We start from the raw sequence: 115,343 nt of genomic DNA, 5'->3' as shown, positions 1-115,343 counted from the left end.
CGCTGCGCCTCACCATCCGGCCGATCAGGGCCGCATAGGCGTTCTCCATCTTCTGGTAGACGAAATTAAAGCCCCGATAGAAAAAATTGCGCTGGTCGGGCGGCGTCGACTGACGCAGCCAGAGGGCGCATTGCGTCGGCTTCAACGTCGCCGCGTTGATCGCGCTGATCAGGGCCGTCGCGGCGATCACCAGCGCGAACTGAGCGAACATTTTGCCGGTGAGCCCCGGCATGAAAGCGGCTGGAATGAACACCGACATCAGGACCAGCGTGATGCCGATAATGGGTCCGAATAATTCGTCCATCGCCCGGATCGCGGCGTCATGGCCGGACATGCCGCGCTCGATATATTTCGAGACGCCCTCGACGATGACGATGGCGTCGTCGACGACGATGCCGATCGCGAGCACGATGCCGAACAGCGTTGAAAGGTTGACGGTGAAGCCGAGCGCCGCCATGCCGGCAAAAGCGCCGATGATGGTGACGGGAACCGTCGTCGCCGGCACAAGCGTCGCGCGAAAATTCTGCAAAAAGACGAGAATCACGATGAGGACCAGGATGCCGGCCTGGTAGAGCGTCGTGTAGACTTCCGAGATCGAATCCTGAACGAAGATCGTGGTGTCAAAGGGGATGGTGTATCGCAAGCCCTGCGGGAAATGCGCCGAGAGCTGCTCCATTTTCGCCTTGACCGCTTTCGCAACGGCGATCGAATTGGCCTCGGGCGTCTGAAAAATAGCGACGCCTGCGCCGGGCCGGGCGTTGAGCTTGAAATCCTGCGAATAGGTTTGCGCGCCGAGGTCGACGCGGGCGACATCCTTCACCCGGACGAGGCGGCCGCCCTGCGCGGTCTGGTCCTTGATGATGATTTCGCCGAACTGGGCCGGATCGTTCAACCGCGACTGGATGTCAATCGTGTATTGGAATTGCTGATCTTTCGGCGCCGGCGGCATGCCGACCTGGCCGGCGGCGACTTCCTGGCTCTGCTCGCGCACGGCCATGATGACGTCTTTCGGCTGCAAGCCGAAAGAATAGAGCTTTTCCGGATCGAGCCAGATGCGCATGGCGTAATTGCTGGCGCCAAACACGGTGACGTTGCCGACGCCCGGCAGCCGCGACAACTCATTGACGAGGTTGATCGTCGCATAATTGCTCATGAACAGGCTGTCATAGCGCCCATCCGGCGAATCCAGCGTCACGATCTGCAGGATCGCGGTATTCTTTTTCTGGATCGTAACGCCTTGCGATTGCACCGCCTGAGGCAGCGACGCCATCGCGCTGTTGACGCGGTTTTGCACCAGCACCTGGTCAATGTTGGGATCGGTGCCGATGTCGAAGGTCACCGTCAGCACATAGGTGCCGTCGGCGGCGCTGGTCGATTGCATATAGAGCATGCGGTCGACGCCATTGACCTGCAATTCTATCGGCAAAGCGACGGTGTCGATCACCGTCTGAGGGCTCGCTCCCGGATAGCGCGTCGTGACCTGCACGGTGGGCGGAACGACATTCGGATATTCGGACACGGGCAGCGTGTAGACCGCGACGGCGCCAATCAGCACAATGACGATCGCCAGCACATTGGCGAGGACCGGGTGCTCGATGAAAAACTTCGATATCATGGCCTAAGGTCCTACTGAGCGTCGATGCTCGTCAGCTTGGGGACGACTTTGAGGCCGGGGGAGACCCGCCAGAGATCCCCGACGACGATGCGATCGTCGGGATTGAGGCCGGACGTGATGACGCGCAGATCGCCGACCTGCTGCGCCGTCTTGACATAACGTTGCTCAACGACGTCATTTTTATTGACCAACATCAGATAGAGGCCGCCCTGGTCTTCCCCGATGGCCCGGGCCGGAACCAATAAGGCCCCCTCCGCCACACGTCCCTTCGGCAGGCGCATGCGCACGAACAGGCCGGGCAGCAGGCTGCGGTCGGGATTTTTCAAAATGCCGCGCACCTGCAGCGTGCCTGTCGTGGGATCGAATTGTGGCGAGACAAATTCGATGAAGCCATGATAGGGGAAGCCAGTCCCATTTTCGAGACCGACCTCGACCGGGATCTTGAGAAGTTCGGCGGGCGTAAGCCGGCGCTGATTGAGGTTGGCGCGGATATCGAGAACCTGCTGTTCGCTCAACGTTGCAGTCACATAGATCGGATCAAGCTGGTTGATCTCGGCCAGCGCCGTCTGCTGACCGGGGCCGCCGACGACGTTGCCGGGGTCGACAAGATGCTTGCCCATCAATCCGTCGAACGGCGCCCGCACTTCCGTGTAATCGAGATTAAGCTGAGCGACTTCAATCTGGCCCTGCGCGCCGAGGATGCCAGCCTCCGCCGCCTTTTGCTGATAGACCCATTTGTCGACTTCGGTGGCGGTCGCGGCGTTCTTGTGAAACAGCGCCGTGTAGCGAACGACCTCGATCTTTGCATAAGCGAGAGCCGCCTGCTGCGACAGCAGCTGAGCCTGCGCCTGCTGCAGCTGCGCCTTGTACTGAGCTTGTTGAATCGTGAAGAGGAGTTCGCCTTTCTTGACGATCGCGCCGTCGGCGAAATGTATCTGGTCGAGATAGCCTTCAACGCGCGCGATGAGCTTCACCACATTGGTTGACGCCGCCGTGCCCGTGACTTCGACATAGTCGGTCACCGATTGGACTTTTGGCTGCACGACGGGAATTTCGGGCGCGCCCGCCGCATAGGCCGGCCCCGCAGCCGCGCCGGGCGGTTGGGAATTGCTGCCTTGGCTGGTCGCTGCATGCGCCAGCGTGTGCCAGCAGCAGCAGGCTGCGAGCAACGCGCCGAAGGCGCCGATGCGGCGCGCTGACCCGGCCCTCGCTTCGCTTCCAAGGTTTGCGCGCTGATTTTCGATCGACCTCGGCTTCATGGCGAAACGCCCTTTTGCAAATTGAAGACTTAAAATTCCGGCGCCCGCACCGTCGGGCCTTCGTTTTCGGGTCCGGGCAGGCCTGGCGTCGGCGCGGCGAGCGCAGGCGGCGGGGGCTTCGGTGCGCCCGCGGGCGGCAGCACGTCGCCCCAATCGGTGCGCGCCCGCATTTGCGCATTCGTCGCGGGCGGCACGAAATCATTGCCGTCGCGAATCTGCCAGCCGCCGCCGAGCGCCTCATAGACCATGGTGACGCCGAGCGGGACGTTTCCTTCGGCGATGACGAGATCGTTTTGCGCCTGCAGCAAGTTCTGTTCGGAGGTCAGCACCGAGGTGTAATCGCGCGTGCCTTGCTGATATTCCAGAAGGGAGATTCCGAGCGCGCCATTTGCCGCGGCGACGCTGCGGCGGAGCGCTTCGACCGCGATCTTTGATTGCAGATAGGTGGAGACGCCATTCTCGACGTCCTGCTGGGCTTTCAGCACGGTGTTTTGATAATCGACCAGATATTGCTGCAAGGTGGCGTCCTGCAAGCGCACATTATTGGTGATTTGGCCGTAGTTCAGGATGTTCCATTGGAACGACGGACCAAAGGAATAGGCAAGGCCCGCCGGCGTGAAGATGGAGCTGAGCCTTGCGCCGTTGATGGTGCTGGCGGAGCCGCCGATTCGTCCGGTGAGGCTGATCGCAGGATAGAGCTCCGACTGCGCGACGCCGATCTGCGCGCTCTGCGCGGCGGCCTTCAATTCGGCGGCGCGCACGTCCGGCCGGCGGCGGAGAAGATCTGTCGGTATGCCGACGAAAATTTTCGCCGGAGGGACGGGTATTTTGCCCGTCGATCGCGCCAGCAGGGGATCAAGCGGCTCCGGCGTCATCCCCAAAAAGACGCGCAACGCGTTTTGCCCATGCTGCAGTTGCATTGTCAGCTGCGGAATCGACGCCTCGGTCTGGCCGAGAACGTTCTCTGCCTGGTAGACGTCTAGCTTGGTCGCCGTCCCCCCGCTGAACCGGTCTCGCGCGATCTGCAGCGCCTCCTTCTGGCGCACGATATTAGCTCTCGCGATGGCGATCTGCTTTTCCAGCGTACGAATGCCGATATAGGTCTTTGCGACATCGCCGAGCAAGGTCACGAGAACGTCGTCATAGCTGGCGACCGTGGCGAGATAGGCGGCGTCGGCCGATTCGACGCCGCGTCTGAACTTGCCCCAGAAATCGAGCTCCCACGCGGCCCTGGCGCCAAGCTGCGATTGCCAGAAATTATTCAGCTGCAACTGCGGATCGGAGGCGGCGTCGGCATGGCTCGGCCGGTTGTAGGTTGTGAGGCCAACGCCCTGCTGCTGCTGCGGATAAAGTTCGCCGATGGCGACGCCGAGTTCGGCCCGCGCCTGCAGCACCCGTGTTCCGGCGCTCAGCAAGGTGAGATTTTGATCATAAGCGATCTCGATCAGCCGGTTAAGCACCGGATCGTGAAACACCTTCCACCAATCACGGTAGTCTTGGCGTCCTGTCCCAATGGCGCGGTTATGCGCCTCAAGATAGTGATCGGCGACGGGCGCTGCGGGAGGGCCGAAATCGGGCCCGACGGCGCAGCCCGCCAAACAGGGAAGCAATGCGGCTGCGAGCGCGCGGCGGAGCGCCCGATTGAGCGAGCGGGCACCGTCTTTGGCCATGTCAGCCTCGGCGGGCGTGGCCATCCTTCGGTCGCGGCGCGCCGCGGCGCAGATGATGTGAGTCACTGGACAACGGCCCGATTGCAGCGTTTGATTGTTTGCGACAGCTAACATCACCTTGGACGGCAAAGCTGTGATAGTTTAGCCACGCCTACGCTAAATGTGAGGAAGCATTGGGCGGCCGATCCCAGGAGAGCGGCCAGCCGCTATGCGCACCGGTGCGCAGGCGCCATTCTGTCTCACATCTATTTGCCATGAAAAGAGCGCCGCCATGCCGCCCAACCCCGCCCCGAAGCTGAAGTCGCACATCGCCAAGGACCGCCCGCCATTCGACCGCATCGCTCTGTTGCTGCAAGGCGGCGGCGCGCTCGGCTCCTACCAGGCCGGGGTTTATGAGGCGCTGTCGGAAGCCAATGTTGAGCCCGACTGGGTGGCTGGAATCTCGATCGGTTCGATGAACTCGGCCTTGATCGCAGGAAACGCGCCTGAGTTGCGCGTCGCGCGGCTGCGCCAGTTCTGGGAGGAGATCACGACGTCGCCCTTCAGTATTCCTTTCATGCAATCCTTCAAGCCGAAGGGCGACTATGTGCACAGCGCTCTCAATCAGCTTCGCGCAGTCGGCATCATGCTTGCCGGCGCGAACGACTTCTTCAAGCCGCGGGCCCTGCCGCCATTCTTGCATCCGCCCGGGGCGCTCGAAGCTCTGAGCTTTTATGACGTGACGCCGCTCCGGGCGACCCTCGAGCGCCTGGTCGACTTCGATCGGATCAACGCGGGCGAGATGCGGCTTAGCGTCGGCGCCACCAATGTGCGCACTGGAAATTTCGCCTATTTCGATACAACGACGCATGAAATACGCCCCGAACACATCATCGCCAGCGGCGCGCTGCCGCCGGGCTTTCCGCCGGTCGAGATCGAGGGAGAGTATTATTGGGACGGCGGCATTGTCTCGAACACGCCGCTGCAGTGGGTGCTCGACAGTCGGCCGCGCGCGGACACGCTCGCCTTCCAGGTGGATCTCTGGAGCGCGCGGGGCGACATGCCTCGCGACATCGTCGAGGTCGACCTCAGGGCGAAGGAGATCCGCTTCTCAAGCCGGACCCGGCAAGGCACAGACCAGTTCAGGAAATCACAGCAGCTCCGCCGCGCCGTCTGCGGCCTTCTGAAACAGCTGCCCGGCGATCGCCGCAACGATCCGGAATGGAAGCTGCTCGAAGACGAGGCTGATGAGAAAGTCTATAATATCGTCCATCTCATCTACCATGCGAGCCGATATGAGAGTTCCTGCAAGGACTATGAATTCTCCCGCCAGACGATGGAGGAGCACTGGCGGGCCGGCTACAATGACACTGTGCGAACGCTGCGGCATCCCGAGGTGCTCGAGCGTCCGATGAACGCAGAAGGCTTCAGCACCTTCGACCTTGCCATCGACGGACGAGAGTAGTCGCCGCGTCGCGGGCTTCCACCTTGGCGCATGATCCGTCAGTCTTCCGCGCCCGCGTCGAGAATCCAGGCGCGGTCGCAAAACGACACATAGAGTCGCTCCTGACCGAGCGCGGCGCCGAGTTCGGCCGCGAGTTCGTTCAGCATTATTTCGATTTCCGCATCGAGCAGGCCGCCAAGATAGGCGTGCACCGCCTCCCCGGAGAAGATCGCCACCGGCTCGCGGTCCGAGCCGACCGAGCCATCCGGCCGCGGCCAGGCGTAGGTCACCTCGCCCCTGGTGAACATGCCTGATAGCGCGGGCAGCCCCGCCTCGACCCGCCGGCGCATCCAGCCGCGCGCCGTCCGCACCGCTTCCGAAATGTCATAGACGCGGCCCTCAGGGTCCCAGCCCTCGCGCAGGCCGACGGTGACCTTGAAATCGCGGCGTGGCCCCCGGGAGCCTGCGACGACCGCATATTTGAGCGCCTGCTGCGCAGGATTACCGGGGCCAGGATCGTCGCTCACGTTTCCTCCTTCCCGCGCATGATAGCTCCAAAAGAATCGCACCTGCGCCTTATCCGATTGTTTTCACGAATGCTTTTATCAGAGAAGCGATCAAAAACCCCCGAAATCACGCTTCTCATTCGCAAGCCGCCGTCAACGCGGGCCGCCACACTTAAAATGAGGCTTGCGGTATTTCGACAAGATGATGCCGCAAATCAAAGAGATAAGCCGTGATCGGGCGTGGCGCCCAAGGCTTTCCAGTCGGATCATTTGCGCCGACCAGTAGACGAATAGCGCAAAACCTGCCCAATAGACGATCCATGATCGCGGAAACCATCCAGCGCGGCTATGGGGGATGAATGGAAGTCAAGACAACAGCTCTGCCCGGCGTTCTCGTGTTGAAGCCGCGCCGCTTTGCCGATTCGCGCGGCTACTTCGTTGAAACCTATAACCAGCGCGGCCTTGCCGAAGCCGGCGTCAGCGCCCAGTTCGTGCAGGACAACCAGTCCTTCTCGGCGAAGGCTGGGACCATCCGCGGCCTGCATTTTCAACTGCCGCCCGCGGCGCAGACAAAACTCGTCAGGGCCTTGCGCGGAAGCATTTTTGACGTCGCCGTCGATCTGCGTCAGGGCTCGCCCACATTCGGGCGCTGGATCGGCGAAACCCTGACCGCCAGCGGCGGGGAACAGCTTCTGATCCCGCGCGGCTTCGCCCATGCGTTCTGCACGCTGGAGGACGACGCCGAAGTCGCCTATAAGGTCGATGATTTCTATGCGCCGAAATGCGACAGCGGGCTCATCTGGAACGACCCTGACCTCGGCATCGACTGGCCAATCGATCCGGCTTCCGTGATCCTCTCTGACAAGGACGCGACGCTCGGATCTTTCAAAGCTTTCGCTTCGCCCTTCCGCTACGAGGCCGCCTCACCATGACTGTCGCAGCCAGACGCATTCTCGTCACCGGCGGAGCCGGATTCATCGGCTCTGCGGTTGTGCGCGAGATCATCGGCCATACGCCGCATTCCGTGCTCGTGGTCGACAAGCTGACCTATGCCGGCAATCTCGATTCGCTTGCGCCCGTTGCCGACGATCCGCGCTATTCCTTCATCCGTGCGGACATCGTCGACGCCCCGCTTATGAACGAGATTTTCGCCGCCTTCAGGCCCGACATCGTCATGCATCTCGCAGCCGAAAGTCATGTCGACCGCTCGATCGACGGGCCCGGCGAATTCATCCGCACCAATGTCGTTGGAACCTTCACCCTGCTGCAGGCGGCGCTCGGTTTCTGGCGCTCATTGACGGAGCCGCAGCAAAGCGCGTTTCGCTTTCATCATATCTCGACCGATGAAGTCTTCGGCTCGCTCGGCGACGAGGGCTTTTTCGCTGAGACGACGGCCTATAGTCCGAACTCGCCCTACTCCGCCTCGAAGGCTTCCTCCGACCATCTCGTCAACGCGTGGCGGCACACCTATCAGCTGCCGACCATCATCAGCAATTGTTCGAACAACTACGGCCCTTATCATTTCCCTGAGAAGCTGATCCCGCTGACGATCATCAATGCGCTCGAAGGCAAGCCTTTGCCGGTCTATGGCGCCGGCGCCAATATTCGCGATTGGCTCTTCGTCGAGGACCATGCGCGCGCGCTGCTGACGGTTGCGACGCAAGGCGCGGTCGGTCAATCCTATTGCATCGGCGGACATAATGAAAAGAGCAACCTCGACGTAGTCCACGCGATCTGCGCGCTAGTCGATGAGCTTGCCCCTGATCCTGCGATCGGACGCCGCGCCGGGCTCATCACTTTCGTCACGGATCGTCCGGGTCACGATCTTCGCTATGCGATCGATCCGGGCAAGATCGCCGTGGAGCTTGGCTGGCGTCCGCGCGAAACCTTCGAGTCTGGATTGCGCCAGACCGTTGAATGGTATCTTGAAAATCGCGCCTGGTGGGACCGCATCAGATCCGGCGTCTATCGCGGCGAACGCCTCGGGGTTGTCGCGTGATCCTCATATTGGGAGCCGGCGGACAACTCGGGCAGGAACTTCAGCGTAGCGCATCCAACAAGGCGGTTCCTCACAGAGCGTTCTCGCACGCCGAGGTTGACATCGTCGACGCCGGCGCCGTCGCGCGCGCCCTTGACGCAACCAGACCGACCGTCGTCGTCAACGCCGCCGCCTACACCAAGGTTGACCTCGCCGAAAAAGAGATCGAGGCCGCGCGGCTCGGCAATGAGATCGGGCCGGGGGTCATCGCAGGAGTCTGCGCCGCAGAGCGAACGCCGCTCATCCACATCTCGACCGACTATGTTTTCGATGGCGCGAAGTCAGCTCCTTACGTGGAAAGCGATCCGATCTCGCCGCTCGGCGTCTATGGCCGCACCAAGGCCGCGGGCGAAGCGGCCGTTCGCGAAGCGACAGACCATCATATTATTTTGCGCACTTCCTGGGTCTATGGGGAATTCGGCAATAATTTTTTGAAGACCATGCTGCGCCTGGCTAGGGAGCGTGACGAGCTGCGCGTGGTGGCCGATCAGCGTGGATGTCCGACGTCGACGCGCGATATCGCCGATGCGATTTTGCGCATCGCGCCCCGGATCGCCTCCGACGCCAATTTATATGGCACATATCATTTTGCAGGGGCCGGAGCGACGACCTGGCACGGATTTGCGAACCGCATCGTAGACGCGCAAGCTCCCATCACAGGGCGGCGTCCTAGCGTCGTCGCCATAACGAGCGCGGACTATCCGACGCCTGCGCGCCGCCCCGCCAATTCCGTGTTCGATTGCAGCCTTTTCGAGCGTAGCTTTGGATTTAGCGCTCATCCCTGGAGCGAAGAAACCGATGCGATCGTCAAGCTGCTCACCGGCGACGGATGAAGCCTGAATTTTTAAGGAAAGCATACGGTTCCTTTGGGAGCCATACGGTTCAAGGGCGGCGGCGGAAAAAGGCGATTGGTCATGCGTAAAGGCATCATTCTGGCGGGCGGTTCCGGGACGCGCCTGCATCCGCTGACGCTCGTGACGTCAAAACAACTCCTGCCCGTCTATGACAAGCCGATGATCTATTATCCGCTGTCGACATTGATGCTGGCTGGAATCCGCGACATTCTCATCATCTCGACGCCGCAGGATCAAGCCGCGTTCAGGCATCTTATCGGTGATGGAAGCCAATGGGGCCTGCGCATCGACTATGCGGTCCAGCCGTCTCCCGATGGACTGGCGCAAGCCTTTCTCATCGGCGCGGATTTTCTCGATGGCGATCCTGCATGTCTGATCCTCGGCGACAATCTCCTCTATGGCCACGGCCTGTCGGAAACGTTGCAGCGCGCCAACGCCTCGAGCGGTTGCGCCACCGTCTTCGGCTATTCCGTCGACGAACCGGAGCGCTACGGCGTTATCGAATTCAACGAGACGGGCGATGTGCTATCGATCGAGGAGAAGCCGCAACAGCCGAAGTCCAACTGGGCCGCGATCGGCATCTATTTCTACGACGCCGACGTCGTCGATCTTGCCCGCAGTCTGCGTCCCTCGGCGCGAGGCGAACTCGAAATCACCGACCTTAACAATCTCTATATTGGTCAACAACGGTTGAAGCTCGAAAGGCTAGGTCGAGGCTTTGCCTGGTTCGACGCCGGCACGCATGACTCCTTGATGGAGGCGGCGGAGTTCGTTCGCGTCCTTCAACACCGGCAGGGCCAGCTCATCTCGGCGCCGGAAGAGATTGCCTATCTCAACGAATGGATCAGCAAGGATGATTTCGCGCAACTCGCAATGAAGCTCGGCAAGACAAAATATGGCCGCCGTCTGCTCGACCATTTCAAATCATGAGCGCACCGGCCGTCAGAGCGCGATGATCGCGCACTAACACTTGATATAGGCGCAGGCGCTGAGCCCAGTCAGCGCCGGGCTCGATATCATGCTCACAATTTGCATGACTTTCTCAGCGTCCGTGATCGGGGCGTTCGAGACATAGAGCAGGTCTCTGTTCTGGATGCGGAAGCCCTGGGCGATGAAGAGGCTCGCCGCATCGCGCAGGTTCAGCCTGTAGACGACCGGCGTCACCCGATTATGTGCAACGAGCGTTGAGCCGGGAGCCAACGCGCGGACGACGCTCTCGGGCTCGAAGCGGAATACGAAAACGCCGGCGGGGTCGGAGCGGAAATCCATAAGTCCGCCGGCCTTGGCGAGAGCCTGCGACAGACTGATGCCTTCGGCATCGAACGGGATCTCGGCGTTCCTGCCCGTCGCGCCATAAGCGATGAAGGTTTGCGGATCCCGGATCAACGTCAGCACGTCGTTGGGGCGCAAATAGATATTTTCCTTCGGATCCGAAGAGACGCGGCTCATCGCGACGCGAACCGTCTCCTGACCTCTCGAAAGTTGAACATAGGTCTCGTTCACCGGCGCCCTGATGCCGCCCGCGGTCGCGATAACGTCCATGACCCGGTCGCCTCTGACGCTCAAGGGCACGCGTGCGCCATTGACGACTTCGCCCGTAACGGTGACGCTATTGCTGACCGACTTCGGCATATTGATCAGAACCTGCGGCTCGATCGCTTTTCCCGCGAGCGCGTGTTCGACGATGCCCTGCACCTCCTGCGTCGTGCGTCCGGCTACTTTGATCCGGCCAGCGTAGGGAACGCTGATGGAGCCGTCGCGGCCGACAATCTGATCCGGTATCGTTGAACTTTTTGACCCCGTGCTGAACCTATCACTGACGAGCGGAGCCGAAAACAATCCACCCGCGCCGGCTTCCCATATGGTCACGGCCACCGTGTCGCCAACGCCGATTTTTGGCTCAACTGAGGGCCTGTAATCCCCGAAATGGGTGAGGAAACTATCCGGACCGCGATGCCGCAATATATCGAGCACTGAAGAATTGATGTCGACAATTTCATAGCGCTGCACGCCGGGCGACGTGGACTGAGCGATCACGTCATCCGTACTGGGACCAGATCCGCTGAGAAGGGTCCCACAGCCGGTCAGGGCAAGCAACGCCGCGCCGGAAAGCAGAATGCCTGCGACATTCAAGAAATCATTCCGCATTCACGACCCATCCATATTAGCCTCAGCGTTATCATTCCTGCCGCCTCGGAGCCATCCCCGAGGCTCGCCGGACAACTCTTATCCTGAGGGTGTAGCGAATAGGTCACAACAAACCCTTGATCCAATAAAATTCGCCATGCGGCGCTTCAGCTCAAAATGGGACAGTGGCATGAAAGTCGACGAAAATTCTGACTGGAGGCATAACATCGTTAACGTCAATTGCTTGGACTCCTTATGCCTATGTCGCTGAAAATCGGGAATCTTAAGGCAGCGCCCCATCTTGCAAGCCTATTGCTGATTGCGCACAGCCGCATTTTCGACGCGAACTGGTACAAAACGGAATACCCCGAGAGCGTCGCTCGCGGCTTTAGTCCCCTTGTTCATTATCTGCTGGAAGGCGCGCGGCAGGGGGCGCGCCCACACATCCTCTTCGATCCAGCCTGGTATCGTCGAAGCCGAGCGCCGACCCAAAGAGACCAGGACCCTCTGCTCGATTACATCAAATATGGCGCCGCCGAAGGATTCGAGCCGTCCCCATATTTTTCGTCCTCCTATTATCGCAAGCTCGCTGGCGATCTTCGCGGCCTGACCCCCCTCGGCCATTTCATCGCCCATGGCCTGCCGCGCGGGGTCTCGCCGACGCTCCTCTTTGACCGCGACTGGTACCTCTCCCAAAATCCTGACGTCCGCGAGGTCGGGTTCGATCCGTTCCTTCATTTCGTCGCGTCCGGCTCACGCGATGGACGCTCCCCGGGGCCGCTCTTTGATGCGTCCTGGTATCGCATGAAGAATGCCGACGTTCGAGATAGAGGTTTTGACCCCCTGCCCCATTATCTCGCCTTTGGCGCCGCCGAAGGCCGCAAACCGCATGAGCGTTTCGATCCCGCCTTTTATGTCGCCAAGGCGTCGGATCCGCTCGTCACGCCAGAAAACGCATTGGTCGAATATGCAGAGGTCGGCCGCGAGCAATGGCGAAGCAGCCATGCCTTCCTGCCGCCGCCCGATTCGCCAGTCGCGGCCTTTGAACAGTTCCCGTGGCGCCACTCAGGCTCGCCGCGCGAGCGATTTGACGCGCCCTTTCGGGTTCTCATCGTCGATCTTGCTCCGTCGCCATCAGCCAGAGCGCGCAACATCGAGCTTCGCTGCGCGCTCAACACCTTGCCGCAACTCGATGTCCACATATTAACGAACGCGCCGCCGGGCTTTGCGCAGGCCGGCGGCGCAACGCTTGATCTTTCACGTTCCGAGTTCGCCTCGCTCGACCACGCCATCGTCGTGGACCGCCTGCTGCGCGCATTGAAATTTCGCGACCCGCGCGCACTCGTCATCGAGGCGGAAAACGCCAGTCCACAGCTTCCGGAAACATGTGCGGCGCTCAACCTTCCCTATTATCGGCTTGACGTCGACGCGGCGCTTTCAACCGCTGAGTGGACTGAGCTTCTGCATAGCCGCATGGGCTATTGCGCGCTACCAAGGCCGACGATCTCAGTCATCATTCCAAATTACAATCACGCACGCTATCTCGACGAGCGGCTGAAGTCGATTTTCGCCCAACAGTCTCCACCTGATGAAATTATCTTCCTCGACGATGCGTCGGCGGACGAGAGCCTTGCCATCGCGCGAGCCTCGAAAGCCAAGTCGAAAATCCCATTCGCTATCTTGACCAATCCACGCAACAGCGGCTCGCCGTTCAAACAATGGGCGAAGGGCGTTTCACATGCGAAATGCGATCTCGTCTGGATCGCCGAGAGCGACGACTCATCAGATCCTCGCTTCTTGCAACGCATGGCGGAAAGCTTCACGGATCCCGACGTCGTCCTCGCCTATAGCGATTCAGAGGTGATCGGGACACAGGGGGAAATCCTGGCGCAAAGCTATCGATTTTATACCGACACGCTCGACGAGCTCAAATGGCTCACCGGATACGTCGAGAGCGGAGCTAGCGAAATCCTGACGACGCTCGCGATCAAGAACACGATTCCGAATGTCAGCTCGGCCGTGTTCAAACGAACGGCGCTCGTTGACGCCATCAGACAAATCCAGGATTTTCGATATTGCGGCGACTGGCGGGCCTATCTCGCGTGCTTGCGACAGGGCAAGATTTCCTTCCGCCCTGAGGCGTTGAACAGGCACAGGCAGGAACCCGGCGGCGTGACGCAGGGCGGCGAACGCGCGACCTTAGGCGTTCAGGAGGCGCTCGTCATCAAACAGGATATCTTCGCTCATTCTCAATGTACGAACCGCGTGGTCTGGCTCAGCCTCGCTCAAACAGTGTTCGAATATGAGATGCGATCGCTGGCGCTGGCCGGAGGACGCCCGGCCTTCACGGCGAGTGAGGCTCTGGCCAACTCTCTTCATGAAATGTCGATCGTCATAGGCCGGCAGCGCCCTCACTATTTCGCGCATCAAGACGAAGTTTCGCTGTATGTGCGCGCTCTCGCCGAAAGTTCGACTGGTCTCGACAGGGCCGCCCGTGAGGCGCTCGTCGCCCGCGTTCTCACCGAACTGAGAGTGATAGCGAAGCGGGAGGCGTGATTTTCCCGGCGCGGTTATCTGCGTCGCGCCACCACGATGTCCTGGAAGTCATGAATGGCGCCGGGAACAATAGTCTCGATATCGAACCATTTGGTCCAGACGGCGTCGATCCATCGCCTGTTCACGAAAGTGACGCCGTAATCATAAAGCGAGGACGTAAGGTGCCCGCTCTGGCGCGTGAAGTGAAATCCATCGCCTTCCGCCAAAGCCTTGCCTGCGCCCTGGAGCGCATCAGCGGGTATGCATAGGAGATCAAGGATATTCGACTCCGCGCTGGCCCGCTGGATAGCCCGATCGCCATGGACCGTCAGCATCAAAATCGCGCCAGGGCGCGTCACCCGCCATAATTCATTGAGATAAAAACGATGATCCTCGTCATTCATATGGGTGAAGACGGAAATGCTGACGACCGCGTCGAAACGTTGATCCGCGAAGGGAAGCGGTTGACGCGGCGCGGTTTGCAGGGCCTTGACCCACGGCAGATTGCCGCGCACCCATTCAACCATGTGAGGGTCGACGTCCACGCCGACATAGACGCCGCGATAGCCCTTGAAGAGCCGCGCGACGCGCCCGGCGCCAACGCCGAAATCGAGCCAGGCGCGATAGGAGGCCAGCGGCGCCGGGCTCGCCGCGGCGAGAGCGCGCATGATATCGACGCCATGCCGGGTGAAATCCTCCGTGCGGCTCAGTCCAGAGGTCGCGGTCATCAACGCAAGCGGCGGGAAAGGCGCGATATGCGAAGCCTCCGCGGGATCAATGTGCAGAGCGCCCTCATTGTAGGCCAGCCAGGAGTCGAGCGGTCCCTCGACGCCGAGCTGCGCCGGATTTGAACCGGATTGATCCGCGCCCTCCGTTTGGATCGGCGCGGCCGTGGCTTCCGCCGCATCGACGCCGCCGAGCGCGTGCGCGCGATACATGGCGAGAACATCTTTCGCCATATCGGCTGGCGCGCGATCGTAAGACGTCGCAGCGCTGAGGCGGGCCGCAAGCTCCGGATCATCGGCGACCTTGTGCAAGACCGCCGTCAGACTGGCGACATCCCCCCGCGAAAAATGGAAACCATTGCAGCCGTCTTGCACAAATTCCGTCATGCCCAGCACATCGGAAATGATTACGGGCGTATGGGTGGCGAGCGCCTGAAGCAACACGAGCGGGCTGTTCTCGTACCAGGTGGAAGGGATGACGAGGTAGTCGAGGCCCGCCAGCGCGCCGGCGAGTTCTTGGCGCGGCAAGGTCCCCTGAAATCGAACAGGGAGCCCCTCGGCCTTTTGCCGCAGCGTCGCGTAATAGGCCGGGTCTTGGTCATCTGGACCCCAGATCTGCAGCGAGAGATTTTGCCGTCCGCTCGCACGAAGGGAGTCGAGCAAAAGATGCGCGCCCTTATGTGGAAATAATTGCCCGATGAAACCCAGTCTGACGCTGTCCCCTCGCGCGCGCGCCGGCTTGGGACTGCGATCAATCTCGACCCCAAAATGACTGATGTGCATCGGCGCCGGAAACGCATTGGCCTCATAAGCGCGCTTCAAGAAAAGTGTCGGCGCGATCGCTTCGCAATAGACGCCCATCGCGCGGCGCAGAATATCGGGCCGCACGACAATGTCGTTCGGCTCAAAACCGCTGATGCTGAATGGGTTTTCCTCGCGTCGGCCGAGCCGTGCGAGCCCTTTTGCCACGAACGGCCGCAAACGCCGGTCAGCGCCGAGGCGGGTTAACGGCTTCGCGTCGGGACGCGCGCCGACGAGCTGGAGGAAACAGGCGATGCAATTGGCGCGGGCTTCATCGGGTCCCGCGCAGAGTTCTCCCTGCGCATTCTCGAGCCTGTTGTTGTAGCAAAAGCCGAAGAAGTCCGTGAGCGTAGCAAATGCCGGAATCCCCATGGCGCGCGCGACGTCGAGCAGAGCCGTCGTGTGGCTGATCAGGTGACAGACGTGAATGACGTTGGGCTGGATCTTGCGCAGCAGACGCTCATGCAGATTACGAAGCGCGGGTTGCTCATAGGTGTCGCGAACGCTGCGGTTCGGAAAAAGATTCTTGTCGATCGAAATGACGCGGACGCCATCATAGACCCGGTCCTCGATGAGCCGTTTTTGCGCCGGTTCGCCAGCGAGCGTCGCTGTAATGACGACAGGCTCCTCCCCTAAAGCGATCAGCTCTTTGGCGAGCGTCAGAGTATAGGCCTCGGTGCCATAAAAATGCGCCGGGAAAAAGCAGTGAACGTAGAGCGCGATTCTCATGAGCGATCCTTCACGCGCGCTCTGCCAGGCTCTTGAGCGTTCGCGCGATTCCCTCGGCAAACGGGACCCGCGTCGACCAGCCAATTTCGCGCGTGGCGCGCGAAGGGTCGAGGACAGAAAAGGGCGCGTCGAACGCGCGCGCCGGACGCCGGTCGACCTTGACGGGTCTTTGCAGATACTGCTCGAGGATGGCTATAATGTCGTTCAATGAACGCCCTTCTCCACTGCCGATGTTGAGAGCGAAAGATGAATCCCCGACGCGGGCGGCGCGCATGAGCGCATCGACGGCGTCGTCGATATAGACATAGTCCCGCACCGTCGAGCCGTCGCCGAAGAGAACGATCGGCGCGCCGCTCAACGCCGCCTTGCTGAATTGCGTGACGGCGCCGAAAAGCCGCTCCGGGTTTTGTCCGGGACCGAAGAGATTTCCAATGCGGAGCGATACGGGACGAATGGTGTTTGTGGCGGCGAAAAGATCAAGATAGGCCTCAACGGTGCGCTTCGAGACGCCATAGGCCGAGATCGGATTCAGCGGATGATCTTCTTTAGCGCGCGCTTGTTGCAGAGGGCCATAGATCGCGCCGCCGGAGGATGCGAAGACGAAACGCAGGGCCGCTCCAGGCGCGATGCTCTCGATAAGCCGCAAGGAGCCGACAATGTTTTCGCGGGCGTCCTCGGAGGGCGCGAGAGACGCCTCGGCGGGAATCGTCGACCAGCTCAAATGATAGATCACGTCGATCCCGCAAAGGATCTCCGGCAAAGGCGCCTTTGGATCTATGAGGTCGATCTGGCGCCATATAAGGCGCGGATGCGGCGCAAAGGGATTAGTCTTGCGTCCCGCCGCGATCACGGTTTCACCCGAGGCGAGCAATGCTGGAACCAGGGCTCGCCCGAGAAAACCGCTGGCGCCGGTAACGAGGGCTTTGCCCGTCATGATCGCGGCGCCCCTACAACGGAAAAACAATCGCGTCCGGAAGTCCGGGCGTCATATCAAAATCACGCGGCGCGACATCCCGGTAGAGATTGTGGTAGGAGACGGCCATCTTCTCGACGGAAAAACGCTCTTGCGCGATGGCGTGGTTGCGTCGGCCGAGCGCCTTGAGACGATCGCGGTCATCGAGCAGCGAAACGATGAGCGCCGCCGTTTCTTCGAGAGTTTCGCCAAGGGTTTCGTCGCTCTGGAGAATTTCCGGCACCGCGCCGACGCGATAGCCGGCGACGGCGAGCCCGGCGCTCATCGCAAAGGGGATGACCTGGCCGAAACTCTCCTGCCGCACCGGCGCGACGAATGTCTTGAAGCGTGCAAGATGCGCCGGCAATTCCTCATACGGAACATAGCCGGTAAATTCAAAATGGGGCAGCAGTCCTTCCTGCTCGACGCGGCTGCGGAAATGCGCGAACAGGGAGCCGTCGCCTATGATGATCGCTCGAGTCGCCGGGCGCTTCCTGATCACCGCGATGAACAGCTCTATCGCATCGGCGTTGAGCTTGTCGTTCTCCAGACGGTAGATCATGCCGATCGCATCAAAAGCCCCAGGCGTCTCGCTCAAGCGCGGAGCGAAACGTGCAAGATCAATCCCCGGATGAATGACCGTCGCCGGAACAGTGGAGATAAACTGATCGAAAACGCTTTGAGAGACAAACACATTGCGAGCCACGGGCGCATCGGAAAAAGGCGCCACCGGCGTGTTGACGTTCTGCACGATGAGACATCCGAATTCGGCGGCCATTTCAAAGATCACGCGATACCACGGTTCATCAACGTCGCCCCAATAATGAACATGGACGATGTCGGGCCGGAAGCGGCTGAAGACGCTGCGCACCAGATGCGGCGAGGCCGGCTGCGGGACCAATCTGATGGTCATTCCCTTGTGCGAGCCGCGAGCCGGCAATGCAGACGTTATGACCTCCATCTCGATCCGATGGCCAAGATAATCATGCAGGTCGACGACGAGCTGGGTCGAGCCTCCAACCCAGACATTGGCGATCGCGTGCAACACGCGAGGACGCCGCGCCAGACCGAGTCTCTGACGAAGCCGGACGGCATAGGGCGGCGGCTGAAACAGGCCGAACGAGCGGCGCAGATTTCGCCATAAAACCGGGACGCGGATACGCTTTGTCCACTCGCCGCGCTCCGCGTCGAACGTCAGCCTTTGGCTTTGGAAAGAGGCTTCTTCAATCCGCTTTGCCGTCGCGGGCCAACGCCAGACAAAAGTCACGGCCTTCCAGACGAGGAGACATGCGCCGATGAGAAACTTGACCGCCATACGCAGCAAGGACGCCGCGCGCAAAAAAGGGGTCAACCGCCCAAGCCGCGCCTCGACGTCGGCGAGATGATCCTGCACCATCATGAGGTCGCGCTTTAGCGCGAGACGCTCGCGCGCGGCCTCATCAGCGGCACAGCGCATCGGGTCGTCAAAGGCGGCGTCCTGAGCCGCCGACGCCGGCGTTTCGCTGGCGCGGGCGCTCGCGGCGAATTCGGCCAATCATTCCTCCATGCCGTCGCTGGATCGATCGGACCGGCAAAGCCGAGGGGCAAAACGGTCAGATAGCGCCTTTGGGCCGTGAGATCAACAAACCGCCCGTTCAGGCCAGAGCGCAAGCGAGACTGAACAGGGACAGCCCTGGATGATAAAAGGGGTCATCGCGCAGCCGATCCGCCCAACGGCTCTGGAAATAGGCGCGCTCCTTTGCGTGGGCGTCAAGCCGCCGGAAAGTCGCTTTTCCGCGGCTCGCCGATTCGAAATGCGTCAGGCGCGCGAGCGGCGTCCAGACGGTCTGATAGCCGAGTTCCTCGAGACGCAGGCAGAGGTCGATGTCGTTGAATTCTATCGGTAATCGAAGCTCGTCGAAGCCTCGCGCCGCGAGAAATCTCTCCCGCCTGACAGCAAGACAAGCGCCCGTCACCGCCGAGATCTCATGCACGACCTCGTTGCGCTGAAGCCAGCCGGAGGCAGAGGCCGCAAGGCCAGCGTCGCAATGGCCGCCGCCTTCGCCCATTCCGACGACAATCCCCGCGTGCTGAATACGCCCGTCCGGATAAAGCAGCATGCAGCCGACGGCCCCCGTCGCCGGTTCGCAGGCGCAAGCAACCAGTTCGTCAAGCCAATGGCCCTCCGTGATCTCGATGTCATTGTTCAAGAACACCAACACCTCACCCGTGGCCCTCGCCGCCCCAAGATTACAGAGCCGGGAGAAATTGAAGGGTCCAGCTACGTCGATGCGCGTCACGCGGGGATCGCGTTCCATCGCGGACAAAGTGGCGAGAGCCGCTGGATCCGTGCTGCCATTATCGACGATGACAAGATCGAATGCAGGGTAGGCGGTTCGCTCCAGCAGGGTCGTGACGCTCCGGCGCAGCATGGCGGCGTGATCACGCGTCGGCATGACAATCGTGACGCGCGGCGCGCTGGTCATTTTGTCACGCGGCGCGCGCGGCAAAATGAGCGGATCCCGCCATTGCGTCTCGATGAGCGGACGCGGAATGTGCAAAACCTCTTTGCGGCCGAGATCGAACAGGATTTTGCGCGCAAAGCTGGTTTCCTCGATTGCTTCAGGCGCAGGCGGAACGTGGCCGCGCGCAAATCCAAGCCGAGCGAGCAGCAACCGGCCGACATAGGGCCGGCGCGCTTCGAAGCGGGGGCTCCAGTCCGGCTTGAAGACCGGCGCAAGATCCATCTCCTCGTCGCAATAAGCGGAGACGGCGTCCGGGGCGCGCTCCATCGTCTCAATGAAACAGGCGAGCGCATGGGGCTTCAGGCGATCGCCGAACGCGATAAATCCAAGAAGGTCACGATCTTCGCCCGCTAGCGCATCGACATCGAGGCGGCGGATTCGCGCGTCTTTCGCTGCCAGCGGCGCGACCTGCCCCGCCGCTCCCGCAATCAAAAGCGTCCAGCGCGGAAAAATCTGCGCCCGCAACGCCTCTATTGCGCCGTCAATGCGCGCGGGCGTCGTTGCGTCATCGAGGCGCGCAACAAGCTTCACCATGGGCGCGTTCGCCCAATCGCGGCGCGGAAGCTCCGGGCCGCCAAGATCAGCTGTGACGGAAAGTCTTTTTTGATAGCTCGGCCAAGAGGACAGAGGCGCATGCTGCGTCGCCCAACGGAAGTTCATCTCCGCTTCGGGTCTCCATCCGAGAGCGAAAGTCGCGAGCGTGCTGATGAACCGGCCTCTATCGCCGCGCCCCCCCAGGCGCAGAACCTCTGCAACATCGAGAATTTCAATCGCCTCGATGAGGAAGCTGAACCGTCCCTTTTGCGCGACCGGCGATATCCAGATATCGGTTGTTTCATCGGGCGCAATGGCAAGGCCCTCCCCGCGCCCGAGCACGGGCCCTGGCAGCAGATGCCAGCCGATTTCCTGCGAGCCGCGCCGAAAACTGATCATCGGGCGCGCCGGACGATCGTAGAGGCTGAGCCGGTAGCGTATTTTGAACCAGCGCGAACGAGGAAGGCGCGGTTGCGCCGCGATCGTAAGCCACGGCCGCGTGCTCAAGGCTTCGAAGTGCGGCGCCTGACCTTCGGCGTCCAGCGCCGGGACCAAATCAACGATCGTCCGCTTTGATTCGGCGACGCGAGCGGAGACGGGATCCATCCGGCGGTCAAACCGTCTCGACCGAAGCCGGCGTCAAAACGCGCCTTGCTTCCGCATAGACCTCAAGATCCTGTTCGATCAAGCCGCGCGCGGAACCCATCTCGCGCAGGATATTGGCAAAACCTGCGACTGTCTTGCTGGAGCCGAGTGAAATCGGGGCAAAGGTCCGAGGCAGGTCGAGCACGGCCCCAACGAGGGCGAGGAACGAGTCTGGATCGTCGCGCAGCCCGACGGCGTCGATTTCCGCGAGCGAATCAAGGGCTGCCGCGACCGCGGGGGCAGGTGGCGGATCGAAGGCGTTGGGCGCGGCGAGCTGATAGACGAGCGGATTATAGAGCAGCGTCCGTAATTCGTCGGAGGGGCGCGACAAGAGCGCCTCCAGCGCAGCCGCATCGCTAAGATCGAGATCGCGAACGGCGCCGGTGCAGGTCTGCAACATGGGCATCAAGGAATTGGCGCTGGAGCTCGCCTCGGGCGTCGACGCCCATTTCAGGATCAAAAGACGCTCCGCCATCTCCTCGAACGGATCACGCAGCAAAATGCCCATTTTGAATCCGCGATCGTGCAGCAGCGGCTCCCAGACCCGCCAGAAAATGCGGCCTGACGCGTAAATCGAGTTCGTGAAAGGCATCGCGAAAATCGATCTTGTCGTCTCCTCCGGAAGAAGCTCGATCGCCCGGTAGGACATCTGAAAGCGGTGAAGCATCTCCTCATCGAGCGCGAAAGACCGAAACAATTGCGTTTCAAGACGCAGGAATTTCTGCTGGATCAGATCGCCGCCGGCGCCGCGCCGATAGATCAGCACATTATTTTCGCCGTCCGTGATCTCGAGCTTCGCGGCCGCGCCAATTCCAGGGCAGTTTGATTCATCGGCGACAAAGCCGCAAATGCCGGTGTTGTGCAGGCCCTGCTCCTTGAGCAAAGGACGATAGACGAAAGCCTCGACCGCGACATGATGGTCAGCATCAAGATGAACGATCACTCGCGGCGTCGTCGCCGGATTGTCCGGCATCAGCCAGCCGATGATCCTTTCGCCGACATCTTCGTCGATGCTGAATAACATTGGCTCCCCGGTTGCTGCGCGGCCGCCCGAAGCGGCCTCCTAATCGATGTGCCTGCGATCTCGAATGCCGGCGATCAATAGCATCGCCACGGCCCAGAGTCCGAAGGCGCATATGCCGACGAAAGCGACCGATCTCGCGCGGCGCGGATATTCGGCAACGTCCGGTTTTTCCGGCGGGACGAAAAGAGCGATATAGATGTGCTGGCGCTCGGATTCCTCGCGCGCTTTCTCGTAGGCTGCCTGTGCGACTTCGAGAAGACGTTCCGAAAAACGCCGCTCCAACTCCTGCTGCTCGAACTGCGCGATGGTTCGGGCGGCCGTCTTGGCCTCGCCTTTCGGACTGGTCAGGGCCTCGGTCTGCGCCAAGATCTGGGCGTTAAGAGCCGCGATCTGGTCGGACAGGATTTTCTGTTGCGGCGAGTTCGACGCCATAATTCTGAGATTGGCGTCTCGTTGGCGCTCCAGAGACAGCTTTTCCTTTACGACGCCAAGGAGCCTCGCGGCGGCGAGATCGATCGTCTGCTGCGGATCGACCGTTCCTTCCTTGTTTCGCACGTCTCTAAGGCCGGTGAGAGCGGTGGCGTAACGCGCGCCGGCCCGCTGCATATCGTCCTCCGCCATGGCGAGGGCGTCCTTGCGCGCTCTGGCGGCGACGCTATCGACCATGCGTTCCGTGGCTTTTTCGACGGCCCGCGCGATAGCCAGCGCGTCATCGGGCGTAAAGCCTAAAACGCGCACGAGCACGAGCCCCGATACGCGATCGACAGTAACCGAAATCATCGATTGCCAATAGCGCCACAGAGCGTCATCGCTCGTTGACGCATCGAAGCGCGAAAGCCAATCCGCTTCGCGCCGCGAAAACATCGCGCGGAGCGAGCCGTCTGCGTCGAGTTCGCGCACGAGATTGCGGCTTCGCAAATAGTCCGCCGCCATGTAAGGCAAACGTCCGATATCGTTCTGTCCGCCACCGCGCATGAGCGTCGATACAATGCTTTGTTCGGCGACAAGGTCGCTGGCCGAGCGGATGCTGAAGCGAAACTCGACGGCATATCTATCGGCGGCGATCAATCCATAATAGAGGCTGGCGATCAGAACGGGCAGAATAACGCAAAGAGCGAAGGAAATCTGATGCCAACGCCATGACCCGAATTGATCAATCGGCACCGAGACGCGGCGCAAATCCTCGCGGAGTACAAAGTGCTCGACCGCAGATTCTCCGGTCGCCCGATCCTCCGGCCTGCTTTCAAGACGCGTCTCGCTCATGAGAAGATCGCCTGCCCCGACCAGTTCATCTTGCGTGATCGCGGACGCCGGCGACGGTCAGCGCGATCACCGCCCATGCTGTGAAAGCGCCGATAAGGATCGCCAAGATGGCGAAGCCGCGGCGCGGAAACAGAGAGCTTTGCGGCGTTGTCGGATCCTCGATGGAAACCAAATAGATATGGCGGCTGTTCGCGTCCGAGCGCGCATTATCCAACAGCTTTTCGGCCAGCTCGACCCTTTTTTCGGCCAGTTTCTTTTCAACGTCCAGCCGATCATAGTCCGCCAGCGCCGCCGATGCGGTTGAACCGTTGGCGCCTGCGCCCGTGATCCTCGATTCGAGCGCGGAGATCTGGGAGGCCAGGATGTTCCGGTCCGATTGGAGGATCTTGATTTGCAGCGCGTCCGCGCCGAGCGAGGTGCGCGCGATCGCCAGCTTCACTTCGACTTCGGCGAGATCACGCCGTAATTCCCCAATGGTTTCGCTCAACGAATGGGCCGAATCGAGCGGATCGATCGACATTCGCGTATTTCTGAACTGTTCGACGCGCGCGCGCCAAACTGCAAGCTTGTCCATCGCAGCCTTGACCTCGGCCTCTCCCCGTTCGGTCATGTCGCGCCGCATGCGGTCGAGAAGCTCGTTGACGACGATGTCGCAACGCGCGCGGATGGCGGTTGCGAGGCGCACGGAATCCTGGCGTGAAAACGTTTTGACCTTGACGGTCAGAATTCCCGAAGCGATTTCCACCGATGGATCAACCGCCTTGCGCCAGTAACGCAAGAAATCTTCCGGCGATCCTGACGGATTAAATCGCGCAATAAAATCGGCGCCGGGCGCGCTGAATATGGCGCGCAGATCAATAGCCTTGGACAGGTCGTCGATGATCGTCTGGCTGTGGATATAATCCGCGACGATAAAGACGTCCTGACTGGTGTTTAGAGATGCGAGCGTGCCAAGACCGGACGCCGCCAGCGCGTCGCTGCCGGGCAGCGACTCCGTCGTGCCACGGACGGCGAAACGCATCTCGGAAATGAACTGATCGGACGCGATGAATTGAAAATAAATGAAGCTCGCGGCGACTGGCAGAACGACAAGGATGATAAAGCTTCGCCAAAACCAGGGCCCGTCATCGTCCACATCGATGGGTTTCGCGCTGGCGCCGGCTGCGCGCGAGCCCAATCGCGCCCGAAGAGCAGCAGCTTTGATGGCGATGGCGGCGATTTGCCGAACCGATTGGCGGACGCCTGCCCCGACGTCAATCGCGCCAACGGCCAAACGCGGGCCGGGGAGCCTTTGACGAACGGCGTCTTGCCTGATTTCGGACGTCATGCGGAACTACCGCCTCGCGACAGAGGACATTTGCGCGACGCGATCAAGAAGCTCGCGGCGAGAACCGGCGAAGCAGAGGCTTCCTGCTGAACACAAAATCTTACTCTTCCATTAACAATGCGTGATTAGAGAATCATTTCGTCCACGCTCATCGACGGTTTGCATTAGAATATTTTGCGCAGATTGCGATGCGCTCCGCGCCATGATGAACAAAACAGGAGCGGCGCCTGAAAATCGCCCGGATTTTTCCTATGCTGCACGCTTCTGTCCTGATCGGATATGACAACGTGATCTGCGCCTTTCATATTGACTGGCCAACTGAATTTCTGATCTGCTCCAGGACGCTTTATCGGCTTGTCGCATGAACCTTGCATAACACTGATAATAGATGATGAATCGCCCTTTGTCTCCCGACTCCTACCCTCTCTCCGGGATCAAACCACTATAACCATCAAAACCGGCGCTAAAGTGATAATCAAGCTCGTTGGTAAGCCCGGAATTTGTCCTTTCTTTGCCCTTGACGCTTGCAGAGTCACTGGGGCAAAAAGGTTATTATTGCAGATCATCGCACCTTTAATTCCATGTATGCTCTCCTGAAGAGCTTCGCTCGGCCCGAGAAGGGCGTATTGGAGTCTGGCAGCATTTATGAGAAATCGCGAGGGCGACCGACTGACGCCAACGGTGGAACACGACGCGGAAGTCGCAATCATAGGACGTTCCTGCAGACTTCCGGGCGCTAATTCTCCTGAGACACTTTGGGATTTGCTGTCCTCGGGACGATGCGCCATATCGCAAGTGCCGGCTGACCGATGGTCGCTAGAACGGCTTGGCCATCCAAAGCCCAAGGAACGCGGGCGCAGCTATACTTGGGCGGCGGGAATTCTCGATGATCCATGGGGCTTCGATCCAGCGGTCTTCGGCATTTCGCCGCGCGAAGCCGAACAGATGGACCCGCAGCAAAGGCTCCTCCTCGAACTCGCGTTCGAAGCGATCGAGGATGCTGGAATCGCGCCGTCCTCGCTCGCCGGCACGCACACAGGCGTGTTCATCGGTGGCTCCTCGCTCGACTACGGCAATCTGCGGCTGCACGATCCGGCGGCGGCTGACGCCTATTTCGCGACCGGCAATACGCTGGCCGTGCTCTCGAATCGCATCTCCTACGTGTTCGACCTGCATGGGCCGAGCTTTACCATCGACACCGCTTGCTCGTCCTCGCTCGTCGCTCTCGACGCCGCGGTCGCCGCCATCCGGAGCGGCTCGATCGATACGGCCATTGTCGGCGGCGCCAATGCGCTGGTCAGTCCTTTCGGTTTCATCAGCTTTTCGCAAGCCACAATGCTGTCGCCGACAGGTCTCTGCCGCGCCTTTTCGGCAAAGGCTGACGGCTATGTGCGCGCGGAAGGCGGCGTCGTTCTCGTCCTGCGCGCTCTTCGCCGCGCACGCGTTGAAGGCGATCGGGCGCACGCCCTGATCGTCGCCTCGGGCGTCAATTCCGACGGGCGCACGAGCGGCATTTCGCTGCCTTCGAAAAAGCATCAGAGCGCCCTGCTCGATCGTGTCTACGAAGACGCTGGCGTCGATCCGGACGACGTCGCCTTCGTCGAAGCGCATGGCACCGGGACGCGGGTCGGCGACCCCGTCGAGGCCGGCGCGATCGGCGACGTCCTCGGGCGACGGCGACGCCAGCCGCTGCCGATCGGATCGATCAAGAGCAACATTGGCCACATCGAGCCGGCCTCCGGTCTCGCCGGCGTGATGAAAGCCATGCTGGCGCTGGAGCATGACGAATTGCCGCGTTCGCTCCATTGCAGCGAACTCAATCCAGACATCGCCTTCGATGACCTCAACCTCTCCGTCAGCGTCGAACCCGTCGCGCTGGCGCGCGATGGGCGCCCTCGTTACGCCGGCGTCAGCTCGTTCGGCTTTGGCGGCACCAACGCGCATGTCATCCTCTCCGACGCGGCTCCCGTTCTGACTCGCGGCGCGCCCGTCAAGGCGCCACAGTTCCTTTTCCTGTCGGCACAGTCCGAAAGCGCTCTCGCAGAACTCGCCCGGAACTATTCGGCCCGGCTCGCGGGCGTTGGACCGAATTCTTTTCAACGGATCGTCGCCGCGACGGGGCATCGGCGCGAACGTCACGCCGAGGGGCTCGTCATTCCTCTCGGGGCGCCGAAAGCCGTCATCCAGGCGCTTGATGCGGCGGCGGAACAGGCTGACAATTCACGGCAACTGGCCTCGCCGCATATCGTCCTCGGGTCGGCGATCGAACGTGATGCGCCCGTCGCTTTCGTCTTTTCCGGCAATGGCAGTCAGTGGCCTGGCATGGGCCAACACGCCTACGAGGCAAACGCCGCCTTTCGCGATCGCTTCAACGCCATCGACGCCCTGTTCCAACCATTGTCCGGCTGGTCGCTGGCGGCGATGATGTTCGATGCCAATATCGCAGCGCATCTGGCGCGAACGAGCATCGCGCAGCCTCTGGTTTTCGCGATCCAGGCGGCGACGGCTCATTGCCTGACCGGCCTGGGTTTGCGTCCGGCGATGACGCTTGGGCACAGCATGGGCGAAGTCGCCGCCGCCGAGGCCGCCGGCATCCTCGACCTCGCGAGCGCCGTCAGTGTGATCTATTACCGCAGCCATCATCAAGAGCTGGTCCGGGACGCCGGCGGCCTCGCCGTCTTGTTCGGCCCGAGGGACGCGGCCGAAGCATTGGTGGCGGAAATTCCCGAACTCGTCATCGCCGCGCATAATTCGCCGCGGAACTTCACAATTTCAGGCCCCTTTGACGCTCTGGAACAATTGGCGAGGGCGAGCCGCGCTTATAAGGCGCGCGTGCGGCGGCTCGACCTCGTCTATCCGTTTCACAGCGACCTCATGGGCCCCGTCGAGGCGCCGCTTTATGACGACCTCGCGACATTGGCGCCAATGCGGAGCCGCGTGACTTTCATTTCCACGGTCGACGCTGATGTCCTGGCCGGCCCCGAACTCGACGCGCTGTACTGGTGGCGGAACGTTCGCGAACCGGTTCAGTTCAAGGAGGGAATCGAACGCGCCGCTCATTTGGGCGCCCGGATCTTCGTCAAGATCGGGCCCGGCGCGACCCTCGTCGCCGACATCAAGGAAACCGCGGACAATATCGGAGCGACGATCGCCGCTTTTCCGGTGCATCAGCAAAAGCCGCTTGGGGATGATCCCTTCCGGCGCGCGGTCGCCGAGGCGCTGACCCGCGGCGCGGCGATCGACAAGGCCGCCGCATTTGGCGATGATCCAGGACCCGTGGACAATCTGCCAGCCTATCCGTGGCAGCGAAGAATCTGCCGGCTGGGCGAGACCACCGAAACCTCGGGACTGCTCAGCGTGCGCGCCTGGCATCCCTTGATCGGAGCCCGTTTGGCCGCTGATGCGCTGGAGTGGCACGCGCAGGTCGATCCGCTGTTGATCCCGGCCCTGGCCGATCATCGAATCGACGGCCAAATCTTGCTGCCGGGCGCGGCCTTCGCTGAAATGGCGCTCGCCGTGGCTTCGGATTGGCTTGGCTCGAAAACCGTCACGATCGAGGATGTTGAAATCCTCCAGCCGATGATCTTCTCGGCCAATGTCTCGCGCCAAATCGTCTGCCGCGCGGCGCCGATCGCTGGGACAATCGAAATCATGAGCCGTCCGCGGCTCAGCAATACGCCCTTTGTGCTCCACGCTAGGGCCAAAGTCGTACACAGGCCGGGGCCGACACTGCGCTTCCCGGTCCACGATTTGCCGACGATTCCGAAACGGCGGGAAAAAACTGTTTCAGGCCTAGAGCTTTACGCCAAGGCGCAGCAGTCCGGGCTCGAATTCGGCCCTGCCTTTCGCCAGGTCGCCTCCGCCGCCCGTGAGGGCAAGGCGGGAATTATTGTCAATCTGCGGTCTGCGCAGGCAGATCCTCGCTACGGTCTGGATCCCGCACGCCTCGACTCATGCTTTCACGGTCTCATACTCCTCTTCGCGGATGTGACGGGGACGGCGCGCGCGCCTGCCTATTTGCCGGTGCGGTTCGGCGAAATCAGACTTGAGCGCCCGGGCGAAGCCATCGCGCAGGCGCATATCGATATAAAGCGCTGCGACGAACGAGCGATCGTTGCAGATTTTACCCTGCTCGACGCGGACGGCGAACTCATCGCAAAGCTGCGGGATGCGCGCTATCAGGCCGTGCGCGCGGCGCTCCGTGGCGATCTCGCCAACCATGCGGTGGCGCAATCCCTGACGCTCGCGGAAGAACCGACCGCGAGCCGGCGCGACGCATGCCTGACGCCCGATGTTTTGGCTCGGGCGGGGGCGCGCGAAACGGCGAACGCCGCCGCCAGTTCACTGCCAGCCGATCTCGTGCTGATCGAAGGCTGGGCGACAGCGGCCGCCTACCGCCTCGCTTCCAGGCTGGCGACCGGCAACAGAATCGCGCCAAAGCAGTTGATCTCCGCCGGCCGTTTTCCCGCGGCGCATGGCGGATGGCTGATCACTCTGCTGAAGGCCCTCGCGGACAGCGGCCTCGCTGAGCCGGACGGCGAGGCCTATCTTCTCGCCGGAGACCTCGATCTGCCTGATCCCGAGGAGATCCTGCAAAGTTTCGCCGCCGATCATCCGAGGCGATCGGCTGAGCTTCTGCTCGCCGCGCGCACGGGAGCGGCGATGGAGGCTCTGTCCCACAGTGACGCCGCGATTGGTTCGCTGAGCGAATCAGCGATCGAATCCTTTGAAATCGGTTCGCTCGCAGTCGTCGCCGCCGCCGATCTTCTCGCTGATCTGTTGCACCGATCCTCCGAGCATTGGCCACGCGATCGGGCCCTGCGCATTCTCCAGATCGGACATGGGCCTTTGTCTTCCCATTCGGTCGGGCTGGCGTTGCGCCATGACGCGCGCCTCACCATTTTCGAACCGGATCAAGCCCGGCTCGAGCGCGCGAGACTGGCCTTTTCCCGCGATGCGCGCATCACTTTCCTCGACAATCTCGAAGCCATCCAAAGCGGCGGATTTGATCTTGTCATCGCGGCGGACGCGCTGCATCGCATCGCTCCGCAAAAAATCCCGTTGGCGCGCATCGTCGATACCATTGCGTCAGAAGGCTTGATCGCCGCGATCGAGCCTGAGGCGTCGCTCTTCCGCGACCTCGTGTTTGGACTTGATCGCGAATGGCCTGCCGAATCTGGCCAAAGCGGCTGCGTTCTCTCCGCTTCTGACTGGTCCGGCGCGCTGAGATCGGCGGGTCTTCACGCTGTCTTCGCCGAGCCCATCATGACAAAGGCAGGTCCGGCTCTTCTCGTCGCCGGGCAAAAGCCGAAGGCCGCGGCAAAGGGCAACCGGCTCGCCAAAGCGCTCATCATCCGCGATGGCGATTCCCGAACAATCGAAGTCGTAGCTGCTCTCGCCGACCGTCTCCACGCCGGGGGCGCCGATTGCCGCGTGGAAGACACGGACGCGCTCCATCGCGACGGACCTTTTGAGGCAGTGGTCTGTCTCTCCGGCCCCGCGTCAGCGGGGCAAAGCTCGGTCGAGCATCTTGCTGCGCGCTGTCTGTCATTGAAAGCGGCGGCCGAACATCTCGGCAAACAAAGAACGCAATTCTGGATCGTCACGCACGGCGCACTCCGGGTCGATGAAGATGCGCCAGCATCCGAGGCTGGCGTTTGGGCCTTCGCACGGACCTTAGCGAACGAGTTTCAGGGGCTCGTCGTGCGTCGCGTCGATGTTGCGCCGGGACTTCCTCCGGCAATCGAGGCTGAGCGTCTCGCGGAGATCGTCGTTTCGGGGACCGCCGAAACCGACATCGTCGTCGATGCGCGTTCGACCCGCGTGGCGCGGCTGCGCGCGCAAGATGGCGGCGAGGCGCCTGACTTTGGATCGCCCGCGACGGCAAGCCGCCTTGAAAAGGGCGAGGGCAGCGGGCTTGACCGAATCCGCTGGACGCCGATCGAACGCCAGCCTCCGGCGCCGGGAGAAATCGAAATCGCCGTCGCTGCGAGCGGCCTCAACTTCCGCGACGTGATGTGGGGGCTTTCCATCCTGCCCGACGAGATGCTGGAGGAAGGCTTCGCCGGCCCGACACTCGGCCTTGAATGCGCCGGGCATGTCGTCGCTGTTGGACAGGGAGTCGACAGATTCAAGACCGGCGACGAGGTCGTCGCCTTCGCAGGGGGGGCCTTTGCCAGCCACGTCACCGTCAATGCCAATATGGCGGCGCTGATTCCCGAAGGCCTGCCGCTCGAAGCGGCGACGACCATTCCGGTCGCTTTTCTGACCGCTTATTACGCTCTCGTCACCTGCGCACGCCTTGCGCCCGGCGAATGGGTGCTGATCCACGGCGGCGCCGGCGGGGTCGGCCTCGCCGCCTTGCAGATCGCCCGTTGGCGTGGCGCGCGCGCGATCGCGACTGCGGGATCCTTGGAAAAGCGCGATCTTGTCAGGACGCTCGGCGCCGAACATGTCTTTGACGGGCGCTCGGGAAACTTCGTCGATGACGTGCGCCGCGTCACCGGCGGCGGCGGCGTCGCGGTTGTTTTGAACAGTCTTTCGGGCGAAGCGATGGAGCGCAGCATCGGCCTCCTCGAACCATTCGGCCGCTTCGTTGAGCTCGGCAAGCGCGACTATCTCGCCAATACCCACATTGGCCTGCGCCCTTTCCGCAAGAATCTCGCTTATTTCGGCGTTGATCTCGATCATTTGATCCTCGCTCAGGCCGAAAAGGGGCATCAGCTTTTCGAGGAGGTGATGCGCCGCTTCGCGGAGGGCGAATTCTCAGCCCTGCCCTATCGCAGCTTTCCCGCGCGCGAATTTATCGACGCCATGCGGCTCATGCAGCAATCAGGACATATCGGCAAGATCGTCATCACGCCGCCAAAGCCGGGCGAAATCCATGTGGCGCCATTGAACCGTTTCGAGGTGGCGCCCGACAAAACGCATCTCATCACGGGCGGCTTCGGCGGCTTCGGCCTTGCGACCGCGCGCTGGCTCGTCGAGCGCGGCGCGCGCCATCTCGCCCTCATTGGGCGCAGCGGCGCGAACAGCCCCGAGGCGCGCGAGGCGCTCGCCGATTTCAAGACGGCCGGCGTCAAAGTGCATGTCGCGGCGTTGAATATCGCCGACGCCCGCGCTGCGAAGACCTTGTTCCAGACCATCGCGAAAGAGATGCCGCCTCTTGGCGGCGTCATTCACGCTGCGATGGTGCTGGATGACGCGGTGATCGCCAATCTCGACTCTGAGCGGCTGAAAAATGTACTGACTCCGAAGGTCGCCGGCGCTGAGCATCTTGATCGCCTGACCCGCGATCTGCCGCTTGATTATTTCGTGCTGTTCTCATCGGCGACAACCGTGATCGGCAATCCCGGTCAAGGGGCCTATGTCGCCGCGAACGGCTTTCTCGAGGGGTTGGCGCGGCAACGGCGAGCCGCCGGCAGACCGGCCCTCGCGGTCGCCTGGGGAGGCATCGAAGACGTTGGTCTTCTCGCGCGCAATCGTTCGCTGAAAGAGACGCTGGCGAGCCGCGCCGGAGTCAAAGGCATGAATGCGCGCGATGCGCTCAATCTCATGGGCGAGGCTTTGTCGCGTCCGAACCGGGGCGCCGACGAAGCCGTTCTGGTCATCGCCGAAATGAACTGGACGACTGCGCGAACTCATCTGCCGCTTTTGTCTTCGCCGACCTATGCCGAACTTATTCGCGAAGACGCAGCGGCTGAAGCCGACAAGCGCGAGAGGATCGACGTGGCGGCTCTCATCGCAACGCGCGCGCCGGAAGACGTCCGCAAAACCATCGTCGACGTGATCGTTGAAGAGATCGCGCATATCCTTCGATTGCCGGTCGAGAATTTGAATCGCAGCAAGCCGCTGTCGGAAATCGGCCTTGACTCGCTGATGGCCGTCGAACTTGGCGTCAGCCTCGAAGAGCGCCTGTCGCTCGAGGCGCCGCTGTCGACGTCGGCAAGCGGCTTCAATGTCGGGGAACTCGCAGACCATATTCTCGGTCTTTGTGTCAACGCGACGAGCGAAGAGGCTTCGATTGCGCAAAATCTCGCGGATAAACATCTCGGCAAAGGCGTCGCCGACAAAATGGCGCCGCTCACCGCCCTTGTTGAAGAGAAGAGCCGCGATCTGACGCAAATCCTGCGGTAGCTCAAAGGTGCGGGCAAGGCTTCGATTCGCTCGTAGCTTTTGCATGATCGCGCCTTTCTCGCCGCCGCCCTTCGAGGCTCGCCAATGGACTGCCCGGTTGCCTATGACATCACAAGACTGGCGACGCGCGTTCTGAACCGCACGCCGAACGGCATAGACCGCATCGACTCCGCCTTTGCGCGCCGTTTGCTCGGTTCGGCGACTGCCGGTCATCTGGCGATGATGATGACGCTACAGGGACCGCGCATCATCTCTGGCGCCGCAGCCGCCGATGTCGTGAACGGAATTTTCCTCCATTGGGGCGAAGACGAAGCTCCCGGGGAAGATGAAAGCTATCGCCGCATCGTTAACTGGCTCTCCGGCGAGACAAGCTCATTCAAAGCCGCTCAGCGCGTCGCGCGCGGGCGCAGCGGGCAAGCCTCGGGCGTCGCGCGCTGGATCAGACAACACGGATTCCCGATCGGGCAGTCGCCTGTCGCCGCCCTGCCCAAAGGCGCGCGCTACCTCAACGTCAGCCAGTTTCCGCTCTGGATTCCGAGCTATTTCCGCTGGCTGAAACAACGTCCCGACGTCAAGGGCGTCTTCTTCATTCATGATCTGCTGCCGATCGAGCACCCGGAATATTTCCGTAAAGCCGAGTATGATCGTCATTTGCGCCGACTCGTTAATCTGGCTGAGTTCGGAGCCGCGGCCATCGTCACGACGCAGGTGGTGAAGGAGGCGCTCCAGGCTCATCTGGCGCCACTCGGCCGCAAGGATATGCCCATTCTCGTTGCTCCGATCCCGGCGGCGCCGATTTTTTCCGATCGCCGGGCCGCGTCTTTGGAACTGACGGACAGTCCCTATTTCGTCGCCTGCGGCACGATCGAGCCGCGCAAGAACCATCTTCTCTTACTGCATGTCTGGCGCGAACTCGTGCGGCGCGACGGCGCTTCAGCCCCGAAGCTGGTTCTGATCGGCGCCCGCGGATGGGAAAACGAGAATGTTGTCGACCTGCTGGAGCGCTGTCATGCGATCGGCAATCACGTCATCGAGGTTTCAGGGCTTTCGACGCCAGGCCTGAAGGCGCTGATGGGTGGGGCGCGCGCCCTGCTCATGCCGTCATTTGCGGAAGGATATGGGTTGCCCATCGCCGAGGCGCTCGCCGTGGGAACGCCTGTCATCGCCTCGGACATTGCAGCCTTCGAGGAAAGCGGCGCAGGCCGCATCACGGCGCTGAGCCCGATCGACGGCGAAAAATGGCTGGAGACGATCCGCGCCTTCACCGCCCCTAATTCTCCCGAGCGCGCAGCCGCGAAGGCGCAGACCGATCGATTCGAGGCGCCGAGCTGGAGCGGCTATTTTGCCAAGGCCGAAGCGTTTCTTTCGGATCTGTAAGGATCGTGAGTGCGGATGACTGTTTTGCTTTCGAGCGCACGCGCGTCCTCGCCACGCAGCCGCTTTGCGATTTTCAGCGTATTGACGACGAACAGAGACACGAACACGACGCCGACGAGGCAAAAAACGAGATCATAGGCCGAAAATGTCTGACCCAAGACCGCGATCTTCGAAGGGCCCGATATATACATCCAGAAATTGATGAGGATGAGGCCAACGCGGAGTTCCGTCGGTCCAAGCGCCAGGAAAGACAATTGGAAACTGCCCGAAACGTGATTGTACAAAAAGACGTACATGCACAGCAGAAAATAACCAATGAGGACGAACAGCGCGACATCGAGGCGCATATAGGCCGAAAAACCCAAGCCGCCCAGAATCACCAGATTGCACAGGGCGTCGACGGTATGATCGAGAAAATAGCCGTAGCGCGGTCTCTCGATTCGCCTGAAGCGGGCAAGGCTTCCATCGAGCGAATCGCCGAACCAATGGATGAAAAATCCCAAGGTGGCCAGCCAAAAAAAAGCCGGATTGAACCGGCTGCCGACATATCCCGCAAAGACGATTCCGGCCCCGCCGACGCCGAGCGCGGTCAAACGATCCGGCGTCATGAAGCGCGGCATGCGCGCGCAAAGCCAATTCAGAAGCGCACGCTCGCGCCGCGCCAAAATATTGGTCTGAATACGAATCGTGGGTTGCGTCTTGACCCTTGATGCGGTCTCCTGACCAAGACCGTTTGATATGGTCTCTTGACCAAAACTAATGGTATGCGTCAAAGTCTCGCCCCCGACTTACGCTCTACTCGAAGTAATCCGTTCATTCATAAGCAATGATCGCAGCACCGCCCCCGGCTACCAAGCCTCCATTTCGAGTCTGAGTAAAATAGTCAGGCACTGTGTCAAAAAAGCGCCATGTCCTTAGCTATCCCCACTATTTTGATTATCTGGATCATCATCGAGGTGATAAGCACGCTCTCGGCGTGGCGCTACACCTGGGGGTTGCCGCGCGCGGAGGTCCCGGGCAGGACTCCTCCCGTGGCGGTCATCGTCGCCATCAAAAACCGGTCGGCCTTGACCGAGGATTTTCTCCAGCGTCTGCGCGCTCAGGATTATCCCGACTACCGCATTGTCGCGGCGGTTGAATCAGGCGACGATCCGGCCTTCGCCTTGCTGAACGAGGCGGCCCGCAAGCCCGGCGCGAATCTGGCCACCGTCGTCGCAGGTCCCGTTGAGCACGGCGGCCAAAAGGTGTGGAACCTCCTCGCGGCTCTGAAGGCGATCCGAAGCGAGGACGAGATCATCGTGTTTACCGATGCCGATACGCTGCCCGCTCCCGAATGGCTGGCGCGGCTCGTCTCGGCGCTGATCGACGCCGGCTATGACTCGGTGACCGGCTACCGCTGGATGATTCCAACGGATGGGCGGATCAGTTCGGCTGTCGTCGCGGCGGCGAACGCCTCGATCGTCACCCTGCCGCGCATTCCGGACGTCATCAATTTGTGTTGGGGCGGCGCCACAGCGGTCCGTCGCGAGACGCTGGAGCAGATCGACATCGCGGCCTATTGGCGAGGCGCGATCAGCGACGATCTGCAGATGACGCGCGCGCTCAACGCGGCCGGCCGCGCCATTTTCTCACCGCGCCAGAGCCTCCTTCTGTCGCCGATTGCAATGGATTGGAAGGAGGCTTTCGCTTTCGGTCAGCGGCAATATCGCCTGATGCTGACGCATGTGCCGATGCTTTGGCTTTTCGCCGCGTTGACCACGGGTCTACCGATCATCGGCGCCTGTCTCGCCGTCTTCCTCGCGCTTCAAGGGCAGATCGCTGGATTTTTCACGCTGGCTCTATCGGCCGGATTTGGCGAGTTGCGCTATCAGAACCGACGGCGCATCGTCCGCTCGCTCTGGCCGGAAACGCAGGATTGCGACCTTGCGCTCTATTGGCGGGTCGAACGTTTCTTGCGGCCTCTATGGTGGAGTTTTCATTTCGTCTGCATTCTCGGCGCACTCGGATCCAGGCGCTTGCGCTGGGCCGGCATCGACTATCTCGTCCGTAGTCCGCAGGACGTCGTCGTTCTGCGCCGCCGGCGCCCGCCCGCATAGGCTTCGTCAAAGCTCCACTCTTTAGAGCCCTCTGTCGCCCTTGGCCAAGCCCATGATGTTGCGGAAGAAGTCGCTTTCGTCGATTTCCCTGATCGAATCGGCGAGCGCGTCGACGGCAAGATGTATCTGCTCCGGCGTATGTTCGGACGTCAGAAAGAAGCGCAGTCGCGCGGCGCGCTCCGGCACGGCCGGATAGATGATCGGCTGCACATTGACGCCGCGTTCGAAGAGCTTTTGGCTGACCGCCACGGCGGCGACGGAATTTCCCACAAGGATCGGTATGATCGCCCGTCCCGATGAGGCGCCCGCGTCCAATCCGCGAGCCCTCGCGGCCGCGAGAAAGAGCCGGCTCGCCGCGGTGAGGCGCTCGACCCGCTGTGGTTCGCGGCGCAAAATCGAAAGGGCCGTCGCAGAGGCGGCTGCGAGCGGCGGCGACAGACCGACGGAATAGACAAACCCGCCTGACATGCATTTCAGATATTCGACGAGCGCGGTCGACCCCGCAATGAATCCGCCACAGCTGGCGAGGGTCTTCGACAGCGTGCCCATCCATATATCGACGTCGCGCGGATCGGCGCCCGCCTGCTCGAAGAGGCCGTAGCCCCTGTCGCCGAGGACGCCGAGCCCATGCGCCTCATCAACCATCAGCCATGCCTCATGGCGGCGTTTGATCTCGATGAGACGCGGCAGGTCCGGACTGTCGCCGTCCATGCTATAGAGGCCCTCGACCACGATCAGCACGCGATCGAACTGGTCGCGCATAGCGGCGAGAAGCGAATCGAGCGCCTCGCAGTCATTGTGCGGGAAGCTCCGTCTTTCGGCGCGCGACAGCGTCGCGCCGAGGACGATGCTGTTATGCGCGAGACTGTCATGCACGATAAGGTCTTTGGGGCCCAAAAGCGCGCCGATCGTCGAAACGTTAGCGCCGTGGCCGCTGACGAAAACGACGCAGCTTTCCTGCTGATAATGTTCGGCTAGAGCCTGTTCGAGCGTACGATGCCCGGGGCGTTCGCCAGCGACGACGCGGCTCGCCGAGGCCGACGTTCCAAATTCGTCGATGGCGGCGTGAGCCGCGGCGCGGACTTCAGGATGCTGGTTCAGCCCGAGATAATCATAGGACGAAAAATTCACGAAGCGGCGGCCGTCCATCACGGTCGTCGCGCCCGCCGCGGTTTCGTGCAGCCTGAAGAAAGGATTGTCGAGGCCGACAACAGCCGCCATGGAGCGCTGGAGCCTCAATTCCTGATAGCCAGGCAGATTTTGGAAATCCATTACGCCGTCGCGAGCGGTGCGCTCCGGCTCCGCGGATATCGTTGAAGGCTCCTTCGGCCCAGCCGGCTGAGCTCTCAGGCGATTGAGAACGAGCTTATCGAGTCTTTGCCGATCTTCTTCATCAAGGCCCGGCCGTTTACGTGGCTTCATCGTCACATCCTGCGCGTTCCAGAGCTTCGCCTCAATAGCCGATCACCCGCCAAACGTCCATTTCCAGAGCGCGGCGCGCCTGATAGGGTCCGGCTCGCCCGCATCGCACCCATCCCGGCAATCTGTTGACCATTTCTGAAGCGCCAAGCGACCATCCACCCTGTCCCATCACCGGCGATCCCGCGACGGAGCTTGTCCAAATCGTCAGTTGCGGCTTCCTGGCGCGCCTTTGGGAGATCGAATTCAAGGTCAATGCGCGCCCGAGCTTTGGCGGAGCGACGCATCTTTCCTTATGGCGCTCGCCCACTGGCTTGCTGTTCTTTTCGCCGGCGTTGGCCGGCGATGCGGAATTCTACCACGGGTTCTACAGAACCCTCGGCCCCAAATTATTTCCACGCGAAGATCGCCCGCGCGGCGAATTTCTTCTTGCCGCAAGTTATATCGAGGCAGGCGCGCGCGTTCTCGACGTCGGCTGCGGCTATGGCGGATTTCGCCCGTTTGTCACCCATGCGAATTATTTTGGCCTTGACCCGCATTTCGTCGGCGCCGCCGACGCTGATTGGGCTTGCGCGCAGACTCTCGCCGAGCATCTCGCCGGCAACACCGCGTCCTATGATGCGGTCTGCGCGTTTCAGGTCATCGAGCATGTCGAAAAGCCCGCGCAGATCTTCGCCGAAATGGCGGCGGCGGCAAAGCCCGGCGGCAGGGTCATCGTCGGCGTTCCACATGTGCCGTCGGCGATGGCGCGCATTCCTAATTTTCTTCTCAACGCGCCGCCGCACCATCTGACCTGGTGGAGCGAGGGCGCCTTACGCGCCCTGGCGCAAAGTCAGGGACTCATTGTGGAAACGATCCGGCATGTCGCATGGTCGAAAATGGACAGCCTCGTCTATTGGATCGAACGCTGCTCGCCGGTGCGCTGCAAGGACATCTATTTCAAACCGGCCTGGTCCTGGCACGCCTCCGCCTTGGTAGGCTTCGCACTCGGTTCCGTCATGGACAGGCTGTTCGGACCTCCACGGCGAACGCGGGACGAGGGCAGCGGTCTCCTTCTCGTCGCGCGAAAGCCGGGCGCCTAAACTTCCGCGGCGACCGCCAATCGAAAATAAGGCGCCTATTTGCGCGCCTTGCGGGCCGCATAGCGGGCGTCGCGCGCTTTCTTGCGTTCGATCTCGAGCGCCGCGGCGCGTTCGGCCTCCGCCGCCGCCTCCAATGCGCGAGCCTCCTCTTCCGCCTTCAGGGCCGCGTCGCGCTCGGCCTTTTCCACAGCCTCGCGGGCTCGCCTTTCTTCCTCGGCGGCCTTGCGCTCCAACGCCCGGGCGTCGCGCGCGGCGATAATTTCCCGCCGGGCCGCCTCACGCTTGGCAACGGTTTCCTCATCGACTTCAGTCTTGGCGCGGAATTTCTCCAATAACGCCTTCTTCGCGTTCGCTGCATTGCTGAGGCGGTCGCCAAATTTGTCTATCTTAAACGCGCACATCGAATATGCCTTTTACAACTTTCCGATTCGAGGAAATCAACCGTACCCGCTGCCTAACCGCGCAAGGAGCCTTTGTCACGAATTCAAATGCGTTTTCGCGCGTCCGCAAGGCGTTCGGTTCGCCCTTTCGGCCCTCAAAGCTCTGATAATCGCCGATGCGGAGCGCCGAAAGCCCAAGATTTAACGGGTCATTAACCATACGTTGCGTAAATCAACATAGCAAAATCTCGAGGCGCCCACGTGACTGCCGCAGCCCGTCCACGACATTCAATCCGCTTCCACAGCCGCTCGTTCCACGCCATGGCGCTCGCGCCTCAAGCGCCCTTGACGGACTGGCTGGCCGAACTCGACGCCTGGGTCGAGCGCTCGCCCGGTTTTTTCGTCGGCCGGCCGATCGTGCTCGACCTTTCCAATCTTGAGCTCGGCAAGGCCGAGGTTGTCGATCTCACCAAAAACCTGTTTGAACGCAACATTCAGATCATGGGAATTGAAGGCGGCGATCCGACCTGGCGCGAATACGGAATGCCGCCGCCATTTGTGAGCGGCGGACGCTACGTCAATGAAACCCCGAGATCGACGGTCGATACAATCGCGAAGATCATCGACGGGGGCGAATCGCCGGACGACGCCAAGGCGCAGGAGGCCACTGCCGCGCCGGCGCCGCAGCGCTCGAATGCGCTATTGCTCGAAACCCCTTTGCGCTCGGGCCAATATATCGAGCATCTCGACGGCGACGTTATCGTCGTCGGCTCCGTCGCCTCTGGAGCCGAGATCGTCGCGGGCGGATCCATTCACATCTATGGCGCGCTGCGCGGACGGGCGATCGCAGGCGCCGGCCATCCGCGCGCGCGCATCTTCTGCCGCAAGCTCGAAGCGGAATTGCTTGCGATCGATGGTCTCTACATGACCGCCGACGATATGGAGGCGACGCTGCGCGGACGATCCGTTCAGGTCTGGCTCGACGGCGATTCGTTGATGATCACGGCTCAGGACTAGGCCGTTCGCCTCATGTTGGGGCGATCGATGAGTGTTTCAACGCATGATCTGATCCGAAGAGTTTGCGGCTTTTCGGGCTGGCGCGCTTAAGAGGGGAGATGGCACACATGGCCAAAGTTCTGGTCGTTACGTCCGGCAAAGGCGGCGTCGGCAAGACAACGTCGACAGCCGCATTGGGGGTCGCCCTTGCCAAAGGAGGAAAAAACGTCGTTCTCGTCGATTTCGACGTCGGACTGCGCAATCTTGACCTGGTGATGGGCGCCGAGCGCCGCGTCGTCTACGATCTCATCAATGTCGTGCAGGGCGACGCCAAGCTGTCTCAGGCGCTGATCCGCGACAAGCGCATCCCTACGCTCTCCCTGCTGCCCGCCTCGCAGACGCGCGACAAGGACGCCCTGACCGATGAAGGCGTCGCCCGCGTCATCGCCGAGCTCAAGGAAAAATTCGACTGGATCATCTGCGACAGCCCAGCCGGCATCGAACGCGGAGCGACGCTGGCGATGCGGCACGCCGATGTTGCGATCGTCGTGACCAATCCGGAGGTCTCCTCGGTGCGCGACTCAGATCGCATCATCGGCCTTCTCGACTCGAAAACCGAGAAGGCCGAAAGAGGCGATCACATGGAAAAGCACCTTCTGCTGACGCGCTACGACGCCGCGCGCGCCGAACGCGGCGAGATGCTGAAGGTCGACGACGTGCTTGAGATTCTCTCGATCCCGCTTCTTGGCATCATACCGGAGAGCGAAGAAGTGCTGCGGGCTTCAAACATCGGCGCGCCGGTGACCCTTAGCGCAACGCCGAGCGCGCCCGCTCGCGCGTATTTCGACGCCGCGCGGCGCCTTAATGGCGAGAGCCTCGAAATGACGGTGCCTAACGACAAAAAGAGTTTCTTCGGCAAGATCTTCGGACGGAGGGCGGCATGAACATTATCAGTTTCTTCAAGCGGCCCACCACCGCCCCGGTTGCGAAGGACCGGCTGAAACTCCTGCTCGCGCATGAACGCGCGGCCGTCGGCGCTTCGGACGTGATCGCTTTGCTGCGTGAAGAGATCATCGCCGTCATCGCCAAGCATTTCCCGGTCGAATCCGACGCCATCACCGTGCGTATGGAGAGCGGCGATGTGATTTCAACGCTCGAAGTTGAGGTGGAGATTCCAACTCCCCTCTGCGTCAACGTCAAGATGAACGCCGAGGAAGCAAAAAAAAAAGCAGAGCTCCAAAAATTAAAGCCGGTCGAGGTGACGGTCGAGGGGTGAAGCGTTCAAGGCGCAGAAAACTGGCGGCCGCTCAGGCGCGCTAAAGGATGACAAAGCCGCGTGCGTAAAGCCCCGCGGCTTCAATCTATGATGCGCTTCCCGCGTCCATTTCGGCTTTCGGCGCGGCCAGCGCATGACCTGCGCCCCGCCAGCCCTCGATCCCGTCCGGATACCAGAACACGCTGCGATAGCCGAGGCTTACAGCTCGTTCGGCGGCGTTCCGGCTCGCCGGATCCTTCGCCTCGCCATAGAACACCATCGGCTGTCCGGGATCGTCATTCGATAGCGTTTCGAGACGACGCAGGAAGGCGTGACTTTGCGTATCCTTGATATTTGTTGCACCGGCGTCGGGCATCCAGATGCTGCCCGGAATGCTCAGGTGCGACGCCGGCGCCTTGACGGAAGCAGCGCTGGCGTCCCGGTCCGTGGTCGCGGAGACATCGATCAGAATAACGCTGGACAGAAGCTGCGCCAATTCGTCCGTGTGAATGACGCGCCCGCCTGCGATGCCGGAAGGAGCGGATTGCTGCGCTGCTCCCGTCAGATCTTGCGTGGCGGCTGAGCCAACGCCCGAAAGGCCGAGCATTGAGGCCAGAACGAGAACGCGGGAACGACGCATCTTTGGCTTCCTTGATCGCATCAGGAGACGGTTTTGATGGCGGCGCCAGTCATTGCCATTCCAACTCCTTATAAGCCGCAATCACGTTGCGCCCATTATAATCCTCAAACAGCTTCCAGTTTCCCCTTTCGGACTGCGCCGCCTTTTTTTCCGCCTGGTCAATGTCGACGCCCTCCGCGATCGCCTGCTTCACATCGTTCCGCAGCGTCGTCAGATAGCGCTCGATGTCAGCCGCGCCGGCGGGCCAGTCGATGGCGACCGGACCATGACCGGGAACGGCGCGCGGCGCGGCAATTGCTTTGAGGCTCGCGAGTTCTTTCAGCCATCCCTGCAGCGAACCATCGAGCGAGGGCGCGCGGTTGACGAAGACGAGATCGGCCGGCAGCAAAATTCCCGTCTTCTGGTCTATCATGCTCAAATCGCAGGTCGTGTGAGCAGGAGCATGGGCATGCGCGCTGACGATACGGTCGCCGAGATCCAGCAGCGCGGTCTCCTTGACTTCGAGCGTCGGCTGCACGATCTGCCCCGCCCGGTCCGCACCGACGATATCAGCCAACACCCCCTGATAATATGCGCCGCGCTGGCGCATCGCTTCAGCCAGAGCGTGATGGCCGACAAAGATCGGTTGATCCTGCAAAAACGCCCCGGCGCCAAAAATGTGATCTGGATGAATGTGGCTCATCACGACATATTTGATCGGCGCCTGCGTCTTTTGCCGGATTGTGGCGCGCAGGTTCTGGCCGTCGATGAGGCTTCCTCCCGGGTCGGTGACGAGCACGCCATCGCGGCCGATGATGAAGCCGATATTGGCGATGGCGTCCTCATTGGAGGATGTCGCGTCTTCATCGACTCCGCGCCGGATGTGAACGCCCTCGCCCACCTCCTGCGTGGCGAAAGGGCCATCGGCGGCGAACGCCGCCCCCGAGCGTCCGGGCAAACAGCAGAGGCAGAAGCCGCCAAGCATAAGCCGGCGGCGCGTCACAGCTTCAAGTCTCACAATAAACCTCCAAATATCGCGCCTTGGGGCGCCGCCTTTTCCGGCAGTTAACGCGACCCGCAACGCGCGGTAAAGGGCCCCTCAGAGGCCCAATGCGCTAGGGAATGACCGGCGGCGCATAGGCCAGCGTGCCCGCGAGCGCCCAGAGCAAAAAGAGCACGATCGGCAAATGAAACGTCAACTGCAACGCTGTGAAGCCGACGACGTCACGGGCCTTGACGCCCAGCACGCCAAGCAGCGGCAACATGAAAAAAGGGTTAATCAGATTTGGCAACGCCTCCGCTGAATTATAGATCTGCACGGCCCAGCCTAGATGAACCTTGAGTTCATTCGCGGCCTGCATGACATAGGGCGCCTCCAGCACCCATTTGCCGCCGCCTGATGGAATGAAGAAACCGAGCGCGGCCGAGTATAGTCCCATGACCACAGGGAATGTCTCTTTCGTGTTGATGCTGGCGAAGAATTCAGCAAGCCGCAGCGCGAGCGAATGTTCGTGGCTTCCGGCGGCGGCCGTCATGATCGCCGTGACGCCGCCATAGAGGGGAAATTGCATCAATATGCCGACCGTCGCCGGAACAGCCTTCGCCGCCGCGTTGAGAAAGCTCTTCGGGCGCCAATGCAGTAATAGCCCCAACATGAGCAATGCAAAATTATAGGTGTTGAGATTGGAGATCGCCAGGACCGGGTCTTTCGCGGCAAACTCCTGCGCCAGCCAACCGGCCCCTAGCGAAAACAAAAGAAGCGTCAGCAGCGGACTATATTCCAGCCATTCGCCGGGCCTCTCGCGCGGGGGAAGCGGCGCCACTCTGGTCGTGACGTCGACGCCCATCATCGCCGCAGTCACCGCGCGCTTTCCGGACGGCGCAGACCAAAAAGCGATCAAGGCCGAAAGGATCATCAGCACCCCGAGCATCGCGCCTGACTGCCACAGAAAAATCGTCTGCTTGAATGGAATGACGCCCGTAATCTGTAGTAAGGATTTCGGCATCGCCTCGGCGTTGGCCTGCAATTGCGCGGCTGATGAGCTGAGCCCCAGAGCCCATGTGCAACCAAGGCCGAGATAGGCCGCCGCGCCAGCTGCGCGATAGTCCATTTCGAGGTCGGCGCGCTGCGCCATTGCGCGCGCCAGCAAGCCTCCGAAGATCAGGCTCAGCGCCCAGTTGATCAAGGAAAGCAGCATCGTCACGATGGCGATGAAGGCGATGGCGCTGCGACCGCTCCGCGGCAGGCTCGCGATTTTGTCAATGAGACGCGCCGCCGGCGGCGAGCTTGCGATTATGTAGCCGCTGATCGCCACCATCACCTGCTGCATTGTGAAAGGAATGAGGCTCCAGAATCCATCGCCGAAGGATCTTGCGACGAGATGAAAGGGCGCGCCGTTGACCATCGCCGCGATCGCAACCACGATGACTGCGATGGCGGCGAATACGAAAGCGTCAGGGAACCATCGCTCCGACCATGCAGCGAAACGCAGCGCGGTGGCGGCGAGAAAAGTCTCCTTGTCGTTGCGCGCCGATAGAGAAGATTCCTGGTCCATGGTTGTCGATCCATTGATTGGCGCGATGATCTATTCGACGGTGATGCGCACGGTTTTTGACCTGCCAGGTTGCAGGGGCAGCCGCAGCTGAAACTGATGCGCGCCCTTTTGCAGCGGCCAAAACACCGGTTTGTCGGGGTCAGCGGTGGCGAAAGGTTCGCCATCGACATACCACACAACCTCGGCTGACCTCGGCTCGACCACGGCCTTGAGCGCGATGCGCGAAAGCGCCGCCGGCGCATCGGGGTTGCGCCAGATCCGGCTATTGTTTTCCGGCGACACGATCGACAGGCGGCCCTCCTCGCCCATCGGACCTTCGTCGGCGACTCGATAGCCGGCGGCGAGCGCCCATGCCCGCTGTGAAGCCGGAATCCTGAGCCGGGACGGGCCCCCTGGGGATTCGACGATTTCTTCTTCGGGCGGGATCTCCTCAGGCCGCAGCCATTCCGTCAGCGTCTGTCCGCAACCGCCGCGCGCCGCGCCAAGACTGCGCCTGCCGCCGAACAGACACAGCTCGACCGGCGCGCGGCCGGGCGGCGGCGCAAAGCCCGAATCGTCAAGATCGCCCGCACGTGTCTTGTGCAGTTGGAGGAGGATGGCATGAGCGAGCCGCGCGGCGGAGCTTGCGCCGCTGAGCCGCGTCATCGTCCCGGCGTCGGCGCGCCCGAGCCACACGCCGATGAGATATTGCGGCGACCAGGCGATGGTGACGGCGTCGCGATAGCCTTGCGATGTGCCGGTCTTGATCGCCACGGGAAAAGGATATTCGAGCGGACCATAGCGTGGAAAGCTAGGCAGACGGGCGTTTGGGTCCGAGAGAAATGAGGTGACGAGGCGGGCCGCGTCCATCGACATTGCGCGGGTCGATGGGGGCGTTTGGCTTCCCTCGAACCACACGAGATCGCGTAGCACGCCATCATTCGCCAAAGCGCCATAGGCGTGCACCAGCCGCTCCAGCGTCGTGGGCAGCGAGCCAATCGCCATGGATGCGCCGAAACTGTCGGCCGGCGCATCGACGTCGTGAAGGCCGAGACCGCGCAGGAAACGGAAGCTGGTCTCAAGTCCAATACTGCGGATGAGATTGATCGCTGGAACATTGCGTGAGTTCGCCAGCGCCTGACGCGGCAGCATGGGCCCGAGAAAATGACCGTCGGCGTTGTTAATGCCGGACGCGCCTTCAGGCAGATCGGCAAGGATGTCGCTTGGCCTGATCACGCCGCGATCCAGCGCTAAGGCATAGATGAAGGGTTTGAGCGCGCTGCCAGGCGAGCGCTGAGCCTTGGTGAAGTCCAGCGCGCCGGCGTCGCCGCCGCCATAATCATTGGAGCCGAGCGCGGCGACGACGGCGCCTGTCTCGCGTTCGACGACCATGACGGCGACCTGCCCCGCCCCCTGACTGCGCCAGATTGCGAGATAGCGCCGCGCGAGCGCCGTCACCCGCCGCTGTAGATCGAGATCGATTGTCGCGCGAGGGCGCAGCTCCGCCGAACCGGCTGAAGCTTCCCGTTTCAATAGATTTTCATAGCGTAAAACAACATGGAGAGCATCCGGGCGCCGCGGCGCGGGCTGCGGCTCAAGTGCGGCGAGCTGGCGATGCGCAAGCGAGAGTTCAGCGCTGCTGATGACGCCTTGCCGTCCGAGTTCATCAAGTGCGCGCTGGCCGCGCCGGATTGCACGCGCAAGGCCCAAAGGCCGAAGCGGATTGAGACGCGTCGGCGATTGCGGCACGCTGGACAAGAGCGCGATCTCGGCCCAGCTGAGATCTTGCGCCGGTTTGTCGAAATAGAACCGCGCCGCATGGGCGATGCCGTGGCTGCCATTGCCATAAGGCGCAAGCCGCAGATATTGGGCGAGCATCGCCTCGCGTCCATAACGCAACGTCAAAGCGAGCGCGGTCGCCGCCTCGCTGACTTTGGAGTAGAGTGTGCGCGGCGCCGGCTCCTGCATGCGCGCGACCTGCATGGCGATCGTCGACGCGCCGGAGCGGTCGCCTTTTTCAAAGCGTCGCCACAGGGCTCGCAGCACGGCGATCGGATCGACGCCGGGATGCTGTGCAAAGCGCCGGTCCTCGAGGGCGAGCGTTGCCCGAACGATGCGATCAGGCGGGTTCTCCAAGGGCCAGAAGCCGTAATCAATATGGCGCCCGGCTGCGTTGCCGCTGACGGATTCCTCCCCGATCTGGGCGATGAAAGCGCCATGCCGATCGTAAAGAATTCGCGTCGGCGGCGGCGCGATCAGATTGGCCCGCCGCTCGATGTGTTGCCCAAAAAGACCCGCCTGCGCGATCAGCGCAACGCCCGCTGCGATCGCGACGGATCGGCGCCAGCGTCGCCCTTGCGGTCTATCTGGCGATGATGATGCGTCGGCCGGCGCTGGCGCCATAGATCCCTGCCTGATACATGGTTTCGGCCTCGCCCGGCGGCTGTGTGAAGGAGCCGGCGACGATCGCCTTGGCGCGGAATGCGAAGCGATAATTGCCCTTCGGCAGCGTGTCATAGGCATAGAACACCTTATCGTCGTTGAAGGCGGTCCATGCCGGCGCGAGCGTCGGGTCCAAAGATGGCGCCGCCTCGCGGGGCGCTGTCGCAAGGTTGGGATTGAGCGGGTCGAGCCCAGCTGCGAGCGGCAATGAAATGGCAACATGCACGCGGTCTTGCGGGTTGACCAGTTCGACGATCTCTTCGACGATGTCGCCGCGCTTCAGGCGCAGCGCTCCGTCCTGGTCCGGCGCGATCGCTTCGAGCGGCGCTCCGTCCGCCGGCACGCGATAAGATTTGCGTGTTACGACAAAGCCTTGCGAGGACGCCTGCGCAAGATATCCGGGCTCCGCCGGCAGATAGGCGGCGTCGGCGAGCACAACCGCCGGGGCGCCGCCGCCATTCTCGATTTGAACTTCGCCAGCGCCACTGATCGTGACGCGGCCAACCGGCGCGTCGGCCGCGAGCACGAGCCGCTCCGTCGCCGCGCCCTCGACGACGCTGACCGGAATCTCTGCGCCGGGACGTTTCCACGCGGCGGCGAGCGCGCGCACAGCGGCCGAATTGGCGTTGGTGCTGCCCCAGCCGTCGCCCTCGCCGAGATGGATCAAGCCATCCCGCAACACGCGTGAGCGCGGATCCTCCGGCGCCGCAAGCGCCGCCGCTCGCGTCATTTCGGCAAGGCTGCGCGCTTCCGATGGCAAGATCCCGGGATCGCCATCGTCGGCGGCCTGACCGGCGTAAACCTGCTTGCCGTTGCGCGCGAGAATCTGCACGCGGCTCCACATATCCTGCAGCAACGCGCCCATAATGCGCCGGTCATCTCCCGGAAGCCTCGCCGCGACCGCGGTCATCTGCGCCAATGTCACGTTCGGCATGGAGGCGGCGCGCCGGCTGAGCTCCGCGGCATAGGCCGCATCAAGCTGGCCGCCTTCGGCGAGCGCCGTCAGCGCCTCCACCCTCTCGCGCAGTTCCTCGCCATCGATGAGGCGCGCATAATCCGATCTGAGCGACAGCTTCAATACGGTGGCGAGACGCTCGCTCAACGCCTTGTCAACAGGCTCGCCGGCTTTTTGCGCGGCGATGAGAAAGCCATAGGCCCAAGCGGTAAGCGAGACGTTTCCGCGCGCGCGAGGCCAGAAGGCGACGAGGCCGTCAGGGTCGATGCTTTGAGAAATCGCGATAATAGTATTATGCACATCATCGGAAAGTCGCCTATCGAGATCCGACGCCGCGAGCACCGCGCCGAAAGGCTTCAAAGCGAGCGCCGCGGAGGCCAGTGAAATACGCTGCTCGGTACAGCCGTAAGGATATTCGACGAGATAGTTCAAGCCCGCGATCAGGCGCACCAGGGTCGGGTCCGCGGCGATGGTGACGGCGCGTTGCAGGGATCCGGCGCGAAGGCTCGCTGTGACGCTGGGCAGGCTGACGATGGCGCCTGCCGCGACGTCGAAAATCTCGTGCCGGGTCACCCGTTGGCGGTCAGACATCAGCGGCAGGTCGATCTCGACGGCGTCACGCGCCTGGTCAGCGTCGCGTTGGAGCGTGAAGCGTAATTTCACGCTGACTTTGCCGGGGGCGGCGTCCGCGACCGACACTGGAAAGTCTATGCGCGCCGGGCGATTTGGCTCCCATGCGAAACTTTGTTCAGCCGGACCTGCAAGCTTCAATCCTTCGGCTTTGAGGCTCGCGCGGCCTGTTCCCGACGGACCCTCAACGATCCGGCCAAATAATTCAGCATCGAAGGAATCGCCATTGCGCACGAAGCGCGGCAGCGCGGGCTGCGCGACGAGATCCTGACGGATCAGCATCTCCCCTGTCGCAAAGCCGAAGCGCTCGGCTCCGCTGACCGCTTTCGCGCGCAGTTTGAAGATGGTCAGGGAATCCGGCAGCTTGACCTTGATCTTCGCAATGCCGTCCGCGCCGACGATCACCTTCGGCAGATAGATCGGCACGGGCGTGAAATTCTTGCGCACGGAGACGTTGTTGTCCGCGCCCCATTCGTCGAGCCCCGCATCGCCGCCGGGCGTTTCCTCCAGCGGTATGATCCCGAAAGCCATGTTGCGCGTGTCACGCGCAGCCATTGTAGTTTCCCGCTCGACGATGAAGTTCTGCAACGGATCGAGCGGGCGCTCCTTGGCGAGCGAGAGCACCGCCTGATCGACCATCCAGAACGTCGCTTCCCCCGCGATCGGCTTGCCAAGATCATCGGTCAGCTTCAATGTCACCTCGACTTCCTGCGCCGGACGCGCCTTTTGCGGATAATCGAGAGAAACGGTGACGATATTTTTGACCGGCGTCACCGTGATCCGTTTCGTCGCCGCGATGGTGATTGGCTTGCCCTGATCGAAGGGCGCGCTTGGATCGCTATCGGCGTTTGGCAGGCGCCCGCGCATGATGAGGAAATGGACGGCGAGCTTTGGCATGTCCCGGACCGCCAGCGGCACTTGATAACGCCCGAATCCATTGCTTATCTCGACCCAGTCGGCGCCGAAATGTCCGCTTGGGTCTTCGACGATGGCGAGCGCGCGGGCGTTCTGGAAGGGGCTCTGCACGATCAACGTCGCCGCCTCGCCGGGCGCATAGGCCTCTTTGTCGGTCGTGACTTCCGCTGTTTGCGCCGGCGCGCGCGCGAAGGTGACGGGGGTGTCGCCGCCGACGAAGAAATCGACGCTGACCTGCTGTCGTCTTCCCGTCTTGTCGGCAGCTTCCAGTTCGACGAGATAGACGCCGGCGTCTTTTGCCTCAAAGGCGAGCTTTTGCGCGTCCTTCGCGCTCCTGATCTTTTGCTCGGCAAGCGTCTCGTCGATGATTTGCGTCACATATTTCGCGGCGCCCTGGCTGAAATCGCTCGCTTGCAGGGTCGATGTCCAGTTGCGTTTGACAAGACGAGCGGTCATCTCCAGCCCTTCGACCGGCGCTCCCTTGGCGTCCACCGCGAGAATCTGCGCATCGATCGGGCCGGGTTTTGGCTGATAGCGCGGCGTCTTGACGCCAAGCACGAAGGGCGGCAGCGCGATGACGGACACGAGATTGCGCACCTCAACGTCGTCTTCGCCGGTAACGGTCGCCTCGATCTGATAGCGGCGCGGCTGCGCGGTCGGCTCGGCGGACGGATCGAAATTGATTTTCGCCGCTCCGCCGGAATCGAGCGTCCCGTCGCGTTCGAGCACGGGCGTCGATTTGAACTTGCCCTCGCTCGAAAAGCGCGCATCGGTCGAGAAGAACCAGCCATCGCGGCCAGGCGGAGTCCAGGCATAAGGAAACTGGCTGGCGCGCCATTTGATCGGCCGACCGGCGACGAGGCCGCCGGCGAAATAGCGCGCTATGACATCGACCGAAAACTCGCCGTCAAGCGCGACCGTTTGCGGCGCATTGAGCAGAACCTCGAAGGTCGGCAGCCGATAGGCTTCCTTCTTGAACGGAAAATCGCCGCAGGAGGTTTGAGCATCGTTCGAAGTCGCGGCGTCGCCATCATCGTCCGCCTCGGCGCCTTTGGCTTTCGGCTCGGCCGCGTCCGGCTCAAATCTGACGGAATAGTCGCCAGTCGCTGGCGTTGGCGCATCGAATTTCTGATAGACACTGCCGGCCTCGTCAATCTTGACCGGCAGGCGCCATTCCTGGCCGCCAGGTCCCGTTACGACCAGCGTCCCCCCGCCATTTGCAAGACTGAGCGCTCCGCCTTTGTAGCCGCGCACATAGCCCTTGATATGGACCGGCTCCTCGGGCCGGTAGATCGGGCGCTCGGTGAACAGATGGCAAAGGATGCGCGACGGCTCATCGCGGACGACGGCGGGATCGACCGTCCAGGCGAGCCACGGCTCCTCGGGCCTCGTCCAATTCTCCCGCGCATATTGCGCAGGACCGTTTTCAGGATCGAGCGCCAGCACGTCCAGCCCTTTGGCGACGAAGATGCGCCTGATGCGCGCCTCGACCCTTTTGGCGAGGTCCCATGTGAAGGCGCCGTCCTTATCGGTGCGTCCCGCGACAAGGGAGACATATTTATCGTCGCGCAGCCCTTCGAGACGGATTTCGGCGCCTTCCACGGGCTTCGCGGTCGAAAGCGAAGTGACGAAGAAACGTACGCGATCTGGCTCCTCGACGGCGCTGAGGCTCAAATCCGTGACCTCGACGCGCATCCAGCTGCGCTTGCCGCCTGTCAGCGGACGCATGCCGACAAGGTAGGCGCCGGCTTCGCCCACGCCCTTGATTTTGGCGAAGAGCGGCTGGAGATCGAGGCCGAACTCCGCTCTGCCGCCCCCTCTTTGGATCGGCAGAGCCCGGAGCTCCGAAACGGCCGGTGATCCAAGGGCGCCGATCCGCGCCGCAATGGCCGCGGCGTCTGCGTCCTTGTCATCGCTCCATTTGCCGGGCGCATTGCCTGGAAGCGGCGGCTCCGCCGCGTCATCGCTGGTGACGCCATCGGCGGGAAAGGGCCAGAAATCGCGAGAAAGCGGATCGATCGCGTAGATGCGCAGATCGACCTTGTCGAAGCCGGAGCCGCGCATCGGAATGAGCTGCGGTCCGAAGCGCTCGACGATTCCCTGCCGCGCGTCGAAAGCGAGATTCGGCTGCTCCGCCGCGAAGGCGAAACGCTGCAGGAAAGGCGGTCCCTCGAGAGGACGCTTGCGATCATCGTTGAGGCTTCCGGGCGCGATACGCAGCTCGTAAATCGTGTCGGCCAGAAACCGGCCGGAGAGGCGCAGATGCGGTCCATCCGCTTCGACGCTGAAACGATCGACGGGCGGCGAAATCCGCAGCGCGTCGCGAGCCTTTGTGATGTCGAGCGCCTCCGGCTTCTGCGAGAATGCGACCACAAGGCTGCGTTGCGCCGCTTTCGACTGCGTCTCGTCGCCGTTCGACTCGGAAGGCGAACAGCGCAGCAGGCCTTCGAGATTGGAGCGTTCAAGGCCGCGCCCGCAATCCGCCCCTGTCGCGACGAATGGAACGGCGCTCGCCAGGCGAAGCTCGAAGGTCGGCTCGTCGAGCCCCGGCTCGTTGGAGAGTTTGAGGCGCAAGATCGCGACGCGGCCATCCGGAATGCTGTTTTTCAGCTGGACGAGATAGGATTGACCAGCCTCACCTTTGCTGCGCTGCAGGGGCAAAATCGTGAAATCCTGCGCCGTCAGAAATTGACCACCAGCTCCAGACAGGCCGGGCGAAGGGCGGATCTCGATCGCAAGCAATCTCGCCAGCGCCTCGACATCAAGGGGACCGGCGAAGGTCAGGATGATATGATCGAGATCGGCGATCGGGTCGGCGCGCTCATCGGGGCTCGTCGAGACCGGCTCCGGCAGCAAAGGGATCAGACGCGCATGAAACGTCCCGGCGTCAGGCGCCGCCTCGATTTCCACAGGCTGGAGCGGACGCCACGCGTCCGCCGGGCGAAACTGCAGGGCGCGCGGGCCGAGCCATTGCCACGCCCCGGGCAGATTGGGCGTCATTTTAACAAAACGCTCCGGCGCATCCTCGGGGCCGCCTTCTTTCGGCCCGATATCGGCTTCGAAAAAGAACGTCACGGGGTCCCAGCTGCGCAAAAAATGCTCGGGCACGACGCGCGCGCCATCGGCGCGTTGCAGCACGTCAAGCTGCGGCGCGGGCTCGGCTGAAGCAACTGACGCCAGCGCCGCGAGGAAGAGGCCGCAAAGGAGAGCCAGACGTTTCATGATTGTCCTCATGGCGCGCGGGTGGGCCTTAATCCGACGAGTTCGAGATAATGCTCCGCGACGTCGGGCGGAGGTCCGTTTGAGGGCGGCGTCAGCCCCACGAGGGCGGGACGAACGACCAGCGCCGGGCCATCCGCCGGCGCGCGCGCTTCGATCAGATAGCGCCCCGGCTCAATTTGGCGCAATTGCGCCGGGCCTTCCCCCAGACTTCTGCCATTGGCGTCGAGCAGGCGCACTTTCGCGCTATCTGGATCAGAGCGCACGCCGACGCCGATCGTTTGCGCGCGCGGCGCGTCAAAGACAAAGAGAGCGGCGCCGCCCGGCGCCAGCGCGCGCGCCTCGCCGACGCCTTCTTTTATGGGAATAAGCGGGCTCAAGGTGACCTCCAGGGAGCCCGAGAGAGCGCCGTCATGGGGCGAATAGACGCGCAGCCGCGCCTCTCCGGCTTCGACATAGGCGTGAAACTCGGCGCCGGCCGGAAACAATTCGGGATCGCCTTTCGCATCCTTCTGGCTCAGCGCCAGAATCACCGGCGCGGTGGAGCGCGCGTTCAGCAGCATCGGCGTCGTGGGCGCGAGCGCCAGCGTCATCGCCTGTCCCTCCAGCGAGACCGTTCGCGGCGGCTCGATCTTTTGCGGCTCCGTCGCGGGCCATGGCGATTTTTCGTCATTCTCGATCCAGGCGGCGACGAGCCCGGCGTCATGATCAAGAATGAGCTCGCCAGGCCCCGGCAGGATCAGCGAGCCGCCCTTCAAGACGGCGCCATCATCGCTGATGAAGGCCGCGCGCGCGCCCGCGGCGATGAGACGATCGCCTGCCGCGGCCTCGACCCTCAGCGACATCGAGCCCGCGGCGCCTGAAAAGAGCTTTCTTGCCTCGCCCGTAGCGAGCGGTTTGTCATCCGTTGCCGGAGTGACCGCAAAAGCAACCGACGAAGGCTCAGCGCCGATGTTGACGAAGAGGATAGCCGCCCAGTCGCCGGAGAGCCGACGTGAGACCGCGCGGGCGCCGCCCCAGACCGTCGTCGCGCGATCGCCGCCGCTGAGGAAAGCAGCGGCGCCCGGCGCGAGATTGACTTCGACCTCCTTGGGGGAGCCGGCAATACGCACAAGCTGGGCGGTTCGCGGCGCAAGCGTCGCGGCATATTGCGCATCCGCTTGCGCCATCGGCTCGGCGGTGAGGTCGAAGGCCTCAAGATCGAGGCGCAACGGGCCGCCCGGGCCAGCGTTCCAGATGCGCAAAGGCTCGCCTCCGTTCAACGCCAGCGCGCCAGCGATCGGCCCAGCAGGCGCAACCCCCATCCCTTTGCCTGCGGAAAGACCCGGCTGGCCGTAACTTGATTGCGCGCGCCAGACCCGCAGACTTCCCGCCCCGGCTATCGGCTGCGACAAGGTCGCGACGTCGCCACTCGCAAGGTCGAGCGCGATATTTTTTGTCGTCGAGGGAACGGCGCCGAGTTCGACCGGGCTGTTTTCGCCACCTCTTTTGACGAGCCACAGGCGCTCGGACTGCGGGGCGATGACGCCGCTTTTGACCGGAGCGAGCATGTGGCCGAAGGCCGATCCTGCGCGCAGGCCGTCCGGCGCCTGCTTCAGGAGGAGAAGACTCTTGGCCTCGGCAGTGATCGCCGCGACCTCCACGGGCGGCTCCAATCCTTCGATCGGGATCTTTTCAAGCCTGACTTGACCCGGACCTTGTATGGTCCCGCTCACCGCCCGCGCGGCTAAAAGGATGGATGCGTCGTCATTGGCTGGCCAAACGGTGACGCGCCACGGACGGCTCTCATCGCCGTCAGAGGGAGCAGCGACCACGGGCGTCCGTCCACGCTCGAAGCCAACGGAGCGCCATTGCCCGTCTGCATCCCGCCGCTCCAGGGAAAGGACGGCGTCCGTTAAAGATTGCGCCGCGACGACCAGCAAAACGCCTTCCTTGACCGCGGGTAAAGCCAGTTGACGCGCCCCCGACCCTGCCACCGTCGCCGAACCCGTAAGGTCGAGGTCGGAGCCTTGCATCGTTTCCGGCAGGTCAAGATGCAATTCGACTTTCGTCCGCCGTTGATCCGCTTCAGGATGATCGACGTCATCTTGCACGGAGTCGTCTGGCCCGGTTGCGTCAGAGTCCTCTGCGCCAACTGCCTGATCGTCGGAAGATGCTTCGTCCGATGGCGCTTCTTTTGCTGTGTCGTCGTCGCTTGGCTCATCGCGGGCCTCGCTCGACGCCGCCTCAGTTTTCATTGCTGCAAGGTCGAGGTGGTAGGAACCGGCCGGCAATTGGCGCGAAAGCGAGATATTCCAATCGTCGACGCGGCCGTTCAATCGTTCGATGATTCGTCCGGCGCCATCTCTCAGGGCTCCTGCTAACTCAATGGCGCCGAAGCTCGTCACGCTGACGATCCGATCGGTTCCTATGGCGAAGGGAACGCTGGCCGGAAGTTCGATGAAGCGCGCGGCGCCCGGCTGCATCTCCAGCGACTTCAGCGTGAGCTCGTAATCCAGCCGGTCGTTGCGGCCGATGCCGCGGGCGTCAATCTCATAATCGCCCGGTTGCAACTCTCCTTCGAAGCCATGCTTGAATATGATTTTCGCGATTGAACCGGATCGTTCGCCAAGCCCTAGGAGCTCCGCGCTCATGCCGTCGCTGACGTCGAGCGTGACATGCGAAGGTCCCTTGAGCGAAAAGGTCCAACGGTCGGGTTCGCGCGGCGCATCCGCGACCGCCGGCTCGCGCCATTGAAATTTCTGCGCGACATCAAAACGGAGCGCGTGCGGACCATGACCTTGCGGCGTGGCCTCATCGACCACTTCGCTGAAGCGCGCCACAACGCGCGCATCCATTTCGACGGGGGGCACGACGAGCCGGTAGCGGCCCTTCTCTATTTTTTGCTCCAGCGTCGCCAAGGGGCCGGGCGGCGTCAGCGGCCAACCGTCGGCGTCTTCGAGCCGGGCGGGAAAATCCTTCCCAAGCGAGTAGAGATCGAGGCGATAGGTCGCCGTCCTTGGCGCGTCGACCGTGAAAACCGCGCCCTTCCCTTGCATCAGCGCCGCGCGGGCGCTTTGCCCGGGCGCAAGGCCCCCGGCGTCATTCAGGTTCGCGCGTTGGGCGATAAGTCCAAGATGGCCCTCGGAGTCCGAGGCCTTGACCGTCACGCGATATGATCCCGCCCGAAGATAGCTTTGCAGAAGCGCGTTATGGCCGGCTCCATTGTCTTTCGCCCGATCGATCGCCGGGATGAATGTCGTGCCGATGGTGGCGGATGTCTTGAGGCGGCCAAGCGTTTCGATGCGATAAAGGCCGCCTTCTGCAACATCGAGACGAAAGGCGCGGCTTTCGTCGCGGGCGAGATCAAAAAACTGCGGTTCCTCCGGCGCGAGGCGCAGGAGGCTGGCCGGCGTCGCCACAACTGGGAGTTCGGACGGCGGCGCGACTTTCGACCATGTGAGGATAACCCGCCGATTAAGTCGTGACGCGGGAATCGTCGCGGTGAGCGTACGGCCGTCTTTGTCGGCGGTCTCATTCGTGAGGATAATGGCGATGGGCCGGCCATTGACGTCGGCGGCGGCGATGGCGCCTCCAGGCGGCGCTCGCAGCGGCACAAGAAAAGCCCCCGGCGCAGCATCCGCCGCGGCCTTCAAGGGCGCCGCCTTCGCCGCTGGCTTGCCGGCCGATTGATTGGATGGCTTCTGAGCGCCCGGGCCGGTCGCCTTTGAGGCGGGCCTTTCAGGCGCGGTTCCGGCCGCCGGCCTTTTCGGCGGCCGTGGCGGCGGCGCGGGAGCCTCCTCGTTCACCGCTGGCGGCGGCGTTTCGATCTGCGCCTGCTGTTCGATGATGAGAGGGCCCGCGCCAAGATCAGCCGGTAGTTTTCGCGCACGCGGCCCAAGCGCGAGATTGGGGCCGCTGTTGCCGAAGATCTGATAATAGGCGCCCTTGTCAAAATTCCGCAGCCCGAAGTCGATCACCGCGCGGCTCGGCAAAGGAGAGGGCGCTGGCGCCAGGCCCGGCTGGCCAAAGGTCAAGTCGATGACGCCAACCGCGTCGCGAACCGGCTCCAGCTTCAGCGTGTACCAACCGGCCTCGACGTCCCATTGCTGCGGGATTTTTCCGTCCGCGCGCGGCGCGTTGGTCCCGAGCAAGGGCTCGAGGACGGCGCGAACCCCGATTCCTTGCGTGCTCAATGCGACGGGACCGGAGTTGGCGATCTCGAAAATCAGGCTCGAGGGGCCTCGCAGATTGAATTTGGCGCGCCACGCCTCCCCACGCGCGATGCGCAGCGCCTTGGACGCGACGACGCTGCCCTTGCCCTTGGCGAAACGCGCCAGCAGCACGGTCGCCGGCAGTTCGTCGCCGCCCTCGCCTGTGACGTCAACGGCGACGAGATGAGGTCCCGGCGCGTCGACCCGCAATGTGTCGGAGGGATTTAAGGCGCGCAACCGAAAAGCCTGCCCTTGCAGCCCGCTGACTTCGGCGGTGGTGGGCTCGTCGCCCTTGGCGGCGACGGTCAGCGCCGCGACGGGCTGGCGGCTCGTCTTGGCGATGACCGCGATTTCCGGCGAAGCATTGCCCCGGGCAACGCTGAGCTGCGCTGGCGCCGGCTCGTCAAGCTCAAGCCGGACATAGGTCGCGGGCGGCGGAATCGTGAAACGCAGGGAACCGATGGGGCCTATCGAGCCTTCGAACCAGCCGCCAACCAGGCTTTGCGGCTGTCCGACGCGAATGTGCAAAGGGCTTTTGAGATTTCCATCGGCCCAGACGGAAGGCGCGCCGCCATAGGCCGTGACGAGATAAAGTCCCGGCTCAGCGGCGCCCTCGACGCGCAGGCGCGCCATCGGATGTCCGGCCTCGGGCTCGACCGTCGCAATCGCTGGCTTCAAATCGACCAGATCCGTTCCATTGCGCCACAGCCGCAGGTCTCCCAGCGCCCGTCCGACCGCCTCGACCGAGACCTTCTCGCCCGGGCTGACGACGATCCAGTAGGAACGCTGCGCCAGATCGCCAAGTTCAGCGCTGTCCTCGCCGCCGCGCAACAGGTCAGCTTTCGCCACGCCGGCGCTGTGGAACGGCAAGACGGCGAGCTTTGCTTCGCCGATCGCGCCTTTGGCGCCAAGGCTGCGCAGCCGATAGACGCCGCGATCAAGCAGTACGTCGAGACGCCCGTCTCGGACGCCCTGTTCTCCCGCGATCTCGCCTGGGCCTGTCATCATGTCGACAAGCTGCAAGGCGACGCCGGAGCCGCTTTGAGCGCGAATGGACAAGCGGCCCGGCGAACCGACGGTCAGAAGCGTCGTCTCGTCCGCGCCGGCGGAGACGCTGGCGCGCGAGAGCCCCGCCGAAGGATCGGCCGGAGGTGGCGGAAGCTTGTCTCTTTCGAGCTTGGCGCACAGCGCGACGTCAGCGCCGCCCGGCTTTTGACAATCTGGCGCCTGCGCCAGAGCCTGCGCCAGGGGAAGCGCCCACCCGATCGCCAGCGTCAGGACTGGCGCAATGGCGCCTCGCCGGCGACGCAGGAAAGCGCAAGCTGCGCGGAATTGACCGAACAGGCTCATCATCCCCCTCCCCGCGTAAAATTCTTTCCGGCGACAAAGCCGAATGTGCGCACGGACTATGGTCCGAAGCTAGCCGTGTTTGGAGCATCTTTTGTGAATTCTCGCGGACGCTATGGAACAAATCGGCTCCCACCGGGTGTTGACGCCGCATCGGACGATCGCGGAATGGCGATGGAGCGCATAAGCTGACCCGCTCGTCCGATTCGGCGCAATCTCACAAGGATACGCTGGCGACAATCAGGCTGCGCGAACCTGGATCAATCGCGCCGGAGGCATAGATGGACTATCGCAAGACATTCTTTGTCGAACCCGATCGAAAGCTCAAACTGAACGATCTCGACCCCGCTTCAACGCCCGGCGTCGAGTCGAAGCAGCAGGCGGCGGATGTGCTGGAGGCCGCGCGGCAAAGGCTCGCGCACCAGCAGAACCTGCTCTATGCGGAGAAAAAGCATTCGCTTCTGATCGTCCTGCAAGGCACTGACGCCGCCGGCAAGGATGGCGTGATCGCCCGCGCATTCGCATCCTTCAATGCGCAAGGCGTCGCCGTCGCCAATTTCAAGGAGCCGACGTCCGTCGAACTGGCGCATGATTTTCTCTGGCGCGTGCATCCCCATGCGCCCACCAAGGGATGGGTGGCGATCTTCAACCGTTCGCATTACGAGGACGTGCTGATTACGCGCGTGCACAAGCTCATCGACGAAAAAACGGTCATCGACCGCATTGCGCGCATCCGTGACTTCGAAACCTTGCTCGCCGAGAATGGCGCGACGATTTTGAAGTTCTTCCTGCATATCAGTAAGGAGGAACAGCTCGCCCGGTTCGAAAAACGCCTCCTCGATCCTGAGCGCAATTGGAAGATCAGCGAGGCCGATTACGCCGAGCTGCCGTTCTGGGACGATTATGTGAAAGCGACCGAGGAGGCCCTGAACGCAACCAGCACGATGCGCGCGCCCTGGTATGTCATCCCGTCCAACCACAAATGGTTTCGCGACGTCGCCATCTCGACGATCGTCGCTGATGCGCTGGAGGATCTCGGCATGCGCTTTCCAAAGCCCTCCGTCGATCTCGACGACATCAGACGAAAATATCATGCCGCCCTGCTCGCAGAGAAAGCCGGGAAATGATCGCATCCACGACTTCCGTGCTCTCCCCGCGAAGATCGCCGGATCAAAAGCGGCAAGATCGAGCCTAATCCAGCTCCAGGCGCCGTAGCGCGTCTTTGGTGTCAATGTCGATCAGCGCGGCTTCATCCTCGACATCGCATTCGACGAGACGCTTGCCAATGGAATCGATCAAAGCCCTCGCGCCGCGATCGCCGTCGAGCTTTGCGACGGCCGGGAAAAGAGCCCGGCTGAGCAGCACCGGATTGCCGCGAACCCCTCCCCGCCTCGGCGCCGCCGCCAGCGGATTTTGCGGCGCGGCGTCGGCGGCGCGCTCAAAAGCGGCGATGAGCCGGTCGATCAAGGCGCTGGACACGAGAGGCATGTCGCCGAGCAGGATCAAGGCGCCGGCGCTCGCCGTCGGCAAGGCCGCGACGCCGCGCTTCAGCGAACTCGAAAGGCCGGCGGCGTAATCGGGGTTGATGGCGAAGGACAGATCGAGCCCTTGCAGCGCCGCCTCGACTTCGGCGCGGCGGTGGCCGGTGACGACGACGATGGGACGCGCCACGGATCGCAACGCCGCCTCGGCGACATGGCGCACGAGCGGCTTGCCGCGCAAGACGGCGACGAGCTTTGTCGCTTCCGGGGCGTCCTTTGAAAAGCGCGTCGAGCGGCCCGCGGCGAGGATGATGGCGGCGATTTCAGCCATCGCCGGCCTGCCGCGGTTGCGGGCGCGACTTGATCTCGCCCAGAAGGCCGCCGACGCCCATGCGGCATATGTCTTCCCTGCCGACGTCGAGGCCCGCCAGCAGTCGGTTCAGAACGAAGTCGAAACCATTTTCCTTCGGCGAGCGCGCGCAGCCCGGGGCGCCGATGATCGGCTTTGGCGGCAAGCCCGGCAAATGTCCAATGAGAAGAAGATTACCTGGATCGACGGGCATGCCGAAATGCACGATGCGGCCGCCCGACTTCTCAATCGCGCTTGGGATAACGTCGCGGCGATCGGTGATCGCGCTGGCTCCAAAGACGATGATGAGATCAGTTGAGGGCACAACGCGGCTGAGAGCGCCGACAAGAGCGCGGGTCTCATGTCCGACGCGCTCTTCGAGCGCGATGGTCGCTCCTGCGCCAAGCAGCCGCGCCCTGAGCGCGTCGAGCGTCTTTTCGACGATCGACGCTTTCAATCCCGGCAGCAGGGTCGAGACGACGCCGACGCGCAGTGGCTGGAAAGGGGCGATCCTGAGCGGCGCTTCGCCCGCGCTCGCGATCGCCCGGTCGAGAATCGCGCCGGAAATGGCGAAAGGAATGATCTTCACCGTCGCCGCCATGTCGCCCGCGATAATCTTTTGAAACACCGGCAAGGTGGCGACGGTGACGCTTTCGTCAACGACATTGACGCGATCGATAGCCGCCGCGTCCACGACAAGAATCCCGCTGCGTTCGGCGATCAGGTTGCAGCGGCCGGTGAAGGCTTTATCGAGGCGAAGATGAGTTCCGGCAAGCCGTCGCGCGATGCGTAAGGCCGCCACATTCTCCTCGACGTCGCCGGCTTCGATCTCAGCCACGATAATCTCGGCGACGCCCGCGGCATTCAGCGCGGCGATATGATCCGCGCCAATGCGTTCGCCTTTCTTCAAGTTCAATCCTGGACGTCTGATGGCATGAGCGAGCAAGGCGCCTTCGGCCTTTTCAACCAGAACCGGGCCAAATCTCATGCCGCGCGTCCGGATTGCGCCATGCGCGGACCGCGGCGCAGGGCCTCGATGATTTCGCCGAGAATGGCGACGGCTATCTCGGATGGGCTGCGCGCGCCGATGTCGAGCCCGATCGGCGCGTGAATGCGGCCAAGCGAAGCCTCACTGAAACCGGCGGCGCGCATACGCTCCAGCCGCCGCGCATGGGTCTTTCGCGATCCGAGCGCCCCGATATAAAAACAATCCGCGTGCAAAGCCCGGATCAGGGCTTCGTCATCGATGCGCGGTTCATGCGTGAGCAGCACGATCGCCGTCGCCGCATCGAGACTGACCGAGGCGAATGCGTCCTGCGGCCATTCCGCGACGAGTTCGGCGCCCGGAAAACGGTCCGCCGTCGCGAAGGCCGTGCGCGGATCTATGATGACGGTATCGAAGCCCGCAAGCCGCGCCATTGGCGCCAAAGCCTGCGAAATATGCACGGCGCCAACCGCTATGATGCGCGCGGGGGGCGCGTAAACGGTGATGAAGACGGCTCGCCCATCCTCTTCCGCGAGGCCGCTTTCCCGCCGGCGCAGCTGCGCCGCCACTTTTTCCGCCAAAGCATCGGCGGCCAGATTGTCCGACCGAACCAGCCGCTCAGCGCCGGAGCCAAGATCGGTCACAGTCGCGCAAGGGCGCCGCGCCGCGCGTTCGGCATTGATCCGTTCGAGGATTTCCGCATCAAGCGGGCGCACATGAACCTTTATGCGGCCGCCGCAGGATAGGCCCGCCCTCCAGGCGGTCTCGTCCGCGACGCCGAACTCGAGCATATGCCGGCTCTTCGCCCCGATCGCCGCCAGCGCCTGCGTCACCACCTCGCCTTCGACGCAGCCGCCGGAGACCGAGCCGAGGAAATTGCCTTCGTCGTCGACGACGAGATGACTGCCGACCGGCCGAGGCGCGGAGCCCCAGGTTTCCACCACGGTGGCTATGGCGAGGGCGCGTCCGGCAGACGTCCAGCGTTCCGCCTCGAGGAGAATATCGTCATCCGACGCCAGCATGGCGGACCTTCTGTTCGGACAAATTTCAAGGACAATATAGGGCGCCGGCCGAGAATTGTGCAGGTTTTGGCTATCATGCTGATATCAAAAACGCGACAGCGGCGCCAAGCAAGGCCTGCGCCGGCAAACGGCGCTTGGGAAGCTTTACCCCGGCATCCATTTATCCGAAAATCGGCGCCCGGTTTTCGGAAATGATGCTCAATCGAGAGTTTCCGCCGTCTCGGATGGATTTGGCTCAAGCACCGCCATCACGAGCGAAACGGCAAGCAGCAGCAAAAGCCCGAAAAAGATGCCCCCGAGACGCTCGAGACCGGGCCAGATGCTCGTCGGCGCCCCGAATCCCTGCACGAGCGTCATGATGAACACGATCGCCGCTTGCGTGCCGACATAGCCGATGGCGCGCGGACTGGCCTGAACATGCGACCCAACCCAGACGCCCGCGCACAGCGTCATAAGCCAAGGCAGAAACTGCGTCAGCGGCAGGGCGAGGCAGACAAGCGCGATGAGTCCGCCAAAAGAGCAGCCGATCAAGCGGTGGATGGCGCGGACCACCATGATGCGGCCTGGATCGCGCGCCGTATCGGACGGCGCCGGAACCGCCATGACGGCCGCGATCGTGATCGCCATTTGCGACAGACTGGGCAACTCGAACCAGGCCCAGACCGGCGGGATCAGCATCACCGTGACGCCGCTTCTCAGGGCGTGCAGCGCCGCCGGCCAATGCGCGCCGAAAACCGCGCGCCAGCCAGGGGGCTTCGCCGGCTCCGGGCCACCGTCTCGCGGCTCGAGAAGGAAAGCGAGCAGAACGGCCGCGAAGACGCCGATAACGACCTCGATGACCCGATAGGCGGCGAAATGGAACGTCCCGGCGGGTGCGGTCAGCGATGTCAGGACGATCAAGTTGAACGTGATCGAGCCAAGCAGCCAGGCATAGCCATGCGGGCTCAGCTGAAATCCGAGCATGCCGAGCGACGTCGCGAGCAGGAGAAAAACGCAACAGGCGACCTGATCATAGGCGAGCCACGACGCCATGGCCACCCCGATCAAGGCGCCAGCCACCGTCCCGATGATGCGCAGGGCGCCTTTCTTGACGGAGGCGGGGCGGGTCGCCTGGCTGGACATGAAAGCGCTGATTCCCGCCCACCAGACGTTATCGACATGCATCGCCAGCGCGATGACCGTCGCGAGACCGACCGATAGGGCGGCGCTGGCGGAAAACCTCGCCCGCGGTCCCGTGAAACTCAGCTCCTTCAGATCCGCGATCAGCGCATCGAGGAAGTCGAAGAAGCCTCGCGCCTCGCGCGCCACCGCCGTCGTCAGGACGTTCACGGAAAGATCGCCACGCGGGCGTCGGCGCCCATATAAAGATTGGCGGGAGGATCGATCAGGGTCAGCGTGACCGGAAACCTCCGCTGCAAGCGGATCCAGTCCGTCGTCGGCGCGACGTAAGGCAAAAGCTTGTCCGCGCCCTCCTCGCGGCTGATGCCTCGCGCAACGCCCGCGATGCGCGCGCGATGCAGCCGCCAAGGCTCTGAATCGAGCCACACCCAGGCGATTGCGCCGATCTTGAAATGACGGATGTAATCCTGCTTGTAATTGGCGATGATGCGCCAGCCCGTCGCGGCGACAATGCCGATCAGCGGCTCGTTCGCGGTCCCCGTATCTCCAACCCGCACGGTCAGATTGTTGATCGCGCCGTCGATCGGCGCGGGCGCTTTGGTGCGCGCCAGCCGCCACTCGGCGGTGGCCATTTCCGCCTCCGCCTTGCGCAGGGAGGCTTGATGCATGACGGCGGTCGCTCTCGTTGCGGCGACGGCGGATTGAGCCGAGGATAGCGCCGCCTGCGCCCGGTTCAGCGCGTCATCGGCCCTGTCGATGGTCGCTTGAGACACGTCATCGACCGCGCTGAGGCGGGCTGCGCGCTGCTGCGTGATTCGCGCGAGGGCGAGCGCCGATACCGCCGCCTTGACTGCATCGTTCGCGGCTGCGATCGAGTCTTGATCGACCTGAACCTGCGCCTTCGCTTCATCGATCTCGGCCGCGAACTGATTGACGGCGAGTTGAAATGGAACCGGGTCGATTTCGATGAGCGGATCACCCGCCTTGATCCATTGATTATCGGCCACGTGGACGGCGATGATCCGGCCCGTCACTTGCGGGGCCACCGCGACGAGGTCGGAACGGACGTAAGCGTCGTCCGTGTAGGCGACAAAGCTGGTGACGGCTTCATAGAGCGCGAAAAGCGCAATGAACGCGGCGGCGATCAGGGCAAGGCGGTATGCTCGCGTCACGCTGCGTCTAAACTCCCTGCGGCTGCGAACCCGCGCGGGGTCGAGTGGCCGTTGCAGCGCAGTTTACGGCATTCTCGTCGCGAAGCGAAGGGCGCGTCGGCGATCTCGCCGCACCTGACGATCTGTTGGTTAAGCGCTCCTGGAGCAGGACGCTGGATCAACGTCATGCTTCAAAACAGGAGCTACGCGGCGGAGCTTTCCAGAGGAGAAACCTCCGCGCGGGCGGTGAGCGGATCGCTCACCGGACGGCGCTCGGCGATCAGGGTCTCGATGTCGGTGGCGACTTCCGACCATCTGCGCAGGGGAGCCGCTTCGATGCGGCGCTGAAACAATCGACGCGTCGAGGGGTTCAAAAGCCGCTGGAGAGCCTCTTTCATGTCCTCTCGATGATGCGGAGAAAAGGATACGCAAAGATCGCGGGCGACCGGCGCGATCGACTTCGAATTCGACGCCGCGCATGGTTTGCCAAACCAGAAACTTTCGCCGACCGGCAATCCCCACCCCTCGAAGAAGCTCGGAAATGCGGTAAAGAGGCACGAAGCGTAGAGCCAGCGCAGTTCATCATCGGTGGGCGCCTCGATGAACACGACGGGGCCGCCTTGAGCCAGCGCCTCAAGCTGCATCAAGGTCGCCTCGGCTTTCCAGCCGCGCCGTCCGGCGACGACGAGTTTTGGCAGGGCGGCGCCACGCTCCTCCGCGAGTTCGTTCCAGACGCCAAGGAGAGCGTGATGGTTCTTGCGGATCTCGATCGTCCCGACGCAGAGGACAAAATCCCGGCCTTCCAGAATTGCGAGCCGCGGCGACGCCAAGCCCGCGCGTTCGTTGCGTTCCGAACCCGGAAACTCGTCGGCCAGCGGCACGACCGAAGAGCATGTGCGCGCGGGCGATTGATCGATCTCGCGCCTCGCCCGTTTCAGTTCGCTCCGGTTCAATTCGGTGGTCACGACGAAATGCGCGGGCAGGCGCAGCGCCTCGCGATATTGCCGCGAGAAATCATGGCCGGTGAAAGCCGGCATCGAAAGCGGGATCAAATCATGGAACAGCACAATCAGATTGGCGCTGTTGGCGGCGGTCCGTTCGCAGAGATCGGCGATCCCTTTGTTGAGCCAGAACGCGCCGCCGATGAACAGGCTGTCCTGCGCCTTCACGTCCGGCATAGAGGCGTGGTGAGGGATGGGCAGCCGCCGCCGGCGCCTCGTAATGAGGCGTCGCACGCCCTCGCGGCTGAATTTGAAATCCGAGAAGGTTTCCTTGAGCAACGCAAAGGCCTTGTCGATGTCGCCATCCGCCTCTTTCAGCAAGGCGCCGAGTTCGCACCATTTTTTGCGATGGAGACCGAAGAGGCAAACAGCCGGATTCATTGAAAAAAGGCGTGTCGCGATCTCCAGCTGGACGCGCGGAATGCCAGCGCAGGTATCGTGCCAGATCGCGTGGCAAAGAACGTCGGTCAGATCGACATAAATGCGCGGAGCCGACGCTTCCAGAGCGGCCGGCGCGCTGCTGGCGCAGCGCCGGCGGGCATTGGCCCGGCCAGTTCCGAAGCTCCCGCGCGCGTCCCGCTCGTTCTCGTCAACCGACAAACGCGGGCCGCCCATCGCCGGAGCAAGCTTGAGAGCGGCATTCGTCAGCCACGCAAGGAGGAACGTGCGAACCGCATAGGGCAACGCAAGCGGCAAACGCAAAGCACGCGTCAAGGCAAAACCTAGAAGGTCCGCCGCGCCCGAGAGTCCAGCTGTGTGAGCGCCGATGGTCTGCGAGAGATGAACAAGCATCTGACATGTCCTTTAGATGGGCGACCGCCCGCATTCGCCGCCGCGTGATAGCGGGCGGTCGCGCAAGGCCGTTGCTCGGTTTGATCGAAGGGCGCTTAGGGCGTCCGAAATCCTTTCAGCCGTCCAAAAGCCTTATTCGTCCCGTTATGTATCTGTTTTTACGTATGTTTCAGTCGGACGCGCTCGACATGGGGAAGGTTGCGCCGCCGCCAACCCGCGCGGCTGAGAGGTCAAGCGGCCAGGCGCGCGTCAGCGTCAATTCGGCCTCAGCGTGGCGCGCCGCAATCGCCATAGGCGCGATCAGCACGATCGCTGCGACGGCAAAAGACACGCCCCGCCACAACGCCCGGATGTGGAGAGAGAACTGCGGCATTGCGGCGTGCGTGTCGTCCCTGCGGGGGCGTGGATAACGTCGCGCGACCGTCTCATGGGCAAAAGAACAAACTGCGCAGCATGGCGGCTCCTTGCGTGGGAATATTTCACACGCAGACATTACGTGGGTAATTTTCCCACGTCAATGCGATTTGTGGGATTGTGTCCCACACCGATTTCCGTCATACGGTCAATCAATGGATCATCCGCGAAACAACGCGCCGCCGAGCGCAGACAGGCTGCACGCACCGATCGCCCGACTGCTGCGCCCGCTCGTTCGGCTGTTCATCCGGAGCGGAATGACCTTTCCCGGCCTCGTCGATCTTCTGCGTGAGCTTTACGTGAACGTCGCGGAATATGATTTCGCCCTGCCCGATAAGGAGCAGACAGACAGCCGCGTCAGCCTCCTCACGGGCATTCACCGCAAGGAAGTGCGTCGTCTGCGCGGCGCCGGCGCGCCGATCAGCGCCACGCCCGCCGCCGTTTCGCGCGCGAGCCGCATCATTGCGCGCTGGCTCGCCGCGCCCGAATTCACCGACTCCGAGGGCCGCCCGCTCGCCCTGGCGCGCGCCGCCGATCAAGGCTGCGCAGAGCCTTCGTTCGAGGCTCTTGTCGCATCCGTCACGCGCGACGTTCGCCCGCGCGCCGTGCTCGACGAATGGCTCGACCGCAAGCTCGTCGAGATTGACGCCGACGGCCGCATTGTCCTCGCCGAGTCGGCCTTCGTGCCGCAGGGCGGCTCGGATCAGCAGCTCTATTATTTTGGACGCAATCTGCATGATCACGTTGCGGCGGCGGTCGCCAATGTGCTCGGCGAAGGCCCGCGCTTCCTGGAGCGGGCGGTGCATTACGATGGATTGTCGGACGGTTTGGCCGAGAGCCTCGAGAAACGCTCCCGCGAAATCGCCGTAGCGGCCTTGCAGGAGGCTAATCGCGAGGCCCATGCGGCTTGCGCGCAGGATCCCGGCGGCCGTCACCGCTGGATCATGGGGGTTTATATCTATCGCGACGAGGACGCCTCCGCCGAGGACGCGCCGCAGATCGAGGCCCGGGGAGACAAGGCGTCTTGAGCGTCCCGCCTCCATTAAGCCGCAGAAGCTTTCTTGCCATTTTCGCGGCGCTGCCCGGCGTCGCGGGCTGGGCGCCGCGCGGCATCGCAGGACCGCGCGATCAGGGCATTGGCGGCACCGGCGCGACCTCGGGAAACGAGGATGACGGCGATCGCGGCATCGGCGGCACCGGCGTCATCGGGACGATCCGGCGCTTTGGCAGCATTATCGTCAATGATCTGCGCATCGCCTATCCGAAGGATGTGACCGTCAAAATCGACGGCGAAGACGCCTCCGCGGCCGCCCTCAAGATCGGCCAGGTGGTGCGCGTCGTCGCGGTCGCGGACGACAATCATTTCTCGACGCGTCGCATCAACGTCACCAGCGAGGTTGTCGGCCGCGTCGAAAACGCCGGCGCCAAAAGCCTTACGGTACTGAGCCAAACCGTGTCGATCGCCAGCCTGCCCCCCGCGCAGCGGCGGTGGAGCGTCGGCGATCATGTCGCGGTCAGCGGTCTGCGGCGGCCGGACGGGTCGATTGTCGCGAGCCTCATCGAGAAACGTGGGACGAGCCTCGAACAGGTCGCCGGACCCATTGCAATCGCCGCCGACGGCTCGCCGATGGTCGGAGGCCTCAAACTCACCCGCGTCGATCCCGGCCTTATCGGTCAACGCGCGGTGTTGCGCGGGCGCTTGACCGATGGCGCCTTCGACGTCGCCCACGGCGAGAGCGAGCGCACCCTGATCGGAAGCGGCGTGTCCAAGCTTTCGATCGAAGCCTACGTGGAACGGCAAAGCAATGGATTGCGCCTCGGGTCGGGATTGCCCGTCGATGACGGCGCCATCGCCGCGCTGCCTCTTAACCGGACCGTGCTCGCCGTACTCGAAACCGGGGTCGGCCGTGGCGGCGAATGGCGCGTCAATTCTGTGCGCTTTGGCGGCGGCGCCGGAGAGCCCGGCCACTCAGGGCCGCCGCCAGGCAATGCCGGATCGAATGGCGGATCAAATGGTCCAGGCGGCGGCAAAGCTGGGGCGCCAAATGGCGTCGGCTCGCCCGGATCGCGGCATCTAACGCCGCTCGGCCCTCACGGGTCTTTTGAGAATCCCGGCGGGTCAACCGCGCCGGGACGCCCGGGAGCCCTCGGCGGCTTTGGGACGCGCGAAGGCGCGGGCATCGCGAACCCTGCTGGTCAAGGCGGATTTGCCCCCCCCGGCGGAGGGCCGGGCGCCGCGGGCTTTGGAGCTCCGGGCGGCTTCGGCGGCCCCACGGGCGGCCCGGGCCCCGGAGGATTTGGCGGTCCGGCGCAGGGAGGATTTGGCGGTCCTGGCGGGGGCTTTGGCCCTGGCGGCGGCGCCGGTCCCGGGGGCGGCGCCGGTCCCGGGGGCGGTCGGCCTTAGAGCATCGTTCGCCCGCAAGCCAAGGGCGTCATTTAAGAGGCGTCAAACATCAGTCCTTCGTCGGCGCGAAGGATCGACGAACCACGCGAGGCTTCGCCAGCCCGATCGCAGTTCGTTGAAATCACGATCCTCAATTCTGGCAAATCCGGCGGGATCGGCCAGACCTGCGCGGCGGCGCCTAAATTCAGCACGACAATCGTTCGCTCGCCTTCATCGCGCCGCTCATAGGCGAGCAGATCGCCGCCGCATGGAAGTCGGCGCCACTTCCCGCGCGACAACGATCGCCTCGCGCGGCGATAACGCAAAAGCGCGCGCACGAGCGATAGGATAGAGGTTGGGTCGGCGCCAAATTCCGCGACATTGCGCTGGGGCCAGTCCGGCGTCAGGGGCAGCCAGGGCTGATCCGTCGAGAAACCGGCGAAGGGGCCTGCGTCCCATTGCATCGGCGTGCGCTCAGGGTCGCGTCCGACGCCGAGGCCCGGCTCGCGCAAAGCCCAGGGATCGCGGATTCGACTCTCAGGAATCTCGACATTTTCAATTCCGAGTTCATCGCCATAATAGAGCGTCGGCGTGCCGCGCAACGTCAAAAGCAGCATCGCCGCCACGCGCGCCTGCCGCGGCCCGACGCGCGCCGCGATGCGCGGGCGATCGTGATTGCTGAGCACCCAGTTCGGCCAGGCGCCGGGCGGCAACGCGCCCTCATAGACTTCGATCATCTCGCCAAGCGTTGTTGCGATCCACGGCGCCTCGATGAGCTGAAAATTGAATGGCAGATGCGCGCCGCCAAGGCCGTTCTCCGACGCTTCGCCGTAATAGGCGACCACCCGCTGCATCGGCAGATAGATTTCGCCGATGAGGAGACGATCGCCGAACTCCTCCAGCACTCCGCGCATCCCCGCGATCACGCTATGAACCTCGGGTTGATCCGCCGAATGAATTTGCAGAAAGCGTTCGATTTCCGGTTGCTTCGGCGTCCATGCGTGGTTTTTCGGATTGTCGCGCAAGGCCTCATCCTTGATGAGATGCCAGATCACGTCGACGCGAAAGCCGTCGACCCCGCGCCGCAGCCAAAACCGCAGCACGTCCTGCATGGCGGCGCGCACTTCGGGATTGCGCCAATTAAGGTCCGGCTGTTCGGGCAGGAATGCGTGGTAATAATACTGGCCGCGCGCTTCATCGAAGGTCCAGGCGGAGCCGCCGAAATTGCTGATCCAGTTGTTGGGAGGGCCGCCCCCCGGCGCACCGTCGCGCCAGATGTACCAATCTGTCTTGGGCCCCTGCCCTGACCTGCTCTCCTTGAACCAGGGATGTTCGATCGAGCTATGGTTCGGCACGAAATCAAGGATGACTTTCAGCCCGCGCACATGGGCGTCGGCGACCAGAGCGTCGAAGCTTTCGAGCGATCCGAAGATGGCGTCGACCCCGCAATAATCGGAGACGTCGTAGCCGAAATCATACATCGGCGACGGATAGAAAGGCGAAACCCAGATCGCGTCGACGCCAAGCCAGACAAGATAATCGAGCCGCCGTCTGATCCCTTCGAGATCGCCGACGCCATCGCCATTCGAGTCCTGAAAGGAGCGTGGATAGATTTGATAGATCACGCCGTCGCGCCACCAGGCTCCGGGCGTCGAAGGATTCCGGGGCGAGCTCGAAGCAGCCGTCATAAAATCTTCATCTCTCAATGTTCGATAGGGCGGGCAATCTTACGCCGGACGTTTTGCCCATGCTCGACCAGCCGCTTCCTGTCATCGTGCGCCCATCGACCGAGCAGGACGTTCCCTTCATGGTCGACATTTATGCCTATCATATCCAGAACGGCCTCGGCGATTACAATGCCGAGCCTTTGCATCCGGACGACATCAAGCGCCGCCGCAAGGCGATGTTGAAACGCCGTCTTCCCCACATCGTCGCCGAACTCGGCGGGGTCGTCATCGGCTACGCTTACGCCGTTCCATTTCTGAAGCGTCCAGCCTATCGCTACGCCGTCAAGCACTCGATCTATGTGCATAAAGATCATCTTAATTCCGGCGTCGGCCGCAAATTGCTGCCGGCTTTGATCGAGGCCTGCGCCGGCGCCGGCTACCGCCAGATGATCTGTTACGTTGACAGCGCCAACGCGCCTTCGCTGCGTCTGCACGAGGCGGCGGGCTTCGAGCGCGCCGGCCTTTTGAAATCGGTCGGCTTCAAATTCGGACGATGGACCGACACGGTCCTCTTGCAGCGACCTCTCGGACCTGGAAACAACTCGCTTCCGGGCAAGCTCGAAAACGCCTCGGACGAAGGCGGCGCGCAGACGATGCATTGAAATCGGAGCGCCGCCAACGAGAGCTATTCCCGCGCCACATAGGTATAAAACCGGATAGAGCCGTCCGGCTCGATCTCGCGATAGAGCCCCTGAATCTCGGCTTCAAATCCGGGAAAGAGATTGGCGCTTCGCTCGAACATTTTGAGATAGTCGAGCATAGGCGCCGCGCGATTTCCGATGCGCTCGCCGGGGACGATCGTCGCGATGCCGGGCGGATAGACGACAAACAGCGTCGTCGCTATGCGTCCCGCAAGCTGGTCGAGCGGCAAATAATCTACCTTGTTGCGAACCATCTGGCGCACCGCATCATGCGGCGCCATCGCCATTTCCGGCAAGTGCTCCGGCATGAACTGGGCTCGCTGCAGTTTGCTGACGCCGCAGCTTCGATAGAACGCATGCATCTCGCCGCACAGGTCGCGCAGCCGCAGGCCTGCGTAGCGTAAAGGCCGCGCCCTGACGAATTCCGGGATGACATCGACGAGCCGCGCATTGTCGTCATGCAGTTTTTTGAAGGCGACAAGCGCGCTGAGGAGTGTCCAGGCCTTGCTCGATTCAACGCCGGGCGTCAGCAGAAAGAGCAGCGAGTTGAGATCATTCTTTTCGGGGACGATGCGATTTTCCCGCAGATATTGCGCGACGACGGGAGCCGGAACGCCATGATCCTCGTAAGCGCCCGTCGCCCGATCGAAGCCCGGCGTAAGAAGCGTCAGCTTGTTCGGGTCGGTGATCGCAAATCCTTCCGCGACATGCGTAAACCCGTGCCATCGCGCACCGGGGCTGAACTCCCAATAGCGCGCATTTGAGGTCAGCTCGTCCGTCGGTATATCTTCCCACGCGACCTCGCGCGGCCCCTCGCTTGCGCTTTCCGGCAGGCTGACCCGATCGGGGACGAAGGGGTCGAAGAACCATTTGCGCGCCGGATTCTTCTCTTTTTCCTCGAACTCACGCCGGACCGCGCGGATCTTCTTGCGCAGTTCGACGCCAAGCCGGATGGTGTCGTCCCAAAGGACTTCGCCCGAGCGGCCCTTCATCATCTGCGCGCCGACATCGAGCGAGGCGAACAAAGGATAGAACGGAGAGGTCGAGGCGTAGAGCAGAAAAGATTCATTGAAGCGGCGATGGCCGACATAGCGGTCCTGGCCCTTGAGATGGCTGTCCTTCACATGGATTTGCGAGGCCTGCGAGAAGCTCGCAAGCTGTTTGTGCGTCGATTGGGTGGCGATGAGCCCCGGCGCGTCGGGACCGAGGCCGCGCAGATCCATCGCGAAGCGGCCGGCGTACAAAGGATGGAATTTCATGAATCCCGCCCATGCCTCGTCGAACAGGATATAGTCGCAAAGATGTCCTATTCTTTCGAAGATCGTGTTGGCGTTGTAGATCGTGCCGTCATAGGTGCATTGCTCGATCACGGCGACGCGGAACGGCCGGTCCCTGCGCCAAGCCTCGCTATCCGTGACGAGCGGATTATTGCGGATTTTTTCGCGGATGCGGGTCTCGTCCAGGGCCTCGGGATAGATCGGCCCGATGAGGCCATAAGCGTTGCGATCGGTCTCAAGATAGATCGGAACGCCGCCCGAAATGGTCAGCGCGCCGTGGTGCGCGGCCTTATGATTGTTGCGGTCGAAAAGCACGAGATCGCCCTCGGTCACGAGGGCCGATAGCGCAATCTTGTTCGACGACGACGTGCCGTTCAAAACGAAATAGGTTTTCTCCGCGCCGAAGATAGCGGCGGCTTCTTTCTGCGCGCGAAGAGCCGGTCCTTCGTGAGTCAAGAGATCGCCAAGCTCCAGGACCGAATTGTCGAGATCGTCGCGAAAGATCGCCTCGCCAAGATGTTCGACAAAGATGCGCCCGATCGGGCTGCGGCTATAGAAAATCCCGCCATTGTGGCCGGGACAGGTCCACAGTTGATTGCCTTCTTCGGAATAGTCGACGAGGGCGCCGAAGAAGGGCGTCTTCAGCGTGTCCGCATATTGCTTGAGACGGCTGACAAGATTTTTGGCGATGAATTCAGGCGTCTCCTCGGCAAGAAACACATAGCCGTCGATATAATCCAGCACCTCGACTGGTATGTCTTCAAACTGCTTGCGGCGCACGAGCATGACGATCGGCATTTCAAGGCCCCGGCGGCGCATGAGATTGATCAGCGCGGCGGTCTTGCCTTCGACGCCTTTCTTGCCCCAGTCGATCACCATGCAGCCGATCGCGGCGTCGGTTTGCACGGCTATTTCGGCGTCCTCCATCCGCCTCGCGCGGACGACCTCGATGCCATGCTGTTCAATCGCGGTGATGATCTGTTGCAGCCGCAGCCCTTCGAGGTCTCTTTCGTCGAAAGCGGGAGCGCAGACAAGGAAGGTGAACCGTCTGAAGAAATCCATGACAAAGCTCCGGCAGCGGCCGCGTCGGAATCATAGGACGCGGCGCGCATTCATAGCAGAGGCCGCGCAGGCGCGCGCCGTTAAAAACGCGGTGAAAAACGTCGTGAAAACGTCATTCTTGATCACCCCAATGCTGCCGATCGCGGCAAAATTCCAGCCTCGCGCCGATAAGCGTGTTGATCATTAAGGGATTGGCGTTAGTCTAGCGGCCAATTGGCGGGCAGCGGCGGTTCATTTCGCCAGCCGTCGCCTCTGGCGAAACAGCACTTACAGCCCAAACTCTTTGATAAACACTGGAGCACGCGCCAATGAATGATCTCCTCGTGATCGCTTTCTCTTCGGAGCAGAAGGCGGAAGAAGTGCGTCAAAAACTATTCGAGTTGCAGAAAGAATATCTGATCGAGCTTGGCGACGCCGTCGTCGCGGTCAAGCATGAAGATGGCAAGATCAAGCTCAACCAGATCATCAACACCACCGCCGCCGGCGCCCTTTCGGGAACATTTTGGGGGCTTCTGGTCGGAACGCTGTTCGCCCTGCCGCTGGTTGGCGCGGCGATCGGAGCCGCCTCGGGCGCGCTTGGCGGATCGCTGACCGATTTCGGCATCAACGATGATTTCATGCGGGAAGTCGCAGAAGCAGTGCCCCCGGGCGGCGCCGCTTTGTTCGTTCTGGTCAAGAAAATGACGACCGACAAGGTTCTGGCCGACCTTCAGGGCGTTGGCGGAACGGTCCTGCGCACATCCTTCGACAAGTCAAAGGAAGACGCCATCCGAGCGGCGCTGGCTGGGAGGCCGGCTTCGGCGCCGGTTCAAACGCCGCCCGGCGACGATCAGCCCCCTTCGGCGACCGCCCCGGTGACCGCCTGACGCCGCCCCCCTGCGAGCGATCGTTAGCTTTACCATATCAGCGCTCGCTGAACGCCGGCGCCGCCCCGGGCGGCGAGATTGAATTTGCGCGCTCGCGGAGGACAGATTGGCGCTTTGCGCAAATTCGACGTATGACGCAGGATCGCCGGGGCGCAGCAGCCTTCGGGAGCGTCCGTGGCGGCGCATTCTCTGTTTTGAAGGGTAATCGGCGACTTGGCGTTTCTATCAACCATCCCGTCGCTGGCGCGCGCGCTTGCTGAGCGAAACTATGAGTCTGCGACGCCCGTTCAGACAGCGGTGCTGGAGGCCAACGCCGCGAACCGCGACCTTCTCGTCTCTGCGCAGACGGGATCAGGCAAGACCGTCGCCTACGGTCTGGCGATCGCCCCCAATCTCATCGCCGAGGCCGAAAGGCTCGGTCAAGCGGCCGAGCCGTTGGCTCTGATCATTGCGCCGACGCGCGAGCTTGCGCTTCAGGTTCAGCGCGAGCTTGCCTGGCTCTACCAATACGCCGGCGCGCGCGTGATTTGCTGCGTTGGCGGCATGGAGCCGAGGCGCGAGCGGCGCGATCTCGCCGCGGGGGCGCATATCGTGGTCGGAACGCCCGGGCGCCTTCGCGACCATATCGAACGCGGGGCGCTCGACGTCTCGAAACTGAAGGCCGTCGTCCTCGACGAAGCCGACGAAATGCTCGATCTCGGCTTTCGCGAGGACCTTGAGTTCATCCTTGAAACGACGCCGAAGGAGCGGCGCACGCTCCTGTTTTCCGCGACCTTGCCGAAGGGAATCGCCAGCCTCGCCAATCGATTTCAGCACGCTGCGACGCGCATCGAAGTCGCGAGCGGCGAGAGCGGACACGCCGATATCGAGTATCGCGCCATCCGCGTCGCGCCGAACGAGATCGAACACGCCGTCGTCAATGTGCTCCGCCTCCTCGAGGCGCCGAGCGCGCTTGTGTTCTGCAATACGAGAGAAGCCGTGCGTCACCTTCAGGCGATCCTGCTGGAACGCGGCTTCTCGGCTGTCTTGCTGTCTGGAGAACTGAGTCAGAACGAGCGCAACCACGCGCTTCAGGCTCTGCGCGACGGACGCGCGCGGGTCTGCGTCGCGACCGACGTGGCTGCGCGCGGCATTGACCTGCCGGGCCTTGCCCTCGTCATTCACGCCGAACTTCCCCATGACGCCGAAATCCTGCAGCACCGCAGCGGACGCACGGGCCGCGCCGGGCGCAAGGGCGTCAGCGTTCTGCTCATTCCGAATTCACGCCGGCGGCGCGCGGAACAGTTAATGGCGATCGCGGGCGTTCAGCCGGTCTGGAGCGGGCCGCCATCCGCCGACGAAATTCGCAAGCTCGACCAGGAACGCCTGCTGCGCGATCCGCTGCTGACAGAGTCAAGCAGTGACGAAGATCGCGTCATGGCGCGAGCGTTGCTCGACGAACGATCCGCCGAAGATATAGCAGCGGCGCTCGTTCGCGTTTATCGCTCCCGCCTTCCGGCCCCCGAAGAGGTCCAGGACCCCGGCCAGGGCCGTGAGCCACGGGCGCCGCGCGAGGGCAAGGGATTCGAGCGCCCGTCAGGCCCGCGCTCGCGTTCGCAAGGCGTCTGGTTCAGGCTCGATATTGGAGCGAAAAAGAACGCCGACCCGAAATGGCTTTTGCCCATGCTGTGCCGGCGCGGCAAAATTACGAAACAGGATATTGGCGCGATCAGAATCTTCGAGCGCGAGACAAAATTCGAGGTGTCTGAGAGCGTCGCCAAGCAGTTTCTCGCGAATGTCGGTCGTCCTGACGGCGATCCGATTCGCATTGAACTGGCTGCGGAAGGAGCGGAGAGGGCTCCCGAGAAACCGCGCGGCGCGCGCGCCTTCGACCGGAACGCTGCGCCGGACAGGGCGCCGCGCGGCAAGCGCCCGAAGGAATAGACGGTGCCTGCCGCTCAAAACGTGGCGGAAGACGCCCAAAATGCGATCGAGATCTATATCGACGCTGACGCCTGTCCCGTTAAAACAGAGATTTACCGGGTCGCTGAACGGCATAAGCTCAAGGTCTTCGTCGTCGCCAATAGCTATATCGCGACGCCCCGCGAGGATTGGATCAAGCGCATCCTTGTGGATGCGACGCCGGACGCCGCCGACGACTGGATCGCGGGCCGTGCGGCGCGCGGCGCCATCGTCATCACCTCGGATATTCCGCTCGCAAGCCGATGCGTCAAAGCAAACGCGGACGTTATCGCGCCTACCGGCAAGGCCTTCACGCAGGCCTCGGTTGGCGAGGCGCTCGCCACCCGCAATCTTCTCGACGCATTGCGCTCGCAGGGCGAGATCACCGGCGGCCCAAAGCCATTTTCTTCGCGAGACCGATCGGCGTTTCTGTCGGCGCTCGATCTCGCCATTGTGCGTTTGCGCCGAAGCGGCTTCAGCTGAAGGCTATAGCATGATAACGAAAAGTTGGGGGCTTTTCGGACCGCCATCATGCGCCAACCTTGGGCATCCATCGCCTCTCATGATTTTGGACTTAGCAGTCCAAAATCATCGTGATCTATAGCGGGCGCCTTACTTGCTGTTCGAGTCCATATTGCTTTTTGGCATCGCGCCGGATTGCGAGCCGGGCTTTGCCTCGACGCCGGGCGCCCCTGCCCCGGACGGCGTCTGCATCTCGTCAGCGGAGCGGCCTTCTTGTTTTTGGGTCGCAGCGCTCGGCTCGACATTCTTGCCAGCCGCCGTTCCGGACGTCGTTCCACTTGTCTGCGCCATCGCGACACCACCAAAAAGCAGCGCGGCGGCGGAAATGCCCGTTAAAAGACGTAAGGACATCACGTTCCTCCTTTTCTTGTTAAAGTCCATCTCTAACGATGAGCGCATGATTTGGTTGCTGACTATTTCGCGGCGGCGTCTGCATTGCCGCGGGCTTTCTTCAGCGGGTCGCCATCTGGATTTTCCAGGGGAAAAATGGGAAAATCGACCAAAGAGTTGAATGAATTACAAAAGTTTCCATTGTAATATCAGCTTGCAAGTCGCAAATGAATTCTTCCGCCCAGCTTTGAGGCGGCCACTATAGCCTCAGTCCTAGCTTAGCAAAAGGAAAGGCAGTGACGTTGATACAGGAGCCGACCTGGCCCTTTAATTAGCAAGATTTATTTAATTAGGAGGTGAACGAATTGGGTAAACTCAATGCGCAAGAAGGCCTACCCGCGAATTCGCCGGCTGCCGTTCAATATGGCGCATTGCCCTATCGCTTTACCGCTGCGGGAACCCTTGAAATTCTCCTGATCACGACAAAGCGAAGCAAGCGCTGGATCATCCCGAAGGGCGATCCGATCAAGGGCCTGAAGCCGCCGAAATCGGCAGCTCGTGAGGCCTTTGAGGAAGCAGGGATCCGAGGCTCCATCGCCGAGAAATCGATCGGCTCGTTTCGTTTCCAGAAAACCCTTGAAGGCGCGCCGAACCAATTATGCGACGTCAAGCTCTACCCGCTAAACGTCAAGCAGCAGATGAAGGATTGGCCGGAGGCCTCGCACCGCTCCGTGCGCTGGTTTGCGCCCGCGGAGGCGCAAGCCGCCGTCAATGACGTAGGCTTACAGACGCTGATTGGCCGCTTCGTCGAAAAAATGTCGTCGAAGGCCGGCTTGCGCCGCAAGGCAATGGTCAAGGCCGAGTTAAGCTCCGAACTCAGCGGTTAGGGCGTGATCCTGAAAAGTGGGATTTGAGACTTTGGACGCAATAGCCTTGGGAATGGCGTCCAAACTGGCGGCGACCATCAGATTGAGAGCGCCCAGGCCGAAAGAGGATAGGCGAGGATGAAGCCCAGCGCCGCGCCGGCGCAAATGTCGCTCGGATAGTGATGCCCTGAAGCAATCCGCGCCCAGCCCATCAGAAGCATCAGCGCCGCGGCGACGCTGAGGCAGTCGGGCCACGCAAGGACGATTGGCACCAGGACGCCGGAGAGGGTCATAGCGTGGCCGCTCGGGAAGGAATGCTCGTCGAGCACGCCGAACAGCGACGATAGCCGGGCGTCCGTCCGGAACGGGCGCGGCCGCCCGATGTAGCGCTTGATGGCCGGATAGAGGCAGTGCAGCAGCCCGGCGTTGAGACCTGCGGCCAGAATGACGCGAATCGCCTTCTCGCCGAAGTGTCCGAAGATGATCAGCGCCAGAATCGGATAGAGCCAGCCATTGCCAAGCTTGCTGATGACGACTGCGGAGGTGCGGCCGATTCTCCATTTGACGGAGCGCGAAAAGAAATGGACCGCCACAAGGTCCGCCGCCGAAAGCCGCTGCTTCGACGACGCCCAGAGTGTCGCGCATCGTCCGGCGTCCAGCTGCGAGGGCTCGCCGCTGCCCGGGACAAGCTCTCCAAGCTCAAGCTCTGCGTTGGTTCCATTGATGATCGAGGCTTCCTCAATCATGCGCGACAATGCCTTTCGTGACTGGGGCGATCAAACCACCCGGCCAACCGGAAACGAACCTTACCCTCCAAACATAACAATTTGATGCCGCGTCGGCTCACCCCCGAGACAGAAGGCCGACGCCGTTTTCAACGTAGCGCCGACCGGCCGCCTAAGGCAAGCGATTGGCCCCAATTCGCGGAATTACTAAGGGGATAGCCCGCCCCTTAAGTCCCCGATGGGCGGCAGAACGCAGCTGAAATGACGTTGCACGTCATCGTAGCATCCACAGGCCAACCCCCTCAGGCCGGCGGGCTCTTCTATCCTGATCAGTCCGCGCTGCAATTTGATGATTCCGCGGCTTTGTAAACCGCGCACTATGGCGGTGACATAGGTGCGCTGGACGCCGAGCATCTCCGCCAGAAGTTCATGCGTCACCGCGACATCGCTGGCGCCCATGGATTCGCGCGCCATCAAAAGCCAGCGACAGCAACGTTCCTCAAGAGAATGGAGGGCGTTGCAGGCAACCGATTGAAGAACCTGCGCCAGCAGAGCGTCGGCGTATCGCGTGAACAAGTCTCGAATCGCAGGAGACCGTCCCTTCAGCGCATCCAGCCGATCGAGGGAGATGCGCCGCCCATCGCCGGCAATCTGCACGACCGCGCGGGTGAAGGCGGGTTTGTAGCCGGCGCTGACGATGCCGCCCAAAGCGCCTTCAAAGCCGATATTTGCAACCTCGATCGATTTGCCTTCCGGAGGATGAATGACCAGCGAAAGCATGCAACCTTTCGCAGGAAAATAACAATGCTCGACATCTTCTCCCGGTTCAAACAAGACTTGGCCTTTCAGGAGACTGATTTTTTGGAGGTGCGGAGCCATCAACTCCAGATCAATTACGGATAATCTCGCGAGAAGGGAATTGTTCTCTTCGAATGTCCCTTCGTTTCCGCTGATGCGCCGCAAATGATGATTTTTCATCTGACATTCCACAATCTTGGCTAGACGAACCGCCCAATATTGTTTCGAAATCCCGAAACGCAGGGAAGCGCAAGTCGCGGCGAACACGCGGACGTCCGCTCCGGCACACATTTTCTGAGAAATACGGGCCGCCCGTATAAATCAGCAACACGGGGTTGAGTTCGCCTCCGGGCGCTGATCCTCGGAGCTTTACGAGAGAGACAGCCTAGCGCACCATGGTGCACCCATGACGGCTGGATTGGAGCCGGCCTGGGCGCAGCTATCGGCTCGGGATAGCGACGTTCACCCTCCCAACGTGTTGCCGCGGCAAAGGTTCATCGACCGCGACCGCATAGCCGAAAGCCTCAAGCTGTGCAAAAATCGCAGCCGACGATCAACCGCAATGATTGCAGAAGCCTCTGGCGACTGCATGCTATAATACTAAAGAAATGGATGACGCCTCAAGCCGCGCCGCGTCTGCGATGACGCCGCCCGGCGCTTTCGCAGGTCAGCAGAGGAAAGAACTTGCTCGCCGCCAAGCCGCTCCCGCAAGTCACCGATCCCGCAATCACCCTCTCCCGTAACGGCGAGATCTTAAGCTGGGACGCCGCGGCTCAGTCGCTGACGGGCTATGCGAGCGAAGAAATCATCGGCCACAAAATTGATGAGATCATCGCTGAGTCAGCGCTCGCGCCAAGCCGCGCTGCGATCGCGACTTTGAGCGGCGGCGATGCGGTCAAATTTGAAACCCTTCTGCGCTGCAAGGATGGCGCGCTCGTCGCCGTCGAAATCGACGCCGGCACAAATGCGGACGGTATGCGCCTCCTTGCTGAAATCGGGGCCGTCATCCGCGATCTTACGCAACAGCGCCGCGCGAACCGCGCGAACTGGCGGAATGAGGAAAGACTGCGGCTTGCCCTCTGCGCGGCGGACATCGGAACTTATGAGATCGACCTGTTGACGCGGCGATATCATCTCGATGCGCGCGCCGCCGCCATCTGGGGCCAAGACCTCTCTCAATCCCTCTGCTACGCATCGCTCGCGGCGCAGGTCCTCGACGAGGATCGACCAGCGGCGGAGGCCGCCTTCACCGCCGCAAGCGATCCGGCCGGCGACGGCGCTTATGCGCTCGAATTTCGCATTCGCCGCCAAAATGACGCAGCGCTGCGCTGGGTTGCGCTGCAGGGGAGGACATTCTTCGAGAATGGACAGGCCACGAGCCGCGTCGGCGTCATGCTCGACGTCACCGACCAGAAAAATGCGCAACAGGATTTGCGGCGGCGTGAGGAGTTTCTGCGCTGGATCGTGAGGGACGCGCCGATTCCGATCATGCTCCATACGGTGAGCGGCGTCATCGTCAGCGTCAATCAATGCTTCACCGAACAGAGCGGTTACACGCAGAAGGATTTTCCCGACGCGCGCGACTGGTTTACGCTTGGCCGCCGCCTGTCGCGCGAGGCCGCCGACGAACGACTGGAGATCATGCGCCGGCGCGCCGGCGCGCGCGAACCGCTTGCGCCCGAAGAAATCTCCGTGTGGATCAGAAGCGGCGAAGAGCGCTTCTGGCTCGTCTATTCCAGCACGCCTTTCGTCTCGCCCGAAGGCGCCGAAATCATCGTCTCCGCGGCGCTTGACGTAACTGAGCGCAAACGCTCGGAAGAAGCCAACGCCCATCTTGCGGCGATCATCGGAGCCACCGACGACGCTATCTACAGCCTCACCCTCGAAGGCGTGGTTCTCAGCTGGAACGCCGCCGCCGAACGCGTTTTCGGCCTGCCCGCGGACGCCATCATCGGGCGCAGCGATTTGATCCTCGCGCCGCAAGAGCTTCGTTCCGAAAGAACAGCGTTGCTGGAGGCGGCGAAAATGGGCGCGGTCGTGCGGCGTCAGACGAGGCGTTTGCGCCACGACGGCGCGGCGATCGACGTCTTACTCAGCATCGCGCCGATGCGCGGCTCGAACGAAGATGTGACCGCCGTATCGGTGCTGGTCCGCGACATCACGGCCGACAAGCGCGTGCTTGTCGAACTGGAGCAGGCGCACGCCAAGATGGCGCAGCAGACAGCGGAGCTCGACGCTATTTTCGAGGCGCTGAATGTCCCGGTCACGGTGTACAGCCGTCAAGGCACAATCGTGCGAACCAATGCGGCGGCTCGAGCCGTCTGGGGCGTTGCGCCGGACCTGCCCCACCCACTCGATTTCCGCCACATCGCCGCTCAGCTCAGCGTGCGCAACGCCGCGGGAGAAGCGGTCGATCCCGGCGTGCTATCGGCGCGTCGCGCGCTCGGCGGCGACGTCGTCACGGGCGAGGAATATCAGATCACCTCGCCAAGCGGACTGCGGCATGATTTCGACGCGGCCGAACTGCCGCTCGTCGTCGCCGGAGAGATCACGGGGGCCGTGTCAGTCTGGCATGACATCACCGAACATAAACGCAAGGACGAACAAACCTCAATTCTTCTGCGCGAATTGTCCCATCGTTCCAAGAATCTCCTGACGGTCATCGAGTCGATCCTGCGACAGTCCGCCAAAGGCAGCGGTTCGAAAGAGGAGTTCGTCGCGCGATTCAGCGAGAGGCTGCACGCTCTCGCCAATTCGCACGATCTTCTCGCCAAGCATAATTCGCTATGCGTCTCGATGACCGATCTGATTTTTTCGCAGGTCGGACATCATTGGGAGCCCGGCCAAAGGCGCATCTCGATGAATGGGCTTGGTCTGAGGTTGAAACCCGACGCGGCGCAGATGATCGGCATGGCTTTGCATGAGCTCTCGACCAACGCCGCCAAATATGGCGCATTGTCCAATCAGACCGGCCAGGTGTCGATCAGCTGGAACATCGAAGTCGAGAGCGGGGGCGAAGCCGTGTTCCAGTTGAAATGGGTCGAGCGCGGCGGTCCGCAGGTCGCGCCTCCCGCGCGCAAGGGTTTCGGCACCACGGTGATCCAACGAGTCGCGGGCCAGTCCTTGAATGGATCGGCAAGCCTTGATTATTTTCCCGATGGCGTCGTGTGGGTGCTTCGCGCGCCGCGCTCCGCCGTCGTCGACGCCGCCTTTCAGGAAGCCCCGCGCGGCGAGCGCATGCGGTCTCAGGCGCTTGAAAAGCTGCAGAGCGCCTGGATCGACCTGCATCGGGACGGAAGCCTTCCGCGGCTCGCCGATATGCCTTTTGGCTGCGGCGAAACGCAGGACAATCTCATCATCGCCCATGTCGACCATGAAAAGACCCCTCCGGGCGTGCGCTTTATCATGATCGGCAAAGCCTTGACCGAACGCATGGGACTTCGTCTTGAAGGGCCGGAGATGGAACTGACCGAAACGGAGATTGTCGGCGCCGAGGACGGCCCCTATCGCCGCTGCATCCGCTCGGGAAAGCCAGCCTACGAATACGCCTATTTCAACCTGGGTCAGGGCCGCTCGTTCTTTTTTGAAAGGCTGCTTTTGCCTCTTTCCGATGACGGACGCAGGATCACCCACATCGTCGGCATGGCGAGTTTCGAAGATGGATTGCCCGTCTTGCCGCGCATCTAAGCACCGGCGCCCGCTCGATGAAGAAATAAAATCGCTCCTCAACGGTGAACCAAGCAGCGGCTCAACGGTTGTCTCGCCGGAAGAAGGAGGTCTTTTGATGAAAGCTGCTCAACTGTTGAGAAAGGACGCTCTTCTCGCTTCGCTCCTCATTGGTCTCGGCGCCGCCGGTTTCGCCGGCGCGGCGTACGCACGGCCGGGCGGCTGCGTCAAGGGCGCCGTCGTTGGCGGCATCGCGGGTCATCTTGTCGGCCACGGCATCGCGGGAGCCGCCGCCGGATGCGCCTATGGCGCTCATGAGCGTCATAAATATGATCGTCAGCAGACTGGCGAAGGACGATCGAGTTCGGATCAACACGGGGCCAGTCAGTATTGACGCCGGGCTCGCGCCGGGTCCCGCGCGCGCCCTCGACTCGGCCCCGGCGCCGGCGCAGGTCCTGGCGAGACCGCCGAGAGCGACGCTATATTCGGTGATCGCCCGAAACAGGCGTCCGGCGCTTTGGAGTCAAAAGATAGGCAACCTGCTTGCGGTTGAAGCGCAGGCATTTCCCTCGATTTCTCGGCCAGCCCGATTTCGATCGATCTGCCGGCCTTGTGAGAACGCGCGAGTCCGCGATTTCCTTCATCCTCGCCTTTATCGGCTTTCTCCCATAGGCTAGTGTCGCTCGGTTCGATACGGATCGCGGCTGAAAGCGCTGGCGTCCTCGGGTGTGTGGCCCGCGCTTTGCTCGAAGCTGACGCCAGCAGCGCCCAAGAGGCCGAAGATTAGGGAGCCCGCCCGGATGGATCTTGAAACTCATGCCGCGTCGGCCCCGGACGCCGCGGCGCCAGCGGCCGAGACGCAAGCCATTGGCGAGGATGTCGCAGCGATTCGCGATTTGATTCTCGCCAAGCTCAAATATTCGGTCGGCAAGAGCGTCACCGCGGCAAGTCCGCACGACTGGTTCGTCGCGACGGCGCTGAGCGTGCGCGACAAGGTCGTCGAAAGCTGGCTATCCTCCATCGAAAGCTCCAAGCGGACAGGCCGCAAGCGCGTCTATTATCTCAGCCTGGAATTCCTGATCGGGCGGCTCCTCATCGATGCCTTGACCAATATGGAAATGATCGACGAAACGCGCGCCGCGCTCGCCGAACTTGGCGTCGACCTTGAGACCCTGCGCGAGGTCGAAGACGACGCGGCGCTCGGCAATGGCGGCCTTGGCCGGCTTGCGGCCTGCTTCATGGAAAGCATGGCGACCCTCTCGATCGCCGCCTACGGCTATGGCATCCGCTACGATCACGGGCTGTTCCGCCAGCGCATCAAGAACGGCCGCCAACTCGAATATCCCGAGGATTGGCTGTCGTTCGGCAATCCGTGGGAGTTTCAGCGCCCCGAGATCGTCTGCCCCATCGGTTTCGGCGGCCACATTGACACGGAAACGCGACCTGACGGCGAATTGAGACAAGTGTGGCATCCGGGCGAGACGGTCGAGGCGCTGGCCTATGACACGCCAATCCCCGGCTGGCGCGGCGCCCATATCAACACGCTTCGGCTCTGGTCAGCGCGCGCGGTCGATCCCTTGCGTCTCGACCAATTCAACAGCGGCGACCATATCGGCGCGCTGATGGATCGGGTGCGCGCCGAATCGATCTCGAAGGTGCTCTATCCAGGCGACACAACCCCCGCCGGCCAGGAGCTGCGGCTGCGGCAGGAGTTCTTCTTTGCTTCCGCCTCGTTGCAGGATCTCGTCCGGCGCCACATCAGCCTGTATGGCGACGTCCGCACGCTCGCCGACAAGGCGGCGATCCAACTCAATGACACACATCCCGCAATCGCCATCGCGGAACTTATGCATATCCTTGTCGATTTGCACGACATTCCGTGGGACGAGGCCTGGGCGATTACACAAGCGACATTCAGCTACACCAATCACACGCTGCTCCCCGAGGCGCTCGAGACCTGGCCTGTGCCACTGATGGAGCGGTTGCTGCCGCGACATATGCAGATCATTTATCTGATCAACGCGCTGCATCTCGCCAAGGTGAGCGGGGAGCCGGATGCAACAGGCCACCGCCTTGCGGCGCTATCCTTGATCGATGAATCGCACGGGCGGCGGGTCCGTATGGGCCATCTCGCCTTTCTTGGCTCACACAAGGTCAATGGCGTCTCGCAGCTTCACTCCGATTTGATGAAAACGACGGTGTTCCACGATCTCGAATCGATAGCGCCCGGAAAGATCACCAACAAGACCAACGGCATCACCTTTCGCCGGTGGCTGAAAGAAGCAAACCCTGCCCTCACCTCGCTTTTGATGGAAGTTGTCGGCGACAATCTCCTCGACAACGCGATGGTGCTTGAGAAAGTCGCCGCGCTTGCCGACGATTCATCGTTCCAGGAGCGCTACGCTGCGATCCGCCGCGCCAACAAGATGACGCTGGCGCGGTTGGTGCAGCAACGCATCGGCGTCAAGCTCAATCCCGACGCGCTGTTCGATGTGCATATCAAGCGCATTCACGAGTACAAGCGCCAGGTGCTGAATATTCTGGAGGCCGTCGCGATCTATGAGGAAATTCGCGCACAGCCCTTCCGGGACTGGATACCGCGCGTAAAAATTTTCGCCGGCAAAGCGGCGGCGAGCTACACGACGGCGAAGCTCATCATCCAGCTCGCAAATGATGTCGGCAAGGTCATCAATTCGGATCCTGCGCTGCGCGGGCTTTTGAAAGTCGTGTTCCTGCCGAACTACAATGTCAGCCTCGCGGAAAGGATTATTCCGGCCGCCGATCTTTCAGAGCAGATCTCGACAGCCGGCATGGAGGCGTCCGGCACCGGAAATATGAAATTCGCGCTGAACGGAGCGCTGACCATCGGAACGCTCGACGGCGCCAATGTCGAAATTATGGAGCATGTCGGCTCACCCAATATTTTTATATTTGGATTGACGGCCGACGAGGTCGAAGCCAAACGGAGCCAGGGCATCAATGGGCAGGACGCGATCGCACGATCGCCGAAACTTTCTGAAGCGCTGGAATCGATCGCGTCAGGGGTTTTTTCGCCGGACGAGCCGCATCGCTATCGCGGGCTCGTCGATGCGTTGACCTACCATGACTTCTTTCTGGTGACGGCCGATTTCGACGCTTATTACAACGCGCAGCGCGCGGTGTTCAGACGCTGGCGCGACAAACCTGCATGGTGGCGTTCGGCCATCCTCAACACAGCGCACATGGGATGGTTCTCTTCGGACAGGACGATCGCTGAATACGCCGAAGAAATATGGAACGTCCCAGTGACTCCGCCAGGACGCAAGTGAGAATGGGGCATGGCGCGAACATAACCGTGACGCGGCCTTGCTGGCAGATCAGCGACGCCGATGTGGAAGCCATCCTAAGAGCGCGCCACAATGATCCGTTCGCGATTCTTGGAGCCCATAAGGTTGCCCAAGGGGTCGTTATCCGGGCCTTTGCGCCGCATGCCGAAAAGCTTGCCGCCTTGATCGACGATGGCGAAGCGGTCGCGCTCGAGGCGCGCGGCGGCGGCTTTTTTGAAGGGCTCGCTCAGGGCCGGACCGCGCCGCCGCGTTATCGCCTCGAAGCGTCGAACGCCGGCGGATCCTGGAGCTTCATTGATCCTTACGCCCTGCCGCCCGTGCTTGGCGCGATGGATGATTATCTCCTCGTCGAAGGCACGCATCGCCTGCTCTACCAGCGTCTCGGCGCTCATCTCATGCGCCTTGAAGGCGTTGATGGCGTTCATTTCGCGGTCTGGGCGCCGCACGCCGCCCGCGTCTCCGTCGTCGGCGACTTCAACGGCTGGGACGGGCGGCTGCACCAGATGCGAAAGCGCGTCGACTCAGGGCTCTGGGAGATCTTCGCTCCCGATGTCATCGAGGGAACCGCCTACAAGTATGAGATCATCTCGCGCGATGGGCGGCTGTTGCCGCTCAAGGCGGACCCTGTTGGATTTGCCGGAGAGTTCCGTCCCTCGACGGCTTCGCTCGTCGCGCGCACGGACAAGTTCACCTGGTCGGACGCCGATTATCTCGACCATCGCCGAAACGGCGAGGCCTGGCGCCAGCCGATGACGATTCTCGAGGCGCATCTTGGCTCGTGGCGGCGCGGCGAAGGCGGCCGCTTCCTGACCTATGACGAACTCGCCGAGCAGTTGATCCCCTACGCCGTCGATCTCGGCTTCACGCACCTCGAGCTGATGCCCATATCCGAACATCCGCTTGACGCCTCGTGGGGTTATCAGCCGATCGGTCTTTTCGCCCCGACGCGCCGATTTGGCGATCCGGCGGGGTTTGCGCGTTTTGTCGACAAGGCGCATGCTGCCGGGCTCGCCATTATCCTCGACTGGGTTCCGGCCCATTTCCCAACCGACGTGCACGGGCTCGCCCACTTCGACGGGCAGCCTCTTTATGAGCACGCCGACCCGCGCCGTGGATTTCATCCAGACTGGAACACGGCGATCTATGATTTCGGCCGCCGCGAAGTGGCCGGTTTCCTGGCGGCGAACGCCCTTTTCTGGCTCGACCGCTATCATATCGACGGGCTGCGCGTCGACGCCGTCGCCTCGATGCTCTACCTCGATTATTCGCGCAACCCCGGCGAATGGCTGCCAAATCCCGACGGCAGCAACGACAATCGCGACGCGGTCGGCTTTTTGAAAAGGTTCAACGAACTCGTTTATGAAACCTATCCGGGCGTCGTCACGTTGGCGGAGGAATCCACGGCCTGGGCCGGCGTCTCGGCTCCGACCAGTTCGGGCGGGCTCGGCTTCGGCTTCAAGTGGAACATGGGCTTCATGCACGATACGCTGGAATATATGGAGATCGATCCGATCCATCGCCGCTGGCATCATGACAAGATGACCTTTGGCCTCATCTACGCCTTTTCCGAAAATTTCGTACTGCCGCTCAGCCATGATGAAGTCACGCATGGCAAGGGATCGCTGCTCAGTAAAATGTCCGGCGACGACTGGCAGATGTTCGCCAATCTTCGCGCCTATTACGGCTACATGTGGGGACATCCCGGCAAGAAACTCCTGTTCATGGGGCAGGAATTCGCTCAACGGCGCGAGTGGAGCGAAGAGGGCGAACTCGACTGGCGTCTTCTCGACGCGCCGGCGCACAAGGGCGTGCAGACGCTGATCCGCGACCTCAACCGCCTGCACAGGAGCTTGCGCGCACTGCATCTGCGCGATAGCGAGCCTGGCTGTTTCGCATGGATCATCGGCGATGACCGCGATCAGTCCGTCTTCGCCTTCGCGCGGTTTGGCGAGGCTGGCGACCCGCCGGTCGTCGTCATCAATAATTTCACGCCGGAGCCGCGCCATAATTACACTGTCGGCCTGCCGCGCGCCGGGATCTGGCGCGAAATCCTCAACACGGACGCCACCGTCTACGGGGGCTCCGGCGTCGGCAATTTCGGCTCTATCACGGCGCGCGACGTCCCGGCGCACGGTCAGCCTGTCTCGGCGCAAGTCACGCTGCCGCCGCTGGCGACGCTCTATTTCGTCCCGGAGGCCTGACGAAAAGCGCGCGCGCCCGGACATGCCTCAGAAGACCATCGCCCCGGAGGGAAAAGCGAAATGAGATTGAGCGCGCCAATTGGACGCCAAGCCATGGCTTTTGTCCTGGCGGGAGGCCGCGGCAGCCGCCTGCTCGAATTGACGGACCGGCGCGCCAAACCAGCGGTCTATTTCGGCGGCAAGATGCGGATCATCGACTTCGCTTTGTCGAATGCGCTGAACTCCGGCATCCGCCGCATCGGCGTCGCCACGCAATACAAGGCGCACAGCCTCATCGGACATCTGACGCGCGGCTGGAACTTTTTTCGACCCGGCAGCAATGAAAGCTTCGACATCATGCCGGCCAGCCAGCGCGTGTCCGAGGATCAATGGTATGCCGGCACCGCCGACGCAGTGTTTCAGAATATCGACATCATCCGCGACCGCGCCCCGAAATATATGGTCATTCTCGCCGGCGACCACGTCTACAAGATGGACTATGAGGTCATGTTACAGCAGCACGCCGACTCGGGCGCCGACGTCACCATTGGATGCCTCGAAGTGCCGCGGCTCGAGGCGAGCGCCTTTGGCGTCATGCATGTCGACGATAAGGACCGGGTCATCGCGTTCATCGAAAAACCCGCCGCTCCGCCGCCGATGCCAAGCGATCCCGAGAGGGCGCTCGCCTCGATGGGCATTTATGTTTTTGAAACGAACTTCCTGTTCGAACAGCTTGAACGAGACGCTTATGATCCGCATTCAAGCCGCGACTTCGGCAAGGACATCATTCCCTATCTCGTCAAACACGGCAAAGCGGTCGCGCATCACTTTTCGGATTCCTGCGTGCGCTCTTCGGACGACGAGCCCTCCTACTGGCGCGACGTCGGCACGGTCGACGCCTACTGGGAAGGCAATATCGACCTCACCGATATAGTTCCCGATCTCGACCTTTTCGACAAGGATTGGCCGATCTGGACCGATAGCGCGGTCACGCCGCCGGCAAAATTCGTGCATGATGAAGACACGCGCCGCGGCATGGCGGTTTCATCGGTCGTATCAGGCGGGTGCATCATTTCAGGCGCCAAGGTCAAGCGATCGCTTCTCTCGACCGGCGTCAGGGTCAATTCCTATTGCGACGTTGAGAATGCGGTCATCCTGCCTTATGTCGAGGTCGGACGGTCAACCCGCCTTCGCAATGTCGTCATCGACCGCGGCGTAAAGATCCCGGAGGGTCTCGTCGTCGGCGAAGATCCGGTCGCAGACGGCAAGCGATTTCGCCGCACGGAGAAAGGGATCTGCCTGATTACTCAAACCATGATCGACCGCCTGGCATGAGCGACGGCCCGGCATGAGCGACGTCACGGTTCTGGCCGTCGTTTCCGAGATTTTCCCGCTGGTCAAGACAGGCGGCCTCGCCGATGTTGCGGGCGCCCTGCCCTCGGCGCTGGTCCCCGAGGGCGTTGAGGTCGTGACCCTGACGCCCGGCTATCCCGCGGTGATGAAGGCAGTCAATCACGCTGAAACCGTGGTCGAGTCGGAGCAGATTTTTGGCGGCGAGGCGCGGGTTTTGCGCGCCGACGCCGCCGGGCTCGATCTTTTCGTGCTCGACGCGCCGCATCTTTTCAATCGTCCGGGCGGTCCCTATGCCGGACCCGACGGACAGGACTGGCCGGATAATCCCTTTCGCTTCGCGGCCCTCAGCCGCGCCGGGGCGCAGCTCGCCCTCGGCTTCGCGCCCGGCTTTGCCCCCGATGTCGTTCATACGCACGACTGGCAGGCGGGCCTGACCGCGGCCTATCTCCACTATGACGGCCGCCCCCGCCCGGGAACCGTGGCGACGATCCACAATCTTGCTTTTCAGGGCCAGTATCCCGCCGAGCTGCTCGGCGCGCTCGGTCTGCCGCATGAAGCCTTCGCGATCGAGGGGGTCGAATATTACGGCATGATCGGCTTTCTGAAAGCCGCTCTCGCCCTCTCCGACCGCATTACCACGGTGTCGCCGACTTACGCCGCCGAGATACGCACGCCAGATTTCGGCATGGGCCTCGATGGGCTTTTACGCGCCCGGGGCATGGCGGTGACCGGCATCCTCAATGGCGTCGACGAAGATATTTGGGACCCTTCCATCGATCCGCTGATTGCGGAGCCTTTCGACGTGCGCACGCTGGCGCGCCGCCCGGCCAACAAGGCGCTGCTTCAGCGCAAGTTCGGCCTCGACGTCGATCCGGGCGCGCTGCTGTTTGGCGTCGTGAGCCGCCTCTCCTGGCAAAAGGGGCAAGACCTTCTGCTGGCCAATCTCGGCGTTCTCGAGCGCATCGGCGCGCAGCTCGTCGTCCTCGGTTCGGGAGATCCCGATCTCGAACAGCAGCTTCTGGCGGCGGCGGCCAAGCAGCCGCACCGCATCGGCGCATTGATCGGCTATGACGAGGCGACCGCTCATCAGATTCAGGCCGGCGCGGACGCCCTTTTGATCCCATCGCGCTTCGAGCCTTGCGGATTGACGCAGCTCTGCGCGCTGCGCTACGGGGCGCTTCCGATCGTCGCCCGCGTCGGGGGTCTTGCCGACACCATCATCGACGCCAATGAGATGGCTCTCGCCGCCGGGCTTGGAACCGGCCTGCAGTTTTCTCCGGTGACGGCCGAAATGCTGGGCGCCACTCTGGAGCGCGCCTCGCGGCTCTGGGGCGAGCCCGAGATCTGGGACGAATTGATCGAAAACGGCATGATGACCGATGTGTCGTGGCGGCGCCCCGCGGCCGCTTACGCGAAACTCTATCGCGACCTCATCCGCCACAGGCGCGCGGGCCACAAATCCTCAACCTCGTGATCTGGAAAACGCATGATTGAAACCATAGCGACGACGCCCTTCGAGGGACAGAGGCCTGGAACGTCGGGGCTCCGCAAAAAGACGCCTGTGTTCCAGACGCCAGGCTATCTCGAAAATTTCGTGCAATCGATCTTCGACAGTCTCGAAGGCTTCGAGGGCGCGACTTTGGTCCTCGGCGGCGACGGACGCTTCTTCAATCGCGAAGCAATACAGGTCGTCCTCAAAATGGCGCTCGCCAATGGCTTCGGCAAAATACTGGTCGGACGCGGCGGCATATTATCGACGCCCGCCGCCTCGCACCTGATCCGTAAATTCAGCGCTTTTGGCGGCGTCGTTCTCAGCGCCAGCCACAATCCGGGCGGCCCGCACGGCGATTTCGGCATCAAATACAATTCCGCTAATGGCGGACCGGCGCCGGAAAAAGTCACGGAAGCGATTTTTGAGCGCACGAAAGCCATCTCCCGCTATCGCATCCTGCAAACCGCCGACGTCGACCTCGACAGAACCGGCTCGCTGAGGCTCGGGCCGGGCGCCGTCGAGATCATCGATCCCGTCGCCGATTACGCGCAGCTAATGCAGCAGCTCTTCGACTTCGACAGGATCGCCGGGCTTTTCAAATCCGGCTTTCGCCTGCGTTTTGACGCCATGTCGGCGGTGACGGGCCCCTATGCGGCGCGGATTTTCCAGGATCTCCTCGGCGCGCCGGCGGGGTCGGTCCTCAACGCGAAGCCCCTGCCCGATTTTGGCGGCCACCATCCAGACCCAAACCTCGTCCACGCCAGGCATCTCTACGACCTCGCAATGACGGCGGATGGCCCTGACCTCTGCGCCGCCTCTGACGGCGACGGCGACCGAAATCTCATCATTGGCCGCGGGCGCTTCGTGACGCCCTCCGACAGTCTCGCCATTCTCGCGGCCAATGCGCATCTGGCGCCCGGCTACGCAGGCGGCCTCAAGGGCATTGCCCGCTCGATGCCGACAAGCCGCGCCGCTGACAAGGTCGCGGAAAAGCTTGGCGTCCCTCTGTTCGAGACGCCGACGGGGTGGAAATTCTTCGGCAATCTGCTCGACGCGGGTTTGGCCACGATCTGCGGCGAGGAAAGCGCCGGAACCGGCTCCGATCATGTCCGCGAGAAGGACGGACTTTGGGCGATCCTGCTCTGGCTCAACGTACTGGCGGTGCGCGGCGAAAGCATCGACGCCATCGTCACGAAACATTGGGCGGACTATGGCCGCAACTTCTATGCCCGATATGATTATGAGGAAGTCGAGGCCGATGGCGCCAACGCCCTGATCAAGGCGTTGCGCGACGCACTGCCGGGCCTTAAGGGCAAGCATTATGGCGCCTTGAGGATCGACGCAGCCGATGATTTTGCCTATCACGATCCCGTCGACGGCTCTGATTCCACACATCAGGGCATTCGCATCCATTTCGAGGATGGCGGGCGCATCGTCTATCGCCTCTCCGGCACAGGCACCGCCGGCGCGACCCTGCGGGTCTATATCGAGCGCTTCGAGCCCGATCCCGCGCGCCAGGATCAGGAGACCGCGACGGCCCTTGGCGATCTGATCGGCCTTTCGAACGAGATTGCCGGAATCGCGAAATTTACCGGGCGCACGGCGCCGTCGGTGATCACCTGAGCGCGCCGTCCGAACCAATGATGCATGGCGTCGGTCCTGGCCGGGCGGAGCCGCTCGGCGTTTTTGCAGAAGAAGGCGGGATCAATGTCGCGGTCGCCGCCGGCGACGCCGAGGCCATCTTTCTGTCGCTCTTCGATGAAACCGACCGCGAGACCGCGCGCATAAAGCTTCCCGGGCGCACGGGCGACGTGTTTCACGCCCATATATCGGGCGTCGGCGTCGGCGCGCGCTATGGCCTGCGTGCGCAAGGATCATTCGATCCCGCGCAGGGCCGGCGCTTCAACGCCGAAAAACTTCTCGTCGATCCTTACGCGACCCGGCTCGACCGCCCGTTCAAGCTGCACGCTTCACTGTTCGACGCGCGCATTCATGGCGCGGCGGAAGATCACGCCGACAGCGGGCCCTTTGTCCCCAAGGGGATCGTCGAAGCGCCGGTCCCGCTGCCTCAGCCACGTCGCCCCGCCATCGCCTGGCGCGATCTCATCATCTATGAAATGCATGTGCGGGGGTTCACTCAGGCCCATCCGGATATTCCTGAGGCCATTCGCGGCACTTTCGCAGGACTTGCTCATCCAGCCGCGATCGCTCATCTGACCCGGCTTGGAGTGACGGCCGTCGAACTGCTGCCAATCGCGGCATGGGTCGACGAACGCCATCTGCCTGCGCTCGGCCTCTCCAATTACTGGGGCTATAATCCGATCGCCTTTCTCGCGCCGGACCCAAGGCTTGCTCCCGGCGGCTGGCCCGAGGTGCGCGCCGCCGTCGAGGCGCTGCAGGCGGCAGGGATCGCCGTCATCCTCGATGTCGTGCTGAACCATACGGGCGAGAGCGACGATTTAGGCCCGACCGTTTGCTTGCGCGGGCTCGACAACAGCGCCTATCGCCTCGAGCCGGACAATCTGGCGATTTATGAGAATCAGGCGGGCTGCGGCAATGTTCTCGCGCTGGAGCGGCCACAAACTCTCCGCCTCGCGCTGGAGGCGCTGCGCACCGCCGCCACCCGCGCCGGCGTCGATGGCTTCCGCTATGATCTCGCCCCCGTGCTGGCGCGCGCGCCCGATGGCTTCGACCCCGCCCATCCCTTCCTCGCGGCCGTCGCTCAGGACCCGACGCTGCGCGATCTGATCCATATCGCCGAGCCCTGGGATCTTGGCCTCGGCGGCTATCAGTTGGGGGCGTTCCCCGCCGGCTGGGGCGAGTGGAACGATAAATCGCGCGACGCCTTCCGGCGCTTCTGGCGTGGCGATGAGGGCCTTAAGGGAACATTGGCGACGCGTCTTGCGGGTTCGGCCGATATTTTCGCGCCGCGCCACCGGGCGTTGTCGCGCTCGATCAATTTCATCACGGCGCATGACGGCTTCACTCTCGCCGATCTCGTCGCCCACACGCACAAGCGCAATGAAGCCAATGGCGAGCATAACCGCGACGGAAGCGACGATAATCTGTCGTGGAACTGCGGCGCCGAAGGCGAGAGCATTGATCCCGCCATCATCGCGCGCCGAAAAGGCGACGCGCGCGCTCTGCTCGCGACCTTGATCGCATCGCGCGGCACGCCGATGCTGTGCATGGGCGATGAACTCGGCCGCACGCAGAAAGGCAACAACAACGCCTATGCGCAAGACAACAGCCTCACCTGGGTGGACTGGGTTAGCGCCGACGCCGAACTCATCGGCTTCGTGAGCCGTCTCATCAGGCTTCGCCGCACGGTTGGCGCACTGAGCGCCGAAGCGCCCCTGACCGGAGCGCCGTCCGATTCCTCAGGCATTCCAGACGTCGAATGGCTCAACCTCAATGGGTCCCCCTTACGGCCGCGCGATTGGCATGAGCCGGGCTCTGAAGCGCTCATCGCCGTCTTTTATGACGGGGGGGACAAGGAACGGGAGGCAAGCCGCGCCGCCGTTTTGCTGAACCGCGGATTTGACGCGCCGCAGGCGCAGCTTCCCGCCCCGCGTGACGGCCATCTCTGGATGCTCGAGATTGATTCGGCCGATCCTGGCGCGGAGGGAAAGCCGGTCGCGGACGGCGGGCTGTCTCTCGCGCCGCGCTCGGCCGCGATCCTGATTGAGACGCGCGCGCGGGCGGCGGGGCGCGGCGGAATCGACGATCACGTGCTTGATGCGCTGGCGGAGGCGGCCGGCGTCGTCAGCCATTGGTGGGATGTCGAGGGCCGCCTCCACAAAGTCAAGGCGGAGGCCAAGCAGGCGTTGCTCAAAAGCCTTGATCTTTCGGCGGTCTCGACGGGCGAGGCCCGCGCGCGCCTCGCCGAACTATCGCAGGAGCGCACATTCCGGCCCCTGCCCGTCGCCACGACGATTTCGGTGGGCGGGGATCGAACGCTTCGCCTCGGCGGCGCACTCGGCGGGCGCCAGCGCCCCTTCGCCCTGACCATCGCCTGCGAGGACGGATCCATTCATGAGGTCGAGATCACGCCGCAGCTTGGCCGCCGCGGCGAGGCCTTGGCGCCAGACGGGCGCCGGGCGCTGATCTGCGACATCCCGCTTCCCGAACTGCCGCTGGGGCGCCATGAGATCATGGCCGACGCCGCGCCGGAGAGTTCGGGCCATCTCGCCGTCGTCCCTGGCGCCGCCTTCCTCCCTACGAGCCTGCGCGAAGGCCGCGTCTTCGGTCTCGCCGCCCAACTCTATGGCCTGCGGCGCGAGGGGCCGAATGAGCGCGGCGATCAGGGCGTCGGCGATTTCACCTGCCTTCGCCTGCTTGCCGAAGAAGCCGCGCGCGCGGGCGCCGTGACGGTCGGCGTCAATCCGCTGCATGCGCTTTATCCGCATGATCCTGAACGCGCGAGCCCCTATCATCCCTCCGACCGGCGCTTTCTCGATCCACTTGCGATCGACGCCTTCGACCCGCCTGCGCAACTCCTCACCGACTCGGTCCGCGCCGCGCTTTCGAGATTGACGCCCGAAGCCACGAGGCTTTCCGGGTTGCGGCTGGTCGATTACAGCGCCGTCTCCGCGTTGAAAAATCGCCTTTTCGACGTCATTCACGCGGCTTTCCGCGCGCGGCGCCTCGCAGCCCCCGACGACGCCTTGGTCATCGCGTATGAGCGTTTTGTCGCCGGCGGCGGAGAGAGCCTGCGGCGCTTTGCGATCTTCACCGCCATTGAGCGCAGAATCGGCGGAACGCTCGGCCAATTCGGGCCGGAACTTTCCTCGCCCCACGCGCCGGGAATCGCAAGTTTCGCCGCCGAGCATGAAGACGAGATCGAGCGCGCGAACTTCCTGCAATTTCTCGCGGACCGGCAGTTCGGCGCGGCCGCGCAGGCCGGCTTTGAGGCCGGCCTTTCATTGGGCTTCTACCGGGACCTCGCGGTTGGCTGCGCGCCGGATGGCGCGGAGGCGTTTTCAGAAGCGAGCCGCCTGATGCAGGGCGTGTCGATCGGCGCCCCGCCCGATCCGCTGGGGCCAAAAGGTCAAATCTGGGGGCTGCCGCCATTCGACCCGCGCGCTCTCGCCCGCGATGGCTATGCGAGCTTCGGGCGCCTCATCGCCGCGAACATGGCTTATGCCGGCATTTTACGCATTGATCATGTTCTCGGGCTCAAACGTCTGTTTCTCGTGCCGGACGGCGCGGAAGCCGCTGACGGCGCCTACCTCGCCTGCCCCTTCGACGCCTTGATGGGTCAGGTGATGCTGGAAAGCGTACGCAACAAGACCGCGGTGGTCGGCGAAGACCTCGGCACAGTCCCCGAGGGGATGCGCGAAGAGCTCGCCGCGAGGAACATTCTCTCCTATCGCGTCATGCGTTTCGAGCGGGAGGACGCTGATTTTGTGCGGCCGGAAGATTATCCTGCGCTGGCGGCGGCCTGCGTCGCAACGCACGACCTGCCGCCGCTCGCCGGCTGGTGGCAAGGCGCCGATCTTGCCGAAGCCGCGGCCTTTGGCCATTTGGCTGACGAGGGGCAGGCTTTTGCCGCCCGAGCAGAAGAAAAGGCGGAGCTGATCGAGGCGGCGGCTGGCCCTGAATTTTCCGCCGGCGAAGTCGACCTCGATGCGCCCTTGACCCCGGCGACGGCCGCGGCGGTGCATGGGTTCATTGCGCGGTCCAACGCCGCGCTCGTGCTTGTGCAGACTGCCGATCTCGCCATGGAGACGATCCCGACCAACCTGCCCGGCACCGACCGTGAGCGGCCGAATTGGCGGCGCAAGATTTTCTCGCCCGTTGAAAGGCTCTTTGACCTTCCCGCGGCGCGCGCGATCATCGAGGCCGTGAGGCGCCAAAGAACGCTTTCCGATTGAAGAGAATCGGAAAGCAATCGGCTCAAGTTGGTTATCGTTTGGTTTACTTCGCGGTCTTCTTGATAACGTCCATCAATGTTTCGGACGGATGACTTTTGCAATAGTCGGTCGCGACTTTCGTGTTGCGCTCGAGATAGCGCATGTCGACCGTCGAGCGATCTTGCGTCGCGCTAAAGTAACCAGCCATCCACGCCGTGATGAAAGGCATGCGCTCTTCAGGCGATTCAAGAAGTTGCTTGCAGGTGATCAAGGACATGTCGACCTTGACTTGAGCATGAGCGATCGGAGCAAATCCCGTTCCAAGGATGATGGCGGCGACAAATCTTTTCTTCATGGAAACTCTCCTAACGTCGTCCGAGACGAAAATCATTTCGGCGCAATAGCGCGCTGCAAACCGCTCATCACCGTCTCTTTGGGATAGGAGGCGCACCATTTCGAGACGCTCTCCACATTTTTGGCGAAGCCGTTCAGATCAATGGTGGTCGAGCCGATCTTCTGATTGAACCAGCCGCTCAGCCACGCTGAGGTGAGCACGGCGTCGGCCGGTGGCATGGCGAGGAAATCGGCGCAGGTGACCGCCCGCATATCGATCATGACCTGCGCCTGCGCGGCGCCGGCGCAAAGCGCGCCGGCAAGAGCCAGCGTTGTAATGGCAAGTTTTTTCATATGATTTTTCTCCCCATATGTTGACCGATCGCCAGCTGATGAAGATCAGTCTACGGCTGGGTACGAGCTTTTATCTTCGGCGGCAAGAGCACCAGAGGCTTCGACGCTGATATCGGGGAATAAATTCGAGACAGAATAGAAGCCGCATAGCGCGCCGATTGGCCAAATCGCATCACACCGATCGTCAGCCACATATCTTATTTGATTCAATAATTTGCCTGTAAAGTATTAGATGAGAGCGTCGGCGCGCCCCTCGTTATCAAGCAAAATCCGAGGGCCGTTCGAGCATTCTGGAGCGAACCGGGTTGCCGCTTCGCTCCAAAAGACTTCAGACTCCGCGCGGCCGGCGCAGATCGAGCGTCAGCGGAAAATCGGCCGTGCGCTCTTCCGGCGGCACGAAGATCGGCCCCGGCGTGTGGCCGAAAGCCTGGAACCGCGCGAGCCGACGCGCTTCGGCTTCATAGGAATTCACCGGAAAAGTCTCATAATTGCGCCCGCCCGGATGCGCGACATGATAGACGCAGCCGCCGATGGAGCGGCCGCTCCAGTTGTCGATCAGGTCAAACGTCAAGGGCGCGTGGACGGGCACGGTCGGATGCAGGCCAACCGCGGCTTGCCACGCCTTGAAACGCACCGCGGCGACCGCTTCCTCGGAAACGCCCGTCGAGGTCATCGGCAGGCGGCGCCCATTGCAGGCGACGACGTGGCGGCCCTCGACGAAGCCATTGGCTTTGAGCTGCAGCCGTTCGATCGAGGAATCGACAAAGCGCACAGTGCCGCCGATCGCGCCCGTCTCGCCCATCACATGCCAGGGTTCGAGCGCCTGACGCACCTCTAGCTTGACGCCGCTATGCTCGATCGAGCCATAGAACGGAAAGCGGAACTCGCGTTGCGCCTCGAACCAGACGGGATCGAACTGATAGCCGGCCCGGCCAAGATCGGCCAGAACGCCAAGGAAATCCTGCCATACGAAATGCGGCAGCATGAAGCGGTCATGCAGGGTCGTTCCCCATCGCACAAGACCGCCCTGCTGCGGCTCACGCCAGAACCAGGCGATGAGCGCGCGAAGCAGCAATTGCTGCGCAAGACTCATGCGCGCGTCAGGCGGCATCTCGAAGGCGCGAAACTCCACCAGCCCGAGGCGGCCGGTCGGCCCATCGGGCGAATAGAGCTTGTCGATGCAAATTTCGGCGCGATGCGTATTGCCGGTGACGTCGACAAGCAGATTGCGATAGAGCCGGTCGATCAGCCAGAGCGGGATCGATTGATCGGGCCCGGGCGTATTCGCCAGCGCGATTTCAAGTTCGTAAAGCTGATCGAGGCGCGCCTCGTCGACGCGCGGCGCCTGGCTGGTCGGCCCGATGAAGAGCCCCGAAAAGAGATAAGACAGCGAGGGATGGCGCTGCCAGTAGAGAACGAGGCTTTTCAAAAGGTCGGGCCGGCGCAGGAACGGCGAGTCCTGCGGGGTCGCGCCGCCGACGACGACGTGATTTCCGCCGCCCGTGCCCGTGTGGCGTCCATCCACCATGAATTTATCAGCGCCGAGACGAACCTGCCGCGCATCCTCATAGAGGCCTTTGGTCGTCTCGACCGCCTCCCGCCAGGTGGCGCTGGGCTGGATGTTGACCTCGATCACGCCGGGATCGGGCGTCACCTTGATGACCTCGATGCGCGGATCATAGGGCGGCGGATAGCCCTCGATATGAACGGGCGTCTTGATGCCCTCGGCGGCGACTTCGACGGCGGCGACAAGTTCGAGATAATCCTCAAGCCGCTCGACCGGCGGCATGAAGACGCAGATCACGCCGTCGCGCGGCTCGACCGACATCGCCGTTCTGACCGAGCCTTCGATGATTTCCTGCTCGATGAGCTGCTGCCGGCTGGAGGCAGGCTCGAGCGATCGCTGGAAATGCTCGACGCGCTGTTTCAGCGTCTGCGCATCCGGCAAGGAGCCACGCTCCTCCAGCGGATCTTGCGGGTGAACATAGGGATAAGAGGACGCCGGAATATAGGGCAGCGAGCCGAGCGGCAGGCGATAGCCGACCGGCGAATCGCCCGGCACAAGGAAGAGTTTGCCGCGCCGCAGGCACCATTTTTCGCTGACCCACTTGAGCCCGCGCGAAATCTGCGCTGGCGCGTTCCACCGCTGCACCGGCAGCACAAACCCCGTCGGCTTGGTGAGGCCGCGCGAAAAGGTGCGGATCATGCGATTGCGTTCTTCCGGATCCTCGATCTTGGGGTCAAGCGGATCGACGTTGCCCGGCAGATTGCCTTCCTTGACAAGCCATGTGGCCGGATCTTCATAGGCCGGCATCACGCAATCATCGGCGACGCCGAGAAATTCGGCGATCCCATGCGTCAGCGCCTCGGCTTTCGCGCGCTGCTCGTCGGAAAAAGTAATATGGGCGGCTTCCGGCGGCTTCTCCGCTTCTGGCGCAAGCGTGCGGCCGACGGCGTCGATGAGATCGCTGTTCCGCCAGATCGGCTGCCCGTCCTTTCGCCAATAAAGCGAAAAGCCCCAGCGCGGCAGAGATTCGCCTGGATACCACTTCCCTTGGCCATAATGCAGCATTCCGCCCGGCGCGACACGATCGCGAACGCGGCGGATCAAGGCGTCCGCGAAGCTCCTCTTCGTCGGCCCGACGGCGGCTGTGTTCCATTCGGAGGATTCGAAATCATCGATCGAAACGAAGGTCGGCTCGCCGCCCATGGTCAGCCGCACGTCCTGGCTCCTCAGATCCGCGTCGACCTGTTCGCCGAGAGCGTCGAGCTTTTCCCACGCCTCGCCGGAAAAGGGCATTGTGATCCGCGGCGCTTCCGCGACGCGCGTCACGCGCATGTCAAAAGCGAAATCGACATTGGCGCCCGCCTCGACGCCACCAGAAATAGGAGCGGCCGAGGAATAATGCGGGGTGGCGGCAACGGGGATATGACCTTCCGCGCAGAACATGCCGGAGGTCGCGTCCATCCCGATCCAGCCTGCCCCCGGCAGATAGACCTCCGCCCAGGCGTGCAGATCGGTGAAGTCGACCTGTGTGCCCTTCGGCCCCTCCAGCGGCTCGATGTCGGCGCGCAATTGAATGAGATAGCCGGAGACGAAGCGCGCGGCGAGGCCGAGATTGCGCAGGATCTGGACCAGCGTCCAGGCCGAGTCGCGGCATGAGCCGGCGGCCAGCTCCAGCGTCTCCTCCGGGGTCTGAACGCCAGGCTCCATGCGAATCACATAACGGATCGCTTTCTGGAGGTTCGTGTTGAGACCGACTAGAAAGTCGACGATATGCATGGGCTCTTTCGGCAAACTCTCCATATAGGCGGAAAGATGCGGACCGAGCGGTTCAGCCTGCAGATAGGGCGTCAGATCCGATTTGAGTTCAGGCTCATAAGCGAACGGAAACTGTTCGGCATAGGGTTCAATGAAGAAGTCGAACGGGTTGACGACCGACAGGTCGACGGTCAGATCGACCTCGACCTTGAACTCCGTCACCTTCTCCGGAAATACGAATCGCGCCTGCCAGTTATTGTGCGGGTCCTGCTGCCAATTCACGAAATGGTCAGGAGGCGACACTTTCAGGCTGTAGGACAGGATTTTGGTGCGGCAATGCGGCGCCGGACGAAGACGCACGAGCTGCGGCCCCAGACCGACGGGACGGTCGTATTTATAATGGGTGAGATGATAGATTGCGGCCGATATGGACAATGCTGCTGACCCGTCGCCCGGCCGGACCGTGCCCGTCCCCCGCGGAGCGCGTCGGGACTTCCAGGCGCCCAGGGCTCGCAAAGGTATAGCAATCAAACGAGTCAAGCGAAAGGTTGGGCGATTGCCTCGGCGCCTATGTTTTGTCCAACGGGATAACAAAGACTCGCCAAGGCGCCCGATGCGGTGCGATCGGCCAGGTTCTTTTGAAAAAGGAGGCGACGACGCCCTCCTATTTTTCCGGCAGGTTGAGCTTGATGTGCAATTCGCGCAGCTGCTTAAGGGTCGCGCTGGACGGCGCGCCGAGAAGCAGATCCTCGCCGCGCTGGTTCATCGGGAAAGCGACGATCTCGCGCAGATTTTCTTCCGCCGCGAGCAGCATGACGATGCGGTCAATGCCCGGCGCAATGCCGCCATGCGGCGGCGCGCCATATTGGAACGCGCGATACATGCCGCCGAATTTTTGCTCCAGCACGTCTTCGTCGTAGCCGGCGAGCGCGAAGGCTTTGCGCATGATGTCGGGACGATGGTTCCGGATCGCGCCCGAGGAGAGCTCGAAACCATTGCAAACAACGTCGTATTGGAAAGCGTTGATGCCGAGAATGGTCTCTTTGTCGGCCGGATCGAGCGCGACGAATGCATCGTGATCGAAATTCGGCATCGAAAATGGATTATGCGAGAAGTCGATCCGGCTTTCCTCTTCGTTCCATTCGAACATCGGGAAATCGACGATCCAGCAAAACTCGAAGACGCCCGTCTTCGAGAGTTTGAGTTCATGGCCGATGCGCAGACGCGCCGCGCCGGCGAGCTTTGCCGCCTTGTCCGGCCTGTCGCACGCGAAAAATACGGCGTCGCCCGCTTTGAGGCCGGCTTTCCCGGCGATGTTCGCCTGAACGTCGGCCGGAAGGAACTTAGCGATCGGACCTTTGCCAATGAGCGCGCCCGGCTCGCCTTCAAAGATCACATAGCCCAATCCGGCCGCGCCTTCGCCCTTCGCCCAATCATTCAGCTTGTCGAAGAAGGAGCGCGGCTGCGCCCCAGCCCCCGTCGCAGGAATGGCGCGCACGACGCCGCCCGCCTTGATGACGTTCTTGAAGGCGTTGAAGCTCACGTCGTCGCGGGAAAACTCTTCCGTCACATCGACGATGAAGAGCGGATTGCGCAGATCAGGCTTGTCCGTTCCATATTTAAGCATCGCTTCGGCATAGGCGATTTTCGGAAATTTCTGCGTCACCGGAAAGCCTTCGCCGAATTCCTCGAATACGCCGCGCAGCACGGGCTCGACGGTTGCGAAAACATCCTCTTGCGTGACAAAGCTCATCTCGATGTCGAGCTGGTAGAATTCGAGGCTGCGGTCGGCGCGCAGATCCTCGTCGCGAAAACAGGGCGCGATCTGGAAATAGCGGTCGAAGCCGGCGACCATCAAAAGCTGCTTGAACTGCTGCGGCGCCTGCGGCAGGGCGTAGAACTTTCCGGGGTGAAGGCGCGAGGGCACGAGGAAATCGCGCGCGCCCTCGGGGCTCGAGGCCGTCAGGATTGGCGTCTGGAACTCGAAGAAGCCTTGCCCCTTCATCCTCGCCCGCAGCGAATCAATGACCTTTCCGCGCAGCATGATGTTCTGGTGCAGCTTCTCGCGCCTCAGATCGAGAAAGCGGTAGCGCAACCGCATGTCCTCGGGATAGGGCTGATCCCCGAAAACCGGGACCGGCAGCTCGGCGGCGGCCCCCAGAACTTCGATTTCCGTGACATAGACCTCGATGAGGCCGGTCGGCATTTCCGCGTTTTCGGTTCCAGCCGGGCGCCGGCGGACGACGCCGTCGATGCGCACGACCCACTCGGAGCGCAATTTGTCGGCGAGAGAAAAGGCCGGCGAATCAGGATCGACCACGCATTGCGTGATTCCGTAATGATCGCGAAGATCAATGAAAAGCACGCCGCCATGGTCGCGAATGCGGTGGCACCAGCCGGAGAGCCGGGTCGTTTCGCCGGCGAGCGTTTCACGGAGGTCGCCACAGGTATGGGTGCGATAGCGGTGCATTTGATCGTCACAACAGAGAGGAAAAGGAGGCGCGCGAGAGCGCACGGGCGGTTTCTGTCACGGGGCGGGGCTTTGCGTCAAATCGCCCGTCGCCGGCCTGAAATGAAATGTTGAGGGCGATGATCGCGCATCCCGCTATAGCCGATTGCTGAGCTTTCCTTTATCTAAAAAAATCATGAGCCTCATTACGACAACCAAATCCCTGGCGGAGACATGCGGCCGCCTCGCGGCGCATCCCTTCGTCACGGTCGACACCGAGTTTTTGCGCGAGACGACCTTCTGGCCGAGGCTCTGCGTCGTTCAACTCGCCTCGCCCGATGAAGCGGCCGCGATCGACGCCATGGCCGAAGGCCTGGACCTGACGCCCCTGTTCGAGTTGATGGCCAATCCAGAGATCACAAAGGTCTTTCACGCGGCCCGTCAAGACGTTGAAATCATTTGGAACCTTGCCAAACTTATCCCTGCCCCGCTGTTCGACACGCAGGTCGCGGCGATGGTCTGCGGTTTTGGCGATCAGGTCTCTTATGGCGATCTCGTGCAAAACGTCGCCAAGGTCACGCTCGATAAATCATCGCGCTTCACCGACTGGTCGCGCCGCCCGCTGCTTCCCTCGCAAATTGATTACGCCATCGCCGACGTCACCTATCTGCGTGACATTTATCTCTTCCTGCGCCGCAAGCTGGAGCAGACGGACCGTCTGTCCTGGCTTAGCGACGAAATGGCGATGCTGACCTCGCCTGCGACCTATGAACAGCATCCGGACAATGCCTGGGAGCGCTTTCGCAACCGTGTGCGCAAGCCGCGTGATCTTGGCGTTCTGATGGAGGTCGCGGCATGGCGCGAAGCTGAAGCGCAAGCGCGCGACGTCCCGCGTTCGCGCGTGCTGAAAGATGACGTTCTGATCGAATTGGCCCTCGCCGCGCCGCGGACGGAGGAAGCCCTCGGCAATCTGCGCGCCTTTCCGCGCGGCATGGAGCGTTCGCGCGCGGGCCTCGATATTTTGGCGGCCATCGAACGCGGCCTCTCCCGCGATCCGAAGACCTTGCCGAAACTCGATCGCGAACGCCGCTCCGGCGGTAATGGCGCGACCGTCGAGCTTTTGAAAGTGCTGCTCCGGCAGGTCAGCGAAAGTCACGGCGTCGCCGCCAAAATGATTGCGACAGTCGAGGATCTCGAAGCGATCGCCGCCGACGACAAGGCGGACGTCGCGGCTCTCGCCGGCTGGCGGCGCGAGCTTTTCGGCGTCAAGGCGCTGGAGCTGAAACATGGCCGGCTGGCGCTCACGGTTGAGCAGGGCCGCATCGTCACGCTCGAATGGCAGGACGCTCCGCCTGAGCAAACCGAGGCGCCGTCGAAAATCGCCGAATGAACGGCGCGCGCTGCGCCGCCGCTCATTCCCCGATGGTGACGACCGGCTCGCGTCCGATCAGCCGCGCAAGCTGTTTGACCCGGCTGTACAGGCGCTCGCTGGCAAGGTCGGCGAGTTGCTTCGGCAGCGTCAACACCACCTTGCTCTTGAGGCAAACGACGGGCGTGCTCGGCAAAATGTCCGGCATCGCGCCCGACACCAGATAGGCAAGGCGGGCCGCCGCGGCGACGATCCGCGCCCGATCCAGCATGCGCGCGGACACGAGCGCCCTGATCTGCGGATTGACGCCATCGTCATCGAGCCCGAGATAGCGATAGGAAATCGTCAGGGCGAGAAACGCGCGGCCAGGATGGTCGATAGCGGTCAAGGTCGTGTTCTCGACGAGATTCAAACCCTCCTCGGCGCGATAGTCCGGATGCGCGCGCCAGTTGACGTCCGCGAGCAGGCAAGCCGCATGACGCAATCGCCTTTCGTCAGCGGTTTCTTCGAGATGCGTCGATCTCATGAAGCGATCTGTCCAGTCGCACAGATCGTCTGCATGGCGCGGCGCGCGTGCGAACATCTGATTGGCGTCGCTCGCGGCGACGATCAGCGGATCCTGCCGGCGCTGCGCAAGATCAAGCTTTTCATAGAGCAGCCCCTCCCGCACGCCGGCGGTGGAGATCATGATTTCCTTCGGCCCTGCCTGGCGAATGATCTCCGCAAGCGCCACGGCTCCGTACGGAAGCAACGGACGACGCTGCAAATTGACGATGTCGATCGAAATCAGCGTTTCGGTATCCACGCGCGCAACGAGCCCCGCGAAATCGGCGGCGTCCCTCGCTGGAATGACATAGCCATGCATCACCGACAGTGGATAGTTCCGCTGGCTCATATATAGTTTCGCGAGGGCGCGCCAGGTGCCTCCCACCGCGTAGAAGGTGCGCCCGGCGACGCGATCGATAACGCGCGATTGCGCCAATGAGTCGCGGACGATTTTGACCGCCGCGCGTGGCGATTTTTTCGAAGCGTCCATCAGGCTGAGGCCGCCGAGCGGCAGGGTCTCGCCCTTGCCTAGTTGCGCGCCCTTGACGTCGATCAGTTCGAGCGAGCCGCCGCCGAGATCCCCGACCACGCCGTCCGGCTTATGGATCCCCGAAATGACTCCATGCGCTGAAAGCTCGGCCTCGCGAGCGCCCGACAGCAGGGAGATCGGCGCGCCGATCGCCAGCTTTGCCGCCTCCACGAATTCGGCGCCGTTTGAGGCGTCGCGCGCCGCGGCGGTCGCCAGAACATGCAGCTCGCCGACCTGCAGAATTTCGCTGAGCACCTTGAAGCGGCGCAAAGCGGAAAGCGCCTTCTCCATGCCGGCTTTCGGCAATTTACCCGTCGTTGCGACGCCGTCGCCGAGAGCGCAGAGGGACTTCTCGTTGAAAATCTGCCGGGGCGCGCGGCTGAGGCCTTCATAGGCGACGAGCCGCACGGAGTTCGAGCCGATGTCGACGATGGCGACGGGGCGCTTCATTGAGGCCTGCGCCCCGGCCTCGCCCTCAGTCGCCACGCGCAACGGCTCAGCGGTTGTCCAGGCGCTTGAAGAGGGTTTTGGGACTGGACGTTTTAAGAGATTTTCCACGGCCTGACAGACTCGGATTTGTCATGAAATAAGAATGGGCGTTGAATGGTTCTTCGCTCGGCGGGGCTTGTATGCGCGCGCTCGCGCCGTCAGGCAAGACGCGATAGCTCTGCTGGTTGTCAATGAGATTGGCGACCATGATCTGATCCAGCACCTGCTCATGCACGGTCGGATTCAAAATTGGCAGCAAGGCTTCGACACGCCGGTCGAGATTGCGCTGCATGAGGTCAGCCGAGGAAATATAGACCCTCGCCTTTGGATGCGGGAGGCCGTGGCCGCCGCCGAAACAATAGACGCGCGCATGTTCGAGAAAGCGTCCGATGATCGATTTGACGCGGATGTTTTCGGAAAGACCCTGCAAACCGGGGCGCAGGCAGCAGATGCCGCGCACGATGAGATCGATTTTTACGCCGGCCTGGCTCGCCGCGTAGAAGGCGTCGATGATCTCAGGATGAACGAGGGAGTTGCATTTGGCCCAGATCGCGGCGGGCTTGCCAGCTTTCGCGAAAGCGATTTCCTCGCTGATATGCTGGAGCAGCCGCGCCTTCAGGGAGATAGGCGAAACCGCCATGAGTTCGAGGCCCTCCGGCTCGGCATAGCCGGTGATGTAGTTGAAGATGCGCGACACATCCCTGCCGATCGCAGGGTCGGCGGTGAAGAAGGAAATATCGGTGTAAATCTTCGCCGTCACGGGGTGGTAATTGCCGGTGCCGACATGACAATAGGTCGTCAGCGCGCCGCCCTCGCGGCGCACCACCATCGATAATTTGGCGTGCGTCTTCAGCTCGATGAAGCCGAACACGACCTGCACGCCGGCGCGTTCGAGATCGCGCGCCCAGCGGATGTTGGCGGCCTCGTCAAAACGCGCCTTGAGTTCGACAAGGGCGGTCACCGATTTGCCGGCCTCCGCCGCGTCGATGAGGGCGCGAACGATCGGGCTATCGGAAGAGGTGCGGTAAAGGGTCTGCTTGATTGCAATGACATTGGCGTCCGTCGCCGCCTGATTGAGGAACTGGACGACGACGTCGAATGATTCATAAGGGTGGTGAACGACGAGGTCCTTCTGCTTGATGGTGACGAAGCAGTCGCCGCCATTATCGCGCAGACGTTCCGGGAAGCGCGGATTGTAAGGCTTGAACTTGAGCTCCGGCCGATCGAGGCTGACGATCTCGGACAACTCGTTCAAGGCCAACATGCCGTCGAGAACGAAAATCTCCTCGGGAGGAACATCAAGCTCCTCCGCGACAAAGCTGCTGAGCTCTTCCGGCATCTGGCTGTCGAATTCGAGCCTGATCACCGAACCGAGGCGGCGGCGCTTCAGCGCGCTTTCAAACAGGAGAACGAGATCTTCCGCCTCCTCCTCGACTTCGAGATCGCTGTCGCGAATAACCCTGAAAAGGCCGAGCCCGCGCACGCGATAGCCTGGGAAGAGATTATGCGTGAACATGCTGATGACGTTTTCGAGCGCGACGAAACGCTGGCGCTTTTCGCCCGCCTGCTCGGGCAGGCGAACAAAACGCTGGATCTTCGCCGGCAGCCGGATCAGCGCCTTCGACGTCTTGCGATCGACCGGGCCGATGAGCTCGAGGGCGATGGTGAAGCCAAAATTCGGAATGAATGGAAATGGATGCGCGGGATCGATTGCGAGCGGCGTCAAAACCGGGAAGATATGGGTCAGGAAATATTGCTCGAGCCAATCCTTGTCGGCGGCGTCAAGGTCTGGCGGATCGAGCAGAGTGATGCCGGCGCCGATCAGTTCCTGGCGGAGCTCCCGCCAGCGGCGCTGCTGCTCGACAGTCAACAGTCCGACGCGTTCGCGAATTCTGGCGAGTTGCTGCGTCGGGGCCAGCCCATCCTCTGACGGCGTCGTCACGCCGGCGCGCATCTGTCCGCGCAGGCCGGCGACGCGAACCATGAAGAACTCATCGAGATTCGTCGCCGAAATCGAAAGGAAGCGCACCTGTTCGAGGAGCGGATGATTGCGGTTGGAAGCTTCCTGCAAAACGCGCCTGTTGAATTCGAGCCAGGACAGCTCACGATTGATGAAGCGGTGCGGCGATTGGCGCAGATCGTCCAAGGGCGCCTCGTCGACCGCGCGGTCTGAGAGCGGCGCGGGCCCCGCCTCGTCCGCCACCGCAGCCGCGCTGGCGAAATCGGGCTCGACGGCGATTTCTTCGACGCTGGCGAGGAATTCGTCGCTCGCCGCGAGCGTCTCGCCATTTCCATTGTCCTTGACGGCGCTCTCGCCCGGAGCCGAAGCCTCATTCCCTTCAAGATTGGCTTTGGCGGCGCGCTTCGCATCGCCGATCCGTTTGACTTCCGACATCTTCGGTTCTTGCGCCTGCGAAGTCACTGCCATGGTCTCCCGGTGAAAGTCGCTGGAATGTGATCAACCCTGATGACGCCCGCATGACTGAACGCGAGGTTCCGCGCGCCATCTCCGGCCGTCCGCATGGATTGCAAAGAGCGGGCTGATCGAAACCGCCCGGCCCTCCGCGGTTGGAAGCGGCGGATCCTGCGGCAGCTTGATCGCTGACGCATATGTTGTAAAGGCGCAAGCCCTGGCGTCAGCGCCGCTTGCGGCGTGCCGCATGAGCGCCGGGATGGCTCGCCTGCCACGTCAGCACAAAATAGGCGATGATCAGAACGGCGTTGACGCCAATCCAGACCTTGCCGAAAAAGGGCGGAATCATTGCCGCGGCGAAGATTTGCGCGACCGCGCTGAATAGCCAGAGCACGCCGCCCCAAGGGGTCGCGAGCCAGAGGCCGACCGCGGCGACGAGATCAAGCACGGCAAAGAATATCACCGCCGCGCTCGCGACCGGCGCCGCCGCGTCGAGGAAAGGTTCGCTCGGAACCAAAACGGCGCTCCATTGGGTCAGCCCCTGCAACACCCATAACGCGGCCAATAGGCGCATAAAAATGACAAGGATCACGCCCCAGGGCGACTCCTCGCCGGTTTCGCCGGCTTCGCCGAGCCGGATCGCAGCGCCTGAGTCCGGGCGTTCCACGCTCCCGTCAGAGCCCCGCAAAGCTTTCATCACCGGGCCACCGGGGTACAAAAGGCGAGATCATCCGGCAGAGCCGCGAAATAGGCGTTGATGTCGGCCTTGCTCACCGCGTCGATTGCCGCCGGGCTCCAACGCGGACGATGATCCTTCTCGATAATCGTCGCGCGAACCCCCTCATAGTAGTCATTGCTCTGCAGTATCCGCGCGACGATGCGAAATTCAATGCGCAACGCCTCCTCGAGGCCAAGGTCGGCGCCAATTTGCATCTGGCGCAGGGCGATGGCGAGGCTGGTCGGCGATTTCAGCAAAAGCGCGGCGAGGGTCTTGTCCGCGAAGGCGGAGCCGTCCGCGCCGGCTTTGGCGACGACCTCCGCGACGGTCGCCGCGCTGAAACACGCGTCGATGAAAGGACGCTGTCCGGACAGAGTCGAAGGCGGCGCCGGCCTGCTTTCGGCGGCGATCGCCGCTGCGGCGTCCTCGCCCTCGATCAGCCTTCGGGTCAGAGCGTCATGGCGCGCGGAAGGGACATAGGCGGAGGCGAGCCCCAGGGCGATAGCCTCCGCGCAGCCGATGCGCGCGCCGGTGAGCGCGAGATAAGCCCCGGTCCGGCCGGGCAAACGCGGTAGGAAATAAGTCGCGCCGACGTCCGGGAAAAAGCCGATGCCGACCTCCGGCATGGCGAAATCGAGAGCGTCGCCGGCGACGCGATGCGAGCCATGCACGGAAAGGCCGGCGCCGCCGCCCATCACGACGCCATCCATCAGAGCGACGTAAGGCTTGGGGTAATTGTTGATCCGCCGGTTGAGGCTGTATTCCTCGCGAAAGAAAGCCAGCTGTTCGGCTGCGCGCCCGGCCTTGCCCAATTGGTAAAGGGCGCGAATGTCAGCGCCGGCGCAAAAGGCCCGGCCTCCGGCGCCCCTGATAAGGACGCTAGCGGCAGCCGCGTCGTTTTCCCATCGGTCGAGAGCTTCGTGGATCGCCCGGACCATGTCGAGATCGAGCGAATTCAACGCGGCGGGGCGATTGAGCGTAATCACGCCGCAGCGGCCGAGCGTCTCGATGATGACTTTTGCCTCACTCATTAACTATCCTCGCCCGAGGCTTAGCCCTGGAGCGGCGGCTCCGTCAACGCCCACGGCGCCCGCCGCCGCCGACCCGCGTCTGGAAAAACCGCGCGCCTCCCCGAAATTCTCCGAGCGGTTTCAGGTTGAGCGGCATCACTCAACCATTCGAAACCGCCCTCATTCAAGAGGTTAGGGCATTCTCGGACGCAAAACCGGTGTCCGCCTTTTTGCTGAAAATGCTCTAGAATTGCACCGTGGTGCGAACGCCAAACACCGCCGCGTCGGGAATGCGTCCGCTCATCGGGTTCAGCGGATTGACGGCGCCTCCGCCCGGATGAAAGACATATTCAAAGTCGGGTTGAACCGTCCACCCGGGGACGATCTGCGCCTGATAGGTCGCTTCAAGCAGCAACTCATAATTGCGCGACGCCAGCGGCGTTCCGGCATAGGCGGCTGCGTCAAGATCGAGCGCATGAACCGATGGAGAGAGTTCAGAATAGGCGACCGATACGCCGAACAGGTCACAAGGACGCTGGCTCCAAAGCCCGATGAAATCGACGCCCGCGTCGGCATAGAAATCCATGAGATTGCGATCGCTGGGCGAACCCGTGACGCGCGCAAAACCGCCGATGCCCGCTTTCGGATCATCGCCCGGCAGCCGCCAGAACATCTGGTCGATCGCGCCATAAACGCCAAAATCGCCGGTGCGCTTCATAGCCTGGCCATTGCTGCGCGGATCCGCCAGCGAGAGGCCGTCTGTTCCAAAACGCTCGTCATCGAGCCTGCCGAATTGATACCAGCCGCCGAATTTCACCTTTCCGGCCAATCCGTCAGAATCCTTGTCCTGATTATAGGCATATTGCGCCTCGCCAATCAGGAAAGGAACGTCGCGCAGGCGAAAATTGGCGCCAAAGTGGTCGAACTCCGCCGGTCTTCCGGTAATGCCGGCGCCTGTCGGATCGCCATTGAAGACAGCCCCCAGCAGCGTCAGTTGATCCGTCGCCTTGAATTTTACGCGAACCGCGGGCGTCGCATAAGGATAGGCTGGGCCTCCGCTGGGGAAATCGGTCGCAAAAATGTTCGGCCAGCCGAAGGTCGAGTTGAGGGACAATTGAGCCAATTCACTGATGAAGAACTCGCAGTCGGCGGCCAGTTGACCGGCGCGGACGGCCAGCCTGCCATCAAAGAAATTCTGCTCGACCCAAAGTTCAAATATCAAGAACGCGGGATGCGCCGCGATATAGCTGATCGCCGAATAGTTGAAGAGATTGTAAGTTGAAAGGCTCGATCCGGCGATCGCATAGGAGTTCACATGAAAGGTGAGCCCTTTGACGCCGGCAATTTTCTCCATATCGGCGTCGAGCCCAAGTTCGATGCGCTGTTCATAGAGCGCGCCCTGCCTGACGCCGCCCGTCGGATTGCCGAAAACCTCGCCAATGTAATTCACCTGAAGGTTGAAGCCCCGGTCGAGCAGCATCGTCTTGAAAGCTCCCAGTTGCGGAATGCTGGATGAGATTGAGGGCTGATCGCTGGAAGCAGCGGCCGGCGCTTCCAGAGGAGCTGCGGGCGCGCTTGCCGCAACGTCAGCGGCTTCGGCCATCGCCATCGACGCCGTGCTCGCGACCGCGACGGAGCAGAGGATCCACAATTTCTTGGCCGCCCGAAGCCTTTGGCGGGCCTCAGCTCTTAACATCCCCATCGCCTTATGCTCGCTCATCATGCCAATGCTTGGCGCATGGCGTTCGATAAGGCGCAGGCTGGGCTATCTACAACATTTCTATTCTTTTATTGTTTTAATTCTAAATACAATTCTCGGGATATAATTTAGCTATTCAAAGCGGCGTCATATCTAGATGCAAATATACAACAGTATGCGAAATTTTTTGTGACCGACGGCGGATAGGCTCGCGCAGGGCTCACGGGGCAGTTCAAGCTGGAGCCACGCCCAGGGCTGACCGATGATTACAGGACCAAGGGACGGCCCTCGCCCATTGCAGCGCCGGGCCGGACAATGTGGAAGCTGGAGCGGGTGAAGGGAATCGAACCCTCGTATTCAGCTTGGAAGGCTGCTGCTCTACCATTGAGCTACACCCGCGTCGCGCGGCCGAGTCGTTCCCGGCGCCGCTTGAAGCCTATACGCTATCCGCTCGGATCGAGTCAAAATCGCCGATCGTCAGAACCCCGCCTGGATCGGCAGACAAGGCGTCGGCGGGGGCCCCGAAAAAGCCAGCAGCTGCGCCATCTGCCGCTCGGCTAACGTCAACTTCGAGAGGACGGCGTCACGAATTTTGACCCACTGGTCGCGCTCGGAGCCCGCGCCTCCGACGGCGAGGTTCAACCACGTGTAGGCCATCACGTAATCTTGGGGCACCCCCTGCCCTCTGTCATACATGAGCCCGAGCATATATTGCGCATTGGGGAAACCCTGCCCGGCCGCGCAATGATACCAGCCGGCCGAGACCATGTAGTTTTGCGGCACGCCCTCGCCATTCGCATACATGTAGCCAAGGTAAGACTGCGCGCGCGCGTCGCCCCCGACGGCGAGCGGCAGGAAAATTTCCGCCGCCTTGACATAATTGTGGGCGGCGGCGGCGGACATGCCCTCGCGCAGGCGGCTCCCGGCAAGGCATTGCAGCGGCGCGGCGACCAGCAGAACCATGAAGATAGCGCGGCGCGCGCGACGGAGCGCCGCCGTTCGTGCTATATTGTTCTTGCCCCTGAACCCGAAAGTTGCGATCGCCATAGACATCCTCAGAACTGAAAAGCAGCGGTCTGAATGAGCCAGCACACCCAGATCGCGGGCGCAAAGAACAGCCCGAATGGCAACCGGGCGGCACGGTCGAACGGACGCCGGTCCGCTATCTGATTGAACGCGTACACAGCCAGCGCCGCAAGCGCCGCGATCTCGACGGCAAGCGGCATGAAAGTCCAGTCCAGCCAGGCGCCGGCGACGACGGCGAGCTTCACATCGCCAAGGCCCAACCCCTCACGCCGGCGCAGGCGGCTATAGATCTCGCGAAGTCCGAAAAAGGCGAAGCCGAGGACCGCCGCGCGGCCAAGGGCGAGGCCTATCCCCTCGAGCGCGTCCGGCCAGGCGTCATAGGAGGCCTCAACGAGGCCCAGCAGAAAGGCGGCGAGGCAGAGGCTGTTTGGAATGATGAAACGGCGCGCGTCAATGGCGGCGATGGCCAGCATCAGAAGCGCCAGCCCGCCCCCGAACCAGCGCCCGGCCCCATCGGCGACGGAAACAGTTGCGCCAAGCGCCACGGCGGCGAGCGCGGCCGGCTTGATCATTGCGCGGTCGGCCCATGCCGGCATGCGGGAGGCGCCTGGAGCCGCGCTGCGGTTCATTGCTGCAGGGCCCGCGTTGGCACCGGCGTCACGGCGCCTGTTGGATAGACGCTGCCGACCTTCTCGCCGCGCAATTTGGCGCGCAATTCCTCGGCGACGAAAGAAGCGTCGACGCCGTCGTGGATCACCTGCGGACGGATGAAGATGATGAGTTCGGTCCGCTGCACGTTGTTGTAGGCGTTGTTGTTGAAGGCGTTGCCGAGAACGGGGATCTGGTCGAGAACGGGAATGCCCTGCTTGGCGCCGCCCTGTTGGTCCTGGATCAGGCCGGCGAGCAAAACCGTCTGTCCGCTGGCGACATTGATCGAGCTCTTCACCTTGCGCTGTGTGAAGGTCGGCCCGAGCGTCGTCGTCGCGGCGACCTGCGCGCTGATCTCCTGCTCGATGTCGAGCGACACATTGCCGTTGAAATTGACCCTCGGCTGAACCCGCAGGATGATGCCCGTGTCCTTATAGTCGATGGTGTTGACGACGGCGTTGTTGGCGGAGAGCACGGTCGCCGAACCCGTCTGGATCGGCACCTGCTGACCAACCTGCAGGGTCGCCACCTGATTGTCGACGACGACGAGCGATGGATTGGAGAGCACCTTCACGTTGGTGTACTGATGCAGGGCGTTGATGATCGCGTGAGGGCTTAACTGATTGCCGAGCACGAGATTGAAGCCGGGCAAAGTGCCTCCCTGTGTGGCGGAGGTCTGCGCCAGGGGAATAGCGGTCGCGGTGTTGGCGATCGAGCCATTATTGATGCCGAGGCCGAGATTGCTGCTGCCGAGGAAGAACTGGACACCGTAATTCAGCGTGTCGTTCAAGGTCACCTCGGCGATCGTCAGATCGACCGCGACCTGCAGCTTCGGACGATCGATCTGCTCCAGCGCTTTTTCGATGACATGATAGCTTTGCTGATTGGCGTAGATCACGATGGCGTTGTTGGGAATGTCCGCCATGATCCTGACGCCGGGCAGCAACACCGGTCCTTTGCCGCCGCCGCTCGATCCCGAACCGGCGCCCGCGCCGCCCGTATCTGCGCCGCCCGCCGCCCCGCCGAGCCCGCCGAACGGACTTGGGTT

At 62.4% G+C, this 115,343-nt stretch carries 73 protein-coding genes, 1 tRNA gene and 1 pseudogene (1 of these 75 running past the window's edge); 30 read left to right on the top strand and 45 right to left on the bottom strand.

Annotated features, from left to right (window positions below):
- The 3 genes in view from MPC4_RS04065 to MPC4_RS04055 are tightly spaced (at most 29 nt apart) and all read right to left on the bottom strand, a layout consistent with a single transcriptional unit that may run on beyond the window.
- Positions 1 to 1,615, bottom strand: the 5' portion of a protein-coding gene (locus tag MPC4_RS04065) for an efflux RND transporter permease subunit (protein WP_174511396.1). The gene continues 1,553 nt to the left of window position 1, outside the view; 1,615 of the gene's 3,168 nt are visible here — the first part of the coding sequence; the start codon lies at positions 1,613 to 1,615; its stop codon lies off the left edge, out of view.
- An 11-nt stretch (positions 1,616 to 1,626) separates the two neighbouring features.
- Positions 1,627 to 2,874 carry an efflux RND transporter periplasmic adaptor subunit gene (locus MPC4_RS04060; protein ID WP_174511395.1) on the bottom strand — a complete coding sequence of 416 codons (1,248 nt, stop codon included), beginning with the start codon at positions 2,872 to 2,874 and terminating at the stop codon, positions 1,627 to 1,629.
- Positions 2,875 to 2,903: 29 nt separating this feature from the next.
- A complete protein-coding gene (locus MPC4_RS04055) occupies positions 2,904 to 4,544 on the bottom strand; it encodes an efflux transporter outer membrane subunit (protein WP_244628832.1) in 1,641 nt (546 codons plus the stop codon).
- A 271-nt stretch (positions 4,545 to 4,815) separates the two neighbouring features.
- On the opposite strand from MPC4_RS04055, the gene MPC4_RS04050 reads away from it, so the two are divergent.
- On the top strand, positions 4,816 to 5,988 hold the full coding sequence (locus MPC4_RS04050; protein WP_174511393.1) for a patatin-like phospholipase family protein: 1,173 nt from the start codon (positions 4,816 to 4,818) through the stop codon (positions 5,986 to 5,988).
- A gap of 38 nt (positions 5,989 to 6,026) precedes the next feature.
- Here MPC4_RS04050 and MPC4_RS04045 read toward each other — a convergent pair whose 3' ends face one another.
- Positions 6,027 to 6,494 (bottom strand): hypothetical protein, encoded by a 468-nt coding sequence (locus MPC4_RS04045; RefSeq protein WP_174511392.1) that lies wholly within the window; start codon positions 6,492 to 6,494, stop codon positions 6,027 to 6,029.
- A gap of 338 nt (positions 6,495 to 6,832) precedes the next feature.
- On the opposite strand from MPC4_RS04045, the gene rfbC reads away from it, so the two are divergent.
- The 4 genes from rfbC (at position 6,833) to rfbA (ending at position 10,295) form a co-directional block, all read left to right on the top strand.
- On the top strand, positions 6,833 to 7,405 hold the full coding sequence (gene rfbC, locus MPC4_RS04040) for a dTDP-4-dehydrorhamnose 3,5-epimerase (protein ID WP_174511391.1): 573 nt from the start codon (positions 6,833 to 6,835) through the stop codon (positions 7,403 to 7,405).
- Complete coding sequence (rfbB, locus tag MPC4_RS04035; protein WP_174511390.1) at positions 7,402 to 8,472, top strand: dTDP-glucose 4,6-dehydratase; 1,071 nt, start codon at positions 7,402 to 7,404, stop codon at positions 8,470 to 8,472. The genes rfbC and rfbB overlap by 4 nt, the downstream gene beginning before the upstream one ends.
- On the top strand, positions 8,469 to 9,344 hold the full coding sequence (rfbD, locus tag MPC4_RS04030; RefSeq protein ID WP_174511389.1) for a dTDP-4-dehydrorhamnose reductase: 876 nt from the start codon (positions 8,469 to 8,471) through the stop codon (positions 9,342 to 9,344). The genes rfbB and rfbD overlap by 4 nt, the downstream gene beginning before the upstream one ends.
- Positions 9,345 to 9,425: 81 nt before the next feature.
- The gene (gene rfbA, locus MPC4_RS04025) at positions 9,426 to 10,295 is read left to right on the top strand and encodes a glucose-1-phosphate thymidylyltransferase RfbA (protein WP_174511388.1); all 870 of its coding nucleotides are present in this window, start codon (positions 9,426 to 9,428) and stop codon (positions 10,293 to 10,295) included.
- Positions 10,296 to 10,328: 33 nt separating this feature from the next.
- On the opposite strand, the gene MPC4_RS04020 is transcribed toward rfbA, so the two are convergent.
- Positions 10,329 to 11,513 carry a polysaccharide biosynthesis/export family protein gene (locus tag MPC4_RS04020; protein WP_174511387.1) on the bottom strand — a complete coding sequence of 395 codons (1,185 nt, stop codon included), beginning with the start codon at positions 11,511 to 11,513 and terminating at the stop codon, positions 10,329 to 10,331.
- 240 nt (positions 11,514 to 11,753) lie between these two features.
- Between MPC4_RS04020 and MPC4_RS04015 the strand changes: the two genes are divergently transcribed.
- Positions 11,754 to 14,048: a glycosyltransferase family 2 protein gene (locus MPC4_RS04015; RefSeq protein WP_174511386.1), complete on the top strand. Its 2,295-nt coding sequence runs from the start codon at positions 11,754 to 11,756 to the stop codon at positions 14,046 to 14,048.
- Between the two features lie 14 nt (positions 14,049 to 14,062).
- Here MPC4_RS04015 and MPC4_RS04010 read toward each other — a convergent pair whose 3' ends face one another.
- The 7 genes from MPC4_RS04010 to MPC4_RS03980 all read right to left on the bottom strand — a co-directional run bounded on the left by MPC4_RS04010 (position 14,063) and on the right by MPC4_RS03980 (position 24,531).
- Positions 14,063 to 16,282 (bottom strand): glycosyltransferase, encoded by a 2,220-nt coding sequence (locus MPC4_RS04010; RefSeq protein ID WP_174511385.1) that lies wholly within the window; start codon positions 16,280 to 16,282, stop codon positions 14,063 to 14,065.
- A gap of 10 nt (positions 16,283 to 16,292) precedes the next feature.
- Positions 16,293 to 17,216: an NAD-dependent epimerase/dehydratase family protein gene (locus tag MPC4_RS04005; protein ID WP_174511384.1), complete on the bottom strand. Its 924-nt coding sequence runs from the start codon at positions 17,214 to 17,216 to the stop codon at positions 16,293 to 16,295.
- Between the two features lie 13 nt (positions 17,217 to 17,229).
- Positions 17,230 to 18,768, bottom strand: a complete 1,539-nt coding sequence (locus MPC4_RS04000; RefSeq protein ID WP_174511383.1) for a glycosyltransferase family 4 protein — start codon at positions 18,766 to 18,768, stop codon at positions 17,230 to 17,232.
- 100 nt (positions 18,769 to 18,868) lie between these two features.
- Positions 18,869 to 20,878 (bottom strand): glycosyltransferase family 2 protein, encoded by a 2,010-nt coding sequence (locus tag MPC4_RS03995; RefSeq protein WP_174511382.1) that lies wholly within the window; start codon positions 20,876 to 20,878, stop codon positions 18,869 to 18,871.
- Between the two features lie 7 nt (positions 20,879 to 20,885).
- Positions 20,886 to 21,941: a hypothetical protein gene (locus MPC4_RS03990; RefSeq protein ID WP_174511381.1), complete on the bottom strand. Its 1,056-nt coding sequence runs from the start codon at positions 21,939 to 21,941 to the stop codon at positions 20,886 to 20,888.
- A 39-nt stretch (positions 21,942 to 21,980) separates the two neighbouring features.
- The gene (locus MPC4_RS03985; RefSeq protein WP_174511380.1) at positions 21,981 to 23,204 is read right to left on the bottom strand and encodes a KpsE/RkpR family capsule polysaccharide export protein; all 1,224 of its coding nucleotides are present in this window, start codon (positions 23,202 to 23,204) and stop codon (positions 21,981 to 21,983) included.
- Positions 23,205 to 23,229: 25 nt separating this feature from the next.
- Positions 23,230 to 24,531 (bottom strand): KpsE/RkpR family capsule polysaccharide export protein, encoded by a 1,302-nt coding sequence (locus MPC4_RS03980; protein WP_174511379.1) that lies wholly within the window; start codon positions 24,529 to 24,531, stop codon positions 23,230 to 23,232.
- Between the two features lie 645 nt (positions 24,532 to 25,176).
- Between MPC4_RS03980 and MPC4_RS03975 the strand changes: the two genes are divergently transcribed.
- On the top strand, positions 25,177 to 32,667 hold the full coding sequence (locus tag MPC4_RS03975) for a type I polyketide synthase (RefSeq protein WP_174511378.1): 7,491 nt from the start codon (positions 25,177 to 25,179) through the stop codon (positions 32,665 to 32,667).
- 84 nt (positions 32,668 to 32,751) lie between these two features.
- Positions 32,752 to 34,044, top strand: coding sequence for a glycosyltransferase family 4 protein (locus MPC4_RS03970; protein WP_174511377.1), 1,293 nt, complete (start codon positions 32,752 to 32,754; stop codon positions 34,042 to 34,044).
- Here MPC4_RS03970 and MPC4_RS03965 read toward each other — a convergent pair.
- A complete protein-coding gene (locus MPC4_RS03965) occupies positions 34,005 to 34,817 on the bottom strand; it encodes a CDP-alcohol phosphatidyltransferase family protein (RefSeq protein WP_244628831.1) in 813 nt (270 codons plus the stop codon). The genes MPC4_RS03970 and MPC4_RS03965 overlap by 40 nt on opposite strands.
- Before the next feature lie 135 nt (positions 34,818 to 34,952).
- Here MPC4_RS03965 and MPC4_RS03960 point away from each other — a divergent pair, with 135 nt between their 5' ends.
- Complete coding sequence (locus tag MPC4_RS03960) at positions 34,953 to 36,140, top strand: glycosyltransferase family 2 protein (RefSeq protein WP_174511376.1); 1,188 nt, start codon at positions 34,953 to 34,955, stop codon at positions 36,138 to 36,140.
- 21 nt (positions 36,141 to 36,161) lie between these two features.
- On the opposite strand, the gene MPC4_RS03955 is transcribed toward MPC4_RS03960, so the two are convergent.
- On the bottom strand, positions 36,162 to 37,562 hold the full coding sequence (locus MPC4_RS03955; protein ID WP_174511375.1) for an aminotransferase class I/II-fold pyridoxal phosphate-dependent enzyme: 1,401 nt from the start codon (positions 37,560 to 37,562) through the stop codon (positions 36,162 to 36,164).
- 125 nt (positions 37,563 to 37,687) lie between these two features.
- Here MPC4_RS03955 and MPC4_RS03950 point away from each other — a divergent pair, with 125 nt between their 5' ends.
- On the top strand, positions 37,688 to 38,641 hold the full coding sequence (locus MPC4_RS03950) for a class I SAM-dependent methyltransferase (RefSeq protein WP_174511374.1): 954 nt from the start codon (positions 37,688 to 37,690) through the stop codon (positions 38,639 to 38,641).
- A 35-nt stretch (positions 38,642 to 38,676) separates the two neighbouring features.
- Here MPC4_RS03950 and MPC4_RS03945 read toward each other — a convergent pair whose 3' ends face one another.
- Positions 38,677 to 39,042: a DUF6481 family protein gene (locus MPC4_RS03945; RefSeq protein WP_174511373.1), complete on the bottom strand. Its 366-nt coding sequence runs from the start codon at positions 39,040 to 39,042 to the stop codon at positions 38,677 to 38,679.
- A 240-nt stretch (positions 39,043 to 39,282) separates the two neighbouring features.
- Here MPC4_RS03945 and minC point away from each other — a divergent pair, with 240 nt between their 5' ends.
- The 3 genes from minC to minE all read left to right on the top strand — a co-directional run bounded on the left by minC (position 39,283) and on the right by minE (position 41,293).
- Positions 39,283 to 40,038, top strand: a complete 756-nt coding sequence (minC, locus tag MPC4_RS03940; RefSeq protein WP_174511372.1) for a septum site-determining protein MinC — start codon at positions 39,283 to 39,285, stop codon at positions 40,036 to 40,038.
- A gap of 107 nt (positions 40,039 to 40,145) precedes the next feature.
- Positions 40,146 to 40,961: a septum site-determining protein MinD gene (gene minD / locus MPC4_RS03935; protein WP_134488007.1), complete on the top strand. Its 816-nt coding sequence runs from the start codon at positions 40,146 to 40,148 to the stop codon at positions 40,959 to 40,961.
- Positions 40,958 to 41,293 (top strand): cell division topological specificity factor MinE, encoded by a 336-nt coding sequence (gene minE, locus MPC4_RS03930; protein WP_174511371.1) that lies wholly within the window; start codon positions 40,958 to 40,960, stop codon positions 41,291 to 41,293. The genes minD and minE overlap by 4 nt, the downstream gene beginning before the upstream one ends.
- Before the next feature lie 85 nt (positions 41,294 to 41,378).
- Here the strand turns inward: minE and MPC4_RS03925 are convergent, their stop codons facing one another.
- The 6 genes from MPC4_RS03925 to MPC4_RS03900 all read right to left on the bottom strand — a co-directional run bounded on the left by MPC4_RS03925 (position 41,379) and on the right by MPC4_RS03900 (position 58,129).
- Positions 41,379 to 41,912: a rhodanese-like domain-containing protein gene (locus MPC4_RS03925; RefSeq protein WP_174511370.1), complete on the bottom strand. Its 534-nt coding sequence runs from the start codon at positions 41,910 to 41,912 to the stop codon at positions 41,379 to 41,381.
- Between the two features lie 49 nt (positions 41,913 to 41,961).
- Complete coding sequence (locus MPC4_RS03920) at positions 41,962 to 42,876, bottom strand: quinoprotein relay system zinc metallohydrolase 2 (protein WP_174511416.1); 915 nt, start codon at positions 42,874 to 42,876, stop codon at positions 41,962 to 41,964.
- A 130-nt stretch (positions 42,877 to 43,006) separates the two neighbouring features.
- On the bottom strand, positions 43,007 to 44,446 hold the full coding sequence (locus tag MPC4_RS03915; protein ID WP_174511369.1) for a short-chain fatty acid transporter: 1,440 nt from the start codon (positions 44,444 to 44,446) through the stop codon (positions 43,007 to 43,009).
- Positions 44,447 to 44,476: 30 nt separating this feature from the next.
- Positions 44,477 to 46,828 (bottom strand): transglycosylase domain-containing protein, encoded by a 2,352-nt coding sequence (locus tag MPC4_RS03910; protein WP_174511368.1) that lies wholly within the window; start codon positions 46,826 to 46,828, stop codon positions 44,477 to 44,479.
- Positions 46,788 to 52,589, bottom strand: coding sequence for an alpha-2-macroglobulin (locus tag MPC4_RS03905; protein WP_174511367.1), 5,802 nt, complete (start codon positions 52,587 to 52,589; stop codon positions 46,788 to 46,790). The genes MPC4_RS03910 and MPC4_RS03905 overlap by 41 nt, the downstream gene beginning before the upstream one ends.
- 8 nt (positions 52,590 to 52,597) lie before the next feature.
- Positions 52,598 to 58,129 (bottom strand): hypothetical protein, encoded by a 5,532-nt coding sequence (locus MPC4_RS03900; RefSeq protein ID WP_174511366.1) that lies wholly within the window; start codon positions 58,127 to 58,129, stop codon positions 52,598 to 52,600.
- Positions 58,130 to 58,407: 278 nt separating this feature from the next.
- On the opposite strand from MPC4_RS03900, the gene MPC4_RS03895 reads away from it, so the two are divergent.
- A complete protein-coding gene (locus MPC4_RS03895) occupies positions 58,408 to 59,253 on the top strand; it encodes a PPK2 family polyphosphate kinase (RefSeq protein ID WP_174511365.1) in 846 nt (281 codons plus the stop codon).
- Positions 59,254 to 59,317: 64 nt separating this feature from the next.
- On the opposite strand, the pseudogene MPC4_RS03890 reads toward MPC4_RS03895, so the two are convergent.
- The 6 genes and pseudogenes from MPC4_RS03890 to MPC4_RS03865 all read right to left on the bottom strand — a co-directional run bounded on the left by MPC4_RS03890 (position 59,318) and on the right by MPC4_RS03865 (position 66,399).
- Positions 59,318 to 60,944: pseudogene (locus MPC4_RS03890) on the bottom strand (NTP transferase domain-containing protein).
- Positions 60,941 to 61,963 carry an XdhC family protein gene (locus tag MPC4_RS03885; protein WP_174511364.1) on the bottom strand — a complete coding sequence of 341 codons (1,023 nt, stop codon included), beginning with the start codon at positions 61,961 to 61,963 and terminating at the stop codon, positions 60,941 to 60,943. Before MPC4_RS03885 ends, MPC4_RS03890 begins: the two are co-directional and overlap by 4 nt.
- Positions 61,964 to 62,161: 198 nt before the next feature.
- Positions 62,162 to 63,292, bottom strand: a complete 1,131-nt coding sequence (locus MPC4_RS03880) for an FUSC family protein (RefSeq protein WP_174511363.1) — start codon at positions 63,290 to 63,292, stop codon at positions 62,162 to 62,164.
- Positions 63,289 to 64,254: an HlyD family secretion protein gene (locus MPC4_RS03875; protein ID WP_174511362.1), complete on the bottom strand. Its 966-nt coding sequence runs from the start codon at positions 64,252 to 64,254 to the stop codon at positions 63,289 to 63,291. Before MPC4_RS03875 ends, MPC4_RS03880 begins: the two co-directional genes overlap by 4 nt.
- A gap of 182 nt (positions 64,255 to 64,436) precedes the next feature.
- Entirely contained in the window at positions 64,437 to 66,026 is a 1,590-nt protein-coding gene (locus MPC4_RS03870) for a glycosyltransferase (RefSeq protein WP_174511361.1), read from the bottom strand.
- Positions 66,027 to 66,195: 169 nt separating this feature from the next.
- Complete coding sequence (locus MPC4_RS03865; protein ID WP_174511360.1) at positions 66,196 to 66,399, bottom strand: hypothetical protein; 204 nt, start codon at positions 66,397 to 66,399, stop codon at positions 66,196 to 66,198.
- A 196-nt stretch (positions 66,400 to 66,595) separates the two neighbouring features.
- Here MPC4_RS03865 and MPC4_RS03860 point away from each other — a divergent pair, with 196 nt between their 5' ends.
- On the top strand, positions 66,596 to 67,468 hold the full coding sequence (locus MPC4_RS03860; protein ID WP_174511359.1) for a DUF6502 family protein: 873 nt from the start codon (positions 66,596 to 66,598) through the stop codon (positions 67,466 to 67,468).
- Positions 67,465 to 68,844 carry a DUF5666 domain-containing protein gene (locus MPC4_RS21455; protein ID WP_174511358.1) on the top strand — a complete coding sequence of 460 codons (1,380 nt, stop codon included), beginning with the start codon at positions 67,465 to 67,467 and terminating at the stop codon, positions 68,842 to 68,844. Before MPC4_RS03860 ends, MPC4_RS21455 begins: the two co-directional genes overlap by 4 nt.
- 32 nt (positions 68,845 to 68,876) lie before the next feature.
- On the opposite strand, the gene MPC4_RS03850 is transcribed toward MPC4_RS21455, so the two are convergent.
- Entirely contained in the window at positions 68,877 to 70,511 is a 1,635-nt protein-coding gene (locus MPC4_RS03850; protein ID WP_174511357.1) for an alpha-amylase family glycosyl hydrolase, read from the bottom strand.
- Positions 70,512 to 70,570: 59 nt separating this feature from the next.
- On the opposite strand from MPC4_RS03850, the gene MPC4_RS03845 reads away from it, so the two are divergent.
- Complete coding sequence (locus MPC4_RS03845) at positions 70,571 to 71,152, top strand: GNAT family N-acetyltransferase (RefSeq protein ID WP_174511415.1); 582 nt, start codon at positions 70,571 to 70,573, stop codon at positions 71,150 to 71,152.
- Positions 71,153 to 71,175: 23 nt separating this feature from the next.
- Here MPC4_RS03845 and MPC4_RS03840 read toward each other — a convergent pair whose 3' ends face one another.
- On the bottom strand, positions 71,176 to 73,530 hold the full coding sequence (locus tag MPC4_RS03840; protein WP_174511356.1) for an Orn/Lys/Arg family decarboxylase: 2,355 nt from the start codon (positions 73,528 to 73,530) through the stop codon (positions 71,176 to 71,178).
- Between the two features lie 308 nt (positions 73,531 to 73,838).
- Between MPC4_RS03840 and MPC4_RS03835 the strand changes: the two genes are divergently transcribed.
- The 3 genes from MPC4_RS03835 (at position 73,839) to MPC4_RS03825 (ending at position 76,820) form a co-directional block, all read left to right on the top strand.
- Complete coding sequence (locus MPC4_RS03835) at positions 73,839 to 74,396, top strand: DUF1269 domain-containing protein (protein ID WP_174511355.1); 558 nt, start codon at positions 73,839 to 73,841, stop codon at positions 74,394 to 74,396.
- Positions 74,397 to 74,609: 213 nt separating this feature from the next.
- A complete protein-coding gene (locus MPC4_RS03830; RefSeq protein ID WP_174511354.1) occupies positions 74,610 to 76,319 on the top strand; it encodes a DEAD/DEAH box helicase in 1,710 nt (569 codons plus the stop codon).
- 21 nt (positions 76,320 to 76,340) lie between these two features.
- Positions 76,341 to 76,820, top strand: coding sequence for a YaiI/YqxD family protein (locus MPC4_RS03825; RefSeq protein ID WP_174511414.1), 480 nt, complete (start codon positions 76,341 to 76,343; stop codon positions 76,818 to 76,820).
- A 129-nt stretch (positions 76,821 to 76,949) separates the two neighbouring features.
- Here the strand turns inward: MPC4_RS03825 and MPC4_RS03820 are convergent, their stop codons facing one another.
- Positions 76,950 to 77,210 (bottom strand): hypothetical protein, encoded by a 261-nt coding sequence (locus MPC4_RS03820; protein ID WP_174511353.1) that lies wholly within the window; start codon positions 77,208 to 77,210, stop codon positions 76,950 to 76,952.
- 344 nt (positions 77,211 to 77,554) lie between these two features.
- Between MPC4_RS03820 and MPC4_RS03815 the strand changes: the two genes are divergently transcribed.
- Positions 77,555 to 78,076 (top strand): NUDIX hydrolase, encoded by a 522-nt coding sequence (locus MPC4_RS03815; RefSeq protein WP_174511352.1) that lies wholly within the window; start codon positions 77,555 to 77,557, stop codon positions 78,074 to 78,076.
- A 77-nt stretch (positions 78,077 to 78,153) separates the two neighbouring features.
- On the opposite strand, the gene MPC4_RS03810 is transcribed toward MPC4_RS03815, so the two are convergent.
- Complete coding sequence (locus tag MPC4_RS03810; RefSeq protein ID WP_174511351.1) at positions 78,154 to 78,801, bottom strand: phosphatase PAP2 family protein; 648 nt, start codon at positions 78,799 to 78,801, stop codon at positions 78,154 to 78,156.
- A gap of 186 nt (positions 78,802 to 78,987) precedes the next feature.
- The gene (locus tag MPC4_RS03805; RefSeq protein WP_174511350.1) at positions 78,988 to 79,560 is read right to left on the bottom strand and encodes a Crp/Fnr family transcriptional regulator; all 573 of its coding nucleotides are present in this window, start codon (positions 79,558 to 79,560) and stop codon (positions 78,988 to 78,990) included.
- 702 nt (positions 79,561 to 80,262) lie between these two features.
- Between MPC4_RS03805 and MPC4_RS03800 the strand changes: the two genes are divergently transcribed.
- The 8 genes from MPC4_RS03800 to glgX all read left to right on the top strand — a co-directional run bounded on the left by MPC4_RS03800 (position 80,263) and on the right by glgX (position 97,471).
- The gene (locus MPC4_RS03800) at positions 80,263 to 83,265 is read left to right on the top strand and encodes a PAS domain S-box protein (RefSeq protein WP_174511349.1); all 3,003 of its coding nucleotides are present in this window, start codon (positions 80,263 to 80,265) and stop codon (positions 83,263 to 83,265) included.
- Positions 83,266 to 83,362: 97 nt separating this feature from the next.
- A complete protein-coding gene (locus MPC4_RS03795; protein ID WP_174511348.1) occupies positions 83,363 to 83,638 on the top strand; it encodes a hypothetical protein in 276 nt (91 codons plus the stop codon).
- 406 nt (positions 83,639 to 84,044) lie between these two features.
- Positions 84,045 to 86,552, top strand: a complete 2,508-nt coding sequence (locus MPC4_RS03790; RefSeq protein ID WP_174511347.1) for a glycogen/starch/alpha-glucan phosphorylase — start codon at positions 84,045 to 84,047, stop codon at positions 86,550 to 86,552.
- Positions 86,553 to 86,554: 2 nt separating this feature from the next.
- Positions 86,555 to 88,771, top strand: a complete 2,217-nt coding sequence (gene glgB / locus MPC4_RS03785) for a 1,4-alpha-glucan branching protein GlgB (RefSeq protein ID WP_174511346.1) — start codon at positions 86,555 to 86,557, stop codon at positions 88,769 to 88,771.
- Between the two features lie 60 nt (positions 88,772 to 88,831).
- Positions 88,832 to 90,085, top strand: coding sequence for a glucose-1-phosphate adenylyltransferase (gene glgC, locus MPC4_RS03780; RefSeq protein WP_174511345.1), 1,254 nt, complete (start codon positions 88,832 to 88,834; stop codon positions 90,083 to 90,085).
- A gap of 13 nt (positions 90,086 to 90,098) precedes the next feature.
- Positions 90,099 to 91,577 carry a glycogen synthase GlgA gene (gene glgA / locus MPC4_RS03775; protein WP_174511344.1) on the top strand — a complete coding sequence of 493 codons (1,479 nt, stop codon included), beginning with the start codon at positions 90,099 to 90,101 and terminating at the stop codon, positions 91,575 to 91,577.
- 12 nt (positions 91,578 to 91,589) lie between these two features.
- Complete coding sequence (locus MPC4_RS03770) at positions 91,590 to 93,218, top strand: alpha-D-glucose phosphate-specific phosphoglucomutase (RefSeq protein ID WP_174511343.1); 1,629 nt, start codon at positions 91,590 to 91,592, stop codon at positions 93,216 to 93,218.
- Between the two features lie 17 nt (positions 93,219 to 93,235).
- Positions 93,236 to 97,471 (top strand): glycogen debranching protein GlgX, encoded by a 4,236-nt coding sequence (gene glgX / locus MPC4_RS03765; protein WP_174511342.1) that lies wholly within the window; start codon positions 93,236 to 93,238, stop codon positions 97,469 to 97,471.
- A 43-nt stretch (positions 97,472 to 97,514) separates the two neighbouring features.
- Here the strand turns inward: glgX and MPC4_RS03760 are convergent, their stop codons facing one another.
- From MPC4_RS03760 to aspS, 4 genes are all read right to left on the bottom strand, one after another.
- On the bottom strand, positions 97,515 to 97,805 hold the full coding sequence (locus MPC4_RS03760) for an HdeA/HdeB family chaperone (protein ID WP_174511341.1): 291 nt from the start codon (positions 97,803 to 97,805) through the stop codon (positions 97,515 to 97,517).
- Between the two features lie 32 nt (positions 97,806 to 97,837).
- On the bottom strand, positions 97,838 to 98,137 hold the full coding sequence (locus MPC4_RS03755) for an HdeA/HdeB family chaperone (RefSeq protein WP_174511340.1): 300 nt from the start codon (positions 98,135 to 98,137) through the stop codon (positions 97,838 to 97,840).
- 328 nt (positions 98,138 to 98,465) lie between these two features.
- On the bottom strand, positions 98,466 to 101,834 hold the full coding sequence (locus MPC4_RS03750) for a transglutaminase family protein (RefSeq protein WP_174511339.1): 3,369 nt from the start codon (positions 101,832 to 101,834) through the stop codon (positions 98,466 to 98,468).
- A 229-nt stretch (positions 101,835 to 102,063) separates the two neighbouring features.
- A complete protein-coding gene (gene aspS / locus MPC4_RS03745) occupies positions 102,064 to 103,869 on the bottom strand; it encodes an aspartate--tRNA ligase (RefSeq protein ID WP_174511338.1) in 1,806 nt (601 codons plus the stop codon).
- Positions 103,870 to 104,044: 175 nt separating this feature from the next.
- Here aspS and rnd point away from each other — a divergent pair, with 175 nt between their 5' ends.
- Positions 104,045 to 105,238, top strand: a complete 1,194-nt coding sequence (gene rnd, locus MPC4_RS03740) for a ribonuclease D (RefSeq protein WP_174511337.1) — start codon at positions 104,045 to 104,047, stop codon at positions 105,236 to 105,238.
- 22 nt (positions 105,239 to 105,260) lie between these two features.
- On the opposite strand, the gene MPC4_RS03735 is transcribed toward rnd, so the two are convergent.
- The 9 genes from MPC4_RS03735 to MPC4_RS03695 all read right to left on the bottom strand — a co-directional run.
- Entirely contained in the window at positions 105,261 to 106,742 is a 1,482-nt protein-coding gene (locus MPC4_RS03735) for a Ppx/GppA family phosphatase (RefSeq protein ID WP_174511413.1), read from the bottom strand.
- A 46-nt stretch (positions 106,743 to 106,788) separates the two neighbouring features.
- Positions 106,789 to 109,176, bottom strand: coding sequence for an RNA degradosome polyphosphate kinase (locus MPC4_RS03730; RefSeq protein WP_244628830.1), 2,388 nt, complete (start codon positions 109,174 to 109,176; stop codon positions 106,789 to 106,791).
- Positions 109,177 to 109,417: 241 nt separating this feature from the next.
- Complete coding sequence (locus tag MPC4_RS03725; RefSeq protein WP_244628829.1) at positions 109,418 to 109,861, bottom strand: DUF6163 family protein; 444 nt, start codon at positions 109,859 to 109,861, stop codon at positions 109,418 to 109,420.
- A 29-nt stretch (positions 109,862 to 109,890) separates the two neighbouring features.
- A complete protein-coding gene (locus MPC4_RS03720) occupies positions 109,891 to 110,943 on the bottom strand; it encodes an enoyl-CoA hydratase/isomerase family protein (RefSeq protein ID WP_174511335.1) in 1,053 nt (350 codons plus the stop codon).
- Positions 110,944 to 111,166: 223 nt separating this feature from the next.
- Complete coding sequence (locus tag MPC4_RS03715) at positions 111,167 to 112,618, bottom strand: carbohydrate porin (RefSeq protein WP_174511334.1); 1,452 nt, start codon at positions 112,616 to 112,618, stop codon at positions 111,167 to 111,169.
- Between the two features lie 328 nt (positions 112,619 to 112,946).
- Positions 112,947 to 113,020 (bottom strand) — tRNA-Gly (locus MPC4_RS03710).
- Between the two features lie 78 nt (positions 113,021 to 113,098).
- Complete coding sequence (locus MPC4_RS03705) at positions 113,099 to 113,668, bottom strand: tetratricopeptide repeat protein (protein ID WP_174511333.1); 570 nt, start codon at positions 113,666 to 113,668, stop codon at positions 113,099 to 113,101.
- Positions 113,669 to 113,676: 8 nt separating this feature from the next.
- The gene (locus tag MPC4_RS03700; protein ID WP_244628828.1) at positions 113,677 to 114,243 is read right to left on the bottom strand and encodes a prepilin peptidase; all 567 of its coding nucleotides are present in this window, start codon (positions 114,241 to 114,243) and stop codon (positions 113,677 to 113,679) included.
- Positions 114,244 to 114,272: 29 nt separating this feature from the next.
- Positions 114,273 to 115,343, bottom strand: a 1,071-nt coding sequence (locus MPC4_RS03695) for a type II secretion system protein GspD (RefSeq protein WP_280514719.1), incomplete at its 5' end; no start/stop codon positions are given.

The organism is Methylocella tundrae, assembly GCF_901905185.1.
In the GTDB taxonomy this organism is placed as follows: Bacteria; Pseudomonadota; Alphaproteobacteria; order Rhizobiales; family Beijerinckiaceae; genus Methylocapsa; species Methylocapsa tundrae.
This window is presented reverse-complemented; position numbering and strand designations above follow the sequence as displayed.

Excerpts from the sequence above, each read along its gene's own strand:
- MPC4_RS04060 (WP_174511395.1), bottom strand. The coding sequence starts at position 2,874 with ATGAAGCCGAGGTCGATCGAAAATCAGCGCGCAAACCTTGGAAGCGAA.
- MPC4_RS04055 (WP_244628832.1), bottom strand. The coding sequence starts at position 4,544 with ATGGCCAAAGACGGTGCCCGCTCGCTCAATCGGGCGCTCCGCCGCGCG.
- MPC4_RS04050 (WP_174511393.1), top strand. The coding sequence starts at position 4,816 with ATGCCGCCCAACCCCGCCCCGAAGCTGAAGTCGCACATCGCCAAGGAC.
- rfbC (WP_174511391.1), top strand. The coding sequence starts at position 6,833 with ATGGAAGTCAAGACAACAGCTCTGCCCGGCGTTCTCGTGTTGAAGCCG.
- rfbB (WP_174511390.1), top strand. The coding sequence starts at position 7,402 with ATGACTGTCGCAGCCAGACGCATTCTCGTCACCGGCGGAGCCGGATTC.
- rfbA (WP_174511388.1), top strand. The coding sequence starts at position 9,426 with ATGCGTAAAGGCATCATTCTGGCGGGCGGTTCCGGGACGCGCCTGCAT.
- MPC4_RS04020 (WP_174511387.1), bottom strand. The coding sequence starts at position 11,513 with ATGCGGAATGATTTCTTGAATGTCGCAGGCATTCTGCTTTCCGGCGCG.
- MPC4_RS04015 (WP_174511386.1), top strand. The coding sequence starts at position 11,754 with ATGTCGCTGAAAATCGGGAATCTTAAGGCAGCGCCCCATCTTGCAAGC.
- MPC4_RS04010 (WP_174511385.1), bottom strand. The coding sequence starts at position 16,282 with ATGAGAATCGCGCTCTACGTTCACTGCTTTTTCCCGGCGCATTTTTAT.
- MPC4_RS04005 (WP_174511384.1), bottom strand. The coding sequence starts at position 17,216 with ATGACGGGCAAAGCCCTCGTTACCGGCGCCAGCGGTTTTCTCGGGCGA.
- MPC4_RS03995 (WP_174511382.1), bottom strand. The coding sequence starts at position 20,878 with ATGGATCCCGTCTCCGCTCGCGTCGCCGAATCAAAGCGGACGATCGTT.
- MPC4_RS03990 (WP_174511381.1), bottom strand. The coding sequence starts at position 21,941 with ATGTTATTCAGCATCGACGAAGATGTCGGCGAAAGGATCATCGGCTGG.
- MPC4_RS03985 (WP_174511380.1), bottom strand. The coding sequence starts at position 23,204 with ATGAGCGAGACGCGTCTTGAAAGCAGGCCGGAGGATCGGGCGACCGGA.
- MPC4_RS03980 (WP_174511379.1), bottom strand. The coding sequence starts at position 24,531 with ATGACGTCCGAAATCAGGCAAGACGCCGTTCGTCAAAGGCTCCCCGGC.
- MPC4_RS03975 (WP_174511378.1), top strand. The coding sequence starts at position 25,177 with ATGAGAAATCGCGAGGGCGACCGACTGACGCCAACGGTGGAACACGAC.
- MPC4_RS03970 (WP_174511377.1), top strand. The coding sequence starts at position 32,752 with ATGGACTGCCCGGTTGCCTATGACATCACAAGACTGGCGACGCGCGTT.
- MPC4_RS03960 (WP_174511376.1), top strand. The coding sequence starts at position 34,953 with ATGTCCTTAGCTATCCCCACTATTTTGATTATCTGGATCATCATCGAG.
- MPC4_RS03955 (WP_174511375.1), bottom strand. The coding sequence starts at position 37,562 with ATGAAGCCACGTAAACGGCCGGGCCTTGATGAAGAAGATCGGCAAAGA.
- MPC4_RS03945 (WP_174511373.1), bottom strand. The coding sequence starts at position 39,042 with ATGTGCGCGTTTAAGATAGACAAATTTGGCGACCGCCTCAGCAATGCA.
- minD (WP_134488007.1), top strand. The coding sequence starts at position 40,146 with ATGGCCAAAGTTCTGGTCGTTACGTCCGGCAAAGGCGGCGTCGGCAAG.
- minE (WP_174511371.1), top strand. The coding sequence starts at position 40,958 with ATGAACATTATCAGTTTCTTCAAGCGGCCCACCACCGCCCCGGTTGCG.
- MPC4_RS03925 (WP_174511370.1), bottom strand. The coding sequence starts at position 41,912 with ATGCGTCGTTCCCGCGTTCTCGTTCTGGCCTCAATGCTCGGCCTTTCG.
- MPC4_RS03920 (WP_174511416.1), bottom strand. The coding sequence starts at position 42,876 with ATGCTTGGCGGCTTCTGCCTCTGCTGTTTGCCCGGACGCTCGGGGGCG.
- MPC4_RS03915 (WP_174511369.1), bottom strand. The coding sequence starts at position 44,446 with ATGGACCAGGAATCTTCTCTATCGGCGCGCAACGACAAGGAGACTTTT.
- MPC4_RS03910 (WP_174511368.1), bottom strand. The coding sequence starts at position 46,828 with ATGGCGCCAGCGCCGGCCGACGCATCATCATCGCCAGATAGACCGCAA.
- MPC4_RS03905 (WP_174511367.1), bottom strand. The coding sequence starts at position 52,589 with ATGAAACGTCTGGCTCTCCTTTGCGGCCTCTTCCTCGCGGCGCTGGCG.
- MPC4_RS03900 (WP_174511366.1), bottom strand. The coding sequence starts at position 58,129 with ATGAGCCTGTTCGGTCAATTCCGCGCAGCTTGCGCTTTCCTGCGTCGC.
- MPC4_RS03895 (WP_174511365.1), top strand. The coding sequence starts at position 58,408 with ATGGACTATCGCAAGACATTCTTTGTCGAACCCGATCGAAAGCTCAAA.
- MPC4_RS03885 (WP_174511364.1), bottom strand. The coding sequence starts at position 61,963 with ATGCTGGCGTCGGATGACGATATTCTCCTCGAGGCGGAACGCTGGACG.
- MPC4_RS03870 (WP_174511361.1), bottom strand. The coding sequence starts at position 66,026 with ATGCTTGTTCATCTCTCGCAGACCATCGGCGCTCACACAGCTGGACTC.
- MPC4_RS03865 (WP_174511360.1), bottom strand. The coding sequence starts at position 66,399 with ATGCCGCAGTTCTCTCTCCACATCCGGGCGTTGTGGCGGGGCGTGTCT.
- MPC4_RS03860 (WP_174511359.1), top strand. The coding sequence starts at position 66,596 with ATGGATCATCCGCGAAACAACGCGCCGCCGAGCGCAGACAGGCTGCAC.
- MPC4_RS03850 (WP_174511357.1), bottom strand. The coding sequence starts at position 70,511 with ATGACGGCTGCTTCGAGCTCGCCCCGGAATCCTTCGACGCCCGGAGCC.
- MPC4_RS03845 (WP_174511415.1), top strand. The coding sequence starts at position 70,571 with ATGCTCGACCAGCCGCTTCCTGTCATCGTGCGCCCATCGACCGAGCAG.
- MPC4_RS03840 (WP_174511356.1), bottom strand. The coding sequence starts at position 73,530 with ATGGATTTCTTCAGACGGTTCACCTTCCTTGTCTGCGCTCCCGCTTTC.
- MPC4_RS03835 (WP_174511355.1), top strand. The coding sequence starts at position 73,839 with ATGAATGATCTCCTCGTGATCGCTTTCTCTTCGGAGCAGAAGGCGGAA.
- MPC4_RS03820 (WP_174511353.1), bottom strand. The coding sequence starts at position 77,210 with ATGTCCTTACGTCTTTTAACGGGCATTTCCGCCGCCGCGCTGCTTTTT.
- MPC4_RS03810 (WP_174511351.1), bottom strand. The coding sequence starts at position 78,801 with ATGATTGAGGAAGCCTCGATCATCAATGGAACCAACGCAGAGCTTGAG.
- MPC4_RS03805 (WP_174511350.1), bottom strand. The coding sequence starts at position 79,560 with ATGCTTTCGCTGGTCATTCATCCTCCGGAAGGCAAATCGATCGAGGTT.
- MPC4_RS03795 (WP_174511348.1), top strand. The coding sequence starts at position 83,363 with ATGAAAGCTGCTCAACTGTTGAGAAAGGACGCTCTTCTCGCTTCGCTC.
- MPC4_RS03790 (WP_174511347.1), top strand. The coding sequence starts at position 84,045 with ATGGATCTTGAAACTCATGCCGCGTCGGCCCCGGACGCCGCGGCGCCA.
- glgB (WP_174511346.1), top strand. The coding sequence starts at position 86,555 with ATGGGGCATGGCGCGAACATAACCGTGACGCGGCCTTGCTGGCAGATC.
- glgC (WP_174511345.1), top strand. The coding sequence starts at position 88,832 with ATGAGATTGAGCGCGCCAATTGGACGCCAAGCCATGGCTTTTGTCCTG.
- glgA (WP_174511344.1), top strand. The coding sequence starts at position 90,099 with ATGAGCGACGTCACGGTTCTGGCCGTCGTTTCCGAGATTTTCCCGCTG.
- MPC4_RS03770 (WP_174511343.1), top strand. The coding sequence starts at position 91,590 with ATGATTGAAACCATAGCGACGACGCCCTTCGAGGGACAGAGGCCTGGA.
- glgX (WP_174511342.1), top strand. The coding sequence starts at position 93,236 with ATGATGCATGGCGTCGGTCCTGGCCGGGCGGAGCCGCTCGGCGTTTTT.
- MPC4_RS03760 (WP_174511341.1), bottom strand. The coding sequence starts at position 97,805 with ATGAAGAAAAGATTTGTCGCCGCCATCATCCTTGGAACGGGATTTGCT.
- MPC4_RS03755 (WP_174511340.1), bottom strand. The coding sequence starts at position 98,137 with ATGAAAAAACTTGCCATTACAACGCTGGCTCTTGCCGGCGCGCTTTGC.
- aspS (WP_174511338.1), bottom strand. The coding sequence starts at position 103,869 with ATGCACCGCTATCGCACCCATACCTGTGGCGACCTCCGTGAAACGCTC.
- rnd (WP_174511337.1), top strand. The coding sequence starts at position 104,045 with ATGAGCCTCATTACGACAACCAAATCCCTGGCGGAGACATGCGGCCGC.
- MPC4_RS03735 (WP_174511413.1), bottom strand. The coding sequence starts at position 106,742 with ATGAAGCGCCCCGTCGCCATCGTCGACATCGGCTCGAACTCCGTGCGG.
- MPC4_RS03730 (WP_244628830.1), bottom strand. The coding sequence starts at position 109,176 with ATGTCGGAAGTCAAACGGATCGGCGATGCGAAGCGCGCCGCCAAAGCC.
- MPC4_RS03720 (WP_174511335.1), bottom strand. The coding sequence starts at position 110,943 with ATGAGTGAGGCAAAAGTCATCATCGAGACGCTCGGCCGCTGCGGCGTG.
- MPC4_RS03715 (WP_174511334.1), bottom strand. The coding sequence starts at position 112,618 with ATGTTAAGAGCTGAGGCCCGCCAAAGGCTTCGGGCGGCCAAGAAATTG.
- MPC4_RS03705 (WP_174511333.1), bottom strand. The coding sequence starts at position 113,668 with ATGGCGATCGCAACTTTCGGGTTCAGGGGCAAGAACAATATAGCACGA.
- MPC4_RS03700 (WP_244628828.1), bottom strand. The coding sequence starts at position 114,243 with ATGCCGGCATGGGCCGACCGCGCAATGATCAAGCCGGCCGCGCTCGCC.